Origin of the sequence: Streptomyces sp. MNU76, from assembly GCF_020982545.1 — a bacterium.
GTDB lineage: Bacteria > Actinomycetota > Actinomycetes > Streptomycetales > Streptomycetaceae > Streptomyces.
On record NZ_JAJKLK010000024.1, the window covers coordinates 1 to 114,108 of the forward strand.

Genomic DNA, 114,108 nt, shown 5'->3' on the forward strand with positions numbered 1-114,108 from the left:
AGCACCATCGACAGCGAGAAACGCTGGGCCGACGCCCGCCGCCTGCTCAGCGACGACACACTGCCGACCCCGGACCGCGTCGCGGGACTGCTGCTGATCCTCTACGCGCAGAAGGTCGCCACCATCAGCCAACTCACCGTCAGGGACGTGAACATCGACGGCGACACCGTCGCGATCGCGTTCGGCACATCGCCGGTCGTTCTCCCCGCACCGCTGGCCAGCCTGGTCCGCGATCTCGTCGCGACCCGCCGCGGCAAGGCCAAGATCGGCACGCCCGACGACGTCCCCTGGCTGTTTCCGGGTGGCCATCCGGGCGCCTCTCACCGACAGCCAGATCGGCAAGCGCCTTCACCGCATCGGAGTCCGGCCCAAACAGGACCGATCCACCGCGCTGTTCACCCTCGCCACCGAAGTCCCCGCAGCGATCCTCGCCCGCATGCTCGGCGTCCACATCAAAGTCGCCGTCCAGTGGCAGCAAGCATCAGGTGGGGACTGGGCCGCCTACGCTGCCGACGTCAGCCAACGCAGACGCACACGTTGATCAGACTCGGGCACACTGCGCTGATGAACGCTGATCCCGCCGCCTCCCCGCAGGAACAGGCCATCCGCCACGTCGCCTCGCTGTCGTCCGGGGCCCCGGTCGACCCCACGCTGCGGGTAACCCTGAACTTTCACCCCGACCGCACAGTGCGCGGTCGGCCGATCCTGCTCGCGTTGGCCGAGGACGGCACCTATCACTCGCAGTTCGTCACAGGCACCAGCAACGGCGGCCTGACGCCGCACCCCGGCGGTGACCGATGGCGTTGGGAGAGCCGGATCTTCGGAGGCGCCTATGACCACACACCCGCACACGAGCGACCTGTCTACGGCGCGTTGAACTTCCGGCGCAAGCCGCTCGGCGGGGCGCCTCGGTTCGGCTCCGCGCACCTTCGGCTGACTGCCGAGACCCTCACCCGAGCCACGTTCTGCTACCCGGACAGCTTCTTCGGACCAACGGCCTTCGGAGTTGCGGCCAGCTTTTCCCTCGTGGAGCTGGCTGAGAACGACGGCCAGGACGCACTCGACGACTACATCGAGGCACAGGTGCACGGCCCACTCATACTGGCCCGCGACGTCGAGGCACTCGTCCTAGACCCGAGCTATCGGGGAACGGATGTGGAAAGGGCCGCCTGCCGCCTGCCATGTCGGCTCGACTGGCACCCGGGACTACGACTCACCGTCGAAGAACTCGCACGCCACCCGGACTACCGCGGCCAGGAGTACGTCGACCTGGGCACGGAGATTGCCGTCGACGGCTACCTCAATCCCCGGATCATCGGTGACGCCGCACGCACCGGACGCCATGACCAACAGGCGCTCAAGAAAGTGTGGCACTGCCTGGCACGCTTCGGAACATCCGAGGAACGCAACGCGTGATCAGGCATGCATTCGGACAGTTCCAATACCCGACTGCACCATTAGACCGCCCCGGTGGGGCCCAGTCGGTGCTGATGGCCGAATTCGGCCAAGAGGAGCGAGAGCACAAGACGCGCGTCGCCCTCGACGCATTCCACGACTACCAGAACGGTATCCGGCCTGCGGGGCCCGGCGCCAGCGACCTCCTGGACTTCTTCGCGTTCGTCGACGGACAGCTGGATTCCTCCGGGGCGCCGAACATCAAGCGCAGCGACCAGGAGGTGACGAACCTGCTCGCCAAGCGGGCAAAGACTCTGCATCTGGGGCCGGCGAACTACTGCTGGTTCCTCGATCCGTCCAAGGCCCTGTGCCTCAAGCTCGCCGGGCCCCACGCCCGTGGGGCGACGGAACCCCTGATCGGGATGTGTGATTCGGCGCGCTGTCCCCAGGCCACCCACCATGCCGGGCACCGCCCGGTGTGGGCAGCCAGCGCGGAGAGCAAGAAGGTCTTCATCGCTACCATCGGGCGCGCGCAGCGGACGGAGAAGGCCCGGCTGACTACGGAACTCGCCCGCGATGAACGGGTGTTGTCCGAGATCGACGCCGCTGCCGGAATGGGGGCATGACGTGGCCCGCATCAGCGACGAAGCTCGACGGGACAACGAGGCGGCCATTCGGCACGTCATGGAGCGGCTCCTGGCCGGCGAGGTTCCCGCGGGTTGCAAGTGCGACATCAAGACCCTCGCGGCGCAGGCCGGGGTCGCCCGCACCGGCTTCTATCCCAAGAGGAACCGCGACGGCTCACCGCGGCCCGGCCCCTACCAACACCTGGCGGAGGAGTTCGAGCGCCGGCTGGCCGAGCTTCGGGAAACGGGGGTGATCCCGGACCCGCGGGCTGCGCAGGTCGAGCGCCTCAAGGATCAGGTCTCCGGACTGAAGGAGCGCCTCGCCGCGCGTGACGCGCAGATCGACGGTCTCACCGACTTCAGGGAGCGGGCTCTGTCGCAGATCGCCGCCCAGCGGATGGAGATCGAGCGACTTCGCGATACCTTGGCCGCGCCGTCGAATGTCCGGGCCCTGCCGAACAGTTCCAGACCGAGCGCGCCGTACGGATCGTGTAGCTGACTGCCTCCTCTGGCCTCGGGTCCTGCGTAGCTTGCGACGCTTGGGGTGGGGCGCGCGGCGAAGACTGCCGGGCACCCCGCCCCCGCGTTGCCGAGTGATCTCCTCGCCTTGGAATAAGGGCGCGCACCTTGTCCAAGGCGATCCCGAACTCTCCTGTCCCCCCAGCACGTAGGGCCGATAGCAGGATCAACGATGCGGACGGGTAGCGAGCGTGAGGAGAGCGGCGGCTGCCGACACAGCGGCGAGCAGCACGAAGAGGTGCGGATATCCGCCCAGTGGTCCGGCAAGGGCTGCGCCAGCGAACGGGGCGAGGGCGCTCGCGATGGTGGCGGGGGCCGCGAGGACGGCGGAGAGGCTGCCGTAGTGGGTGGTGCCCCAGCGGTCGGTGACGGCGGTGGCCTGGAGGAGAGTGAGGTTGCCTCGGACGACTCCGGCCAGGACGGCGAGCAGGATCAGAAGCGGGATCGGGCCGGAGGTGAGGCCGAGTGCCAGTGTGGTGATTCCTCCGGCGGCGATCAGGGCCATGGTGCGTGTCGTGACGCCCGTGCGGCGGGTGAGGGTCGCGTAGAGGGTGCGGCCGAGGGTTTGGCCGGCGCCCCCAAGTCCCAGTGCCCAGGCGGCCGTCGTCGCGTCCGCGCCGCGTGCGGTCAGCAGTGGAACGAGGCCGATGACGACGGCGTACAAGGCGAACCCGGACAGCGTGAAGGCGGAGGCCAGGAGGAGAAAGGGGCGGCTTCGGGCGATCCCGTCGCGGCCCTCGTGCAGGTGCGCGGGCTGGGGAGGAGGCGCGGGCCAGGGGCGCGCAGAGCGAGGGCGTGGGCGGGGATGGTGATGGCGGCGAGCATCGCCGCGAGCACGGCGTATGTCGCACGCCAGCTCATGTGATCGGCCAGGGCCGCGGTCAACGGGGCAAAGACCGTGGAGGCCAGACCCCCAGCCAAGGTGACCGTCGTCAGGGCGCGGATCCTGTCCGGGCCCCACCAGCGGGTCAGCGCCGCGAAGGCGGGCTGGTAGAAGGTGGCGGCCATGGCCAAGCCGGCGAGGAGCCAGGCGGCGAAGAAGCCCGTCAGGTTCGGGGCGGCGGCAACGGCGAGTACAGCCACCGTGGCGAGGATCGAACCGAAGGTCATCACCGCGTGCGGGCCGCGCCGGTCGAGGATCCGGCCCACCGGAATTCCGGTGGCTGCGGAGACCAGCAGAGCGGCGGAGAACGCGGCCGTGGTGGCGGTCGTCGACCAGCCGGTGTCGGCGGTGATGCGGGCGTTGAGGACCGGGAAGGCGTAGTAGACGATTCCCCAGCTGGTGATCTGGGTCGCGCAGAGGGCGGGCAGGGCGGCGCGAGGCCGCGACCGGTCCCCGGTTCCGGTCGCGGCCCGGCTGGTGTGAAGGTCGGTCATCCGCCGGCGGTCAGCAGCAGCCAGTCGCGGCGACCGGTTCGTTCGCGCCGGTGTCGGCCGGGGCCGGGCTGGCGCAGCAGGTGCTGTCCTGCTGCTTGGCCAGGGTGTCGGCGTCGGCCTTGACGACGTACACCTCCCAGGGTTCCTGGCCGGGTCCGTGGACCCAGACCTTGTCCTGGAGGGCGTAGCAGCAGGTGGTGTCGTTCTCCACGTCCGTGGCCATGCCTGCCTCGGCCAGCCGGGCCGTGGCCGCGTGCACGGCTTCGGTGGAGTCGACCTCGACGCCCAGGTGGTCCATGCGGGTGTCCTCGCCTGCGGTGCCTTCGATGAGGACGAGCTTGAGCGGGGGCTCGGCGATGGCGAAGTTGGCGTAGCCGTCGCGGAGTTTGGCGGGCTCGGTGCCGAAGAGCTTGGTGTAGAAGGCGATGGACGCGGCGAGGTCAGGGACGCGGAGGGCGAGCTGTACGCGGGACATGACGAACCTCCTTGGGTGGGTGTGGAGTTCAGCAGCCGCCGGAAGTCGTGACCGGGGCGCCGATGCCGATCTGGAGGGTGGCGGGGGCGGCGCAGCAGCCGCCACCGGACTGCTCCGCGTTCTCCGGCTCGTCGAACAGGCCCGCGCCGCCGCACACTCCCGTCTCGGGGAGAGTCAGCTCGACGCGTTCGGCGGCCTCCTGGTCCCCGGCGAGCGCGGCGGTGATGGAGCGGACCTGCTCGTAGCCGGTCATGGCGAGGAACGTGGGGGCGCGGCCGTAGGACTTCATGCCGACCAGGTAGACGCCCTGCTCCGGGTGGGAAAGTTCGTTCACGCCGTGCGGGTAGACCGTGCCGCAGGAGTGCACGTTCGGGTCGATCAGCGGTGCCAGCGCGGTCGGCGCCTGGAGGCGTTCGTCCAGGCCGAGGCGGATCTCGGAGAAAAAAGAAGGGTCGGGGCGGAAACCGGTGAGCGCGATGACCTCGTCGACCGGGTCGAGGCGGCGGCCGTCCTCGGCGATCAGGACCAGGCGGCCGTCGGTGCCACGCTCGACGGCCTCGGTGCGGAAACCGGTGGCTGCGGAGGCGTGCCCTTCCTCGACGGCGGCCTTGGCGCGCAGTCCGAGCGCGCCGCGGGCGGGGAGCTCATCGGCCTCACCGCCGCCGTACGTGCTCGCGCCGATGCTCCGGCGCAGGATCCACACCGCGTGCGTGCCCTTTTCCTCCGTGGCCAGGTCGGCCAGGTACGCGAGGGCGGTGAAGGCGGAGGCTCCGGAGCCGACGACCGCGGTGCGCTTGCCGGCGTAACGGGCGCGTACGGCCGGGTCCTTGAGGTCGGGGACGCGGTAGGAGATGTGCTCGGCGGCTGTCTTCTCGCCGAGGGCGGGCAGGCCGTCGGCGCCGATCGGGCTGGGCAGGGACCAGGTGCCGGAGGCGTCGATGACGGCGCGGGCGGTGATCCGCTCCTCGCGGCCGTCCGCCGCCTGGATGTGCACGGTGAAGGGCTGCTCATCGCGGCCGGAGTCGACGATGCGGTCCCGGCCCGCGCGGGCGACGCCTGTCACCGTCGTACCGAAGCGGACCGTGTTGCCGAGCACGTCGGCCAGCGGCTGCAGGTACTGCTCGGCCCAGTCGCCGCCGGTCGGGTAGGTGGAGGCGTCGGGGCGGACCCAGCCGGTCGGGGCGAGGAGCTTCTCGGCGGCGGGGTCGATGACCTCGGCCCAGGTGGAGAACAGCCGTACGTGCGACCAGTCACGGACGGCGCTGCCCGCGGCCGGACCGGCCTCCAGGACCAGGGGTTCGAGGCCGCGCTCGACGAGGCGGGCGGCGGCGGCCAGGCCGACCGGGCCGGCTCCGATGACCACGACGGGCAGCTGGTCGGTGGTGGACGCGTTCACGAGGTTCCCCTTTGCTTCGACATCTGTCGATCCCTTGCGCGGCCAGCATGCCACCTGATTCGATAAGCGTCAACATAGACATCTATCGAAACTGGAGATCGAATATGGAACACGCCGATGTGGCCGTCATCGGGGGCGGGCAGTCCGGACTGGCCGCCGCGCACGCTCTGCGCGAGCGGGGGCTGGAGCCGGTGGTCCTGGAGGCGTCGGAGCGGGCGGCCGGATCCTGGCCGCGCTACTACGACAGCCTCACCCTGTTCTCTCCGGCCCAGTGCAGCTCCCTGCCGGGGATGCCCTTCGGCGGAGCGCCGGACCGCTACCCGCACCGCGACGAGGTCGTCGCCTATCTGCTGCGGTACGCCGCCCGGTTGGACGCCGACATCCGCACCCGGACTCGGATCCATGAAGTCCGCTCCGACGGGGACGGCTTCACGCTCAGCGTGGAGGGCGGCGGACAGTTGTCCGTCCCTGCGGTGGTCGCGGCGTCCGGCACCTTCGGCCGCCCCTGCCGCCCACCGCTGCCGGGACTGGAGGACTTCACCGGCGTCGTGCTGCACGCCGCCGACTACCGCGCACCCGAGTCGTTCGCCGGACAGCGCGTAGTGGTGGTCGGTGCGGGGAACTCCGCGGTGCAGATCGCTGCCGAACTCGCCGTCCACGCGCGCGTGACGCTCGCGGCGCGCCACCCCGTGCGGTTCGCCCGGCAGCTCACACTGGGCCGGGACCTGCACTGGTGGCTGAAGCGCACCGGGATCGACACCCTGCCCGTCGGCCGGTTTCTGCGCACGCCGCCTGCCCAGCTGGTCATCGACGACGGCCGTTACCGCTCCGCCGTCGCGGCCGGCACCCCGGACCGGCGCCCGCTGTTCACTGGCATCGACGCCGCCAAGGTGACCTGGGCGGACGGCAGCACCGAGGAGGTCGACACCATCGTGCTGGCCACTGGCTACCGGCCCGACCTCGGCTATCTCGCCCCGCTCGGCGCGCTCGACCAAGGCGGGCACCCACTCCACCGGGAGGGCGCCTCGACGGTCCATCCCGGGCTGGCGTACGTCGGACTGGAGTGGCAGCGCAGCCTGTCCTCGAACTCCCTGCGCGGCGTCGGCCGGGACGCGAACCGGGTCGCCCGCCGCCTGGCCGCACACCTGCGCCGCCACTGAGACCTCGGCACCTGGCCCCACTGGTTCGACATGTGTCAACATAGACAGATGTCGAACGCCAAGCTACTGCCGCTGCTGGAGACCGACGCCCCTGAGCTCGTGGTGCCGTGCTGCCCGCCGCTGACCGAGCGGACCTTCACCGCCGAGGAGGCGGAGCGGACCGCGCGGATGTTCAAGGCGCTCGGCGATCCGGTCCGTCTGCGGCTGTTCTCGGCGGTGGCCTCGCACGAGGGCGGCGAGGCATGCGTGTGCGACATCTCCGACGTCGGCGTCTCCCAGCCGACCGTCTCCCACCACCTGAAGAAGCTCAAGGAGGCCGGGCTGCTCACCTCCGAGCGGCGCGGCACCTGGGTGTACTACCGGGTCGAGCCGTCCGTGGTGGCCGCCATGGCTCAGTTGCTCACGGCCCGCTAGTCCGACGGTCCACGACACCTCTGCGGCATCCGTACGAGGGGAACACGTCGGCAGACGTTCGCATGCGTGTCGCCACACCGAGCCCCACATAGGCAAGCATCTATGTCTTGATGGGTGGGGCCCGCATACGGTGCCGGGCAGGTCGTCGGCGTCGCGCGGCCACCCGTGCGCTTTCGAAGGGTGCCGAAAAGGGGGCCACGGGTGCATCGTCGACGCGAGGACCGCGCGAGAATGCTGGCGGTCGGCGCTGCCACGGCGGCGGCTGCGACCGCGGTCGGCGGCGCACTGTGGATGTGGGCCGGCGGTGACCTCGGCCGGGCCGGTGGCGGCAGCCCTGCGGCCGGGGCCACGTCGTTCGGCCCACGGATCGACTGCGCGCAGGAGGGGCAGCTGCCCGGTTCCGGGGCAACGGCGCAGTACAGCGCGATGCGGTGGTGGATCGAGGAGTACCAGTGGGCGTGCCCGGGGGCGCAGGTCGCCTACAAACCGCTCAGCTCCGGCGGCGGAGTCGCCCAGTTCATGCAGGGCGTGACAGCGTTCGGAAGCACGGACGGCGCGCTGACGCCCGACGAGGTCGAGCAGTCGAGGGACGTCTGCCCCGGCGGGCGCGGCATCGACCTGCCGATGGCGGGCGGCGCCATCGCGATCGGCTACAACCTCCCCGGCGTCGACGACCTGGTGCTCGACGCCCCGGTCCTGGCGAAGATCTTCGACTCCAGGATCGAGCGGTGGGACGCCCCCGCCATACGGAAGCTGAATCCGCGCGCCGATCTGCCCGATCTGCCCATCCACGCGGTCCATCGCTTGGATGCCTCTGGTACCACGGAGAACTTCAGCGCCTATCTCGCGGCATCGGCCCCGCGGCTGTGGCCCTACCCGGCTTCGAAGTCCTGGCAGGCCAGGGACGGTCACTCGGCACAGGGCCCGGAGGGCGTGGCGTCGCAGGTGGCGGCCACGAAGGGAGCGGTGGGCTACCTGGTGCTGCCCTCCGCCTCGGCTTCAGGGATCCCGACGGCCAGGATCGACACGGGGGCACGGGAGCCGGTCACTCCCAGCCCGAAGACCGCCTCGGCCGCCCTCGCCAGGGCTCAAGTGGTCGGCACGGGCAAGGACGTGACCCTGCGGTTCGACTACTCCACGCGCGACGCGGACACCTACCCGATCGTCCTGGTCACGTACGAGATCATGTGTGACAAGGGCAATCGGGCCGCGATCCTGCCGATCCTGAAGTCGTTTTTGGCCTACACCGCCGGTGAGGAAGGCCAGAAGGTTCTTCCCGCGCTCGATTACGCCCCGCTGCCGGAGCACATCGCCGCCCGGGTGCGAGCGACCATCCGCACCCTGTCCTGACGCCCTGCCCACCAGGCGTCAGCCGCCCACGAGTTGGGCGATCTCGCGCGCCGCGTCGCGGGCCGGCCGGCCGACGCCGACGAGGGTGGCGGAGGCGGGGCCGGTCCAGTCGCCGTAGCCGAGCAGGTGCAGGCGCGGTTCGTCGAGCGTCCGGGTGCCGTCGGTCGCGATGTGGCCTCGCCTGCCCCGCAGCCGCAGTGGCGCCAGGTGGGAGAGGGCGGGCCGGAACCCGGTGCACCAGATGATCGCGTCCGCCTGCGCGCGGGTGCCGTCGGCCCATTCGACGCCGCCGGGGACGATGCGGGCGAACATCGGCGCGGCCTTGAGCAGTCCACGCTCTCGCGCCTGCCGTACGGGCGGTACGGCGACGATGTCGCCGAGCGAAGCCACGCCGCCGGTGTCCGTGCGCCCCGCGTCGAGTGCGCGGCGGCGAGCGGTGGCCGCGTCGAAAAGGGCGCGGCCGTCGATGTCGTCGGCCAGGAAGCGCGGCGGGCGTTGGGTGACCCACGTCAGCTCGGTGTCGTGGGCGAGGTCGGCGGCGATCTGGGCGCCGGAGTTGCCGCCCCCGACAACGAGCACACGATCACCCGCGACCTGCCGGGGCGCGCGGTACTCGGCGGCGTGCAGCTGCTGGCCGCCGAAGCCGGCACGGCCGGGTACGGCGGGCAGGAAGGGGCGCCACCAGGTCCCGGTGGCACTGATCACCGCCTGTGCCCGCCACCCGCCCGAATCGGTCTCCACCCGCAGGAGTGGACCGTCCCGGTGGATGCCCGCCACCCGCACCGGACGCTGGATGGGCAGCTCGTACCGCTTCTCGTAGTCGCGCAGGTACGACACCACGTGCGCCGCGTCCGGATACTCCTCGCCCTGCTGCGGCGGCATGAGCCGTCCCGGCAGCGAGGAGTACGCGGCCGGGGAGAACAGGTGCAGCGAATCCCAGGTGTGCTGCCAGGCGCCGCCCGGCGTGGCCCCCTCGTCGAGGATGACGAAGTCCAGAGCCTGGCGGCGCAGGTAGTAGCCGGCGGCGAGCCCTGACTGGCCGCCGCCGACCACCACTACCTGCGTGTGCCGGACGCTCGTCACGAGGTCCGGATGGTGCTCGCGGACTGGGGGCAGCACGCCGTGTGGGCCCGGTACGCCGCGGCGCAGGTCCCGCACAGCAGCCGCCGCACCGGCGGCTCGGTGACGACCGTTCGGGACACCGGCTTCGTGCAGCTCAGGAACTGCTGCGAGACCTCGGAGTGGACGGCGCAGACGGCGGCTCCGCACTGGCCGCAGATGCCGACCGCGGCGACCTGCGCGCCAATACCGGCGCAGTCCAGGCAGCTCACCGGGTGGCCTCCAGCGGCTCGGTGGTGCGAGCGGTGAACTTCTTGCGCCAGGCCAGCGACACGTACACGAGAGCGACCAGGACCGGGACCTCGATGAGCGGGCCGACGACGCCGGAGAGGGCCTGGCCCGAGGTGACGCCGAAGGTGGCGATGGCGACGGCGATGGCGAGTTCGAAGTTGTTGCCCGCCGCGGTGAAGGCGAGGGTCGCGGTGCGGTCGTACGCCAGGCCGATGACCTTGCCGAGCGCGAAGGTGCCGAACCACATGAGGGCGAAGTACACGAGCAGCGGCAGCGCGATACGGACCACGTCGAGCGGCTGCGAGGTGATCGTCTTGCCCTGCAGGGCGAAGAGGATGACGATCGTGAAGAGCAGGCCGTACAGCGCCCAGGGGCCGATCTTCGGCAGGAAGTTCGACTCGTAGCGGTCCCGGCCGAGCTTCTTCTCACCGATCCGGCGCGTCAGGAATCCGGCCAGCAGCGGGACCCCCAGGAAGATGACGACGTTCAGGGCGATCTTCCACATCGAGATGTCGAGGTGCTCACCGTCACCCAGGCCCAGCCAGCCCGGCAGCAGGTCGAGGTAGAGCCAGCCCAGCAGGCCGAACGCGATGACCTGGAAGACCGAGTTGAGGGCGACGAGAACGGCCGCTGCCTCACGGTCGCCGCATGCCAGGTCGTTCCAGATGATGACCATGGCGATGCAGCGGGCGAGCCCGACGATGATCAGGCCGGTGCGGTACTCGGGCAGGTCCGGGAGGAAGATCCAGGCCAGCGCGAACATGATGGCGGGGCCGACGATCCAGTTGATGACCAGCGAGGAGACCATCAGCTTCTTGTCGCCGGTGACGGCGTCGAGCTTGTCGTAGCGGACCTTGGCCAGGACCGGGTACATCATGATCAGCAGGCCGACGGCGATCGGCAGGGAGATGCCGCCGATCTCGACCTTGGCGAGGGCGTCGTTCAGGCCGGGGATGGCGCGGCCGAGGCCGAGGCCGAGGGCCATGGCGATCAGGATCCACACGGCGAGGAAGCGGTCCAGTGTGGAGAGCTTCGCGACGACCGAGGACTCCTCCACGGTCGCGGGTGTTTCGGCGCGGGTCACGGGCAGGCCCTCTTGTTCTCGTTTGCGGTACGGGCGGACTCGGCCAGGTCGGCGAACTGTCCGGCGAGCTTGGCGATGACGTCCGGGAGCAGCTTGTAGTACGTGTACCGGCCGCACGGCTCGGTCTCGACGACCCCGGCCTCGCGCAGCACTCTCAGGTGGTTGGAGAGGTTGGTCTGCCGGGCACCGGTCTCCTCCACCAAGTGGCTGGTGCACAGCGTTTCGCGAGCGAGCAGGGTCACGATTTGGAGCCTGAGCGGGTCGGCCAGAACCCGGATCAGGTCAGTGTCGACTGACGTCATCATGGGCTGATACTCTCACATCAGTGGTGGCTGACACCACCGGGTGCTGAGTTCACTTGCACCTGATGCCGTCGTGAGACAAGAGAGACCTCCTGATGTCCGACAAGCCCTCCGTGCTCTTCGTCTGTGTTCACAACGCCGGCCGTTCCCAGATGGCCGCCGCGTGGCTGACCCACCTGGCCGGGGACCGCGTCGAGGTACGCTCCGCCGGCTCAAACCCGGGCGCGGGCGTCAACCCGGCCGCCGTCGAGGCCATGCGCGAGGTCGGCATCGACATCTCCGCCGAGGTCCCGAAGATGCTGACCGTCGATGCCGTCAAGGAGTCCGACGTCTGCATCACCATGGGCTGCGGCGACACCTGCCCGGTCTTCCCCGGCAAGCGGTACCTGGACTGGACGCTGGAGGACCCGGCTGGCCAGGGCGTCGAGGCCGTACGTCCGATCCGTGACGAGATCAAGGTGCTGGTCGAGGGCCTGATCAAGGAGATCGCCCCGGAGCCCACAGCATGAGCACGAGCACGGACATCCGCAACGTCATCATCATCGGCTCCGGCCCCGCCGGATACACCGCCGCCCTCTACACCGCCCGCGCCTCGCTGAAGCCGCTGGTCTTCGAGGGCGCGGTCACGGCGGGCGGCGCGCTGGTGCAGACGACCGAGGTGGAGAACTTCCCCGGCTTCCGCGACGGCATCATGGGCCCGGACCTAATGGACAACATGCGGGCCCAGGCCGAACGCTTCGGCGCCGAACTCGTCCCCGACGACGTCATCTCGGTCGACCTCACCGGCGCCGTCAAGACCGTGACTGACAGCGCGGGCACCGTCCATCGCGCCAGGGCCGTGATCGTGGCGACCGGCTCGCAGCACCGCAAGCTGGGCCTGCCCGGCGAGGACGCGCTGTCGGGCCGAGGTGTGTCGTACTGCGCGACCTGCGACGGCTTCTTCTTCCGCGAGCACGACATCGTGGTGGTCGGCGGCGGCGACACAGCGATGGAGGAAGCCACCTTCCTCTCCCGGTTCGCCAAGTCGGTGACGGTCGTCCACCGCCGGGACACCCTGCGGGCCTCCAAGACCATGCAGGACCGCGCCTTCGCGGACCCGAAGATCTCCTTCGCCTTCCACCGCGAGGTCGCCGAGATCCACGAGGACGGCGGCAAGCTCGCCGGGCTCACTTTGCGCGACACCGTCACCGGCGAGACCTCCCGCCTCCCGGCCACCGGACTGTTCGTCGCCATCGGCCACGACCCGCGCACCGAACTGGTCACCGGCCAGCTCGACCTGGACGACGAGGGCTACCTCAAGGTCGCCTCCCCCTCCACCCGCACGAACATCCCCGGTGTCTTCGGCGCGGGCGACGTCGTCGACCACACCTACCGCCAGGCGATCACCGCGGCCGGATCCGGCTGCGCGGCGGCGCTGGACGCCGAGCGGCACCTCGCCGCGCTCGCCGACGCACCCGAAGCGGCTGCGGTCGTCGCCGCCGTCTGACGGCACCCGCCCCACCCCTTTACGAGGAGACCCGCATGGCCCTCAAGAACGTCACCGACGCCTCCTTCGCGCAGGACGTCCTGGGCAGCGACAAGCCCGTGCTCGTCGACTTCTGGGCGGCCTTGTGCGGACCGTGCCGCCAGCTCACCCCTTCGCTGGAGGCGATCGCGGCCGAGCACGGCGATGCCATCGAGATCGTCAAGCTCAACATCGACGAGAACCCGGACACCGCCGTGAAGTACGGCGTGATGTCGATCCCCACGATGAACGTCTACGTCGGCGGCGAGGTCGCCCAGACCATCGTCGGCGCCAAGCCGAAGGCCGCACTCGAGCGCGACCTCAAGCACTTCCTCGGCTGACCGCAGCTTCAAAGAAGAGGGCCTCTGCGGCCCCCTTCACGCCCCCACACCGGCATGCAACAGACTTGTCTGTCGCATGCCGAAGCGGCTGATCCCCTCACCATCGGGGCCGGCCCAGTTCACGAAGGAGCCATGAATGTCCGCTGTCGAGGTGTACGACCCGGCGATGTGCTGTTCCACCGGTGTTTGTGGGCCGTCGGTCGACCCGGCGCTGACCCAGTTCGCCGCTGACATCGAGTGGCTCGGCACTGCCGGTGTCGAGGTGAACCGCTTCGGGCTCTCCACTGATCCCGGCAGGTTCGTCGCGCAGTCCCAGGTGAGCTCGCTCCTGAAGGAGAAGGGCGACGACGCGCTGCCCGCCGTCCTCGTCGACGGCGTGGTGCGCTGCTCCGGCAGGTACCCCACCCGCGTGGAACTCGCCGAGTGGACCGGTGCGCCCACCGAGCGCCCTGGCCTCATGATGATCCAGGACTCCGGCGCCGACAGCGGCTGTGGCTGCGGCCCGGAGGGCTGCTGACATGACCCTCGCCGCACCGTCCATTGTTCTCGGTGGCCTGCGCGCCGCCGCGACGCCGTATCTGTTCTTCACCGGCAAGGGCGGTGTCGGCAAGACGTCGACCTCCTCGGCGGCCGCCGTCGGGCTGGCCGACGCCGACCGCAAGGTCCTCCTGGTCAGCACCGACCCGGCCTCCAACCTCAACGAGGTCCTGGGAGCCGAGGCCGGACAGGAGCCCACCCCCGTGCCCGGGGCGCCAGGGCTGTACGCGATGAACATCGACCCGGCCGCCGCCGCAGCGCAGTACCGCGAGAAGGTCGTCGGACCGTATCGAGCGGCCCTGCCAGCCTCGGCCATCGCCCAGATCGAGGAGCAGCTCTCCGGCGCATGCACCGTCGAGATCGCCGCCTTCAACGAGTTCGTCGCGCTGCTGACCGACCCGCAGATCGCGGCCCGGTTCGATCACGTCGTCTTCGACACCGCGCCGACCGGGCACACCATCCGGCTGCTCAGCCTGCCGGCCGCATGGTCCGACTTCCTGATCACCAACCCCGGCGGCGCCTCCTGCATCGGGCCGCTGGCCGAGCTGGGCGCCCAGCAGCAGCGGTACGCCCAGGCGATGGAGGCGCTCGCCGACCCGGCGCGCACCACCGTCGTCCTGGTCACCCGCCCCGATACCGGCCCCCTGGAGGAGGCCGGGCGCACTGCCTCGGAGTTGCGTGCCCTGGGTATCGGCCACCAGCGGCTGGTCATCAACGGCGTCTTCACCGCCGCGCGCCAGGACGACCCGCTGGCCGTCGCCTGGCAGCGGCGCGGAGAGGAGGCGTTGGCCCAACTGCCCTCCGGCCTGGCTGACATCACCGAGGTGGACCGGGTGCCGCTGCTGGCCGTCCCGCCCGTCGGGCTCTTTGCGCTGCGGGCCATGCTCGCCCCGCAGATGGCGGCCGAGCCGCTCACGGTTACGCACGTCCAGGGAGATGAGACCACGGGGCTCGGGCCGCTCATGGACGAGATCACTGACGGTGGCAACGGCCTGGTGATGACGATGGGCAAGGGCGGAGTCGGAAAGACCACCGTGGCCGCCGCGGTCGCCGCCGACCTCGCTCGCCGCGGGCACCCGGTCACGCTGACCACCACCGATCCGGCAGCCCATGTCGAGATGATCGCGGGCGCCGGGAGCGAGAACCTGCGGATCACCCGCATCGACCCCGCCGCCGAAACAGCGGCCTACACCGCCGCCGTGCTGGCACAGGCCGGTGCGAGCCTGGACGAGGACGCCCTCAGGCTGATGGCCGAGGACCTGGACTCCCCGTGCACCGAGGAGATCGCGGTCTTCTACGCCTTCGCCCGCACGGTGGCCGAAGCCGCCGACCGGTTCGTGGTGGTCGACACCGCCCCCACCGGACACACGCTTCTGCTGCTCGATGCGTCCAGGGGCTACCAGCGGCAGCTGTCCCAGCAGACGGGGCAGACGCCGCCCTCGGAAGCCATGGAGCTCCTGAACCGGCTGACCGATCCCGACTACACCCGGATTCTGCTGGTGACTCTGCCGGAGGCGACCCCGGTACACGAGGCCGCAGCCCTGCAGACCGACCTCGACCGGGCGGGCATCAAGCCATTCGCCTGGGTGGTGAACCAGAGCCTCGCCGTCGCCTCACCGCTCGACCCGCTCCTCGCGGCCAAGGCCGCCGCCGAGTGCCGCTACCTCAGCGAGGTCACCACCGAGCACGCCGAGCGCACGGTAGTCCTTCCCTGGACAGCGGCTCCGCCCATCGGCACCGAACGGCTGCTCGACCTGGCCGCAGGCATCCAATGATCCGGATCTGCGGGCCGGTGAAGTCGGACACCGGCCCGCAAGCCGTACGTGGTTTCACTACGCCGGCTCGCCACGTCAACTGATGGCTCGCCGTCCATGTGTCCTGAGCAGCGTCTCGACGCGGCCCCGACTCCGCGCGCCGCGCTCGCCCTTGCCGCCTCGCCGCACTTCGCGGGCGTCACGCTGGGCACCGGCGTAGCCAAGACGGTCGGCCCCAAAAGCTGCGGCTACACCCGGTCGAGGACCTGACTCGCCAGTGCTCCGGCCGACGGCTGCAGGATCGCGCGCACCCTGTTCAGGCCGTCGTAGTTGACCGAGTACCAGGACCAGGTGCCGCGGCGTTCGCGGTTCAAAAGGCCCGCCTCGGTCATGATCTTGAGGTGGTGACTGACGGTCGGCTGCCTAAAGCCCAGGCAGTCGGCCAGGTCGCACACGCAGGCTTCGCCAGCCGGTGCGCGTTCGATGATGCGGAAGATCTGTAGCCGCGTGGGGTCGGCGATGGCCTTGAGCATGAGGGCCAGGCGCTCGGCCTCGTCGCGCTCGATGAGCAGGCACGCGAGGCCGGGGCTACAGCTCTCAGCCGTCGCCTCGTCCGCTTCCTCAGCGGCGCTCAATTCAGTGATAGCCATCTATGCACCATAAGCGGGGGCCACGCGCCAACCGTGTGTTCGAAGCCACAGGGAGACCCTTGTTCACCAAGCGTTCACTTAGGTTGGCGTCTATCCAAGATATAGATAAGCACCTATTATCCGTGGTGGAAGCGGTGTTGGGAGCCGCAGACCGAGGAGCCGCCCCATGGATGAGCAAAGCCCTCTCGGCCGAGGCCGCCGAGCAGCACCGCCTCTGACGGACATCGACCCCGTACTCGAACGCATCACGGCCCGCCTCGCCGTACGCCACGGCAGGGCGTTCTCCCGTCAGACCGTGGAGCGGTATGTCGAGGAGTGCTCCTGGGTGCTATCCGCGAAGGCGCGTGTGGCCACCCACCTGCCGGTCCTGGTCGAGCGGTTCGCCGACCAGCGGCTCGGGGCCCTGGCCCGCGGCATGGGGCTGGCCCTGAAGCCGGTGCCCGAAGTGCTGTTCGTGTGCACGGAGAACGCGGGGCGTTCGCAGTTGGCCGCCGCGCTGCTGCGGCACCGGGCCGGGACCGGGATCCGGGTGCTGACGGCCGGTTCCGAGCCCGGCTCGGAGATCGCCCCGGTCGTACTCGCTCTGCTCGCCGAGCAGGGCATGAACGCGGACGAGGAGTTCCCCAAGCCGCTGACCCGCGAAGTCGTCACGGCCGCCGACGTCGTCGTCACGCTGGGCTGCGGCGACGCCTGCCCCGTCAGGCCCGGGCGCCGCTATCTGGACTGGGACCTGCCGGAGCTGGGCGGCCTGGACATCGAAAGCGCGCGAGCGGTACGGGACGGCCTCGCTACCCGCGTCGATGTACTGGTGGGTGAACTCTTGCCGACAAGGGTTCCCCGGCAGTGAGTTGCCCAGGTGAGGGGCGGTTTGTAGCGTCGTAAGCGCGCAGACCGTCACTTCCAGGAGGCCCTCCCGTGACCCGTGTGATCGCAGTCGGCGGCAGCGATGCCGGCATCAGTGCCGCCCTTCGCGCCCGGGAGCTCGACCCGGCCAGTGAGGTCACCGTGGTCGTGGCCGACGCCTACCCCAACTTCTCCATCTGCGGCATCCCCTACTACGTCTCCGGCGAGGTCACACCCTGGAGCAACCTTGCCCACCGCACCGCCGAGGACCTGGCGGCCACCGGCATGGACGTACGCATCAACACCCGGGCCACGCACATCGATTCGGCCGGGAAGCGGCTGACGGTAGTGGACGCGGACGGGCGCAGCGAGGAGCTGACGTACGACGCGCTGGTCGTGGGGACCGGTGCGGTCAGCGTCCTGCCGCCCATCGAAGGGCTGGCCGGTCTGGGGCCCAATCAGGGTGTGCATCTGCTGCACAGCATGGGCGACACCTTCGAGCTGGAGCGGAGCCTCGACGAGCGGCAGCCCGCCAACGCCGTGATCATCGGGGCCGGTTACATTGGCCTGGAGATGGCCGAGGCCCTGACCACGCGCGGGATCTCGGTCACGCAGATCGAGGCGCTGCCCGAGGTGCTGCCGACCGTCGACGGTGAACTCGGTGCGCTGGTACGGGATGAGCTGGTCGCGCACGGCGTCGACGTGCTGACCCGCACCACTGTCAAGGGCATCTTCCGTGGGGCCGGCGACCGGCTGCGGGTGGAGGCCACCGGCGCGGACGGCAGCCCCGTGACCCGCGAGACCGATCTCGTGCTGGTCGTGGTCGGCGTGCGCCCCGATACCGCCCTGGCCGCCGAGGCCGGTGCCGAACTCGGCTTCCGGGGCGCGATCGCGGTCGACGAGCGGATGCGTACGTCGCTGCCGGGCGTGTATGCCGCCGGGGACTGCGTCGTCACCCACCACCGGATGCTCGGCACGACCTGGCTGCCGCTGGGCACCACGGCGCACAAGCAGGGCCGTGCCGCGGGGGAGAACGCGCTTGGCGGCGACCGGCTCTTTGCCGGGAGTCTGGGCACGCAGGTGGTGAAGGTCTTCGACCTGGTGGCCGCGCGGACTGGGCTACGTGAGCACGAGGCCCTTGCGGCGGGCCGGGATTGGGTGCCGGTGACGACGGCCAGCGCCCCGGACGACCACAAGGCGTACTACCCGGGCGCCACTCCGATCGCGGCCCGCGTCACCGGGGATCGCGGCAGTGGGCTGCTGCTGGGCGCCCAGCTCGTGGGACGCCGTACTGCGGAGATCTCCAAGCGTGTCGACACGTACGCGACCGCGCTGTTCCACGGCATGAGCGTGGACGGCATCAGCGACCTCGACCTCTCCTACACGCCCCCGCTCGGCTCACCCTGGGACGCGGTCCAGGTGGCCACCCAGGCGTGGGTACGCGAGCACGGGCACAAGTGAACCGGTCGGCACAGGCGCCGAGTTGATCCGGCCGACGGGCGGCACCGCCAAGCAGCGCCCGTCGGCCGGAGTCTGTGAACGCGGCCCCGCGGTCAGGGGTCCGCGTCGGTGAGGCACAGGGAGATCAGCGTCCGCGCCTCGGCCAGGCTGCCCGCGGTGATGATCTCCATCAGGGTCCTCGGGTCGGTGGTGAAGGTCAGCAACCGCGTCTGGCCTGCGGGCAGGAACCGTACGCGGACCTTCGCCGCGTACCACCGCTTGCGGTGGCAGAGCGTGCCGACGGTGGGGATGTGGTGCCGCCCGTGGACGGCGCCCCACCGGGGGTAGCCGGTGGCCCAGGCCGGCAGGTCGATGTACGAGTCCTCCTCCGACCCTCCGGTCACGCCCCCGACGTCCTATGGCGTGGGCGTCGGAGTGGTCGACGGCTCGGCCTGGGTCACCGAAGAACACGACGAACCGCACTCCAGCCGGTACCCCATGCCGCGGATGGCGTCGATGGTGCAGCAGCTCTCCCCGTCCTCCCGGAGCCTGCCCCGCACCCGGCGGATGTGCACGGAGAGGGTGTTGCTCTCGAGGCTGTCGGTGCCCCACAGGGCGCGGGTGAGCTCGGCGCGGCTGACGACCCGGCTGGCGTTCTCCATCAGATAGCGCAGCAGCATGAATTCACGCACGGGAAACTGCAGTGAGCGGCCTCGTACATAGACGTGAAAGCCCGCTGGATCAAGCTCAATGTCACCGACGACCAGCGGCTGCGCGTCGCTGTCGTCGTCCCGGCCACCGGACATCAGCAGGGGGACGATCTCCCCGGTCCGGTAGGGGCGGGCCACGAAGGCGATGGCGCCGGCCGCCACCGCGGCCGTCGCCTCCGCGGCCCCCTCAGGACCGGCTCCCACCAGGACAGGCACCGGGTGGAGCCGGGCGATCAGCTCGGTGACCCGCGAGGCGCCCACCACCGGCAGCGGGGCGCCGAGCAGCACCGCGCGCGGGTGGCAGGCGCCGACCTGCAGCAGGGCCTCGGCGCCGTCGTGACAGACGACGGTCCGGATGCCCGCGCCCTCGAAGCCGGCCAGGGCCTTGGCGGCCAGGTCCGCGTCGGGCTCGGCCAGCAGCAGGTCGGGGTTCTTGCCGTCTTCCGGACCGCTCAGGCTGCCTTTCACGGCAGGCTGCGGCGGCCGGTGTGCGTCGGGTGTCACCCGGGGAACTCCTTCACGTGATGCGCGCAAAGGGACGGACACTGAAGTGGGCCCGTCAGCCGAAGCGGCCGGAGATGTAGTCCTCGGTGCGCTGGTCGGAGGGGTTGGAGAAGATCCGTGCCGTCTCGTCGTACTCGACGAGCCGGCCGTGTCGTACGCCCTTGTCGTCCACGTCCGCGGTGAAGAAGGCCGTGCGGTGCGAAACGCGCGCCGCCTGCTGCATGTTGTGCGTGACGACGATGATCGTGAACTCCACGGCCAGGTGCTCCATGAGGTCCTCGATCTTGGCGGTGGCGATCGGGTCGAGGGCCGAGCAGGGCTCGTCCATCAGGATCACCTCCGGCTTGACCGCGATGGTGCGGGCGATGCACAGCCGCTGCTGCTGACCACCGGAGAGCGCCAGCGCGGAGGTCTTCAGCTTGTCCTTGACCTCGTCCCAGAGCGCCGCGTGCGTGAGGGTCTCCTCGACCAGGTCGTCGAGGTTGCCCTTGAAGCCGCCCACCCGGGGCCCGTAGGCGATGTTGTCGTAGATCGACTTGGGGAACGGGTTGGGCTTCTGGAAGACCATGCCGATACGGCGGCGGACCTCGATGGGGTCGACGTCCCGGCCGTACAGGTCCTCGTTGTGGTAGCGGATCTTGCCCGCCACGCGGGCGGTGGGCACGAGGTCGTTCATGCGGTTGAAGCAGCGGATCACGGTGGACTTGCCGCAGCCGGACGGGCCGATCATCGCGGTGATCTGACGCTCGCCGACATTCAGGTTCACATCGCGTACGGCCTCGTGGTCGCCGTAGAACACCGACAGGCCGCCGACCTCGAAGACCGGGCTGGCCAGGGACGGCGCCTCGCGATAGGAGACCCGCGGGGTCCTGGTGCCGCCGACGGAGTCGGAGGGAGAGGTCATGGAAGCCTCCTGGTCGGAGAGGACGGTGATGTCGGTGCGGTCGGATATTGAGGTCATGGCGGTCACCACTTGCGGCTGTAGCGGTTGCGGAGCCAGATCGCCAGGGAGTTCATCGCGAGCAGGATCACCAGCAGGATGACGATCGCGGCCGAGGCGAGCGCGGTGAACTCGGCCCGGGACTGGCTGATCCAGCCGAAGATCTGGATCGGCAGCGCGGTGAACGGGCTCTCCACACCGGTCGGGTTGAAGGTGATGAAGGTCAGTCCGCCGAGCAGCAGCAGCGGAGCCGCCTCACCGATCGCGCGGGACAGGGCGAGGATCGAGCCGGTCGCCATGCCGGGGACGGCCGCCGGGAGCACCTGACGCCAGATCGTCTGCCACTGGGTGGCGCCCAGCGCGAGGGATGCCTGGCGGATGGACTGCGGTACGGCGCGGATCGCTTCCCGGGAGGCGATGATCACGGTCGGCAGGACCAGGAGGGACAGGGTGAGCGAGGCGGTCAGCACGGTCTGGCCGAAGCCGAGCCCGCGGGAGATGATGCCGAGCCCGAGGATGCCGTAGACGATCGACGGAACGGCCGCCAGGTTCTGGATGTTGATCTCGATCACGCGGTTCCACCAGCGGTTGGAATCCGCGTACTCCTCCAGGTAGATGGCAGCGAGGATGCCGGTCGGCAGGCAGTACACGGCGGTGAAGGCGATGATCCAGAGCGTGCCCATGATCGCCGACTGGGCGCCGGCATTCCCGGGATCGATGATGTCCGGGAAGTTGGTCCAGATCCGCGAGTCGAGCCGGGGCCATGCCTCCACGACGACATAGACCAGCAGGGAGGCGAGGAAGACCACGCCGACCGCCAGCGACGCCCACAGGCTGAGCTGGAAGAACCGCTCCCGCACCGGGGTGCCCTTGCCCTTGAGACGGGGCACTCCGGGGTCGTCCGCCACACTGACGTCTTTGTCCATGACGTTGCTCATCACTCGTACACCTCCCGGTACTTGCGGACCAGGCGAATGCTGACCAGGTTCATCACCAGGGTCATCACGAACAGCAGGGTGCCCACTGCGAAGATCGTCTGGTAACCGGTGGAGCCGGTCGGCAGGTCACCGATACCGGCTGCGGCGATGAACGCGGTCATCGTCTGCATGCCTTCGAGCGGGTTGAAGGACAGGTTGGGACGCCCGCCTGCGGCGACCGCGACGATCATCGTTTCGCCCAGCGCCCGGGAGATGCCGAGCACGACGGCGGCGACGATGCCGGACAGCGCGGCGGGGAAGACGACACGGGTGGAGACCTGCATCCGTGAGGAGCCCAGCGCGAACGCGCCGTCCCGCAGAGCGCGCGGCACAGCGTTCATGGAGTCCTCAGAGAGTGAGGCGATCGTCGGGATGATCATGATGCCCATCACGAAACCGGCCGCCAGGGCGTTGAAGACCTGTGGACCGTCGCCGGCCGGCCAGATGTCCTGCAGCAGCGGGGTGATCGCCTTCAGCGCGAAGAAGCCGTAGACGACGGTGGGGATGCCCGCGAGCACCTCAAGAACGGGCTTGAAGATCGTACGGACCCTGGGGTGGGCGTACTCGCTCAGGTACACGGCCGCGCCGAGCCCTAGCGGCACGGACACCAGCAGGGCGACGAGGGTGACCATCAGCGTGCCGGTGACCAGCGGGATGACGCCGAAGTGCGGCGGCTTGAACAGCGGCGCCCAGTTGGTGCCGGTGATGAAGTCGCCGAAGTTCACCTTGCCGAAGAACTCGCCGGCGGGCGGGATGAGGGCGATGACGATGCCGATGGTGGTCAGCACCGAGACCAGGGAGGCGGCCACCAGGAGCACCTTGATGGCCTTCTCGCCGTAACGCGGCTGGGACCGCTTCAGGAAGCCGGGGCTTCCCGAAGCGGCCCGCCGCCCGGTGACGGAGGAACTCATGACTTGTGCGCGGCCTTGAGTGCCTCGAGGGCCTTCTTCAGCTCGGCCTCCTGCTCGGAGTTGAGCGGCACGAACTGCGCCTTCTCGGCGATGTCGGCGTTGTTCTCGACGTAGTACTCGACGAACGCCTCGACCTCCGCCTTGTCCAGCGAGGTGGCCTTCGGGTAGATGAACAGCGGCCTCGACAGGGGCTTGTAGCTGCCGTCCTGCACGGTATCGACGCTCGGGGCGACACAGCCGTCACCGCCGTCGACCTTCAGGGCCTTCAACTTGTCCTGGTTCTCCTCGTAGTAGGAGAGACCGAAGTAGCCAAGGCCGCCCTTGGAGCCGGAGACGCCCTGGACGGTGACGTTGTCGTCCTCGCTCGGCGAGTAGTCGGTGCGCGAGGCACCCTCCTCACCGTTGATGGCGTCGGTGAAGTAGTCGAAGGTGCCCGAGTCGGTACCGGCGCCGAACAGCTCCAGCTTCTGGCTCGGGAACTTGGAGTCGACCTGGTTCCAGTTGTTCACCTTGGAGCCGGGCTCCCAGATCTTCTTCAGCTGCTCGACGGTCAGGCAGTCGACGAAGTCGTTGTCCTTGCTCACCACGACGGACAGACCGTCGTTGGCGACGGTGAACTCCTCGTACTTGATGCCCTCCTTGTCACAGAGGGCCTTCTCCTCGTCCTTGATCGGACGCGAGGCGTTGGAGATGTCGGTCTCGCCCGCGCAGAACTTCTCGAAGCCACCGCCGGTGCCGGATGTGCCGACCGTGACCTTGACCCCGGAGTTCTGAGCCTGGAAGAGCTGGGCCGCCGCCGTGGAGAGCGGCGCCACCGTGCTGGAACCGTCGACCTTGATGTTCCCGGCCAGCTTGTCACCGCCACCGTCGCCCGAACCCGCGTCGGCGCCGCCGCACGCGCTCGCGGCCAGCATGACGGCAGCCGTCAGGGCCAGGGGAGCCTTGGCCCGGCGCAATGAAGGGGAAATGTTCACGACTCTCGATCCTCATGTCTGCCGGGATGCTCCGGCGGTGGACCGGTGCGCGGCGCGCTCCGTTCGGACACTCTGGATCGAAGTCTGCCTATATGAACGGAGGGTGTACGGACGTCCCCTCCCGTATGAACTATAGCCATTCATCTATATAGATGGATCTTGATTTATTTGACAGGAGGGGTTCCGGAACGGCGCCAGGACCCCACGCCACCGGAGGGGCAGAGTTCGGCCGGAGTTCACCGTTCGGCCGCCTCGGGGTGCGCACGCTCCCCCTAGCGTCATTGATCGACGTCCACCTATACACCGGTTGCCGTCCCCCTGACACCCGAACGCGTGGAGGAACCGTGCCCGATCAGCCCGGCGACCGTACTGGCCGATCCGCCGACCTGCCCCTGCTGACCAGCCACAACACCGTGCGGTCCGCGCTGACCTGCCGGTACCGCTGCGGCGACGCCTGCTCCCACGACGCACCCAACCGCTCGCTCAACACCTACTTCGGCGACGTCGTACAGCGAGCCCTGTCCCGCAGAGGCGCCCTCAAAGGCGGCGCGGTGCTGGCCCTCGCCGCCGGCGGAGCCACGCTCGCGGCTGCTCCAGCGGGGGCCGTCGCGCCCTCCGGCGGGCGCCCGCCGCGCGGCCTCGACTTCGAGGTGGTGGCCCCGAACACCGCCGACGCCGTGACGGTCCCGGACGGTTACGCGCAGCAGGTCGTCATCCGCTGGGGCGACCCGCTCCTGGCCGGCGCCCCGCGCTTCGACGCCCGCAAGCAGAGCGCCAATGCCCAGGCCCGGCAGTTCGGATACAACGCCGACTACATGGCCCTGCTCGACGCTCCCCGCCGCGGCCACCAGCTGCTCGTGGTCAACCACGAGTACACCAACGAACAGATCATGTTCTTCGGATACGACCCGGCCAACCCGACCCGCGAACAGGTCGAGATCGCCTGGGCCGCGCACGGCCTCACCGTCCTGGTCGTACGGGGCGACCGTCACTCCGGGAAGCTGTGGCCGGTCGTCGGGGACGCCCTCAACCGCCGGGTCACCGCCACCACTCCGTTCCGGTTCACCGGCCCGGCCGCCGGCAGCGCCCTGCTCCAGACGAGCGCCGACCCGACCGGCCGCACGGTCCTGGGCACACTGAACAACTGCGGTGGCGGCACCACCCCGTGGGGGACCGTCCTTTCGGGCGAGGAGAACTTCAACCAGTACTTCGCCAACGCCGCCGCGGTCACCGACCCGGTCGCCAAGGCGCGCCTGGCCCGCTACGGCCTGCCCACGGGAGCCAGCGAGCGCAAGTGGGAGCGGTTCGACCCCCGCTTCGACATCGGCAAGGAGCCCAACGAACCCAACCGGCACGGCTGGGTCGTCGAGATCGACCCGTACGACCCGACCTCCACCCCGCGCAAGCGCACCGCCCTCGGCCGCTTCAAGCACGAGGCCGCCGAGCCCCGCCTGACCCGCGACGGCCGGGTCGCCCTCTACATGGGCGACGACGAACGCTTCGACTACCTCTACAAGTACGTCTCCACCAAGGCGTTCAAGAAGGGCACCTCGCGCGCCGCGCGCGAGCACAACCTCACGCTGCTCGACGAAGGCACCCTGTACGTCGCCAAGTTCACCGGCGACAGCCCGGCCGCCGAGATTGACGGCACCGGAAAGCTGCCCGAGGACGGCGCCTTCGACGGCGGCGGCGAGTGGATCCCGCTGGCGACCGGCAACAAGTCCCACGTCGCGGGCATGACCGCCGAGGAGGTGTACGTCTTCACGCGCCTGGCCGCCGACAAGGCGGGCGCCACCAAGATGGACCGGCCCGAGGATGTCGAACCGCACCCGTACACCGGCCGCGTGTACGTCGCCCTGACAAACAACAAGGATCGCGGCGCGGCGGGCAAGGCGGGCCCGGACGAGGCCAACCCCCGTACCGGCAACAAGCACGGCCACATCCTGGAGCTTGACGAGCACCGCGGAGACGCGGCGTCGAAGTCGTTCCGCTGGCGCCTGATGCTGGTCTGCGGCGACCCCGACGACCCCGCGACGTACTTCGCGGGCTTCGACAAGGACAAGGTCAGCCCGATCTCCTGCCCCGACAACGTCGCCTTCGACGAGCACGGCAACCTGTGGATCGCCACCGACGGGGCCGCGCTGGGCTTCCATGACGGCCTCTTCGCCGTCCCGGTCAAGGGCTCCGAGCGCGGCCACGTCAAGCAGTTCCTGACCATGCCCAAGGGCGCCGAGTGCTGTGGCCCGATCATCACCGAGGACCGCGTCCTGATCGCCCCGCAGCACCCGGGCGAGACCGACGGTGCCACGGCCGAGAAGCCGGGATCCGTATGGCCCGACGGGCCGGGCAGCATCCCGCGGCCGTCGGTCGTGACGGTGTGGAAGGAGAAGCGCCGGTAGACCACCCTCACCCGCCTGTCCGGGCAGTCTCGACTGCCCGGACCGGACAAGGCCCAACTTCCTGGCCCCGGGACAATGACTCAGCGGGGCTCAGGAGAACTTGAGGGATGTCGCGCACTCGGGGCGGTTGCGCTCGACGTCAGTAGACAGACCGACCCTGCGGCTGGGCCAGAGACCAGTTGAGCAGGCAGCGGACTCCACCGCCGTGGAACACGCCCGTAGGCCGTGGGCGCCGGGGTAAATCGGACACAGCTTGTGGACATTGCGACAAGGGTGGTGGGCCGCCCCGGACCTCCAGGCTTACGCGGGAAAGCGGTTCGGTGGATCTTGCCGACACCGGGAGCAGAGCCAGTAGAGTATGGCCTTCGTCACAGCTTTGGATGGGGATAGCGACACGATGCGCTGCTGCGATGCGACACCGACCACGTCGCCGGCCGCCTCGTAAAGCGATACGACCTGCGGGGGACACGATCTCTGCAGAACAAATCTGCTCGGCGAGCTGCGCGGCCTCGGCCTGACCGTGGCCGAGATCCGCGAGCTGACCGCTGCCTGGGCGGACTGCGCCGGGCAGCCGGTCGGCTCACACCTGACCGAGGTGCTGCACCGCCCCCGCGAACGGTCGCGGCAGCGCATCGCCGCCCAGCAGCAGATCCTCGACCGGATCGAGAAGTTCGAGGCCGAGCACCAAGCGGACTTGGTGGGCGGCGGTGCTGTTTCCTACCTACCGGCCCCGCCCGGCGGGCAGGGACTGGCCCGCGCACGCCGTCTGGCCTGATGACGGCATTCCCCGCGCCGTCTTCGTGTAACGCGAGGCTCTCGAAGGTGGCCGGTGAGGTCGTGGCCTACGGAGATGGCGAGGGGGCCGAATGCGCTGGCGGCGATGGTGATGGTGTGGGCGGTGCCGAAGTAACGGGGCAGGGTGGCGGATTCGGCGGCGCTGTAGCCGATGGCTGTCCAACCGGGTTCGACGTGGTGGAAGGCCAGGCGAGCGAGCCGGCTGCTGACTTAGTCGGTCAGTTGTTGTCGTACGGCGGAGGAGGATTCGGGGCGGCGTCGTATGCGGTACGGCATCTCCAGGACAGGTACTCCTCGACCACCGTCAGCGCTTGGGCGAAGGTCTTCACCCGGCGCTCCTTTCGTACAGCCCGCTGATTGAGGGCGTACGTCAGGAAGGCGACGACGAGGCGGCCATCGGGATGACCAGTGCGGCTCTCGGTCCAGGTCCGGCCGCTGTTCGTCGTCTGTGCCGCCGCGACTTCGAGCGGGGCCCACCAGGCTGGTTGGTCCCCGCACCAGACCGGCCTGGCGTCAATTCCCCCACGCCCGGGTCCGGATCGGAGTGGCGAGCCCTCGTCCGGAGAGGGCCGTACCGCCCTCCGTGGCGTCCGCGTCCGGCATGAGTTCCCGGAGGATCTGGTGAAGGGCGTTCTGCGCGATGAGTGGCCGCCGAGCATCACCCGAGACGGGGTGGGGACATGCCGGGGCCGTTCCTCGTGGGAGTCAGCGCACCAGTGCGTCCGCCATGCGATCGCCAATCTCCAGCGGCACGGGGTCGACAACGCCGAGACGGCTGCCGGGGTCCTTGGTGAACTCCAGGAAACGCGAGAGGGGCCCGACGTGGGTCAGGTGGAGTTCGTGCATGGCCCTCGTGCAGGCGATGTAGAGCATGCCCTTGTCGATCTCGTTGGCGTAGTTCGTGTCGTCGACGTCCGGGACGATCACGGTGTCGAACTCCAGCCCTTTGGCGATGTGCGCCGAGGTGATGACGGTGCCGGCGCTGAACTCCGTGCTCTCGTAGTCGAGGAAGGTCAGCTCGACGCCCGCCGCCGACAGGGTCCGGTGCAGGCCCTCCGCCTGCGCGACGGTCTTGCAGACGATGCCGAGGGAGCGGTACTCGCTCTGCCGGTGCCGCTCGGCCAGCGCCAGAATGTCCGCCTCCTGCGTCTTCCGGTCCGCAGCGGTGATGACCTGCGGCGGCAGCCCGTGCCGCTCGATCGGGACGAGTTTGTCGTTGCGCGAGATGTGCTGGGCGAAATCCGTGATCTCGGACGTGGAGCGGTAGCTCTTGCACAGCTCCAGGCAGTCCGACTCCGGGAAGATGTCGCGGATCACGGGCAGCGAGGAGGAACTGAGCGGGTTCACCGACTGGTTGGCGTCCCCGAGGATGGTCATCTTGCAGGAGAACAGCTCGCGCAGCACCGCGTACTGGACGGGCGCGTAGTCCTGCATCTCGTCCACCAGGAGGTGCCGGATGCGGCCGTAGCCCTCCTGCCGGGACGTCCTGATCATGGTGTAGACCAGCGGGAAGACATCCGCGTACTCGATCTTCTTCCGGCCGAGCGGCTTGAACAGGCCCTTGCGCCCGGGGTCCTGGTAGAACGCCTTGTAGAGGGCGAACGCGTCCTTGTGGGGGAACATGGCGCGCACCTGCTTGCGGATGCCGTTGCTGTCCGCTGCCGACCACTTGCCGCCCTTGTCCAGCACCTCCTGCCGCAGCCGGCTCGTGGCGCTCTCGGCGAGGAGGTCCAGCCGGGCGAAGACGGGCAGGCCCCGCGAGGCCGTGAAGGCGTCGGCGACCCAGTCCTGCGACAGCCGCTTGTTCCTCTGCTCGATCTCCCGCGGCGTGAAGTCCTCGTCTCCGCGCGCGGCGAGCCACACTTCGAGCAGGGTGACGAACTCCGGCGCCGCCTTGAAGCGCATCCGCTGGGCCGCCGCGTCGTCCGCCCCGGCGAGCAGCTTGACCACCTGCTCGCTGAAGGTCTCGAACTCCGTCACCTTGGCGAGAAACCGGTCGGCGATCTTCTCAAAGTCGATCTCCGCGATCTGCTCCTCACCCAGCTCGGGAAGAACGTTGGCGATGTAGTCCCCGAAGACCTTGTTGGGGGAAAGGATCATGACGTTGTCGGACGACAGGGAGTCCTTGAAGCGGTAGAGCAGGAACGCCACCCGGTGCAGGGCGATCGACGTCTTCCCGGAACCCGCCACACCCTGCAGGATCAGTACCTGCGCCGTCTCGTTGCGGATCACCTCGTTCTGCTCGCGCTGGATCGTCGCGACGATGTTCTTCATCCTGTCGTCGGCGGACTGGCTCAGCTCCCGCTGCAGGATCTCGTCGCCGATGGTCAACGCGCTGTCGAACATGTACTCAAGGCGGTCGCCCGCGATCTTGTACTGGCGCTTGCCCGTGATTGTGCCGTGGACGGTGCCGCTCGGGGCCTCGAAGTGCGCGGCACCCGACTCGAAGTCGTAGTAGAGGCTGGAGACCGGGGCCCGCCAGTCGTGAACCAGGATCTCCTGGGTCTGCGGGTCCGAGAAGTCATGGACGCCGATGTAGTGGCCCTTCCCCTCCCCGTCGTCTGTGCGGCGGAAGTCGACACGGCCGAAGTAGGGCGATTCCAGCAGGCGTTCCATGTGCCGGCGTACCGTCACGACGCCGTCGCCCACACCGACGGAGGTGTTGACCTCGGTGCGCATGGCGGCCTTCTCGGCGGCGTCCATGTCGCGCCAGTTCTCCCACATGAACTCCTTCTGTTCCTGGATGGTCTTGGCAGTCCGGTCGATGGAGGCGCTGAGCCGCTCCAGCTCCCGTTTCAGCAGGCGCACCGTCTCGGCCAGGTACTGCCGCTCTTGTTCTTCGTCTCGCGTCTGCAGGTCCGTCAAGGCCGTCTCCGGTTCAGATTTCCACATCGAGTCTACCGTCACGTTAGAGTAGAGTAGACGTATCGCCTGAGCGGACATCAACCGTGAACCAGCACCACCGGCGCCAACAACTCTTCGCCGTGGTGCGTGTCGAGACTGGGCGCGCTATGGACCGGAGACGGTCGCGAACACGCTGATCGGAAGCCACAGCGACGTGAGCCGCGTACACCGGCGGGAAGCGTGCGGACGGGACGTCGCACCAACCGGGCGAGGCAGGCACACGGACAGGCCACAGCGATCAATACTCTCTCGCGACGACAGATATTTCCCTGGGGCGTCGAACACGTTCGCGCACATCGGGAAGTACTCCACCGCCGCCGTGAGATGCAGCTGAAGGAGGGCAGCCCCTTGACCGGGCGGGAGTTCGACGCGGACGGGGTCTCTGTCCGCAGGGGGTGGTGGCGCATGCGCACCCGGGCCGGCAGGCTCCGGATCCGCGGGGCCCGGCTGACGCTTCTGACCAGTTGTGGCGTGGAGATCGACAGCGAAGTGCTGCCGCGCGTTCGCGCGACGGCGCCCTGGTACGCCCCGGCCGGTTTCGTGCGGCTGGTGCTGGCCGGCCGGACGTACTGGGTCCGGCTCACGGCTCAGCGTGCCCGGAGGGCCGTGGAGGCCGTGACGGCATGGCGCCACGAGCAGTAGGACGATCCGGCCGCTGCAGCACCCTGCCGTCAGTCGGCGTCGGTATGCGTGACGGTTGCGTGGGGGCGCCGCAGCAGGCCGGTGAGGTCCCGCAGGAGAGAGAAGGCGTGTGCGCCGGCCTCCACCGGGTCGGAACACGCCGCGTCGGGAAATCTCTTGGCGATGACGCGGCGGGCGTTCGTGGCGGCCCCGTTCGCGGAGAGCACCACAAGCTGAACGACCGGGGCGGATGGGTCACTGTTCGGGCGCAGGCGTACGGGCGAGGAGTACGGCGAGCGCGGCGAGGGCGGGAAGTGCGGCGAGGACGACGAGCGCGGGGCCGTAGTCGCCGGTGATGTCGTGGCCGAGGGAGACGGCGAGAGGGCCGAAGGCACTGGCGGCGATGGTGACGGTGTGGGCGGTGCCGCGGATGGCGCCGAGGTGGGCGGTGCCGAAGTAGCGGGGCAGGGTGGCCGACTCGACGACGCGCAGCAGGCCGCCGGAGGTGCCGAGCAGGATGCCGTAGCCGATGGCCGTCCAGCCGGGTGAGACCAGGCGGGCGGAGAGTACGCCGCAGGCCAGGATCGTCATGGCGGCGGTGAGCACGATCTTGGGCGGGAGGCGGTCGATGAGGGTGCCGACGGCGAGGGTGGCGAGGAGGGCGGCGGCGGTCTGGGGCAGGAAGTTGGCGGCGGCCTCGGCCGGGGTGAGGCCGCGTTCGCCGAGCAGGGCGATCTGGTGGAAGTTCAGGCCGGTGGTGAGCATGCTGCTGGCGGCCAGGCAGGCGGCGACCGCCCAGAAGATGCTGGTGCGCAGGGCCCGGCGCAGCGGCCAGCCGGTCAGTGGGGCGTGGGGGTCGGTGTCCTTGTCCGGGGTGATGCCGTCGACGTGCTGGCCGATGTCGGCGGGGCGGTTGCGGATGCCGAACAGGGCGAGTGGGAGGACGACGGCCCACACCGCGATGCCTTCGATGGCCCATGCCTGGCGCCAGCCGTACGCGGCGATCAGGCGCTCGATCAGGAGGGGTGCGAGGGAGATCCCGGCGGTGCCGACGGCGCCGGTGATGCCGAGGGCGAGGCCGCGGCGCTTGTCGAACCAGTAGGCGACCGTGGTGGTGGCCACCAGGGACAGGGCGCCCTGTCCGGCCATGCGGATGCCGACGAACCCGGCCGTCAGCCCCACGAGCCCGGTGACGAGGGACAGGGCGATGAGGATCGCACCGAAGACGGCCGCCACGACGGTGATCACCCGGCGCGGGCCGTGGCGGTCGATCATCCGCCCGACCAGGGGCATGGCGCAGGCGCCGACGAGGGTGCCGGTGAGGTAGGCGGTGGAGACCTGGGTGCGGCTGATGCCGAGGTCGGTGATGAGCGGGTCGATGAAGACCGAGACGCCGGTGGTCTGGCCGGGAGCCGTCATCGCCATGGCGAGGGCGCTGTAGGCGACGATGCGCCAGCCATGGAAACGCCCGCCGGACGCGGGGCCGGCGGGCGCGACGGTGGGGTCGGCTCGGGTGTGGAAAGGTTTGGCGGTGCGGCTCAGGACTGCTCCTCCCGGCCGTCTCCTCTGTCCCCGAGGAGCGGCATCGCGGTGGCACGGACCGGCCTGGCAGTGCCAGGGCATCTTCCGGGGCCAGCCCGCACGGAAAGGCCGCCCTCCCCCGCTGCGTCCATGGGCGGGTGAGGGCGGCCGGTCCGGTCAGTGACCGCCGGTCAGCTGGCCGGCGAGGCGCTCGTGCATGGTCGCGCTCGGCTCGTTGAGGCCGATGATGGTGACCTTCTTGCCGCGCTGCTTGTACTTGGTCTCGATCGCGTCCAGTGCGGCGACGGAGGAGGCGTCCCAGATGTGGGCGTCGGTCAGGTCGATGACCACGTCGTCGGGGTCGTCCTTGTAGTCGAACTGGTAGACGAGGTCGTTGGAGGAGGCGAAGAACAGTTCGCCGGTGACCGCGTAGACGACCTGGTTGCCGTCGGGGTCGACGACGCCGGAGACCTCGGCGAGGTGGGCGACACGCTTGGCGAAGATGACCATCGCGGTGATCGAGCCCACGACGACACCGATGGCCAGGTTGTCGGTGGCGACCACGACGATCACGGTCACGGTCATGACGAGGGTCTCGCCCAGCGGCATCCGCTTCAGCGTCTTGGGCTGGATGGAGTGCCAGTCGAAGGTGGCGACGGACACCATGATCATGACGGCGACGAGGGCGGCCATGGGGATGTCGGAGACGACCGGGCCGAAGACGACGCACAGGACCATCAGGAAGGAGCCCGCCAGGAAGGTGGACAGGCGGGTACGGGCCCCGGACACCTTCACATTGATCATCGTCTGGCCGATCATCGCGCAGCCGCCCATGCCGCCGAAGAAGCCGGTGACGATGTTGGCGACGCCCTGGCCGATCGACTCACGGGTCTTGTTGGAGTGCGTGTCGGTGATGTCGTCGACCAGCTTCGCCGTCATCAGCGACTCCATCAGACCGACCAGCGCCATCGCGAAGGCGTAGGGGGCGATGGTGGTCAGCGTGTCCACCGTGAACGGCACGTCCGGCAGCCCCGGCACGGGCAGCGAGGACGGCAGCTCACCCTTGTCGCCGACGGTCGGCACCGCGATCGCTGCCGCCACGGTGATCACCGTCAGGATGACGATGGAGACCAGCGGGGCCGGGATCACCGTGGAGACCTTCGGGAAGAACACCATCAGCGCGAGGCCGCCCGCGACCAGCGGGTAGACCATCCACGGCACATCGTGCAGTTCGGGCACCTGCGCCATGAAGATCAGGATGGCGAGGGCGTTGACGAAGCCGACCATGACGCTGCGCGGCACGAACCGCATGAGCTTGGCCACACCGAGCGCGCCCAGGATCACCTGAAAAACGCCGGCGAGGATGACGGCGGCGATCAGGTAGCCGAGGCCGTACTCGTGGTTGAGCGGGGCGATGACCAGGGCGATCGCTCCGGTCGCGGCGGAGATCATCGCCTTGCGGCCACCGACGACCGAGATGACCACGGCCATGGTGAAGGAGGCGAACAGGCCGACCGCCGGGTCGACCCCGGCGATGATCGAGAAGGAGATCGCCTCGGGAATCAGGGCCAGGGCGACCACCAGGCCGGCCAGCACCTCGGTACGCAGGACCTTCGGAGAGTCGACCCAGTCCGGCTTGGACAGGCGGAACTTCGGGGCCGCGGGCAGCAGTGAGGACATGCAACCGTTTCTGTTCAGGTGCGCATCCATGCCGCTGAACGCACACGCGTCGTACCGATTCCGCAAAAGGACGGGATCCTCCGGCGGCCCGGCCGCTTCAGCGGGGGCCTTGCCGGACAGGGCGGCAACCTTACGGCTACCGTTCGGGCATCATTGCCCGGAAGTCTGCGGGGGCCGCCGGAGCCCGGTCGGGGTCCGCGCTACGGCCCGGTCGCCTCTACCGTGTACTGGACAACAGAGACGAGCACGCAAAGGACTCTACCCTGACGTGATGGCAGAGTGCGACTCGCGGCTTGTGAAACCCAGGTAAACAAGGCCCGGAGACCCGTGATTGATCTCACGTATCGTTGGTCACTTCACAGTTTCGGAAACATCCGGATATCAGAAGGAGCAGGCGCAGCGATGAGCGAGCGGCAGATGCAGATCGGCGAGGTGGCCGAGCGGACCGGTTTGTCTCTGCGCACCATCCGGCACTACGAGGAAGTGGGCCTGGTGATCCCCTCGGCCCGCAGCAAGGGCGGCTTCCGGCTGTACACGGAGTCCGACGTCGAGCGCCTGATGGTGATCCGCCGGATGAAGCCGCTGGACTTCTCCCTGGAGGAGATGCGGGACCTGCTGGACATCACCGACCGGCTCGCCGCCACCGACAACCGGCCCGCCGGTGAGGAACTCGAGCGTCTGCGGGAGCGGCTGGACTCCTACCGCAAGGTGACCGACGCCCGCTGCGAGACCCTGCGGGCCCGGCTGGAGATGGCCGAGGACTTCGCCACCACACTCCGCCGCCGGCTCCAGCAGGACGCCCACCCGGGCAACTGAACCACTCCGGCCTCGATCACGGCCGTGCGGGTGATGCGCGGACCCGCGAGACCGGCGTGCGATCAGTCTCGCGGGGTGCGGCCGGTGACGCCCCGGGACGACAGCCCCGGGGTTCCGCCTCTGTGGCCCGAGGCGGAACGAACGGCGGCATCCCGACCATCCATCTCTCACCTTACGCAAGAGTCTGCCCGCCGGAAAGTGCTCTACACGGCGGGCAGACTCGATCACGGCTTCACGTGCGGGTAGAGTTGGGTGGTGTCGAAGGCGTCAACTGGACAGGCCCTTCGGCGCGGCAGCCCCCGGCCGGTCTCCATACGTACATGGCCCGGGGCTGCCGTTGGCAGCGCCGCTCAGCACCGGCGGACGGCCGGATGCGGGATCAGTCGACCGCGGGCACCCGACGCCGCGCGCGGCGGCCTCGCCGTACAGACCGGTGACACGGATACCGGCAGCATGTTCAGTCGGCTGTGGAAACCGAGACGGACACCCAGCAACAACAGCATCGCGGTGGCATCGGCCTGACCGGGCGGCCTCGGCCGTGAAGGGGTGGCCCAGTTCCGCCGGTCGATCGGCATCCTGCACAGCGGGCTGCACGGGCAGTCGGCCGTCCAGCCCGCTGGGTCGCCTGTCCGGGCCCGGCCGTGGTCAGTGTGTCGCGGTGTCGTACAGCCAGTGGCCGCGGGTGCGGGGCATCTTCGCGTGTCCGGCCGTGGTGGTGCGTACGGCGAGGATCTGGTTGACGCCGATGCCATTGCGCTCGAAGGCCAGCGCGGAGGCGGCCATGTACAGGCGCCAGACCCGGGCGCGGCCGGCCGTGGTGAGGCGTACGGCCTCGGGCCAGTGGTGCTCCAGGTTGGCCACCCAGGCGCGCAAGGTGAGGGCGTAGTGCTCGCGCAGGGCTTCCACGTCGCGTACTTCGAATCCGGCGTCTTCGAGGAGTGCGGTGGTGGTGGCGAGGGGTGCGAGTTCGCCGTCGGGGAAGACGTAGCTGTCGATGAACTCGTCGATTTCGTAGGTGCTTTCGTCTTTCCGTGGGCGGCGGGAGATCTGGTGGTTGAGGAGTCGCCCGCCGGGCTTGAGGAGTTGGTGCAGCGTCTCGGCGTAGAGGCGGAACTGCGGGGATCCGACGTGCTCGGCCATGCCGATGGAGGAGATCGCGTCGTAGGGGCCGTCCTCGATCTCGCGGTAGTCCTGGACGCGGATCTCGGCCCGGTCGGTGTATCCCGCGTCGGCGAGGCGTTTGCGGGCGAGGCCGGCCTGTTCCTCGGAGATGGTGACGCCGACTGCTTCGACCCCGTAGTGCTCGACGGCGTGCAGCACCATCGAGCCCCAGCCGCAGCCCACGTCGAGGAGCCGCCGGCCGGGCCGCAGGCCGAGTTTGCGGCAGATCAGGTCGAGTTTGGCGCGCTGGGCGTCTTCCAGGGTTGCCTCCGGGCTCTCCCAGTAGGCGCATGAGTAGACCATGGAAGGGCCCAGGACCAGGGAGTAGAAGTCGTTGCCGACGTCGTAGTGGTGGCTGATGGCGTCGCGGTCGCGGCGCAGGCTGTGCAGGGGGCCGCGGCGGGAGCCGGCCTCCTCGCGCGGTGGCGCCGGGGGCAGGGCGGGTCCGGCCAGCGCGAGGGCCTCGGCTGCCAGCCGCACATTCCTCGGATCGCGCAGTGCGGCGAGCGCGCTGAGGACGGCGTGCCGCTTCGGCCGGATCTCTCCCCGGTCCCAGACGACGCCGGACATCCGCTCCAGCGCCTCGTAGAGGTCACCGTCGATGTCGACGTCGCCGGCCACCCAGGCGCGGGCCCAGCCGAGTTCGCCGGGCTTCCAGGCCAGGCGGTGCAGGGCGCGTCGGTCGCGGACGACGAGGACGGGGCCCCCGGCCGGACCGGCCTCGCTGCCGTCCCAGGCGCGCAGCCGCAGCGGCAGCGGTCTTCCCACCGCCTGCCGCACCAGTTCCGCCAGCCGCGTGGCTGCGTCAGTCATGATCCAAACCTCCTGGAGGGTCAGCGATGCCCAGTGCGGGGCGTCCGTGGAAGACGCCGGGGCAACCGAGTCGAGCGAAGGGGTTTGAGGTGTGCACCGCGTACTCAGGACCGGCCGAGCGGTGGTCCGGGCGAGAGCCGCGTGCGCCGCGGCGCTTCCGCGATCGCTGGGCGATCGGTGTCGCGGGGTGGGGCCGGGGCCGGAACATGCGGTCACCGGGTCAGGCGGTGGAGTGCGCACGGGCCGGGTCCGGAGTGGTCAGGGCATGGTCCCGGGTCCGGCCCGCGCACACAGGACCGCCCCCTCCCGCACTGCGTGGTCCGCGAGAGGGGGGCGGCCGGTCTCAGTGGCCGGCGGTCAGCTGACCGGCCAGCTTGTCGTGCATCTCGGCGCTGGACTTGTTCAGGCCCACGATGGTGACCTTCTTGCCGCGCTGCTTGTACTTGGTCTCGATCGCGTCCAGCGCCGCCACGGACGAGGCGTCCCAGATGTGGGCTTCGGACAGGTCGATGACCACGTCATCCGGGTCACCCCTGTAGTCGAACTGGTAGACGAGGTCGTTGGAGGAGGCGAAGAACAGTTCGCCGGTGACCGCGTAGACGACCTGGTTGCCGTCGGGGTCGACGACGCCGGAGACCTCGGCGAGGTGGGCGACACGCTTGGCGAAGATCACCATGGCCACGAGGCAGCCGAGCACGACGCCGATGGCGAGGTTGTGGGTGACGACCACGGCCGCGACCGTGACGGCCATGACGGTGGTCTCCCCGACCGGCATGCGCTTGAGGGTCTTCGGCTGGACCGAGTGCCAGTCGAAGGTCGCGAAGGCCACCAGGAGCATGACAGCGACCAGGGCAGCCATCGGAATGTCGGAGACGACCGGGCCGAACACCACCACGAGCAGCAGCAGGAAGACACCGGAGAGGAAGGTCGACAGGCGGGTGCGGGCCCCGGACGTCTTCACGTTGATCATCGTCTGGCCGATCATCGCGCAGCCGCCCATGCCGCCGAAGAGCCCGGTGATGACGTTGGCGACGCCCTGGCCGATCGACTCACGGGTCTTGTTGGAGTGGGTGTCGGTGATGTCGTCGACCAGTTTGGCCGTCATCAGCGACTCCATCAGCCCTACCAGCGCGAACGCGAAGGCGTAGGGGGCGATGGTGGTGAGCGTGTCCAGGGTGAGCGGAACGTCTGGCATGCCCGGCACCGGCAGGGAGGAGGGCAGGTCGCCCTTGTCACCGACGTTCGGCACCGCGATCCCGGCCGCGATCGTGATGACGGTCAGGATGACGATGGAGACCAGCGGCGCCGGGACGGTCTTGGTGATCCTGGGAGAGAGCACCATGAGCGCCAGTCCGCCGATGATGAGCGGGTAGACGGCCCAGGGGACATCGCGCATCTCCGGCACCTGTGCCATGAAGATCAGGATGGCGAGCGCGTTGACGAAGCCGACCATCACCGACCGGGGCACGAAGCGCATGAGCTTGGCCACGCCGAGGACGCCGAGGACGATCTGCATGAGGCCGCCGAGGACGACGGCGGCGATGAGATAACCGAGGCCGTACTCATGGTTGAGAGGTGCGATGACCAGGGCCATCGCACCCGTCGCGGCGGAGATCATCGCCTTGCGGCCACCGACGACCGAGATGACCACGGCCATCGTGAACGACGCGAAGAGACCCACGGCCGGGTCGACCCCGGCGATGATCGAGAAGGAGATGGCCTCGGGGATCAGCGCCAGGGCAACGACCAGGCCGGCCAGCACCTCGGTACGGAAGACCTTCGGGGAGGCGAGCCAGTCGGGCTTGACCGTGTTCCTCGGAAAACGGGCGCGGAACCTGGGAGCTTGGGACAGCGGTGAAGACATGCAACCGTTTCTGTTCAGGCGCACACGTCCACCGTCTGGACGCACGCGCGTCGTACTCGACTCCACACTGGGGAGGAATCCCCGGCGGCCCGGCCTCGATGGGGGCCCTGCCGGATGAGGTGGCAGCCACTACGGCTGCCGGTCGGGCATCGTCGCCCGGAAGTCTGGGAGTGCTGACGGGGCCAGGACGGACGGGCCCGCGCTGTGGAGGCACCGCCTCGACTGCGCCTTTACAGTCCGGCCGCCCTCGACCATGACTCTACCCTGACGTGAGGGGAGAGTGCGAGTTTCTGCTTGTGAAATGCAGGTGAACCACACGCGCGGCCCACAGGTGTCCGACGCGCAAACGGGAGCGGCTCAAGCGTTCGAAAGGCGGCGGGCGCAGCGTTATGCCGGCCTCGGAGTTGAGGTGGTCGACGACGGCATGGCTGCCGCCTGCACGCCGCCTGCGGGCAGGGGGCGTGCCCATACCGCAGATCGCCCAGGAGCTGGTTTCACCTCGGGCAAGAACAAGGGTCAGGGCCCTTTGGCCGCCACCGTCTTCCGCATCCTCGCCGAGGAGGACGCGGCCGACGGCACCGTGGGAGCCCAGACGTGATGGACCGGGCCCGGCGCGCTACGAAGAACACTGCCGGGGCAGCTCCGCTCAGGGCAGCTGCCCGTGAGTCCACAGGCCCGGGTGCTCCCGTTACGGCGTGGAGAATGGTCTGATGAGCAACCCTGTCATGGACACGTCCCCGGGCCGGGCCCGCAGCGACGACACCGGCTCACGTCGGCCACTGCTGTGGGTGTTGCTGGCGGTGGTGCTGTGGAGCGGCATGGCGGCGCTGATCGGGGCGGCGCTTCAGGAGGTGTCCGCGCTGCGGCTGCTGGTGTGGAGCTACCTCCCGGCTGCCGCCGTGGTAGCGCTGTACCACCGCGTCGTGCGGCACGAGCCGGTGCGGGAGTTGTTCGCCGTGCCACCGCGGTTGCTGGCCATGGGCCTGCCCGGAATTCTGCTGTGGCCGGTCGGCCTGGTCACCGGCCTGGCGCTGGCGCCGCTGGTGCAGGCCAACCTCATCAGTTACCTGTGGCCGCTGCTGCTGGTGCTGCTCGCGCCGCTGGCCGGCGAGCGGTTTCGCGCCGTATATCTCCTGGCCGCGCTCGTCGGCTTCGGCGGCGCGGCACTGCTGGTGCTCTCCCACTCCGCGGCCGCAGGGTCCACCCCGTATGCAGCATGGGGTTACCTGGCCGCGTTCGGCGCAGCCGCAGGCTGGGCGGCCTACGGCATCTTCCTGAGCCGTCACCGTCCGCTGCGCGGCCGTGTCCCGGCACTGATCATGTGGTCGGCGCTCGTCCTGCTCGTGGTGGCCGCCGTCACCGGCGATCTGGCGCCGCCGTCCGGCACCACAGTCTGGGCCTGCCTCGCGCTGGGGGCGGGCCCGCTGAGCATCGCCTTCCTGGCCTGGGACCGGGCCACCGCACAGACCAGCATCGCCCGCCTGGGCATCCTGTCCTACCTCGACCCGCTGCTGTCCACCCTGCTGCTCGCATGGGTGCTGTCCCGCCCGCTGACAGCCAGCGACTGGACGGGCCTCGCCCTGGTGATCGCCGCAGCCGCCATCGCCGAGGCCGGCCCCCGCGCCGCAGCGTCCAGGCCCACCACTGCGGCCACCGAGGAAGGCACAGGCTGACAGCAACCTGCCGCACCACCCCGGCCCCACTGGTCTCGGCAGGCCCACCCTCGGCCCTGCACCCAAAACAGCTCGTCGTCGCCCTGAGGCAGAGTGCTGCCGGTTGGCCTGCCAGGGAGACTCGAAACGCTCGGACGCGGCCCCAGGCTGGACCTCCCATGGAGCCACCCCGCCAATCCCTGCCGCCACCGCGGGCGGGAGAATCCCCCGCGTGGAAGCACTGCAGGTCATCGCCATCGTCGTCGCAGCCTTCGGTACTGCGGTCCTGTCCGCGGTCGCCGGGTTCGGCGGCGGGGTGCTGCTGCTGCCGGTGTTCGTCGCCGTCCTGGGCACCCGGGACGCGGTCGCCGTCCTGACCGTCGCCCAACTGGCCAGCAACAGCAGCCGGGTGTGGTTCAACCGCCACGACGTCGACCGGCGCCTGGTCGGCATCTTCGCCCTCGGCGCCGTCCCGGCCGCCGTCGCCGGCGCGCTGCTGTTCGCCACCGCACCGCTGCCCGCTCTCACCCGCCTCATCGGCGTGTTCCTGCTGGTCATGGTCGTCTGGCGGCGCTTCAAGCCGCACGCCGCCCGGCTGGACGACCGCACCTTCGCCGCCGTCGGCGCCGCCTCCGGTTTCGGCTCCGCCCTGGTCGGCTCGGTCGGACCGATGGTCGCCCCGTTCTTCCTCGCCCGCGGCCTCCTCAAGGGCGCCTACATCGGCACCGAGGCCGCGTCCGCCGTGGTGATGCACCTGACGAAACTGGTCGTCTTCGGCGCCGCAGCCGTGCTGACCGCCTCCAACGCCGTCATCGGACTGGCCCTCGCACCCGCCAGCACCGCGGGCGCCTGGACCGGCAAGAAGATCGTCGACCGGCTCCCCGCCCATGTCTTCGTCATCGTGGTCGAGATCGGCCTGATCACCTCCGGCCTCCTGCTGGCCGTCACCGGCGGCTGATCATCCGTCGGGCATCAGCACGGGCACGGGGCGGGGCCACGTGCCAACGTGTTGCCAGTTACTCGCTCTCGCCTACGAAACCGGCCGGTGGCGTGGCCGGTGAGGGTGGGCGAGTGGCTGCCGCCGGGCGGCCGGTACGAGTACGAGGGAGCAGTCAGCGTGGCGCAGCAGGGACCGCAGGACCTGGCCGAGCGATGGAACACCACCAGGTCGTGATCTACCTGGCGGCGACGGCTGCCGGCGGCCTGTTCGGATGGGCGGCCCCAGACCTCGGCCCGGGCCTGGAGCACGTGATCACCCGGTCGTCGGGGCGCTGGTGTTCGTCACCTTCCTCCAGGTCCCCGCCGCCGAACGGGTCCGCTCCGCTCCCTGCGCGACGTCCGGTTCCTGTCCGCCGCCGTCTGGCGGGGCGTCGCGCGGTTCGCGCTGGCTTCGCGGAGTCAGGCGTGCCGGGCGAGTTTGGCGGCGGAGACGAGAAGGATCACGGCCAGTGCGGGGATGAGCACCGCGTCCGGGAACACGCCGAGCAGGAGCCCGCCCAGCACCGCGCCGGTGACCGAGCCTGCCACCATGACCAGGGTGAAACGCAGGTTGGCGCCCAGGACCGCGAAGCTGCCGTCGCGGCTGTAGCGGGCGAAAGCGACCAGCATGGTCGGCAGTGACACCAGCAGGGACAGGCTTCCCGCCGTTTTGATGTCCAGGCCGAACAGCAGCACGATCGTCGGGATCAGCAGCTCACCGCCCGCCACGCCCATGATCGCCGCGACCACCCCGATGCCGAACCCAGCCACCACCCCGATCGGCACCTGCGCCGCCAGGGGCAGGGCCAGGGTGCCCAGCGTGGTGGTGTGAGTGACCACCAGGGCCGCGGCCATGAGGACCATCAGCCCCGCCAGCACCTTGTACAGGGTGGAGCTGCGCATCCGTACCGCCCACGATGCCCCGGCCCACGCGCCCAGCAGGCTCCCCGCCAGCAGATTTGCCGCGACGGGCCAGTGCACGGCCACCTCGGAGGCGGGCACAGCCGCCATGCGGGCGGGCAGCGCGACCAGGACCACCACCAGGCTCATCGCCTTGTTCAGGATCACCGCGGAGAGCGCGGCGAACCCGAACAGGCTGATCAGCAGCGGCAGGCGGAACTCGGCGCCGCCCAACCCGATCATCCCGCCCAGGACGCCAACGGCCGCCCCCGTGGCGAACACCAGGGGCAGCGAGCGCGCCGAACGCAGCGGAACGAGGTTCTGGTCGATTGCCATGGTGGACATCATCCCTGGTCACAAGCTGTGCCCGACAAGGGTGCGGGCCATCTTTGGAAGAAGGCACCGGGCACCCGTCAAGGCGTCCACAAGACCTCTGAACCCGTGGGGAGCCGGCCGCGGTGCTCAATCCGCTCCGCCGTCGTCATCGTCGTCGAGCGGCGTCCGGGGCGCGCAACAGCCGCAGGCCCCCGTCGGCCGGCGTGGAGGCGGTGAAGTTGTAGCGGTCCAGCACGTTGAGGTTGCGGTGCATGAGCGGGGAGAGCCGGGCGATGTCCTCGACGCGGATCTCGTGGTCCCCGGTGCGGAACTGGGCGACGGAGGCGTCGAGGTAGTGCGTGGTCCACCAGCACGACGGCGGTCAGGACCAGGCCGACCGAATAATCCGTCGAGCAGATCCGACCCGCCCTGATCATCCCCACCGGCAAGCGCAAGGGACAGAACCCGTCCGTCGCCAGCATCTACCGGGCGCAAGCCGAGCACGAGAGGACCCAGGCGTACCCGAAGGCAGTCGAGACGGCACACGCCGACTTCGCCGCCCTTCAGCAGCGCGACCGCAGGCCCCATGTAGTCACTCAGCGTTACTCGCCACTTGGCGGCCTAGGGTCTGTATGGAGTTGTGATCAAGGCTGTGATCCGAGGTGTCGGATCCAGAGGAGGCCGGCGCATAATTCGAGTCCGGCCTGGTAGCTTTCAGGCTTTTTGTCGTAGCGGACGGCGAGGCCACGCCAGTCCTTGATCTTGTTGATGGTGCGTTCGACGCTGTTGCGGAGCTTGTACAACTGCTTGTCCCAGGTGACGGGCCGTCCGCCGCGTGAGCCACGGTTCTTGCGGTGGGCGGCCTGATCCTTCTTCTCGGGGATGACCGCTTTGATCCCGCGTTTGCGCAGGTGGGAACGGTTCTGGCGGGACGAGTACGCCTTATCGCCCGCGACTGCGTCCGGCCGGGTGCGGGGCCGGCCGACCGGGCCGGGGACGTGGATCTTGTTCAGGACGGGGATGAACTGCGGACTGTCCCCGGCTTGCCCCGCAGTGATCTTCAGTGAGAGGGGCAGGCACTGCGGCACACAGGACAGGTGCGTCTTCGTGGTCAGTCCGCCGCGGGAACGCCCCAGGTCAGCAGCGGCGAGCCGGGCCCTGCGGCGACGCCTCACACGTCGTCGTTCTTCCCGCTCCGGGTCCAGCTGCCCGTCTTGTTCCTGGCCGGCGCCCCTTTTTCCGCGGCGGCCTTCTCCAGCACGTCCAGGATCTCGGGCTCCACGATCATCCCGGCAGCATCATGATGGGCCCGGACCGTGGTCGAGTCCACGCTGACCAGCGACAAGTCCACCAGGCCCCGCTTCGCCGCCTCGGCGATCGCACCCTGGAACACCGCGGTGAACACCCCGGCATCCCGCCACTGCCGAAACCGGCCGTAAACGGTGGACCAGCGCCCGAACCGTTCGGGCAACTCCCGCCATTTCGCCCCGTTCCTGAACCGCCACACGATGCCCTCGAAGTGCGCCCGCAGATTCTCCGGGTACGGCCCATACTCACCGACCGGCAGGAACGGGGAGACGAACTCCCACTCGGCATCCGAAAGTTGAGGTCGAGACACCCCACCGTTTTACCCCAGGGCCCCCGGCTTTCCCAGGCCGGGGGCTCACGAGATCACAACTCCATACAGGCCCTAGTACGAGAACTGGGCGCACCGATCAGGTGTGCGGTCAGGACTCCGGTGAGAAGGGCCCAGACGACGGCGGCCCACCCGGACTGGCTCCAGCCGATGGCCGTCACGCTCACCGCGACCACGCCTGCGGCTGCGATCGCCCGCCGGTCGGCCGTGAAGGCCCATTGGCGGCGGGCGCTGCCCGGGTGTCGGAACTCGGTGAACGCGGTGCGGATGACGAGAGCCGCGACGATGATCACGGGCGCGAGCGGCGATGCCTCGCTGCCGTCCCCCATCAGGTGTCCTGCCTGTCCGGTCCGGCGTCGGCCGAGTGGGCCTGCTGGTAGATGTCGGGGATGCCGTCCGCGTCGGCGTCGAGGTTCTCCGCCTCGTACAGGCGCCGGTAGATCGTGTTCCGGCGGCGCAGCAGGGCGGCGGCGAGCAGGGCGGCGAGCACGGAGGCGATCAGGACCGCCGCCTTGACGTGCTCTGCGGTCCGGCCGTCGGGGAAGGCGAGTTCGCCGATCAGCAGGGCGACGGTGAAGCCGATCCCTGCCAGGGCCGACAGGCCGAGCACGTCGGCCCAGGCAAGGTCTGGGTTGAGGCGGGCGCGGGTGAAGCGGGCGGCCAGGTACGTCCCGGCGAAGATGCCCACGGTCTTGCCGGCGACCAGACCGATGACGACGCCGAGGGGCTCGGGGCTGGTGAAGACCTCGCCCAGGGCCGCGCCGGTGATGCTCACCCCGGCGGCGAACAGCGCGAACAGCGGCACCGCGACTGCGGCCGAGATGGGGTGTACCAGGTGTGCGACCCGGGCGGCCGGGGACTTCGTCTCGCCTGCGTCAGGGGTGGTGCGCAGGATCAGCCCCATCGCGACCCCGGCGACCGTGGCGTGGACGCCGCCGTTGTACATCAGCGCCCAGATGGTGAGGCCGAGAGGGACGTACCACCACCAGCCGCGTACCCGCGCCCGCTGGAGCAGGTAGAAGACGACGAGTCCGGCGAACGCCCCGGCCAGCGCCCACAGGTTCAGGTCGGAGGTGAAGAAGAGCGCGATGATCAGGATGGCGCCGAGGTCGTCGACGACCGCGAGGGTCAGCAGGAACGCCCGCAGCGCGGCCGGCAGGTGGGTGGACAGGACCGCGAGCACGGCGAGGGCGAACGCGATGTCGGTGGCCATCGGCACCGCCCACCCGTCCAGGTTCCCGCCGCCCGCCGAGGCGGTCGCGGCGTACAGGGCGGCGGGCACGGCCATTCCGCACACTGCGGCGATCACCGGCAGCGCCGCGGTGGCCGGGGTGCGCAGTGAGCCGACGACCAGTTCACGCTTGAGTTCGATCCCGGCGACCAGGAAGAACACCGCGAGCAGCCCGTCTGCCGTCCAGTGCCCCACCGACAGGTCCAGGCCGAGGGCCGGTATCCCGAAGTGGAGATCCCGTATCTCCTCGTACGCCCCGCTCCACGGGCTGTTCGCACACACCAGCGCCACCACCGCGGCAGCGAGAAGGACCAGGCCGCCGACGGTCTCGGTCCGCAGCGCACGGGCGATGGCCTGACGCTCCGGAAGCGGAAGCAGGCCCAGGAAGTAGGAACGCGAGCGAACGTCAGACACGGCAGGAGTCCTCCGGGGTGTCGGCAGAAAAAGGGCACACGGCCCTACGGACGCCGACCAGACTTCCCGGCACACCCCGCGCCAGTTCTTGACGCGTTCTTTACACCGTATCGAGCCCCGGGCCCGCTGTCTCCCCCGCGGTCGCTCAAGATCGACATGATGCGGCGCTGCGACCTGGCCAACCGGCCCTGCCGGGTGGTTGTCCGTGCCGGGCTCGGCCAGCGTGGCTCCGGCGGCCGTAAGCCGCGGGTCGCGGGGTGGCCTTCGGCGGCGTCGTGTGCGCCGGTCGACGTCAGTCGTGGGCGGCGATGAGGTGGTCGAGCCGGGCGTCGGGGAACTCGCGCTCGAAGGAGTTCGCCTGCCAGCCGTCGGCGAAGAGGGCGAGCTGTGCCTTGTCCCGGATGCGGGTCAGGGCCTCGCCCTTGACGATCCGGGAGCGGTTGAGTGCCTCCGCGCCGGACGTGTCGGTGGCGCGGGCCAGGTGGTAGGGCAGCATCTCCAGTCTTACGGCGGCGGAGAACTCCCCGGCCATGCGGGCGCTGACGACGTCGAACTGCATCGGCCCGACCGCGGCCAGCACCGGTGCCTGGTCGCCGCGCAGGTCGGAGACGAGGACTTGGACCACGCCCTCCTCGTCCAGCTGTGAGATGCCGCGCCGGAACTGCTTGGAGCGGGAGAGGTCGACCGGGCGGACGACGGCGAAGTGCTCCGGCGCGAAGGTCGGCATCGGCGGGAAGACGGCCGCCTGGTCGGCGTAGAGGGTGTCGCCGACGCGCAGGGCGGTGGCGTTGACGAGGCCGACGACGTCGCCGGGGTAGGCGATGTCGACCATGGAGCGGTCCTGGCCGAAGACGCTGTGCGCGTACTTCGTGGCGAAGGGCTTGCCGGAGACGGCGCGGGTGACGGTCATGCCGCGTTCGAAGATCCCCGAGCAGACCCGCATGAACGCGATCCGGTCCCGGTGGGCGGGGTCCATGTTGGCCTGCACCTTGAACACCAGCCCGGAGAACGGCGCGTCCACCGCCCGGGTCCCACCGCCCTCCAGCTCGCGCGGACCGGGCGGCGGGGCGAGGTCGACGACGGCGTCCAGTACCAGCCGTACGCCGATGTTGGAGATCGCCGCGCCGAAGAACACCGGTGTGGTCCGGCCCGCCAGGAACGCCTCCTGGTCATGTACGGCGCCGTCGGCACCCAGCAGCTCCAGTTCCTCGGCGGCCTTCTCCCAGTCCGCGCCCTCCTCGGCGGCGGCCTGCCCGGCCGGGACGCTCTCCTCGATCGCCTCATGGGCGCCGCCGGGGGTGCGGGTGTAGCGCAGCATCCACTCCGGCCGCCGTACGTCGATCAGGCCGCGCATGTATCCGGCGTCACCGACCGGCCAGACGATGGGGGTGGGCCTCAGACGGAACTCGCGCTCGATCTCGTCCAGCAGCTCCAGCGCCTCGCGGCCGGGCCGGTCCCACTTGTTGACGAACGTGATCACCGGGATGCCCCGGTGGCGGCAGACGTCGAAGAGCTTGCGGGTCTGCTCCTCCAGGCCCTTGGCCGCGTCGATGAGCATCACCGCGCAGTCCACCGCCGACAGCACCCGGTAGGTGTCCTCGGAGAAGTCCGCGTGACCGGGCGTGTCCAGCAGGTTCAGCACACACCCGCGGTACGCGAACTGCAGCACCGCCGAGGTGACGGAGATGCCACGGGCCTTCTCCATCTCCATCCAGTCCGAGGCCACCCCGCGCCGCCCCGCCTTCCCGTGCACCGCGCCCGCCTCTGTTATGGCGTGCGCGTGCAGGGCGAGAGCTTCGGTCAGCGTGGACTTGCCCGCGTCCGGGTGACTGATCACGGCGAACGTCCGCCGCCGGGCCGCCTCGCCGGCCGCCCACCCATCGCTCGAACTCATCGCACGACCTCCACCCCGGCGCCGGCCGTCGCCGAGGCATCCACGACCCGGGCCAGATGCCGGTGCAGGGAATGGGCGAACTCCTCCGCCTGCCCCAGCTGCCGGCGCAGATCCTCGCACCGCGCGTCCGCTTCGACCCAGTACTTGCGCAACCGTTCCACCAGTTCCTCGTGTGCTTGCTCGTCGCTCTCCGGCAACGGCGCTCCGTCGGCGGGAAGCTGTTCCAGCAGGTCCAGCAGGGCCCGTACGTCCTCCAGGCAGAAGCCCAGCGGCCGCATGCGCCGCACCAGCGCCAGGCGGCGCACCTCGGCCTCGGTGAAGAGGCGGAAGCCGCCGTCACTGCGTTCGCTGGGAGTGACGACGCCGACGTCCTCGTAGTGGCGGATCGTCCGCAGGGACAGCCCTGTGCGCTCGGACACCTCGCCGATCTGCATCAGCCTTCCGGTCACGGCCCCACCGCCTCGCGTCGTGTGCCCGGCGTCCTCGCCGGACTACAAACCTACCCTGACGTTAGGGTAGATTGGCAATCGTTGCGACGGGGGAAGCCCTTGACAGGCCGCCGTCGTCGCCAGGCGGTGCCGCCCTCTTTCCCCCGAGGGGCGGTGCCGTCCCCCGACCATCATGGGCGAGGGCGGACCGCGCCGTCGGCCGCCCGACCTCGCCTCAGGAGTCCGTAACGCCATGCGCATGGGTGTCCTCACGTCCGGCGGCGACTGCCCCGGCCTCAACGCCGTCATCCGGTCCGTCGTCCACCGCGCCGTCGCCGGCCACGGTGACGAGGTGATCGGTTTCCGGGACGGCTGGAGGGGCCTGTTGGAGTGCGACTATCTCAAGCTCGACCTCGACGCGGTGAGCGGCATCCTGGCCCGCGGCGGCACGATCCTCGGCTCCTCCCGGGTCCGGCCCGAGCAGCTGCGGGACGGCGTGGAGCGGGCCAGGGGCCATGTCGCCGAGCTGGGACTCGACGCGGTCATCCCGATCGGCGGCGAGGGCACGCTGAAGGCGGCCCGCCTGCTGTCGGACAGCGGCCTGCCGATCGTGGGCGTACCGAAGACCATCGACAACGACATCGCCGTCACCGACGTCACCTTCGGCTTCGACACTGCTGTCGGGGTCGCCACGGAGGCCCTGGACCGGCTGAAAACCACCGCCGAGTCCCACCAGCGCGTCCTGATCGTGGAGGTCATGGGCCGCCACACCGGCTGGATCGCCCTGCACTCCGGCATGGCGGCCGGCGCGCACGCGATCGTCGTGCCGGAGCGGCCTTTCGACATCGGGGAACTCGCCGCGAAGGTCGGGGAGCGCTTCGCGGTCGGCAAACGGTTCGCGATCGTCGTGGCGTCGGAGGGTGCCAAGCCGAAGGCCGGGACCATGGATTTCGACGAGGGCGGCAGGGACGTCTACGGCCACGAGCGGTTCGCCGGGATCGCCCGCCAGCTGTCGGTCGAGCTGGAGGAGCGCCTCGGCAAGGAGGCCAGGCCGGTCATCCTCGGACACGTCCAGCGCGGCGGCACCCCGACCGCCTACGACCGGGTGCTCGCGACCCGCTTCGGCTGGCACGCCGTGGAGGCCGTGCACCGCGGGGAGTTCGGGATGATGACCGCGCTGCGCGGCACCGACATCGTCATGGTGCCCCTGGCCGAGGCGGTCGAGACGCTCAAGACCGTTCCGGCCGGCCGTTACGCCGAGGCCGAAGTGGTGATGTGAGATGACCTCGCGCCCACGCCTCCGCCGCATCCCCTGGGGCTCGGTCAAGCAGGTGCCCGCCCCGCCCCCGCCCCGCCGTCACCGTCGGGGTCCGGCCGCCGCCCGCCCTCAAGGGAGACCGAGTTGACCACCACCCCTTCCCCGACCTCACCCGCACCGGCACAGCCGTGGTCAGCACCAGCTACGTCGGGGACTGCGACCGGCAGCAACTGCTCACCGACGCCGAAGCCGGCGCACTGGCCTGCGCGCCTCCGCCACACGGCCTCGCCGCCGTGAGCTGGTTCGCCAGTACGGACGGCGAAACCGTGCTGACCCTCGCGCAGTGGGACAGCGCCCCGACACACGAGGCGTACCTGCGCGGTGGCGGCTACGCGGCCCCGCTGGCCGGCCCGCCCGGCTTCCGCCTCCACCGCAGCCTGGCCCAGGAGGACGAGTCCCGCGTTCCGGGCTGTCTGATCACCGCCGCCTTCGACGTCGACGGCCCCGAACGGCAACGCCACCTCGCCGACAGCCTCATCGCCGTCCAGCCCGCGGACGGCGGCCACCCCGGCGCGGTCTCCGCGCACTTCCTGCTCAGCCACGACGGCACCCGAGTGCTCCTGTACACGGAGTGGACCGGCATCGAGGCGCACCAGGAGGCCGCCGAGGCCGGTGATCACGACAAAGTCCACGCGCTCATGTCCGGCACGCCCGGCGTACGGCTCACCCACGGCGGGCGCTACCGCCTCCACCGCACGCTGTCCCTGTAGAGCTCTAAACCGTTCCGCCGCGCCGTCGGCGCCGAGTCACGGACACGCTCTTCCCGTGGCGGCGGATGGGTCAGGGGTGGATGCGCTGGAGCCAGCCGTGGGGGTGGCAGGTGAGGCCGTACAGCTCAAGGTCGCGGCGCACGTGGAAGTGGCGTCCCTGGTCCGTGGTGAGCCAGTCGAGGATGGCCGGCACGACCCCGCCGGGCAGTCCGGGGGGACACAGCTGCGGGATGTCGACGATGCCGTCTTCGACGACGAAGTAGCCGTCGGCCGCGACGAACGAGGAGAAGTGCCGCAGGGCGGCATAGGTGGTCGCGTAGGTGTGGGCGGTGTCCTCGACGACCAGGCACCGTGCGCCGGCGGGAACGTGCCGGGAAACGGCTTCGGTGATACCCGGGTCGGTGATGTCTCCCTCGACGAGGGTGATGTCCTTGGCGAAGTAGGGGTCAGCGTCCTGCAGGAGCGCCTGAGCCCGGTCCTGGGCCAGGTCGACGGTGACGACGCGGATGTCCTCGGGCACGCGGCCGTATGCGGCCAGGGTGCGCAGGCGGTCGCGGCACCACAGGGCGGAACCGCCCAGGTGGGTCCCCAGTTCGATGACCACCTGACTGCGGGAGAGCCACAACAGGTGTTCGAGCACGCGCAGGTCCTCGGGGAACTTCTTGATGCGCAACCCGGCGTAGACGTCGCGCAGGTGCTGGCGTTCGCGTTCCTTCCAGTACTGCAGGAGCCTTCCTTCGGGCAGGGCCCGCACGTGAGGGGGGAGTTGCGTGGCGGGTTTGCCGTCCATGCTGCTTCGTCGCTCGGTCACAGGGATCTTTCCGTCTCCGTGCAGGGGGGATGCCGATACGGCTCGGGACGGACGCAGCGTGATCAGGTCTCGGTCGGCAGACCGCACGGCATCCGTCCCACGCGGGTCCTCAAGTTCGGGGCAGCCCCCAAGAGGCCGGCACATTGGGTCGGCGGGTGCTGTTCAGTACGCCCACCAGCGGCCCGCGGACAGCTGAGGGACCCAGCGGGCCACGCCGTCCTCGCCGACGCGCCGCGCGTAGGCGGTCTTCATCTGGGCGCTGTGGACGGTGCAGCAGAGCGACCAGTTTCCGCGGGCGTCGACGTACTCGAAGGCCACGTCACCGGCCTCCGTGCGGGTGGCGCGCCCCGCGGTGAGGATCATCTCGCTGCCGTCGGCCATTTCCACCAGAAAGATCGCCATCAGGTTCCTCCCATCGGGCATACGAAGCGTCAGTAGCACCACCAGATGCCGGTCGTCGGCTGGGGCAGCCAGCCGTAGCCGCCGCCGTCGACCGGGGCCTGACGGAACACCGCGGTCACCGCCTCGACCGGGTACGTCTTCACCCGGACCGCCGGCCCGTACTGGCCGGTGCGTTCCAGCACGATCTCTCCCTCGGCCGTGCATCCGGCGGCGTCCGCCTCGATGACGGCGTCCTCGCCACTGGCGAGCTGGAGCATGAACAGGGCCATGGTTCGGCTCTCCTTGCCGTCTCAGGCGCCGACCGGAACCCGCGGCAGGTCCTCCCAGACCTGGCGCAGTTCGGTGTAGCGGCGGTCGGGCAGCGCCGAGAGGACCTCCCGGACTTCCGGACGGGCGCCGACGGCGGCGATGAGCATGTCGTGCTTGCTCACGGCGCCGTTCGTGAACAGTCCGGCCAGTTCGTCGGCGATCTCGATGCGGGTTACCTCTGCGGTCATGGCTCTCCCCAGGGTGTGGAATGCGTCAGCGCGGGCGCTCTTCGGCGGCGCTGCACTGGTCGGGGCAGCCCGGGCGGGCGGCTCTGGCGCCGCCCCCAAGCAGTGGCCGAGACAACGCGGAGTACACCGCCTGGGGACGGCATTTGGAAGCAGGCCGACTATGTCGGCGAGCAACACTACTCTAACGCAAGGGGAGAGTTGATTGGCAAGGGCCATATAACGATCAGCAGCTTCCCGAGGGCGGAGAAGGGGTGGACGTGCGCGCAGATTTCCCCATCATTGACGCGAGGTGAGAGTATGCTGCCGAGTGGGCGGCGCCGTGGAGACTGGTGACGCGTCGCCTCGCGGATCCGGAGCCGTATCCCCGTGCGGCCCGCAGGCCGCGGCCGTACGCCCCGGGGGCGAAGTTCCCGCCCGTTCTGTGCTCCCGGGGCGTCGGCGTCTCCTCAGTCACGGCTTCTCATTCACGGGTGGAGCAGGTGGAGGCGGCCCGGCAGCGCTTCGATACGCAGGGGGGCGTGGACGTCGTGGGCGGGTATGCCGTCGATGTCCAGCCGGTAGGCACCCCAGGCCCGTTCGAAGCGCAGGCGCCGCACCTGCCGGGAGCCGAAGGCGTCGCCGCTGACCCTGAGCAGGTCCTCGACGGTCAGGGTGACACATAGGGGCTGGTCCCCGGGTGCGGTGATCTTCTCGTTGTCCAGGATGAGGCGCACCCTGCCGGGTTGCGGCTGCAGGGAGGCGATCACCGCTTCGCGCGCCGCGATGGCGAAAGCGCCGCCGGACAGGTGGATGCCCAGGACCGCACGACGGTGTCCGCCGAGGCTGTTCAACTCCCCTCCCTCTTCTCCGTCTTGCCGCTCGATGAGCAGCGGCAGACGCCACAGCGCCGCGGCCTTCATGGCGTGCTCGGGCTGGGGTCCGCCGGCGTACAGCAGGACGTCCACGCGTGGGCGCGGGACTGTCGCGCGTCCCGGTTCGCGGTCGCCCGCCTCGGGCACCAGGCTCAGATCGGCGGCCTGGATGCCCCTCTCGGCGAGGCGGCTGCGCAGAATGCGGGCGCGGTCACGGTCGGCGCGGCTGAAGCCGCGCAGGATGCCGAGCACGGGCCGTGCGGCGGGCAGGGACCGGGTGATCCGGGCGGCGGCCGTCACCAGGCGCTCTGCTTCGGGTTCGATGGCGGCCTCCGTGCGGGAGGAGGGCTGGCGGGGCAGCATGCAGGCTCCTTGTTTGCTCGGGACTTACCGGTTCGACGCGTCGGCAGCGGCATCAGAAGCACACCCGCGAAGACTCCGGGGCCCGCGAGGCCACTCCGGTCGGGGAGCGGGGACGGGGCCTCGCGGGCTGCGGCGCAGGACCGCCTCGGAGTGGCCATACCGTCCCGCCCCTGTGTCTCGGAGCGGGACGCGGACAATCCGAGACCGTGCGTGCATATCTAACCTAACGCGAGAGTTAGCCGAAGGTGAAGCAGCTCATTTACCCGCGCGGTGTGCCCCGGACATGCTCACGCGGCGGTAGAGTTGAGCATGCTGGCCGCCGCATGGGACATCCCGGCCGGCACGGCGGCTCCGGTAGGTCCTCCAGTTATTTGACCGGGGCCGCCGCCCTCCTTCCGACCACGCCAGCCCGCGCCCTGGTAAGGGCCGCTGGTCAGCTCGGAGCGGGCCGTACAGCAGTTCACGACCGTGCTCGTGATGGATGCTGTGCCACCGGTGGCGAGCCAGCGGTGGAGTACCGGCCTGGGGGCCGCGGGCGATCCGGAGATTGCCGGAGACGTTCGCGTGCGGACTGCGGAACGAGGCAGATCACACCCTTCGGTTGCGCGCCGCCGTCAGCACACGGCGGATGCGGCGCAGCCGGCGGCGAACGGCGGCGCCCGCGTCGACGGTGCTGATGCGCAGAGCGAGCAGACCCTGGTGCGGCAGCGGTTTGGCGTACCCGGACGGTCCGTGTCGCCGCAGGCGCGCGTCGGGCAGGGCAGGGTTGTAGGGGACGGGAAGGGTCAGTGCCAGACCGGGCCGCCGCAGTTGGACGGCCAGTTCCCAGTCCCCGGGAGTCAGTCGGCGCCGGCGGACCGCCCTGGCCAGGTCGAGGCGGAGCGTGAAGGATCCTGGCGAGGACAGCTCCACGTCGAGGAACGCGCCGAGTTCGACGCTGTCGCCGCCGCGCGTCGCCCGTACGGTCAGATCATCGGGGGCAAGGCCGTGGATGCCGGTGGAACCGGTGAGCTCCAGGGTGCCGGGGACGCTGTCTGCCCACGCCGCCTTGTTCATCTTCAGGTGTGAGCTCAGGCGGTGCTTCTGTTCGCCGATGTCGAGCGTGAGGTTGCCGTACGGCTTGGTGAAGTACGGCGTGACGACGCGGGTCGCACCGTCGTCGAGGCGGGTGAGATGAAGCTGGGGCCGGGAATCGACGTCATCGGCACATCGGCTGCCGAAACGCGCCTCCTTGTCGATGCCCTGGCTGCGCACGCTCAGGAAGACGTCCCACAGCCCGGGCGGCAAGGGCCGGCCGTCAGCGGCCGTGGCCACGTCCACCCGTAGGGTGAATCCCGCACGGTCGTAGTCGTAGATACCCTCGCCCTCCGCGCTGGTGAGCGCGGGGGTGGCCAGGGCGTCGGCGGGGAAGCAGTACTCGCCTGCGCCGCTGCGCTCCCGCAGCAGCACTTCGGTGGCCGTTTCAGTGGTGTCGACTCGGTGGATGTAGGCGTGCCCGCTCAGGTGCAGTTCGGTACCGGTCAGGGCGACGGTGGCGAGGTGGTGACGGACGGGCAGCTGCTCGGTGATGTCGAAGCAGGCATCCGGCACACCTCGCTCTGGGTCACGGAAGAAGGGGTAGGCGCCGAAGGCGCGCCCCTTGTCGATGACGGCCTTGTGACGTCGGCCCGACCGGTCGAAGGAGATGACTTCGCGCAGTTCCTCCAGCATTCCGCGCCGGGCCAGATGGAAGCGCAGGCGGGTCATCGCGGGCAGCTGCTCGCCGAGCTCGTCGGTGCACCACGCGTCGAGCATCTGCCTGATCTCGGTGAGCGCCGAGTCGCGGATGTCGGGCTCGGTTTCGCGGACGAGGTGGACGAGTGCACCGTTGAGGTCGATCTCCAGGTGACGCCGTACCAGCAGGTCCCGCCGGGGGCCGGCCTCGACCTCGCGGGACAGCAGGTCGAACATCACACGCAGGAAGCGCAACCGTGGGTGCGTACCGCGGGTGGTGAGCGTGACGTTGTTGCCGTCGTCGCGCTCCACCCAGTAGTAGCAGTCGTAGTCGGCGACCACCGAAATCACGGCGGCGTGCAGATACGCCATGGCGACGAAGGGCTGGTCCTCCCCGACCCGGAAGTCGGTGCGGAAACGCAGCCCGAGGCGTTCGATCAGGTCGCGCCGGAAGAGCTTCAGCGGGCTCAGCGTCCAGTAGACGCGGGAAGTGAACAGGTCCGCCTTGGGCTGATTGCGGCGGAACATCGACTGCGGTGCGCCGCGCCCTCCGACACCGACCATCTTGCCCAGCACCACGTCGGAGCCCTGGGCGTCGGCCATGGCCACCATGCGCTCCAGGGCCTCGGGGCCGAGATAGTCGTCGGCGTCGAGGAAGAAGACGTACCGACCGCGCGCCAGGTCGAGGCCCGCATTGCGCGGTGCCGAGGGGCCACCGGAGTTCTCCTGGTGGACCACGTGGACGGCGTCGGGAAACTCCGCGGCCAGCCGGTCCAGTTCGGCTGCGGTGCCGTCGGTCGAACCGTCGTCGATCACGATCAGCTCGAGCCGCTCCCTGCCCAGGGTCTGCTCGACCACGGAGGTCACACACCGGGTCAGGTAGGGCATGGCGTTGTAGGCGCCGACGATGACAGAGACGTCTGGCAGAGCTCTGTCCAGCTCACCGCTCACGGCAGTCTTACCCTCTCGTAAGGTCAGATTGGCGCCCGGCGAGAGCCGGTGGCTCAGGCTCGCCATTGCGGGTCATCAGCGCTTTCGCGCGACCGGGGAACGCCGCACCGTTGCAGCTCCACGGCGGCCTGTAACAGCCGGGCAGATAGGGATACTACCAGGAGACTTTTCCATCCCTTTGCCATTTCCAGCCATTCAGCCCGGCAGTCTCCGGCACGTCGGACGGAAGCGGAGAGCAGGCACAGCACCTGTTCGGCTTGACGCGTTCACCGTCCGCTCAGGTCGCTTCCAGTCTACCCATACGGAAGAGTTGCGGGTCTTGCGCGGGATACCTAGTGCGACCTTCGCTGATGGCGGGCGGCATAGTGCGCCGACTCCTCGTGGGGACCGGGATGAGGCCGCCCGTCCTTGGATCTCAGTCGCGCGGAGCGCGGAGCGCGGCGGCGGGATCGGAGGCGAGCCAGCCGCGGGCGCCCCAGAAGTCGACGGCCCGGCAGATCGTCCCCAGCGCCCGCTGGGCGCGGTCGCCGCGGTCGCCCCAGTGCCCGAGGCACCATGCGGTGAGCCGATCAGCGGCGCCGTCGCCCTCCAGGACGGTCAGCCGGTTGTGGGAGCCGAGGTGAGTACCCAGCAGCAGCATCGCGGTGGCATCGGCCTGGCCTGAGGCTTCACCCATGAAGGCGGCGATCGCCTGCCGGACCGTAGGCACCATGGACGGGTAAGGCGCCGCCTTCGGCAGGTTCGCCCGCGGGCGGGGCGCGGTGCGCGGGGCCGGTGACCTCTTCCCGGCTGCCGCCTGCTGCGCCACGGCAGCGGGAGCCAGCTTCGGCGCGGGTGCGGACGGCGCCGACTTCGGCTTCAGCGGCGGCGTGTCACTCACGGCCGGGCCCTGGACGGCGCCGAGGCAGGCGGGGACGTAGTCGCTGGGGACCGGGACGTTCTGGGAGATGGAGGTTTCCAGCGCGTCTGCGTCACAGGTGCGGCACAGCGGCACGTCGTCCCAGCCGATGATGGACAGCTGGGTGCCGCGGGAGTGGCGCGTCATGGCCTGCGGGCGGTGCACGATGTCCTGGCCGCCGCAGCTCGCACAGCGCAGCCCACCGCGCATCCATTGCGTGTTGCAGCTCAGACAGGTGATCCGGATGTCTCCGTCCACGGGGTCGCCGCGCAGTTCCTCGGCCTCTCCGCACGACGGACACGCCGTCATACCCGCCATGTCCGATGTCCTCCTCACCAAACAGCACTACGTCACCAACTCTCCGTTACGCGAGAGTAGGGCCGAGGGCTGACCGAGACCCCGCCTCCCCCACCCCCCTCGTTCGCACGCCGGTGCCTGCCGGTTCAGCCCTTGGCCGGCCGCTCGGCCGCGGCGCGGCGGAAGGCCCAGGCGAGGTCCGGCTCGGTCACTGGGCGAAGGACGCGGCGCACCGGCGGGGTGCACAGCAGGGTGACGGCGACCGCGGCGACGACCGTGAGGACGACCTTTCCGGCGGGGTCGTGCAGCCAGGCGTTGCCGTCGACGAGACCCGAGTACTTGGCGCCCTTGGTCAGGAAGCCGTGGAGCAGGTAGCCGCAGATCGTGCCGGCGCCGAGCACCGTGAACCAGGTGCGACGGCGCGGAACCCAGGCCAGGAAAGCGGCCGTCAGCAGCACGGAGCAGCCGAAGAGGGCGAACGTCATGACGACACCGGTCCACCAGGGTTCGCCGATCTCCTGGGCGCTGGAGCGGCGGAAGAACCACTCGGTCCGCATGCGGGTCGACGCCCAGTAGGCGAAGGCGAGCGCGCCGGCGAAGACGGGTATCGCCAGCAGCCTGATCGCGCGGCGGTCCAGGAGCTTCAAGTGCTCGGGCTGCAGGCACAGGCCGAGCACGAAGAACGGGAGGAACTGCAGGACCCGCTGGAGGTTGAGGTCCTCGCCGATGCCGGGGGTGACGGAGGCGAGCACGGCAATGGTCAGGGCGACTGCGAGGGGGTGACGCAGTTGCTGCCACAGCGGTGTGGTGAGCCGCCAGATGAACAGGGCGGCGAGGAACCAGACGAGCAGGAAGGGGTCGAGCAGGCTGATGGCATGGTCGGGGGAGTCGTCGGCGTACCGCTTGAACAGCGAATAGGCGGTCTCGAAGACGATGTACGGGACCGCGATGCCGCCGACGAGGCGCCTGATCTGACGAGGCCGGGCGGCGAAACTCCGCGACAGGTAACCGGAGATGACGATGAACGCCGGCATGTGGAACGTGTAGACGAGGATGTACAGCGCCTTGGTGGCACGGCTGCTCTCGACGAGCTCCCAGGCGTGCGCCACCGCCACCAGGACGATCAGCAGGTACTTCGCGTTGTCGAAGGCCGCGTCACGCCCGCCACCCGCGGGAGACGACCCGCCCCCCGGTGTCGGCGCCGGCTCCGCGGACCGGGAACGGGGCGATATGGCGTTCAGAATGCGATTCGACAAGTTGTCCCTCTCGTAAGGGAAGAGATACTCAGGCGGCAGCAACCGAGCCGGCGGAAGCAGGCCGCCCAGCCACTGTGCAACTCAACTGACTGGGGACATCAGAGACACCCACCAAGCAGCGAGGCCGCCATCTGTCAGGCACCCTAGCAGCCTCTTTACCCTTGCTTTGCCGAGGGGTTCGACCAACCCTCGCGCCTTCCGCTCGCCTCAGCAGCACCCAAGGCCGAGGTGCGGCGGAAGTGACAGGTCGCCGCCTCGCGGTCGCCGGATGGTCCCACACTCTCCTGCCACGTGAGGTACCACACATGCCTCACGAGTCGCTGCCGACGGCGACGGGTGACCTCAGGAGGTCTCAGTGGCGGGGAGCGAGGGCATCGGCTGTCCTAGTCGTGGGCGGCGATGAGGTGGTCGAGCCGGGCGTCGGGGAACTCGCGCTCGAAGGAGTTCGCCTGCCAGCCGTCGGCGAAGAGAGCGAGCTGGACCTTGTCCCGGATGCGGGTCAGGGCCTCGCCCTTGACGATCCGGGAGCGGTTGAGTGCCTCCGCGCCGGACGTGTCGGTGGCGCGGGCCAGGTGGTAGGGCAGCATCTCCAGTCTCACGGCGGCGGAGAACTCCCCGGCCATGCGTGCGCTGACGACGTCGAACTGCATCGGCCCGACCGCGGCCAGCACCGGTGCCTGGTCGCCGCGCAGGTCGGAGACGAGGACCTGGACCACGCCCTCCTCGTCCAGCTGTGAGATGCCGCGCCGGAACTGCTTGGAGCGGGAGAGGTCGACCGGGCGGACGACGGCGAAGTGCTCCGGCGCGAAGGTCGGCATCGGCGGGAAGACGGCCGCCTGGTCGGCGTAGAGGGTGTCGCCGACGCGCAGGGCGGTGGCGTTGACGAGGCCGACGACGTCGCCGGGGTAGGCGATGTCGACCATGGAGCGGTCCTGGCCGAAGACGCTGTGCGCGTACTTGGTGGCGAAGGGCTTGCCGGAGACGGCGCGGGTGACGGTCATGCCGCGTTCGAAGATCCCCGAGCAGACCCGCATGAACGCGATCCGGTCCCGGTGGGCGGGGTCCATGTTGGCCTGCACCTTGAACACCAGCCCGGAGAACGGCGCGTCCACCGCCCGGGTCCCACCGCCCTCCAGCTCGCGCGGACCGGGCGGCGGGGCGAGGTCGACGACGGCGTCCAGTACCAGCCGTACGCCGATGTTGGAGATCGCCGCGCCGAAGAACACCGGTGTGGTCCGGCCCGCCAGGAACGCCTCCTGGTCATGTACGGCGCCGTCGGCACCCGGTAGGTGTCCTCGGAGAAGTCCGCGTGCCCGGGCGTGTCCAGCAGGTTCAGCACACACCCGCGGTACGCGAACTGCAGCACGGCCGAGGTGACGGAGATGCCACGGGCGAGGAGTTGACTCGGCGGGTCGGCGAGCGGTTCCAGGCCGGGAAGCGCTTCGCGATCGTCGTAGCGGCCGAGGGGGCCAAGCCGAAGCCCGGCACCATGGGGTTCGACGAGGGCGGCAGGGACCTCTACGGGCTCGAACGCTTCGCCGGCATCGCCCGCCAGCTCTCCGTGGAACTGGAGAACCGGCTCGGCAAGGAAGCCCGACCCGTCAGCCTCGGCCACGTCCAGCGCGGCGGCACCCCCACCGCCTACGACCGCGTACTCGCGACGCGGTTCGGCTGGCACGCCGTAGAGGCCGTACACCGAGGCGAGTTCGGCAAGATGACCGCCCTGCAAGGGGCCGACATCGTGATGGTGCCGCTCGCCGAGGCTGTCGAGACGCTGAAGACCGTTCCGCAGGAGCGGTACGACGAGGCCGAGTGCGTGGTGTGACATGAGTTCCCGCCCGCGCGCCCGACGCCTGCCCTGGGGCTCGGTAAAGCAGTCGCCCACCTCCGCTCCCGCCCCGGCATCATCGTCGGGATCCGACGTCCACTCGCCTTTCAGGGAGACCGCGTTGACCACCGACCGCTTCCCGGACCTCGCCCGCACCGGCACGGCCGTGATCGGCGCCCGGTACGTCGGAGACGCCGACCGGCAGCAGTTCGTCACCGACACCGAAGCCAACGCACTGGACTGCACGGCCCCGCCCCGTGGCCTTGCCGCCGTGAGCTGGTTCGCGAGCACGGACGGCGAGACCGTGCTGACGCTCGCACAGTGGGACAGTGCCCTGGCATACGACGCATACCTGCGCGGCGGCGGCCACGCGGCCCCGCTCGTAAGCCCGCCCGCTACCGCCCCCACCACAGCCTGGCCGAGGAACACGAGACCCGCGTCCCGGGCTGCCTGATCACCGCCGCCTTCGACGTCGACGGACCCGAGCGGCAGCGCCACCTCGTCGACAGCCTCATCGCCGTACAGCCCGAGGACGGCGGGCATCCCGGGGCGATCTCCGCGCACTTCCTCCTGAGCACCGACGGCACCAGGGTGCTCCTCTACACCGAGTGGACCAGCATCGAGACACACCAGGGAGCCGCCGAGGCCGGCGACCACGACAAGGGACACGAGATCATGTCCGGAACGCCCGGCGTACGCCTCACTCACGGCGGGCGATACCGCCTCCGCCGCTCGCTGCCCCTCCCCCTGCGGTGACCGGCGCACCCGGCGCCGCGTACGCCTCGCATCGCATCACCCGGCAGGCAGTGGATCGCCTCGGCAGACTCTCCGGTAACGTCAGGGTATGAGCCATCCGCACCCCGAACTCAAAGCCGCCCCGCCGCTGCCCGAAGGAGGGCTGAGGGTGACCGCCCTGGGCGGTCTGGGCGAAATCGGCCGCAACATGACCGTCTTCGAGCACGCCGGCAAGCTGCTCATCGTCGACTGCGGCGTGCTGTTCCCGGAGGAGAACCAGCCCGGCGTGGACGTGATCCTGCCCGACTTCACCTCGATCCGGGACCGCCTCGACGACATCGTGGCCATCGTGCTCACCCACGGCCACGAGGACCACATCGGGGGCGTGCCCTACCTGTTGCGGGAACGCTCCGACATCCCCGTCGTCGGCTCCAAGCTCACCCTCGCCTTCCTGGAGGCCAAGCTCAAGGAGCACGGCATCACCCCTCGCACGGTGCGCGTACGGGAGGGCGACCGGCGCGGCTTCGGTCCCTTCGACTGCGAGTTCGTGGCCGTCAACCACTCCATCCCCGACGGCCTCGCAGTCGCGATCCGTACCGGGGCCGGGATGGTGCTGCACACCGGCGACTTCAAGATGGACCAGTTCCCCCTGGACGACCGCATCACCGACCTGCGCGCCTTCGCGCGCCTCGGTGAGGAGGGCGTGGACCTGTTCCTCGTCGACTCCACCAACGCCGAGGTACCCGGCTTCACCACCTCTGAACGCGACCTGAACCCCGCGATTGAGCAGGTGATGCGCACGGCACCCCGCCGGGTCATCGTCTCCAGCTTCGCCAGCCACGTGCACCGCATCCAGCAGGTCCTGGACGCCGCGCACCAGCACGGCCGCAAGGTCGCCTTCGTGGGCCGTTCCATGGTCCGCAACATGGGCATCGCCCGCGAACTGGGCTACCTCAAGGTCCCGCCCGGCCTGGTGGTCAGCACGAAGGAACTGGAGAAGCTGCCGGACCACCGGATCACCCTGGTGTGCACCGGATCCCAGGGCGAGCCGATGGCCGCGCTGTCGCGGATGGCCAACCGCGACCACGCGATCCGCGTCGGCAAGGGCGACACCGTCCTGCTCGCCAGCTCCCTCATCCCCGGCAACGAGAACGCCATCTACCGGGTGATCAACGGCCTGACCCGGTGGGGCGCCCACGTCGTCCACAAGGGCAACGCCAAGGTCCACGTCTCCGGGCACGCCAGCGCCGGTGAACTCGTCTACTGCTACAACATCGTCAAGCCGCGCAACGTCATGCCCGTCCACGGCGAATGGCGCCATCTGCGGGCCAACGCCGACCTGGCCATCCGTACGGGCGTCGACCCCGACCGGGTCGTGATCGCCGAGGACGGCGTCGTCGTCGACCTCGTCGACGGCCGCGCCTCCATCACCGGCAAAGTGCCCGCGGGCAACGTCTACGTGGACGGCATGGAAGTCGGCGGCGCCACGGAGGCGTCCCTCAAGGACCGCGTCACCCTGGCCGAGGAAGGCGTCATCACGGTCGTGGCGATCGTCGACGCCGACACCGGGGCGCTGGCCGAGACCCCCGACTTCCTGGCCCGCGGCTTCGTCCACGACGACACCACCTTCGAGCCGGTCATCCCGGTCATCGAAAAAACGCTGGCCACCGCCGCCCAGGAAGGCGTCGGTGACGCCCACCAGCTCGAACAGCTCGTCGCCCGCGCCGTGGCGAACTGGGCCTACCGTACCCACCGCCGCAGGCCCCTGATTATCCCCGTCATCATCGACGCCTGACCGGGTCAAGCCTGTCCCTGTCCGGCCGGCGACAGGGACGGCTTCGTGCCCGGGCAGCGAAGAACGGCAGCCCGGGCGCCAACTTGCCGGCACCGGTGGTGCGTCAGAGAGGTGAACGGATGAGCGTGCGTTTCGAAGAGATCGACTGGCGCCCGACACCGATGGGCGACATCAGTCTGCGGCGCCGACGCGACCCGGCGTCGGGCAACGATGTGTACGAGGTCAAGCTCGGGGACGAGTTCCTGATGTCCAGCCTCTTCACAGCAGGAGAGATCGCCCTCGCCCAGCTCGGCCTGGCGAAGCTGCCGAGCGCCGAACTGGACGTCGCCGTGGGCGGGCTCGGGCTCGGTTACACCGCAAAGGCAGCCCTGGACGACCCGCGGGTTCGCTCGCTGACCGTGATCGACACACTCGGCGAAGTCATCGACTGGCACCGGCGCGGGCTGGTACCGCTGGGCGCCTGTCTGGCGTCGGACCCCCGCTGCCGCCTGATCCAGGGCGACTTCTTCGCGATGGCCGGCGATTCCTGCGGTCTGGACCCCCAGATACCGGGCCGCCGCTTCCACGCCATCCTGCTGGACGTCGACCACTCGCCGCGCCATGTGCTGCACCCACGCCATGCGGCGCTCTACCGGCCTGCCGGGATGCGCGCCCTGGCCGGCCGTCTCCACCCCGACGGTGTCTTCGCTCTGTGGTCGAACGACCCGCCGGACGACCACTTCGCCTCCGTCCTCGCGGAGGTCTTCGCAGAATCAGAAGCGCATGTGGTCGACTTCGACAACCCGTTGCAGGGGGAACCTCGGCCAACACCGTCTATGTGGCGCGGAAAGCAGCCGTCGCGAACTGACGCATGTCTGGCACCGATCGCCGCGGGAGCGTCGCCAGGCCGGGTTCGCTGCTCCGCGATCGCCAGAACGCCGCTGCGCCGTAGGGACCTGCCACCGCCGTCGGCCGCCCGGCCCGATGTGCCGATGGCGGGCGGATCATGACTGTTCGCGGGCCGGTTCGTGCTCCTGCGCTTCGGGTCCGGCCTCGTCGGGGTCCTGGGGGTCCTTGAGGCGGAACAGGGCGATCAGGATGCCCGTCGTACCGGCCGCCGCGACCAGGGCGGCGGTGGCGATCGAGGTCGCGTCCACCAACGGCCCGAACACCAGCGGCGAGGCGAACTGCCCGCCGAAGAGCGCGGTGGCCTGCAACGACGTGGCCGTGCCACGCTGTTCGGCAGGAGCGGCGCGGTCGACCAGGACGGTCAGGGTCGGCATCGTGATGCCGCTGCCGATACCGGTCAGGACCGGCACGAGCAACAGGACGGCCGAGTGGTCGGCGACGGCGAACACCAGCAGCGCCGCCGTCCACGATCCGGCCGCGATCCGCATCAGCGTCGCGTAGCCGAACCGGGAGGTGAGCTTGGCGTACGTCAGACCGATCAGGCTCGCGGCGCCGGAGGCCAGGACCGTGCCGTACAGGGCCACGATCAGGGTGTCGTGGATGCCGAGTTGGTCCAGACGGCGGGGCAGCGAGACGGCCAGCACCATCATCAGCCCGGTGGTCGCCACCCACAGCCCGCACAGACCCAACACGAGCGGATGCTCGCGCAGCAGCCGCACCGCACCACCCCGGGGCCTCTTCGTCTTCTGGCTGTTCTCGGCCGTTGGGGCGGTTCTCGGCAGGGCGAACACGGTGGCCGCGCCCAGCGGCAGGGCGATGAGATAGATGGCGAACGGCGCGTGCCAGGACTGGTTGCCCAGTGCGCCCGCCGCGAGCGGGTAGAGGAAGCCGCCGACCGTGGTGGCGGCGGTCCGCCAGCCCATCACCCTGTCCCGCAGCTCATCCTGGTACAGACCGAGAAGAGCGGCGGTGGAACAGGTGAACACCGCTGCCGCCCCCACGCCGAGGACCAGCCGGGAGGCGAACAGCGCCGGATAGGTGTCGGTGACAAGGCCGGCACCGCCGCCCAGCCCGTACACCACAAGCCCCACAGCGAGAGGCAGCCGCGGGCCGAACCGGTCGGTGGCCCGGCCCACCAGCGGGCTGACCACGGCGATGGCCAGGCTGTGCGCGGTCAGGACGAGCCCGGCGGCGGTACCGCCCACATCGAGAGCCTGACGGATCACCTCGATGACCGGGGCGATGGTCGCACCGCCCATCACCCCCAGCGTGGAGGCCAGCAGCAGCACCGTCAGCGTGGCCCGGGTGGGGCGCGGTACCTCGCAAGCAGCGGGCATCAGGCCGCGACCAGGGCATTGTGCAGCTCCCAGCGGCGGTAGCCGCACGGTCGCACACCCGGGATCTCGCCGGTGACCGCGTCGATGTGGGACTGTTCGTCGCGCCACTCCGCGTAGTTGAACACCCGGGTGCCGTCCACGCTGGTGTGGACGTGTGCGGCGATCGAGCCGGGCATCGTGGCCACGTCCTCGGTCATCGCGAAGACCTCGCTGATGAAGTGCCGCCGCCGCTCCGGCCCGTCCGTGTCGAACACCGGGGTGACCACGCACCCCACCGGGGCCTTCTGGGCTGTGCTCACATAGGAGCGGTGGACGCGGTAGCGCACCGGCGCGGACGGCTCGGCGCCCAGGATCCCCTGCACATGCGGCACCGCGGCGGTCAGGGTCACATCCAGGAACCCGTCGTCAGCCCACTGTTCGTACGCCATCAATGCCCGGCCGTCGGTGCTGCTGAACAGCGACCAGCTCAACAACCCGCCCGGCCACGGCCCTTGCTCCCTGCCAGCGGCTGCCGCCTCGGCTGCGGCGTTCCGGCGCGCGGAGTCACCCACATGCCGGACAGTGATCACCACAGTCTGCGCATCGCCACGGGTGATCTCGGGCGGGATCTCGGTACGGCGGATCACGACAACTCTCCCCACAAGTCGGCCACAGCGGGCAGGCGGGCAGCGCGAAGCCCGACCCACCACACCACCAAAGAAAGTGAGACTCGATCCAATCCTGGCACGAGTACCGAAATGACTCCAGTGCCATTCAGGCCCTGGTCCACCTTCGGTAATCTGATCCCGTGGCCACCGACACCCCCGCCCCCGACGACGCCCTGCCGCTGCGCGAACGCAAGAAGCAGCGCACCCGCCGCGCACTCGCCGACGCCGCGCTGACCCTGTTCAGCGAACGCGGCTTCGACCGCGTCACCCTCGAAGAACTCACCGCCCACGCGGAAATCGGCCGCAGCACCTTCTTCCGCTACTACGGCACGAAGGAAGACGTCGCCATGGCCGCCGAGGGCGAACTCTGGGACGCCTACACCGCCCACTTCGAAGCACACACCAGCCCCGGCCCGGCGCTCGACGCACTGCGCACGTCGCTGGCCGCGGCCATCCTGTCCATGCCCGGCGACTGGGACCACCGCTTCCTGCGCACCCGCCGCCTCGCCGCCGGCACCCCCGTCCTGCGCGACCACAGCATCCTGTCCTCCATGAAGGCCCAGCAGCGCCTCGTCGAGATCCTCGAACAACGCCTCGACACCGACAGCCGCGAGGACGTACGGCTGCGCCTGCTCGGCGAGTTCGCCCTCAGCGCCTGGCGCTGCGGCGCCCGCAACTGGGTCGCCGGCCGCGGCCCCGACGGCTACGACACACAACGCGGCCACGGCGGCACCAAGACCCTCGCCCGCCGCGTCGAGGAAGCCTTCGAGGCCATCCCAACGGCTCTAACCCTTGACCTGGACTGAGCGTTCGGGACCTGCGCTCCTCTCGAGAACGCTCAACGCCTCAGAGGCGGCGCCGCATGGAAAAGCATTCAGACACTTCACATAGTTGGCTCCACCGTCAAGCAGGGAAGCCTCCGCCGCCGCGTACGGCCAAACCACGCGCCACTGTGGATCGACGCGGTGCACCTCGTCGACGCACGGAGTGCCGTACGGTCCTGCACGACCATTTCCTCTGGTGCCTGCCCGACGACCGGGTGCACGTGACCGTCGAGATGGACGCCTCGGCCTCAGCAGGCACATCAGTACCGCCGACGCACCACCGGCCGCTCGTACATCGTCTACGGGCCGCTCGCCCTCGGCGCGACCAGCGTGCTGAACGAGGGCGTGCCCAGCCACCCGGACCGCCGCTGCTGGCGCATCGCCGAGCGGCTGGGCGTCACCATCTTCCACACCGCGCCGACCACCATCCGGATGCTGCGCAAACTGGGCCCGGACGAACGGGCCAATACGACTTCCACTTCAAGCACATGACGACGGTGGGCGAGCCGATCGAGCCGGAAGTCTGGCGCTGGTGCCAGGACGAGGTTGGCAAGGGCGGGGCCGTGGTCGTCGACACCTGGTGGATGACCGAGACCGGCGGCTTCGGGCACCACGATGCCGGCGCTGCAATCAATGAAGCCGAGCAGCTGTAGCCCGGGCGCGCTGGGCATCTGTCCGGCGATCTACGACGAGCCGCTCGCCGCCGGCAGCGGCAGAGCGGGCAACATCTGTATCCGCAACCCCTGGCCTGGCGTCCTGCAAACCGTGTGGGGCCAGCCCGAACGCTTCGTCGACATCTACTGCCGCCGCTAATGCCGCCATAAGCAAGTATGGTGTGGGATTCGACACAGCTTGGCATAGGGATAGGGACACGATGCGCTGCCGCAATGCGACACCAACCACGTCGCCAGCCGCCTCGTAAAGAGACACGACCTGCGGGGGACACGGTCTCTGCGGAAACAAACCTCCTGCGCGAATTGCACTGGAGCCCGACCGCCCTCGGGATCGTCATGGGCGCCGGCGGAATCGGCGGCATCCTCGGAGCCCTCGTCTGGCAGCCCCTGGAACGACGCTGGGGCCCAGGCAAGGTGATGCTCGGCGCGCTCACCCTCAACCCACTCGCCCAGATCCCCCTAGTCCTCGCCGACCCCGGACTCAGCGGACAGATCGCCATCGGCACCGGCATGGTCATCCAAACCGGCGCCGCCGTGTGTCACGGCGGACTCCAGCGCGCCGTCCGCCAGGAACTCGCCCCCGACCATCTCCAAGGACGGGCCCAGGCCACCGGCTCCTGGCTCGCCTTCAGCCTGCGCCCGTTCGCCGCCCTCGCCGCCGGCGCACTGGGCACCCTGCTCGGCCTGCGCCCCACCCTCACGCTCATCACCGCGGCCCTGATCGTCCCGTTCCTCGTGCTGTGGAACTCGCCCGTCCGCGCGCTCGGCCCCGCCGCCCCCATCTCCCTGACCCCGACCGAGGAGCCCGCCAACCCATGACGATCACCAACCCGGCCGATTACTGGGACCCGCTGTGGGCATCGGGACGCCGCTACCGCGGCCTCGACCCCGAGGAACAGCAGCTGACCCGCCACTTCCTCGGCGCCGGCCGCAGCCGGCCCGCGCTCGACATCGGATGCGGCGACGGGGCCCTGGCCTGGTACCTTCACGCCGACCTCGGATACCGCACCACGGCGATCGACTGCTCCTCCGCCGCTCTGAAGATCGCGCAGGCCGAGCAAAGTGCGAACGACGGCCCGGTCTTCCAGCAGCTGGACATCGAGACCGACGACACCAACGTGCTTCCCGACGCCGGCTACGCCCTCGTCACCTGCCGCCTGGTATTCGCCTTCATCAAGGACAAGCCCGCCCTCCTCGACCGCATCCGATCCCTCCTCCCGCCCGGCGGAACCTTCTGGCTGGTGACCCCTCTCGCTGAACGCCTCCCGGAGGAACGGAAATCCATCGGAATCACCGCGCAACAGGAGGAGTTACTGACCGCGCCCTGGTCATCGGTCCAAAGTGAAGACCTGGACTCGATGCGCTGCTACGCCCTGCGCCCCTGACCTGCCACGATCCAAAGCCCTGACCTCGACGAGGGCCCCACGATGGCGGGAATGGCCGATTCAGGCCATTGCTGCCCGCAGGTGGGCCAACAGGCCCTGCGTATCCGTCAGATCCGGAACGACGAAGTCGGCGCCGGCGGCACGGAGTTCTACCACCGCGTGGATGCCCGAGGCGACAGCAACACAGTGTGCCCCGGCGTCATGCGCGGCTTGCACGTCACGAGGCGTGTCACCGATCAGCACGGTCGGCGTCGTCATCGCCACGCCATAGACGGCATGTACCCGGGCCCGGGCAGCGTCGACGAGCTGGGCCCGGTCCTCGCTGTCTTCGCCGTACCCACCCACGGACATGTCGAGCAGGACGTCGAGAGCGAAAGCCCCCAGCTTGACGCGCGCATTCGCTGCGATGTTGCCCGTGAGGACCGAGGAACAGACCTCGGAGTCAGCCGCGAGCGCCTTCAACGCCTCCTGGACACCGGGCAGAACCCGGCCTCGTCGTCGCAGGTCCTCCTCGCGGCCCCGCCCGGCTTCTTCCAGCGCCTGCTGCGCCGACTCCCATCCGGGAACCGGCAGAGCGTGCTGGACGAACATCTCGCGCATGATCGCCCGGTCGGTGCGTCCTTCCGTCGGCGCGGGCAGGTCGGCATCCCGCCCCGCGAGGGCCTTGAAAGCGTTGGCGTAGATCTCTTTGCTGACGCCGGCGTTGTCTACGAGGGTGTGGTCTACGTCCCAGAGCACGATGAGCTGCACGTGCCCAGGGTAGGCAGCGTGAACTGCCTGTTAATAGTGCCCCCTTGGGACGTCCTGGCGTCCCGCAAGATCTTGCCGCGTCCCGGGACGTCCTGCGAGGATGCGGATGTGAACGAGCGGCTGCGTACGGTGATGATCCAGCGGAAGGTGACGCCGGAGGACCTTGCGGCCTCTTGCGAAGTCGACGTCAAGACGGTGGAGCGCTGGATCAGCCTGGGCCGGCAGCCACTTCGCAGGCACCGCTGGGCGGTTGCGAGGCATCTCGGCGTGGACGAATCGTATCTGTGGCCGCCAGAGGAGGACGACGCGCCGGCCCAGCCGACGGAGCAGGCGGAACTGGTCGCTGCCTTTCCCAACCGCGCGAGTGTCCCGCAGAAGACCTGGGTCCGCCTCCTCAAGTCCGCGCAGGAGCACATCGATGTCCTGGTGTTCAGCGGGACGTTCTTCGCCCAGACGAACCCGCGCGTGGCGGCGATGCTCGCCGAGCGCGCCGACGCCGGCGTCCGGGTCCGCCTGTGCTTCGGCGACCCGTCCGGCAAGGCGGTCGCCGTCCGCGACGAGGAAGAAGGGATCGGCGGCACACTCTCCGCCAAGATCAGGGCATCGCTCACCTACTACCGCAAGCTGATCGGCACCCCCGGCTGTGAGGTGCGCCTCCACGACACGACCCTGTACAACAGCCTGTTCCGCTTCGACGACGTACTCCTCGTCAACCCGCACGTGTGGGGGCAGCCCGCCAGCGCCAACCCCCTGTTCGAACTGCGCCGCCTGGGGGACGACGGCTGGTTCGACCACTACGCCGGTAGCTTCGACGCCGTCTGGGAGACTGCAAAACCCTGGTCACCCGAATCCATGTGAGGAGCGCGGCCCGCGATGGGACGTACGGAGTACTGGTACGACGAGAACGCACCCAAGCCGAACACCCTGATCCCCGCGTGCAACATGCTCGCCGCCCGGGAGACCGACGGTGCCATCCTCCTGCAGCGCCGCCGCGACACCGGTCAGTACGCACTCCCCGGCGGAGCCATGGACATCGGCGAATCCCCGGCCCAGTGCGCGGTGCGGGAATGCAAGGAGGAGACCGGAGTCGATGTCATGCCCATCGGCCTCCTTGGCGTCTACTCTCTCCCCGAACATGTGGTCGCCTACACGGACGGCGAGATCCGGCAGGCATACGAAGTGACCGTGATCGGACGCCCCGTCGGCGGCGAACCGACTGTCAACGACGAAGCAGACGACGTCCGCTGGGTCCTGCCCGGTGATCTGGACTCGTACGACATCCACCCCTCCATGAGGAAGCAGATCGCCCACTACCTGGACGGGACGCATCCCCACGTCGACTGAGCGCGGTGCGCTGCCTTACCGCTCGGCCAGGATCAGCCGGGCTTCGACTCTGTACACAGCAGTGCGAAGATCCTCGTCGGCCCGGCGGATGAACCGGCCGACGATGCTGTCGCGGTCGTACCGGGTGAGGATCTCCGACAGCCGGACATCCACGGTGGTGGGAGTGCCGTCCGGGGTGGTGGTCATGTCGCAGTACACGAGAGCATCCACCAGCTCGGCGTGGTCGAGGATCGGGAACTCGGCCTCCAGCTCCTCCCGCAGTCCGCGCTCCTCTGCCTCCAACAGTGCGCACGAGTGATTGGCGACCAGCCGTACCAGGCGCTCGTCCGCCGCCGAATGGTCGCGCAGGTAGCGGGCGCCGTCCAGCGGATGGAACCCCGTTGTGGCCAGTGACGGCGTGTAGCCGATGTCGTGCAGCATCGCCGCGGCCCACAAGAGTTCCGCATCGTCGCCCAGGATTCCCCCCAGGGACTGCGCCTTTGCGGCGACGCCCTGAGAGTGCGCCCAGCGCCGCGGCAGGGGCTCGGCAAGGAGGGACCCGGCCAGGTCACGGGCCCAAAGGGTGAGATCCATGCTCCGCAGCCTATGGGGGAGGCGCGTTGACCGTTTGGTGATCAGTAGGACGTCCCAGGACGTCTCGGGTAGTCCCCGCGCTTCGCATCCAGCCAGCTTTCAGCAACGGCATTTAGGGGCGGTTACCTCATGGGGCCTTTCCTGGTCAAGGGCGCGACGTAGCAGTCGCGCGGTGGGAGGTCCTCGTCGCCGGGGCGCGGGCGGCAGCCGCCGACCCTGCCCAGTACCTGACCGTATGCAGGGCAGTATGTGCCTGTTCACCGGCGCCGCCGCCTACCCCTGGCACTTACGCCCCGGCATCCTCGAAGACGTCGTCACGGCCTTCGACTTTCTCTGGAGTCCCCGCGTGAGTGAGCAGCCCGACCGGCAGATCCAGAAGCCGTTCCTGTACGTCGTCGTATGCGCGGCCGGTGTCGCAGGCGACGTCGGCACGCTGATCACTGCTGCTCAGGGAGCAGAATGGGACGTGGGTGTCGTCGCCACCCCGCAGGGCCTCGGCTTCCTCGACGCCGAGACGGTCGAGGCACAGACCGGCTACCCGATCCGCTCGGCCTGGCGTTCGCCCGGAGACCCTCGTCCGCTGCCGCCTGCTGACGCCATCGCGGTCGCGCCGGCCACCTTCAACACGATCAACAAGTGGGCCGCCGGCATCTCCGACACCCTGGCGCTGGCCATCCTTTGTGAGGCGTACGGGCTCGGCATCCGCACCGCGGTCCTCCCGTATCTGAACTCCGCCCAGGCCGCCCATCCCGCGTACCGCCAGAGCGTGGAGCGGTTACGCGAGATGGGCGTCCTGATCGGCTCGTACGAGCCTCACCAGCCGAAGGCCGGCGGTGGGGCGGACCGGTTCCGCTGGGAGGAGGCGTTGGAGCTGTTCACACCCAGGCTGGCCGCGCCACCAGTTACGGGGTGAGCCGGTTCGGCCCGCGGAAGAGGAAGCTGGCCTCGCGGATGGAGTCCAGGCCGAGCAGCACCATCAGCACGCGCCCGAGGCCCATCCCGAGCCCACCGTGGGGCGGGCACCCGTACCGGAACGCGTTCAAGTAGTCCCGCATCGGTTCGGGGCTCATGCCCTTCGCGGCGGCCTGCTCCAGCAGTACGTCATACCGGTGCTCGCGCTGCGCACCGGTGGTGACCTCCAGCCCCTTCCACAGCAGGTCGAAGCTGAGCGTCCCGCTCGGGTCGTTGGCCGGCCGCATGTGGTAGAAGGGCCGGATGTTGGCCGGGTAGTGAGTGATGAACACGAATTCGTGGCCGGTGGCCTGTTGGATGTGAGCGCTGATGCTCCGCTCACCCTCAGGGTCCAGGTCCTCCTTGCCCCCTGCCCGGTCCCAGCCGCTCTCGCGCAGGATCTTCTGCGCTTCGGCCATGGTGACGCGGGGGAATGGCGTCGTGGGCACGGTGACCTCGACACCGAAGCGCTCGGCGATCGCCCCGCCGTGTGCGTCCGCGACCTTGGCGATCGCGTGGGCGAGCATCTGCTCCTCGAAGGCCATCACGTCCTCGACCCCGTCGATCCAGGCCAACTCCACGTCGACGCCCGTGAACTCGGTGGCGTGCCGGGAGGTGAACGACGGCTCGGCGCGGAAGACCGGCCCGATCTCGAAGACCTTGTCGACGCCCGCCGAGATCGCCATTTGCTTGAAGAATTGCGGTGACTGCGCCAGGTAGGCGCTGCCGCCGAAGTAGCCGAGCTTGAAGACCTCAGCCCCCGACTCTGAGGCGGTGCCCATGAGCTTGGGGGTGTGCATCTCGGTGGCGCCCTGCGCGAAGGCGTACTCGCGCATGCCCTGTTCCAGGGAGGTCTGCACGGCGAACATCAGCTGAGTGGCGGGACGGCGGCGCACGTCCAGGAAGCGCCAGTCCATCCGCTGTTCCAGGCCGGTGTGCTCGTCGATCGGCAGCGGTGTGGCGGCCGGGTTCAGGACCTCAACCGCCTCAGGGACGATTTCCAGGCCGCCAAGCTTGACCTGGGCGGCGTCGACGACGCGGCCGGTGATCTTGACTGCGGATTCGGGGGTGAGAGCTTCGAGTTGGGCCTCCACCGGCCCGTCCTTGCGCTTGTGGGTCACCTGCACCATGCCGGTGCTGTCGCGCACGATGACGAACTGCATAGTGCTCTGCAGGCGAAGGGTGTTCACCCATCCGCAGACAGAAACGGTACGGCCGACGTGTTCTCGCAGGTCGGAGACGTGTACGCGGCTGTGGATCATTCGGGTCCTCCGAAGGACGTCGTCATGATCCCTTGGGAGTGCGGGCGAGAAGGGCAACTCGCGGTACCACCGCACTTTCGCCGCCACGCGGTGGCGGCCTCATTCGGCCCGGTGACGGGGGCCGGCCGGCGGGGCATTGGACCACCGAGCGGGGTCGTTCCTCCCCGCGCTCGGGAGGGTCTTCACCACAGAGCACGAGACCGCCTTCCCAGCTTCCGGCGGCTCTCTCGGCTCGTGTGATCTGTGGCTACTCGTCTCCGTCGACGCGTTGCTGTGCAGGGTACGGAGCGTGTAGCGGCGATGGCAATCAAGAACCTGCCGTGAGCGGGTCCCATACGGCTGGCTGCGGCTGTCGATGCCAACGGTGGTTTCCGTACGGCAGACGCTCGGCGAAGTCGTGATTGAGGGAACTTGAAGGTGCCGAGCTGTACCTCAAGTTGGGCCGCAAGGTCGCCCCCGTCGACGTCTGAGATCAGACGCGGCGTTGACTCACCTGCGTGAGTCGCCGCCGTTTCCGTTTGGCTTTGAGGCGTGGCAGGCGCGTTGTCAGGGCGCCGATCGATGGTCATGCGGGGGGACGGCAGTACCGATCGGTGTCGACCCGAGCAAGACCGTCGATGCCATGCCCGGAATGCTCGCACGGATCACGAAGCCCAACCGTGCCCCAGGGAGAGTCGGCCGACTTGATGTGCGTCGCGTTGCTCCGTGATCCATCGCTCGACCTGGCCCACGGAGTTCGGCAATGGTTGGTCCGTGGTGTCGAGCAGTTGAGTGCGCCATCGGGGATCACTGGCATGCCAGCTGGTCCAGCGGTGCCAGACCATCTTGTGCCAGCTGTTGTCGATGATGACGTCGGGCCGGTGGCGGGGGTTGAGAGCGTGCTGCCGGTGCCATGTGGCCCAACCGAGGAAGGCGTCGACGGCCGGCGTGTCCCACCGGCCGGGGTCACGTGCGGCAAGACGAGCGCGCCGGACCTCGTCGGCGACATCGACCAGGCATACGGCGATGCCATCGAGAAGCGGCGCGGAGGGCACGGCGAGGACTTCACCCAGGGGAGACTGGCCGGTGAGTAACAGGTCGATGCCGCGCTCCTGGTACTCCAGCGCGCGCTGCACCCACATCTCGGTCATCCGGTGGCGCCAGTGCAGGTCGGCGCCCGCTGGCACACCAAGTTCATCAAAGTCGTGCACGACGATGTGCGGGAGCCTGCTGGCGGTGGCGTAGGCGAGCGTCGTCTTGCCCGAGCAGCTCGACCCGGTGAGCTTGAACAACATCGCCCCACAGTGCCAGCGCCTTAGCGCCGCTCTCGACCCATTTCTGCTCACCCACTGCCTCGGCTGGGTACCAAGCGCGGTAGCGGGCGCCAGGCCGGGCCAGGTCCGGGTTAAGCCGGTGATCATCCACGTCATGAGGGCGGCGGTGACGGCGATCTGGACAGCGACGGCACGTGCACGGGCAGGAGCCTTCGGGCGGGAGGGGAAGGGTGGGGCGGCCCCTTAACCGGGGCGCCGGGTGTCAACGCTCGGGCTTGGGGGGCCGCTGCATGAGCGCGGCGGCGGCCTCGTCGAGGGTGACTTTCTCATGCAGCAGGGCGGAGATCACTTCCGTGATCGGCATCTCCACGCCCTGGGCATGGGCCAGGGCGAGAATCGCCTCGGCGGATTTGACGCCCTCGGTGGTCTGCCGGGTGGCGGCCGTCGCTTGTTCGACGCTCAGGCCCTGGCCGAGGTGGGTGCCGAAGGTGCGGTTGCGGGAGAGCGGGGACGAGCAGGTGGCCACCAGGTCGCCGAGGCCGGCAAGCCCTGCGAGGGTGGCCGGGTGGGCGCCCATGGCCACAGCCAGCCGGGTGGTCTCCGCCAGCCCGCGTGTGATGAGCATGGCCGAGGCGTTGTCGCCCAGGCCCATCCCGGAGGCGATGCCGACCGCCAGAGCGATGACGTTCTTCACCGCTCCACCCAGCTCGCAGCCGGTCACATCGCTGCTGGTGTAGGGCCGGAAGTACGAGGTGTGGCACGCCTGCTGGAAGCGTCGGGCGGCGTCCTCGTCGGCGCAGGCGACGGTGGCGGCGGCGGGCTGGCCCTTCATGATCTCGCGGGCGAGGTTCGGGCCCGACAGCACCGCGACCCGGTCCGCACTCACGCCGGTCACCTCGGTGATGACCTGGCTCGCTCGTTCCCTGCTGCCCAGTTCGATGCCCTTCATCAGCGACACGATCACGGTGTCGGGCCCGATGTGCGGTGTCCACGCGGCGAGGTTGGTCCGCAGGGACTGGGCGGGGATGGACAGCACGAAGTAGTCGGCGCCGTGAAGCGCGGCGGCCGGGTCGGTCGTGGCCGTCAGAGTGGGCGGCAGCTCGACATCCGGGAAATAGCCGGGGTTGCGGTGAACCGTGTTGATCGCGTCGGCGATCTCGTCCCGGCGGGCGTGCACGATGACGTGGGTGCCGGCGTCGGCCAGGATCTTGGCGACTGCGGTACCCCAGGAGCCGGCCGAGAACACCGCCGCACGGGCAGAACGGTGCTGGGTCACTGGGGGGCCTCTCGCCGGACGTGGGCCCGTCACCGGGGCGGCACCCGGGCCCCGACATCTTATCGGCGGTGCCAGGCCCAGCTGGAACACACGCGGGGCGCCGCAGGACCAGCAAGAGGGCGCGGCGGCCGGGCAGTGTGGGCAACACCTGGTGAGCTTCGCGCAGCATGATCTGCGCCTGTTTCTCGCCCAGCCCGCGCTGGAGTTCGTCGGCGTGGGCGATCCACAGCCGGTAGGGCCGGTCCCACATCGCGGGCTTCGCGGGCTTCGCGGGCCGCTCGTTCATGTGCTCCACCGCGAGCCTGGCCGCGTGTGCCTGCTTCTCCCAGACGGGTTCCGCGCCGCGCCGCAGCGCCCGGGTCAGAACCAGTCGGCGGCCGGGGCCAGGACGCGGCCCAGCTCGCCCACCGCCACTGCCCGGTCGGCGGTGCGAGGGCGTCCACGTACACGATGCCGTGGGCACTGGAGCTGGGCGGGCCGGTGTCCTCCAGCTCAGCAACGCGGAAGGCAGCCCGGTCGGCGGACATGCCGAAGCGGGGGCGACGGCCGGTGGCCTGGACGATGGCGACCGGGGAGAGGTGGAAGCCGTTGACCGGCCGGAGCGCGGGGGCGGAGGGCTTCTCGTGGAGTCGCATGGGGAAGCATCCGACCGTGGCCTACCCCGCAGATAAACCGCTTGCAGCCGATGGCCGTGGCAACTCCTTGATCTCGTTCGCGCGGGGCGGTGAGACAGCGCCGCCTCAGGACGCCCCGCTGCCGGCGGCGCTGGTGGCCTTGTGGCGAGCCGGCCGGGTCCTCATGGTCTTCGATCGCTACCGTCAGTCCTGGGAGCTTCCAGGGGGGAGCATCGAAGAGCGCGAATCCCCTCGCCAGGCGGCCACGCGCGAACTGCTGGAAGAGAGCGGGCAACAGCCTGATGAACGGTTGCGGTTCATCGGCTACGCGCGATTCGTGCTGGCGCCTGACCGGCGAGCCGAATATCTGGCCCTGTACGCAGGAACCTGCGCCGAGACCCGCGCCTTCGAGCCCACCGAGGAGATCTCGGCTATCCGCTGGTGGGACCTCCTCGAACGCCTCCCGGGGTATGTGCAGCCCCTGGACGCCTACCTCGCCGCGCTCACCCGGTAGCCCAGCAGCCGCCGCCACCGCGCCATCGAGCAGTGGTCAATGTTCAGCGGCCAACGGTCAAGGTTCGCTGTCACCGGACATCATGTCCTTCGACAGGGAACACAGTCGCTCCCAGTCCTTGCCATCCAACCGAGTCGCCGCAGGTCAACGGGGTCAACCCGCCGTACGTCGGAACTGTGGGCCGTTGACAGTCAATCCAGTCGTCGCAGGTCAGGGCCTTTCGACTGGACTGGGTTGGCTGTCAACGGACACATCAGCTCACGGCAGACGAGAAAGAGACCCAAAGGACTGGAACCTCCTCCGGGATCATGTCAACGTACAACGTCCCGTAAAAAAACCAGGCCAGGGCAGGGATGGGGCCTCCGATGCGACCGGCAGCAGGCTGGCCGCTCCGGCGGCTGTACCCGCGCTCTGCTTCGGCCGAAACCGCCTCAAGGAGGCGCACCTGTCGGATCCCGCTCAGCGATCCCCAACTTCACTGCTCCTACCCGCTTGGCATTTGGCGCCTTCGAACGCGGGGACTGCATAGGAGTGAGAGGACTATGGCACCGTCTGCGCTGCGCGTCTGTGCGGCCGGCTGTTCGGCGACGACTTGGCTGCAACGCGGCCACCGCTGTAACCGAGTGGTCCTCATACACATCGCGATGCACCCGGAGCCGCAGCGCGATGCGTCGCTCTCGGCACTCGTGATGGACGGCACCCCACGGTCTCTGGCCCTACCGGCTGCCGTTCCGGGCGTCGTCCGCCGATGAGAACGTCCGTGGACCTCCCGTGCGGGGCGAAACATAGACGACGATCGCCGGTTAGCCAAACCGGCGATCGTGACGACCATTGAGGGTGTTCGCAGCGGCTGTGCTTGGCGGTGGAGCCGTTGTGGAACGCAGCCGGTAGTGCCGCAAGACGCAAGGAGGTAATGAGCGGCCCCCGCCTGCGGCTTCCCTGATTGCAGCGCCGGTTCGCTCAAAGCAGCGATGCCCACGCCGAGTTGGCGTGAGGGCTCTCTGGTGTTGCTGATGCCGTTCTGTCGCTCCGTGCGCTCCCTCTCAAGGAATTCACTCATGTGCCGATCCGCGATACCCCCTGCCCTTTTTCACCCCAGCCTGGCGGTCCCATCCGCCTTGCTCGCTGACTCCGCGTCTATCCGCAATCGCGGGGCGGCGTCATGACGGTAGCGGTTCGGCCTGCGCAAAAGCTGACGGTCGACGAGGTCTGCGCTGAGCTGCAGGTCTCTCGATCGACCTTCTACGACTGGCGCCAGAAGGGACGCGGGCCACGCTGCATCCGACTGCCCAACGGCTCGCTCCGCATACGGCGCGGTGACTTCGAAAACTGGCTTATGGATTGTGAGGACTCTTCTTGATGGACACCAGCTCGTTGGATGTTCGCTTCTACCCCATCGAGACGAACAAGCGGGCTAATGGCAACACCTACACCGTCCGCTGGAAGGTCGCCCACAAGAAACATAGCAAGACGTACAAGAAGAGCGCGGTAGCCGACGATGAGCGTGCGAAGCTGATGTCCGCGCACAGGAAACGCGAGCCGTTCGACATCGAAACCGGGAGGCCGATCTCCTGGACGTCCAAGGCCGCCGAGGTGAACTGGTACGACTTCGCGGTCGAGTACGTCGACTGGAAATCGCCCAGCGCCGCTATCAACACCCGTAAGAACATGGCGAAGGCGCTCACACCCGTGACCATCGCCCTGCTGCGCACGCCGCCGCCTCAGCACTTCGAACCGGTGAAGGTCCGCAGGGCGCTGCGGGAGTACGCCTTCAATATCCGACAACGTGCAAATCAGGAGAGGCCCATACCGGCCGAGGTACAGACGATCCTCAACTGGGTCCAGCGCAACTCTCTCCCGATGAGCGCGTGGGAGAAGACCGAGCACGTTGACAAGGTCGTAACAGCCCTCACCACGCGCCTTGACGGTACTGCCGCAGCCGCCAGCTCCGTCAGGCGCAACGACCGCATCATGAACTTGGTCATGGCCTACGCGATCGAGCACAGCTACCTGAAGGCCAACCCTCTCCCGAAGGGTAAGGGCGCGCGTACTGCTCCGAAGGTGGCCCAGGCCATCGACAAGCGTTGCCTGCTGAACGGCGACCAGGTCGCGAAGATGCTGGACTGGATAGGCCAGCGTCCGCGTCGTGGGCGCATCTACCGGGCATTCTTCGCCACCCTCTACTACGCCGGCCTTCGGCCAGAGGAGGCGGTTGCACTCCGGGTGGGGGACGCCACGCTGCCGGAGACAGGATGGGGCGAATTCCTGGTCCACGAGGCTCAGCCCGAAGTCGGAAGGCAGTGGACCGACACCGGCGAGGTCCATGAGAAGCGGCATCTCAAAGGACGGGCAGAGGGCGACACGCGTCTGGTCCCCATCCACCCGGTCCTCGTCGTGATCCTTCGCGAGACGATCAAGAAGTATGACCTTGGGTCGGCCGACCTCCTCTTCCCGGGGGAGAAGGGCGACATGCTCGCGGGGTCGGTGTTCAGGCGCGTCTGGGCCAAGGCGCGCGAGGAGGTCCTGTCCGATCACGAGTTTCAGTCACCGACTGGCAAGCGCGTGTATGACCTGCGTCATACCTGCCTGACAGCCTGGATGAACGAGGGCATCCCGCACTCAGAGGTCGCCGAGATGGCCGGCAACAGTGTGCCGGTCCTACAGGCCATCTACGCGCGCTGCGTCGTCGGCCAGCGGGAGCTCTACCTGAAACGCGCCGAAGCCGCGCTGAGGCTCCCAGAAGTGGCGTCGTGAGAAGCGGAGCGGCCTCGGACCCCCGAAGAGGGGGGCCCGAGGCCGCTCCGCTTTGTGTGCTGAAAGGGGGTGTCGGGCCCGTCCCGCGCCCCCTGATTTTGTGGGACGTATGTGGGACGGACACCCGTAGAAGCCCGGTTTTGGCCGGTGTCAGCCGGACTCGGCCCCTGGCGGAGGCGAACGATCCGATTAACGTGGAAGGTCGTGAAAATGCATTCTGACCTGCGAAAACATCGCCAGCTCGACCGGTGGTCAGTGGCGCCCCCGGCAGGACTCGAACCTGCGGCCAAGCGCTTAGAAGTCGCCTGCTCCATTCGTTCCTTGGGTATACGCGTTGGCGGCTATGCCTGGTGCTTGTAACACGGGATCGCCGGTTGGCCAAACCGGCGTTTCTCCTGATCATTGCCTGTGTTCGTGGACGGATGCCGCGTCCTTGGTCCGCAGGGGCACCTTCAGCGCCTCGCTGGTGAGGCCACGTTCGCGTCATGTAGGTGCCTTTGGCCTGCGTGCGCAGAGGTGCGGGAGAGGGCGCGGCGTCGGTCTGGGGACCAGGGCTGGGGACCAGTGCATAGTGCACGCAGTGGTCTCGCAGTGTCGGTGTTGATGAAGAGCATGCAAGTGATGAAACGGCGTCCTTCAATGGGTTGACGGAGCGCCGTTCGGGTGTCTGGAAGGGGTAGCGGCGTTGCGTGGCTCTAGTTTTCGAGGAGTCGAGACGGGGGGACTTGTGGGTATCAAGCTGTCGTTGGCTGACGTTCCGCTTGGACCGTTCGCGGGCTCGTTGATCACGGTGTATTCGGCCAGGAGTAAGGCGGCCAATCTGCACGTGTCGAGGCAGTGCGGACGGTTGCGCACGTCCGATGTGAGGACTGCCGACGTGCCGCTGGAGACGACGATGTTGAAACGGTTGTGCTCGCGATGCGCCGCATGGGGTGTCTGGGGTCGGCCGGGTACCGGACTGGGTATGTTCCTCGGGGCTCTCGGCGGAACGGGGCTGTTGTACCAGTTGCAGTCCTACACGGAGCCGGACGAGGACGATTGCTGGACCGACCGCGAGGCACGGGAAGCTGCTGCACTTCTTCGCTCTGAACAGGATTTCGGCTGTGACGACGAAGAGGAGATGGAAGACGGCACATCGCGGCGGGAGGCACGTGAGGATGCAGAGGAGCTGCGGGGACTGATCTTCGCCCATTGGCGCGGTGCGGGACGGAGCCTGCATCGGGCACAGGCAGTCCTTGCTCACTTTCCGTGGATGGAGGAGTGGGCGAAGCCTTCGCTGACGGCCAAGATGCAGTACCTGGAGACGCTTCGGGCTCAGGCGGCGCGGTTCATAGACCCGGAGGAGTTCGTCGTAGCTGCTGCCGCAACGGCTCTCCCCATGCCCGAGCTTCCGCGCGCGGATCCGGCTTTCGCGGTGCTCGGCGACGACGGCCGGGTGGCCGGGACACTCGTGGACCTGTGGCGCCGGTGGCAGAGTGCGGCCGGGCGGCCCTGGGAAGGGTGGGGGACGCGTGCATACCTCTCGTACGAGATCGTGCGAGGCGTCCGCAGTAATCGGAAGGGTTACGACGCGGCCAGAGCTGAGGCGGCGCGCCTGATTGAGTCTTGGGAGGGACAGGCCCGGGCGGCAGCGACTGCGGCGGACCGGGCTCCGAGGTGTCGGCTGACGGCGCACGTGCCGGAAGCATCCGAAGCCGACTCACGTCATGGTGTCCGGGATTTCCTGGACGGGCTGGATACGTGGACGCTCGGTGTGCTGCTCACGTGGACTGTTGACGCCGACTGGGGGAGAGGCGTCCTCACGCTGGAAGTGCCCGACCTCGTCGCCGAACGGCTGCTGAGCCCGGCGAGCGGCCTTCCGTGCAGCCCAGCCGACGCGGCGCCGGACCTGCCCGAACGCGACCACGGTCCGGGAGGGCGGCCGGGCGTCGTTCGGCCGGGCATCTTCGATGACACCCCGGTCTTCGACCGGCGTCCTGTCACCCTCGATCACATCCGTGCGCTGCGCACGCTGACACCCGGTGTTGACGAGCTTTACCTTGTCTTCTCGGCGAGCGGGGGAGCGGAAGTGCTGCCTCTGGGCACCATCGAGAGGCGGCTGGCCAAGGGGTGGCGGGGCGTCCTCATCGCAGGCGCCCGTGATCTGCCCGGAAGCGTGATCGGCCCGGAGGAGCCGGAACACAGTCCCGAGCCCGAGGCGCGTGATGCTCAGCTGCCCGGTCGCGGCCAGGGCGTCCGCGATCCGTATTTCGGTGAAGGTCTGGGGCTTGTCGAGGGCGGACGCCAGACCCTCCGTCAGACCTACGGCACCGAAGACCGGGACGTGAATCTTCGCCTGCTGGCCCTGGCGCGCGGCGTGCACGACCTGCGAAGCCTGGACGCCGGACGGCCTGGTGGGCTGCCGGTGGCGGTATGGCACGGCCTGCTTACGGAGGACCGCCTCGACCTCGCGCCTTTCCGGCAGCCCGGCGGTGACCGTTGGCGAAGCGGCAGCGGCCTCCCCTTGGGGCCCTTGGCTGCAGTCCAGCTCTACACCACCAACGCCAACCCTATGATCGAGGGCAAGGGCCACTCGCCGCTGTGCCGGCACGCCCACGAACGCGCGGTCGTGACCGACGACGACCTCCTCACGATCGTCGAACTCATGGCTCGCACCGACTTCGACTGGTGCAGTAAGTGTGGTGGCTACGCCATACGCAGACTCAGCGACTCCCAGCTGTCCTACTACCGTGCGGCTCACCAACTGCACGACATCAAACGGCGACTCGACGGCGAGAGCGGTAATCCCGGCACCGAGACCTCCACGGTGATCGCTCGCCTGGATGACCTGGCGGCCTGCCAGCCGGGCGATGAAACAGAGTGGTGCAGCAGTGATTCCTGGCAGTGGCAGGACACCATCCGCGAGCTCAGGCGGAGGGTTGCGAGATCTCACGCCGTGGTCGGCCCTGGCGAACCGGTTTCCTGACGCGGCGGCAGCCATTGGGCGTGCATCACGGATGTCCCGTCGGCGATGACGTAAGCGTTCCCTACTCCAACTGGGCGGAGGGCTCGGCGATGTCGGCTTGGGGACCAGCTCCGGGGACCAGTGTTGGGTGCTCGGATCTGCCTCGCAGCGTCGGCTGTCGTGAAGATCAAGGAAAGGAAGCAATGGGTCCCAGGGCTGTCAACGGCCAGTTCTACTGGCCGCCGTCACAGGGCCGAATGCACAGAGGGCGGTCAGTACAAGGTGGTGCGTGAGGCAGAACCCGGACTTCGCGCTGCTCGACGGACCCCTCGCTGAGTACCTCCGGGTCAGCGTCTCGGAGTGAACGTCCAGGTCGTTACAGACCGGTGGCGCTGTGAGGACCGCCTGGATCTCCTCGGGTGGAGGCGCGCAACGTTTCCTCCTACTCGGTGGACTTCTTCTCGGGCGGTGGCATGCGGTGGACGGCTCCTTCCACAAGTCATTGTCCATGGCCGAGGTTTGAAGTGCCTCGCGAGCGTTGTACCGTACCGGCGACCTACTGTTTTTCTCAGTGTCCTGAACCGGGGGCGGGGCGAAGGTGTCGACTATCGGTCTGGCCGCAGCCATCGTACGCGGCGACGAGATGACGGTGTGGATCAAGTCGGAGGGCATGGTGCCGGGCCGGCCCTCCGCACAGCACCTGCACGGCTCGACCGAGGGACACGACTTCGTCTGCCGGACGGCAGCGCGGACACCAACAAGGACGGAATCCTCGACAACACCGAGGCGACCGTCCACTACGGCGACATCAACATCGCCCTCACCGTCTCCGGCGACACCGACACGGCGACCAGCGGCCTGGCGGTGGACCGGATGCAAGATATCGTCGCCGACGCCCCCCGAGCGAGGCCATCGTCTCCTCGCCCGTCTTCGCCTCGTAGGTGATGTCCCGAGCGGTCACGGCCGCCATCCGGCTGGCCCTGCTCGTCGGCTTGGTGATGACCCTGGCGGCCTTTCTCGGACTGGTCGCGTTTTTCTGGCCGTTCGTCGTCGCGCCGGGCATCTGCGGCTCGAACTACGCGCCCCCACTGATCCTCGGCGTCCTCCTGCTGCTTGACCTAAGCGTGGTGCTGTCAGTGCCCTCTCCGCTGTGAACGCGGCCCTGCGTCCCCTCGGGGCGGGAACCGCACATCGGCGTGCCCATCGCTCGCAAAGGCGTGGTGACCGTGGCGTGCTGACTCGGGACTCTTCGCCGACGGTCACGTTTCGTTACTTCGCCCACTCCATTCCGGAGGCCGGAAGGAAGCGGGCGAGATTCGGACGGCATCATTGGGATGGCCACCGCATCGCGGCGGTGAGAAGGGGCTTCGCTCCAGCCGCTCGTCGACGGAAGTGCGCTTGCTGGCGATCCGCGACTTGCTCTTCGGACTTACCAGGAGGTACTGCGGATACCTCACATAGCAGTAGCTGGCTGAGTCACACCTATTTATGGTCACGTTTGACCGAAACTGATCGCTGTATGGGAAATGTGCATCGGGTGGCGTTCAGGTGGCAGGATGCACACCCAGGGCCTAAGGGGGCATGGGTGACCTCGTCCGCTCGGCTGGGCGGGAGTGAGGGTCGCGTGTGAACCCGCGTAGGTATGGGTGTGCGGCAGGGAGTTGGGATGTCTCAAACCGGAACGAGCGCTGCCATTCCGGGCCAGCGGGGCGGCTTAAGTGAGTTGTGTATCCGCAAAACTCCGACGCCACCCCGCCTTACCAAGGCTATAGTCAAGAATTTCAGGTTGCTGCGTGAGACCGAGCTGTCTTTCGCTGACGATGTGACACTGTGTGTCGGTCGAAACAACACGGGAAAGACCTCGCTGGCAAAACTGTTCAAGCTTTTCCTTGCGAAGAAAGACACGGCGCTTCGCCTTGAGGACTTCTCTGCGGAGTGCTACGCCGAGTTCCTGGATGCGCATCGCTTCTACGCTGCAGGTGAGAAGAATCAGGCGCGCGGCCGGGTCCCGTATGTCGCCCTGACTCTCCATATCGCTTACGACGCCGACTGCGGACAGTACGGCCCTCTGGCCCCCTTTATTGTGGACCTCGATCCCGACTGCACCGAAGTCGTGTTCAGGTTCGCCTATGCGCTCAAGGGCAACGCCTTGGACGCCTTCCTCGGCGACCTGGTCGGCAGTGCGGACACTCTGCCTCTGGAGCGGCTTGCCAGGCGCCTTCCGGCTCACTTCGGGCTGTCTGTGACGGCGGTTGACCCCACTGACGAATCAAACGTTCGCGCGGTCGACCTGGCGGACGTCAAGAAGCTGATAAGGATGGACTTCCTCGATGCGCAGCGGGGACTGGACGACGAAGACCGGGAGGCCGCCCAGCCCATCGGAGCGATCTTCGAGCAGCTCTTCACCTCGGCGAAGGGCAGCAAGCGTGTGGAGTGGCTCGATGAACTCGCCACGCGCATCGACGGGATGCTCGCGAACACCTCCAGCGGTCTCGACGTCAGCCTGCAGGAGATCCGTACCCAGGTGGCGCCTGCATTGGCGGCGTTCGGATATCCCGGACTGGGGAACCAGGAATTCGAAACCGCTGCCCGCCTGGATTCCCGGAGACTTCTCAGGAACTTCGCACGTATCCACTACCCGGGAGCAGCCGGCGTGCGGTTTCCGGAGTCCTACAGCGGCCTCGGGACGCGCAATCTGGTGATGATGCTCCTCAAGCTCTTCACCTACTATCGCGAGCACACCGCCAAGTCCCACGAAATGGGCATTCATCTGGTCTTCCTGGAGGAGCCGGAGGCTCACCTGCATCCGCAGATGCAGGAGGTGTTCATCCGGCAACTCCTTCAATTCCCCTCGCTTTTCCCGCGGCTCGACGCTCAGATGCGCGCGAACAGACCTCAATCGGTCGGCATGCAGGAGGTGGCCGGTTCCGGAGGTGAGAATGTCCTTCCATGGAATGCCCAGTTCGTCGTCACCACTCACTCGGCGCATGTAGCCAACCGGACGCCCTTCTCGAATATCCGGTACTTCCGCAAGGAGGAGGAGGCTGCCGAGCCCGGATCCGAGCCGAGGCCGGCCCGTACGGCCATCAAAGATCTTTCCGTGGTTTCGAGTGACGAGAGGTTCCTGCTGAAGTACCTGACCCTGACCCGGGCCGACCTCTACTTCGCGGACAAGGCGGTTCTTGTCGAGGGCGCCAGCGAACGTGTCTTCGTCCCAGCCGCAGAAGAGAAACTCGCAGCGCGAAACCCTGACACGGCTGTCTCTCCTCAGTATGTGACGTTGATGGAGGTAGGCGGCGCGTACGCCCACAAGTTCTATCCCCTGCTGAGAATCCTGGGCATCCCGTCCCTGATCATCACCGATCTCGATCCCGTCGACACAAGCGCTGACAAGACCCGCAAGTGCACCGTGTCGGAAGGAGGACACACGTCCAACCAGTCCATCCGGGCGTGGTTCGTCGAGACGGGCGAGACCAAAGTGGCCGAACTGCTGAGACTCGCCGAGGCGGACCCGCCGACGACCGCGAACCTCTGTCTCGCCTACCAGGTGCCCGAGCGGCCCGGAGATCCCTGCGGCCGTACCTTCGAGGACGCCTTCGTATTGGCCAACCCGACGCTCTATGGTCTCTCCCGGCGCAGCGCCACGAACGCGAGACTGGAGAAGAGAGCCCGCGACAAGGTGGACGGCAAGGGCAGCAAGGTCGACTTCGCCCTCAAGCATGTCCTTGGCGAAGACGACTGGGAGGTGCCGAAGTACATCAGGCGCGGTCTGGAATGGCTCATGGCACAGGACGGGGCAGCGACAAAGACGGACGACAAGTGATGACGACCCATCCGGATGTGTCGGCACAGGGCGAGCACGTCGTCACCCTGGCCGAGTCGGAAGCGCGGGCCGCGCGGGAGGCGATCCTGACCTCGTTGAGGGAGGGTAGCCACTTCAAGCTGGAGGCCGGTGCCGGTGCGGGCAAGACCAGCTCGCTGATCGAGGCGCTGCAGAGCATCCTCGCTGACCGCGACCGCTACCTCCCGCGACAGGGCCAGCGCGTCGCCTGCGTCACCTACACCAATGTGGCCCGCGACGAGATCCTCAGTCGCACCGAGAACAACCCGTCCGTCTTCGCCGACACCATCCACGGCTTCGTGTGGCAACTACTCTCGCCCTTCCCCAAGTACCTGCTGCGCTACGTCGTCGAGCTTGAGGCCATGGAGTCCAGGTTGGATGGGCGAACATCACTGGACGGCTACACGGTCGACTACAACACCGGCTACCGGAAGGTGGACCACGACACACGCCATGTGCAACTGGGACATGACGACCTTCCAGCCCTGGCGTGCAAGTTCTTCGCCCTCCCCAAGTTTCGTGCCCTTGCCGCCGACCGGTTCCCCATCGTGTTCGTCGACGAGTACCAGGACACCCCCGCCGGACTGGTGGAGGCGATGCTGGGCGCACCGGATGAGGTGGCACCTCTCCGTGGTCCGCTCTGTGGGTTCTTCGGTGACCACTGGCAGCAGATCTACGACAAGGTGTGCGGGACCATCGACGATCCGCGCGTGAAACCGATCGTCAGGCGGCGTAACCGCCGGTCGCAGCGCGCTGTGGTGGATCTCCTGAACGTGATGCGTCCGGAACTGGAGCAGACCACGAACCCAGGAGTGGGTGAGGGAAGCATCACCATTTACCACACCAACAACTGGGCCGGCACGAGGCTCACCCATCATCGGAAGGGGCAGATTGGCTGGGATGCCGCGCATTCGGCCCGTAGCTGGGCCCTGGAAGACGCCCGACGGCGCCTGTGGAACACCGAGGCGCCCGATGGTTCGGACGGAGCGAAGGCGGCGGCGCGCAGTACGAAGATCCTCATGCTCACGCACGAGACGATCGCCGGCGAACTTGGCTATCAGCGACTCCACCAAGCCTTCCGGCGCAATGAGTCCTATGTGAAGAAGGAGGACCACGTCATGGCCTTCTTCCTGGACGTCCTGGAGCCCGCACTGCTTCATCACCGGAACAAGCGCTACGGCGCGATGTTCGACGTGCTCGGCCACCGCTCGCTTCTCACCTCACCCGCAGACAAACACGCCTGGGCAGCCCTCCTGAAAGAGCTGGAGAAGACCCGCGAGGATGGCACGGTCGGCGACGTCCTCGACCTCTGCCTGAGGCAACAACTGTTTGATGGACTAGGGAAGGTCCGCGAACGTCACCGCAAGTCCGTTTCACCGGCTGACAGTGGGGCGCAGACCGAAAGCGATGCCAAGGCCAAGGCGCGAGCAGAAGAGTACGACGCCCTGCGGGCTGTTCCGTACGCCCAACTGCTCGCTCTGCATGACCACTTGGGCGGTGGCACACACTTCGCGACGCAGCACGGAGTCAAAGGGCAGGAGTTCGACAGAGTGCTCGCCGTCATCAGCAAGGGCCACACTCACTTCCAGATCCCCGAGATGCTGGCGAACTTCTCCCGGCGTCAGGAACTGCAGGGGAAGGAGCGGGAAGCCTTCGTGAGGGCACGAAACCTCTTCTACGTGGCATGTTCGCGGGCCAAAGAGCACCTGGCCCTTCTCTTCACCACGAAGCTCGAACCTGCCGCGCTCGACACCCTTCAGGGGTGGGTGGGTGCCTCGCGGATCATCTCCCTGCGGTTTGATGGGGACTCTGTGACAAGCGGCGAGCGGGAAGCGAACGGCACTGTCTCGCTAAGTCGTGTTGCAGAACGCCGCTGGTAGGCAGCCTGAGCTGGCCTGTTGGGGTATATGGTCACGTGGCGAGGGCGAGATTGTGCATGCGGGCGACGGCCTGGACTGCGTGGTGGAGCCCGTCGCCGTGCTGCCGGCAGTCGCGGAGGATCTTGTAGTTCTTCATCCTGCCGATCACATGCTCCACGCGCGCACGCACCTTCCGGTGGGCGGCGTTGTCATCCTCCTCGCCCGGCAGCAGGGGCCGGTGAGGGCGTTTGCGGTGCGGCACGACCATCCCGCAATTGAGGTAGGCACCGTCGCCCAGGACGGTCACGCCCTGGCAGTGTTCACTCAGCCCGGAGGCCCGCCAGGCGTGCGCGTCCGCGGTGGTGCCCGGCACCGGGTGGGCGGCGGCGATCACAAGCCGGGTGTCGGCATCGACGATGACCTGCACGTTCGCCGAGAACCGGTAGTTGCGTGACGTCGAGCCGACGTTCCGGTCGCGGACGGGGACCAGCGTGCCGTCCACGATCCACAACTGGTCCGCCGCATCGGCCGTATGGGAAACGGGCTCAACCGCCAGCAGCGGACCGAGCCGCTGGATGACCCGGCACACCGTGGAAGAAGAGACGCCGAACAACGGGCCCAGTTGCCGCATCGTCAGGTTCGTCCGGCAGTACACCGCGACCATGAGCACCCGTTCGGCCAACGGCAGCGACCACGGCCGACCCCGCAGCGTGCCGTTGCCACCCCGCTCTCGCACCACCTTCAACAAACCCGAGAACTGCGTCACCCGCTCTCGGCGACGCCTGAATTCAGCCGCCGCCGACACCCGCAGCCCCGTGAACGTCTCCACCCACACCCGCTCAGCCCTCAATATCCCGGCCATACAAGGGAGATGACCAGTTCACAGCCTTGTACAACACCCTTTAGGTAAAGGTCGGGCTGGGGACCAGATCTGGGGACCAGTGGTAGTTGCATGCAAGTGGGCCAGCCGAACGGGAGACTCGGCGATGCTGTTTGAGCGGTCACGAGCAGCGCTGTGGCCAGTGCTGGGTGCAGATCATGGTGGTGAAGAACTGTGGATCTGCTGCGGAAAGGCTGTGTCGGTGCGTCTGATCGGCGGATTGGAACGGTCGCAAGGCCAAGGCGTTGCCCATCGAAGCAATTGACAGGCGCAATTCGTACGGCCGGGCCGACGTCATTGCCGCGGTCACAGCGCATCTCGCTGCGGCGGCCCTGAGTGCGAAATCGCGGACCGAAAGTCCTCCCTGGCCCACGTCCCTCGGTGAGGGGTGAAGGGAGCGGATCAGACCAGCCTCAGCCCGGGTGCGGTCTTGGGGACCAGTTGGGGACCACACGGTGTGCGCAGTCCCGAACGGCAGGGCCCTACACGCACAACACGCGCCTCAATAAAGTCTGTTATATCCAGAAAATACCCTCGACTCTCACTCCTGGGGGTCAAGGGGTCGCAGGTTCAAATCCTGTCGTCCCGACTGGAGACAGTCGCAGGTCAGGGCCGGTTTCGGAGAGATCCGAAACCGGCCCTCGATCGTCAAGCGGCGAGGTCACCGGAGTGGCCCGGAATTCGGCAACTCGACTCCATGGAACCCGGATCAACGCCGTCGGCGAGGCCGAGACCGGTGCGGAGAATCTCCTGCCACGCCGCTCCCAGCCTGGCCGCGCCGCAGCCGGACGAGAACGCCCGGGCCGCGCCGCGCGCCTGCGGCATGTCGTCGATCGGTACTTCGTCTTCTGTCACGCTCGCCGTTCCCCTCGTCCGTGTGCGCGGAAGGCGGCGCCGCGGGCGGCCCCGTGCGGACGGGGTGGGCTCACCCTGCCGCGGCACCGGACCAGGTCTCGACCTCGTCGCTCGGGGGCACGGCGGGGGCGGAGTGGCCGTTGCCGTTCGCGGACGCGCGCCGTTTGTGGGCGGAGGAGGGGGCGGAGGACGGCGCGTCCCGCACGTCCAGGTCCTCGGCCATGTCCATCCCGCCGACCATGCCGTCGCCGGTGTCGTGGACCGTCTCCTGGCGGCGCTCCCCGGCCTCCCGCAGCAGCCGGGCGCGGGTCTTGATGAACTTGGCGTTCATCTCGTCCACCGGGATGAACTTGTTGACGCCGCCGCCGCTGATCCGGGGCTCCTGCTTCGCCATGATCTTGAAGTCCTGCGGGTCCTGGACGAACTTCTCCAGGTACACCTGGAGCGTGGACATCAGGCGCCGCAGCGACGGCAGTCGCAGGATCGGCTTCAGCTGCGGGAACTCGTAGACGCGGAAGATGTGCTGGGTGTGTTCCTCGTCCACCGGCATGAACCAGGACGTCGTCTCGAACGCCTCGGTCTGCACGTGCACCATGCAGGGGAACGAGAACGTGATGACGTAGTGGATGCTCTTGCTCGGGTCGTCCTCCTGGCCGTGGTCGAACGAGTAGCGGAACGTCATTCCGTCGTCGTCCGTCTCCACATGATGGTTGTGGATCATGGTCGCCTTGAGGAAGTTCTGCTTTCCGTCCAGGCCGAACTTGCGCAGCGTCCCGTACAGGAAGTTGAAGTCCAGGTAGTTCAGCCAGTGATCCCGGTGCACATAGGTCACGTGGTAGAACTCCTGGACGCTCTCGATGTACCGCGTGTAGTGGACCGGCTTCTCCCACGAGATCGTGGAGTAGAGGCCCTCGTGCTCCTTGATCTCGCGGGGCGCGATGATGTCCGGACGCTCGTCCGCCGGGCGGTCGTCGCCCCACCACATCCAGATCAGGCCATGACGCTCCTGTACCGGGTACGAACGGATCTTGAGCGACCCGGGTATACGGGCGTTCCTGCCCATCGCCGGGGTCAGCGTGCACGTGCCCTCGGCGTTGAACAGGAAGCCGTGGTACGGGCACTCGACCGCGTTGCCCTTCAGACGGCCGTCACCCAGGTTGGCCCCCTTGTGCGGGCACCGTGCGTCCTGGACGACGACGTTGCCGTCCATGTCCCGCCACAGCACCAGCTGCATGCCGAGGCGGCGCAGGCTCGTGGGCTTCTTCGTGTTGACATCCGTGGATATGGCGATCGGGTACCACAGGTCGGGGATCATCCGTCTCTCCTGTCTCGGGTGCGTTGTCTCCTGGTGCGGAACCGCCCTCAGGGGCCCGCGGGTTCGACGACCTCCACCGTTCCGGCGTCGCCGTCGACGGCGATGAGGTCGCCGGTGTGGATGATCTGAGTCGCGTGCTTGGTGTTGACCACCGACGGAACGTTGAACTCCCGCGCGACGATCGAGCTGTGCGAGAGCATCGAGCCGATGTCGGTGACGACACCGCCGGCGATGGCGAACAGCGGGGTCCAGGTCGCGTCCGTGAAGCCGGTCACGAGGATCTCCCCGGCCTCGAACTCGTCCGCCTGCCAGACCAGGTCCTCCACGATGCGGGCCCGGCCCACCACGCGTCCGGGGCTGGAGCCGAGGCCCTCCAGACGCGCACCGTCCGGCGCGCGCCGCACGGCCGTTGCGGGGTCGTGGTGGCCGATGAAGGTGAGCGGCGGTTCCGGGAGCCGCTTGTGGTACTCGTGCACGCGGCGTGCCTCCTCGATCCGGGTACGGGGGAAGGCCGCCGTCTCCGTGGCGTCACCGGCGAGGTAGCCGCGTACGTCCTCGAAGTCGAGGTACATGACCTCGTCCAGCGAGGTCAGCACGCCGGCCTCCACCAGTCGGCGCCCGACCTCGTAGACCACGCTCCGGACCAGCCAGATCGACGTGATCATGGACATCCGGGTCGCTTCGCGCAGTTCGCTCGTCCCCTCGTACAGGGAGATGACGCCCTCCAGCACCCTCCTCTTCAGGAACGGCAGGCGGTCCAGCACGTCGCGGGAGTCGTCGTGGTAGCCGCTGCTGCGCTGCATGAGGTCGTCGGCCGAGAAGCCGTCGGCGGCGTAGCGGCGGATCATCTGGAACAGGTACGAGGGGTCGTCCACCCAGCGCGGATGGGACAACTCCATCTCCTGGGGGCCACGGGTGCCGTTGGCGCGCAGGAAGGGCTCCATGTGCAGGTCCCAGTAGGCCCGGCCCTCCTCGTCCGCGCGCAGCGTGGCTTCCAGGGTGCCCAGCGGCTCCTGCTCGATGATCTTCAGGACCCGAGGCGACTCCTTGGCGGCCTGTGCGAGGGACCAGATCTCCTTGGCGCATCCGACGGTTCGCAGGTTCGACATGTCCGTCTTCACGCGGTTCTGGAGGTTGGCGCCCTCCGTGCCCAGCCAGAGCGAGCACAGCTCGGTCAGCACGCCGTAGAACCCGAACGCGTTGATGTAGTACGGCATGTAGCCCACGTGCATGTCATGGAAGTAGCCGAGCCGCCGGCTGAGTTCCATGTGCAGTTCGCGGCGTGTCATCCGGGTCAGGTCCAGGCCGCGGGCCCGGTCGAACTCGTACAGGCGGGAGGCGACCATCTCCTTGGACCGGGGCTGTGCCCGGGCCATCTCGGTGGCGGTGGTGCGCACCCAGAAGGCGAGCGACAGGAGGTCCTGCGTGCCGGACGGGAAACTGCCGAAGGGGTTCTCGTAGCCCGTGGTGTCGAGTTCCTCGCTCACGAAGCGGTTGGTGAAACGGCTCTGGTCGCGGGTGGGCAGCGCCTGCTGCATCACGTAGGCGCTGTAGGAGATGTTGAGGTAGACGTGCCCCTGGACGTAGCCCATGGGAAGATCCGGGTCACCGGTGGTGCGCACGCCGAGCGCGGCCGTGCAGTCCAGGTGGACGTGCTGCTGGTAGTACTTGGCGAAACTCACTCCCAGCGGTGTCATCAGGCCGACGAAGATCTCGCCGATGTCCATGCGCGACCACAGGGTGCCCTGCTCGATGTGGTCCGGCTGAGGCGTCACGTACGTGCCGGGCACGGCCCGATCCGCCTTCTTGCGGGTGGTGACGGGGCGGGCCTGGAACAGGTGGAAGGCGCCGTCGCGCATGCCCCACTCGATGTCCTGCTCGTGGCCGTAGTGCTCGCGCACCCGCAGGGCCAGGCGCGTCAGTTCGGCCAGCTGGTCATGGGTCAGGCAGGGTGCGTGGCGCGCGGTGCCCTCGACCTTGGTCACGCCGATACGGCCCGGGGCGATCGGGGCGCACTTGGTGACCTTGTGACGCACCCGCTCCTCGACGACCTCCAGGGTGCGGTCGTCCACGACGAAGTAGTCGCTGGAGACCCGGCCCGCGACGAGTCCTTCCCCGAGGCCGACACAGGCTTCGATCACGATCCGGTGCTCTCGCGCGCTGACCGGGTCGACCGTGAACAGGACGCCACTGACGTCGGTGTGCACCATCTCCTGCACCACCACCGCGATGGAGCCCGGCAGTTCTCCCTCCTCCCGGTAGGCGGCGGCCCGGTCGGACCACAGGGACGCCCAGCACTGCCGGACCGCGTCCAGGAGGTTCTCGTCGCCCGCCACGTCGAGGACCGTGTCGTGCTGGCCGGCGAAGGACTGGGCGGTGGAGTCCTCCTTCTGCGCGGAGGAGCGCACCGCCACCCGGGGCCGCCCCAGGGCGGCGTACGCGGCGAGCACGGCTTCGGCGATCGGGGCGGGCACCGGTGTGGCGAGGACCAGTTCGCGGGCGGTGCGGCTGTCCACGCCGGACAGCGCGCGGGACAGGCCCGTCTCCTCGACGAAGGCGTCGAACAGTTTCGTGGTGAGGCAGAAGGCCGGCGGCACCGGAAGGCCGGCGGCCGTCAGTTCGGCGAGCCGGGCCGCCTTGCCGCCGAGGACGTCGGGGGCGGCGGCGGGCTCGGAGCCGAGCAGCACGATGCGCTCGGACCAGAGCGCGGAATCCGTGTCGGGCGCGGATACGGTCATGGTGGGATCTCCTCGACGACGGTCAGGGCTGCACGGGACGGACGCTGGTGCCCACGAAGGCCCGGAACTGCTCGCCCGGGATGAGCCGGGCGGCCTCCACGTCGACGAAGCCGGCCTGCTCCATCTGCTCGACGAGTTCGTTCTCGACGGGAAGCGGGCCGCCGAAGTCGGCGTTGGCGAACCAGAGGTTCAGCACCTCCAGGCCGATGTTGCCGCCCTGGCAGCTCGTCGTGAGCAGCAGCTTGCCGTTCGGGGCGAGCAGCGAACGGACCCGGCGCAGTACCGCGGTCCGCTCGGCGACCGGGAAGTAGTAGATGTTGTTGTGCAGGGTCACGAGGTCGAACTGGGGCTCCAGTTCGAGGGTGCGCAGATCGGCCTGCCGGGTCTCCACACGGTCGGCGAGACCCCACTCGGCCATGTTCGCGGCAGCCTGGTCGGCGACGTCCTGCTGCAGGTCGACGGCGAGGGCGGACAGGCGCGGGTTGAGTCGCGCGGCGTGACGTACGTAGACGCCGCTGCCGCAGCCGACCTCCAGCAGCCGCACGGGCAGGGCACGGTCGAGGTTCCTGGAGACGGCCTCCTCCACGAAGGGCTGCACGACCCGGGTGGAGCGGGCGATGACGGCGCCGTCCTGGTCCCCGAGGCTGAAGCGCCGCCCGTCGCGCGGCATGACGGGGCCGTCGAGCAGCGCGGGCACGTGGAAGCGGGTGACCTCCTCCAGCATGGCGGCTGTCGCGTCGTTCCCGGGCCTGGCCAGGGCCCGGGCAAGGACGCTGCCGAGCCGGTAGCAGCCGTCGACCGTGGTGCTCAGGTCGCCGAGCCGGACTCCCAGGTCGAGCCAGGCCCGCAGGCGGTCCCTCTCCTGCGGCGGCACCCCCAGCCAGTCGGCGAGCGACACCACGTCGCAGGGGCGGTGGGCGAGTCGGGCGAGGACGCCGGAGCCGGCGGCGGAAGCGAGGAAGGAGACCCGGTAGACGGGCTCGACGACGCCCTTGGACAGGGCGAGCAGCAGCGGCAGCCGCGGATTGCCGAGCAGCCTGGCGACCGTGAGGATGTCGGTGAGCGGGTCCCCCACTCGTTTGTAGGCGTTCTTGGCGAGGCTCACTATGCCCATGCTGAGTTCCTTGACGGGGTGACGGGCCGCGCGGCGCAGCCGGGGCCGGAGGGGGTTCTGCCGAGCTCGGCCCGCACCTCGCGCAGCAGCACGGAGCGCGCGGGACCATTGAGGAAGAAGTGACCGCCCGGCAGGTGGCGGCGCAGGAACGATCCGGAGGTGTACGGGCGCCAGGCCTCCACGTCGGACTCCGGGGCCAGCCGGTCCTCGGCTCCGGAGAAGGCCGTCACCGGGCACGGCAGGGGAGGGCGCGGCTGCCAGCGGTAGCCGTCGCAGGCGCGCAGATCCGCGCGGAGCGTCGGCAGCCGCTGGTGGAAGTAGGCGCCGCCGACCGACGGTTCGGGTCCGAGGCCGCCGAGGTCCGCGACGAACCGGAACAGCTCGTCGTCGCTCAGGCCGTGGTCCGCGCGGTCCCCGTACAGGTGCGGCGCGCGGCTGCCGGAGACGAACAGGTGCCGGGGCCCGGCCGCGCCCCCGCGGCGCAACCCACAGGCCACCTCGTAGGCGAGCAGCGCTCCCATGCTGTGTCCGAACAGGGAGTAGTCGCAGGGCAGAAAGCGGTCCGCCACGGCTCCGGCGACGGCCTCGCTCAGCTGCCGCATCGAGGTGTACGGCTTTTCGCGCAGGCGCAGCCCGCGGCCCGGCAGCTGCACCGGCACCACCCGGCCCCGCCAGCCGAGGGCGGTGAGCTCCCGCTGCCAGCCGCGGTAGACCGACGCGGTGCCGCCCGCGTAGGACAGGCAGATCAGGTACGGCCCGTTGTCCGGACCCCGGTCGTGGGAAGCGGGCCCGGACGCTTCGGCGGTGTGGCCGGACCGGGAGCCGAAGGCGGGAAACCAGCCGGTCCCGCCCGCGTGCGCCTCAGCGGGCGACATGGCGGCGCCCTTCGTCCGAGTCGAGCCACCTGAGGGTGCGGCGCATGCCCTCCGCGAAGTCCACTTCGCTCTTGAAGCCGAAGTCCTCCTGAGCACGGCCGATTCCGTACGACTGGTCGCGGTCGAAGAGGTGGACGGCGTGCCGGGTCAGCACCGGCCTGGACGTGACGCCCAGCATGCCGTACAGCCGCTCCGAGACGACCGCGACCGCGGTGGCCAGCGGCGTCGGCAGACTCAGCTTCGGCTTGTCGGTGCCCAGCCCCTCGGCGAGCGCCTCGACGAACTCGCGCCAGGTGGTCCGCTCCGGATCGCGCAGGTTGTAGGCGCGGCCCACGGTCCGCTGAGACAGTGCCGCCGCGATCATCGCGTCGACCGCGTTGTCCACGTAGAGCAGACCGGCCGGGACCTCGCCCTTCCTGATGTAGATCATCTGGTTCTTCAGGAGCAGACCGGCGATCTCGATCACGAAGTCCTTGCTGGCGGGCCCGTAGATGGACACCGGCCGGACGATCGTCACCGGCACGCCGGTGGCTTCGGACGTCTCCAGGACAGCGCGTTCACCGAGGATCTTGCTGCGGTTGTACGGCAGTCCGATGTCGTGCGGGGGCTCGCTCTCGTCGCAGGGCTTTCTCGGGTAGCCGTACACGTCGGTGGTGCTGACGTGCAGCACGCGGGCCACGGATCCGGCGTGATGCGCGGCCTCCACGACATTTCGCGGGCCCTCGACATTGGCGCGGCGGAACTCCTCCCAGGGGCCCCAGTCCGCCGACATCCCGGCGCAGTTGTAGACGTGGGTGACGCCGGCGGTGGCCCGGCGCAGACTGTCGGCGTCCTCCAGGGAGCCGGTGACGACGTCGTCGACCGTCTCGGCGAAGGGCGAGCGGTCGCTGCCGGAGCGGGCGAGGACCCGGACCCGGTGCCCACGCTCGGCCAGCCTGCGGGCGAGATGACGGCCGAGGAAGCCGCCGGCTCCGGTGACCAGCACGTCGGGCGTGTGGCCGGAAGCGGGTGCCTCGGGGGCGGTGGCGGACTCGTTGCTGTTCGAGGTCATGGATCACACCAGAAGGTCGAGGGAGAGTTCGAGGTCGGCTTCGCTGTGCTCGGCGTTCACGAAGAAACGCAGCCGGGACCGGTCGCGGGGCACGGCCGGGTAGCCGATGGGCATCACGTTCACGCCTTTGCCCAGGAGGGTGTTGGACAGCGCGATGGTCCGCTCCCAGTCCCCGGTGATCACGGGGATGACCGCGGAGGCCCGCGAGACCCCGATGTCCAGGCCGCGGGCGCGGGCCTCGGTGCGGAAGAACTCGGCGAGCTCCCGGACCCGCGCCACCCGCTCCGGCTCCTCGCGCAGCACCCGGATCGCCTCCAGCGCGGCCGCCGTGTTGGCCGGTGAGATACCGGTGCTGAAGATGTGCAGCGGCGCGGTGTACCTGAGGTAGTCGACGAGCGGGGCGCGGCCCGCGATGTACCCGCCGAGGCTGCCGATGGCCTTGCTGAGCGTGCCCATCCACAGCTCGACATCGGCGGGGTCGGTGTCCCAGTGCTCGCCGATGCCACGGCCGGTGCGGCCGAGCACACCGAGCGAGTGCGCCTCGTCGATCATCAGCAGCGCCCGGTGACGCCGCTTCACCTCGATGAAGCGCGGCAGGTCGGGGATGTCACCGTCCTGGCTGTAGGCGCCCTCGATGACGACGAGCGCCCGGCGGTACTCGCTGCGCGCCGTGGACAGGATCCGGTCGAGCGCCTCCCAGTCGTTGTGCGGGAAGGGGCGGCGCCGCGCGCCGGACAGCATCGCACCGCGCACCGTGCTGTCGTGGATCCACTCGTCGTGCACGATCAGGTCCTCGGGGCCGAACAGATGGCCGACGGTGGCCACGTTCGTGGCATGGCCGCCGGCGAAGACGACCGCGTCCTCGGTGCCGAGGAACGAGGCGATCTCGGCCTGGAGCTCGTGGTGCAGCGGGGTCTCGCCGAACAGCAGCGGGGTCGCCGAACTGGAGGTGCCGTACCGGTCGATGGCCGCCCGCGCCGCCTCCCGCACCCGCGGGTGGTGGGAGAGACCCAGGTAGTTGAACGAGGCGAAGTTGACGACCTGCTCCCCGCCGACCTGCGCGACGGCGCCGTTGAAGCCCTCGTGGACGCGCCCGTAGGGATTCGCGGGCCCGCTGCCGACCTGCCGCAGGCGCCCCAGGTGCGCGGCGTACTCGGGCCACTCCTCGAACGCGCACTCCTGCCGCACCGGAACCGCCCGAGAGGGCTGCTCGCCCGTGGCCGGCGGCGCGGACCGCGGCTCCGGGGCGGAGGTGGCTCGCCCGGCGAGCAGGTCGGCCACGTCCTGCACCGTCGGGTCCTCGGGCAGCCCGTGCCGCAACCGCTCCGCCTCGTGGGGGAACCGGGCGGCGATCCGTCGCTGGAGGTCGGTCCGCATCAGCGAGTCCAGACCCAGATCCGCGCCGAGCCGCGCGTACGGCGCCACCCGGTGCGTGGGGAACCCGCAGACCAGCGCGGTGCATTCGCGTACGTAGGGCAGGAAGTCCGCACCCGGTGCGGCGCCGGCGTCGGGGGACGACGACGGCGCGCCGTGGACGCCCGGTACGGGATACGCACCGGGCACCGCGCCCGGTGGACCGGCGGCCGGGTGGGGAGGGGCGGCAGCGGCGGCCCGCCGGCGTACGGGACGAGCACGTACGGTGCGGGGGCGTACGGCATACCGGCCGTCGCGTACGGCATACCGGCCGTCGCGTACGGGACGCCGCCCCACAGGGGTAGGGCATGCCGGGCCCGGACCAGGGCACGACGGGTATCGGGTGGGGCGTGCCTACCATCGGGTGGGCGTGCCGGGAAGCGGGTGCGCGACATCGGGGAACCGGACGCGGCTGCCGTGGTCGGTGCGGCGCCGGGACGGGCCGTCGTGTGCGCGCCGGGCGGTAGGGCCGCGGGTCCGCGGCGGACAGGGTGGGTCGGCCGTCCTCCGGCGCGGCCTCCGGACGGAACCAGTACCGCTCGCGCTCCAGGGGGAGGTGCGGAAGCGGGACCCGCGCGGTCGGCGCGTCCCGGTCGAGGCCGGACCAGTCGGCCTCGCCGCCCGCGCAGTGCAGGCGGCCGAGCGACCGCAGGAACGTCTGCCAGCCGCCGCCCTGCCGGTTCAGCGAGGGCAGCAACAGCGGTCTGCCGGTCTCCTGGTCGGCGCCGCCCTGGGAGGCGACGATGCTCCGGCACAGGTTGATCAGCGTCGGGTGCGGGCCGATCTCGACGAAGGAGTCGCAGCCCATCCGCCGGAGCTCGGTGAAGCCCTCCAGGAACAGCACCGGGGAGAGCATGTGCTGTGCCCAGTGGCCTGCGTCGATGCGCTGCGCCTGTCGGCCCGTGAGGTCGGAGATCCAGGGGATGCTCGGCGCGGCGAGGTCCAGCCTGCCCGCGGCCTCGGTCAGTGGTGCGGCGGCGCCGGTCATCAGCGGGGAGTGGAAGGCGTGGGACACGACCAGCGGCCGTACCGTGACACCGCGCTCCGCCAGCAGTCGGCGCACCTGGCCGATCTCCTCGGCGGCTCCTGAAAGGACGAGGTGGTCGGGGGTGTTGACGGCGGCCACCGCGACGGAGGCGAACTGCTCGGCCACCGCCCGGACGGCCTCCGGGTCACCGACACACGAGATCATCGCGCCGTCGCCCGGCTGTCCGGCCATGAGCCGGCCCCGCTCGGCGGCGAGGACCAGCGCGTCCTCGAAGGACAGCACCCCCGCCACGCAGGCCGCGCCCAGCGCGCCGACGCTGTGGCCGAGCACCGCGGCCGGGCGCACACCCACCTCGCTCCACAGCCCGGCCAGGGCGACCTCGAGGGCGACCAGAGCGGGCTGGCAGTTGCGCGTGCCGCGCAGGGCTTCCTCGTGCGCCGGGTCGAAGAGCAGGTCGAGCAGGGGGACTTCGAGATGGGGGCGGAGTGTCTCGGCGGCCCGGTCGAGGGTGGCGGCGAAGCCCTGGTGACCCTCGTACAGCTCCTTGCCCATGCCGGTGTGCTGGGTGCCCTGCCCGCTGAAGAGAAAGGCGGTGCGGGGCGCGGGCGCGGTGGCCGTGTGGCCGCGCAGCACCGCTGGGGTTGGTTCGTCCCGGATCAGTGCGTCGAGGGCCGTGTCGAGCTCGGTGGCCGAGGCGGTCGAGGAGGTCGCGGCGACCGTCAGGACCGCGCGGTGCGGCAGATGGGCGCGGCCGGTGTTCGCGGCGTGGCAGAGGTCCGCCACGGCGACGTCGGGGTGCGCGGCGAGGTGGGTGCGCCAGGAGCGGGCGAGCGCGGTCAGCGCGGTCGGAGTGTGGGCCGACAGGCACAGTGCGTGCACCGGCCGGGGATGCGTCACGGCGGGGCCTCCCGTGGGGGCGCGGGTGGGGTTTCGAGGATCACGTGGGCGTTGGCGCCGCCGAATCCGAAGGAGCTGACCGCGGCGCGGGCGGTGCCGCCGTCGGGCAGCGCGCGGCGCCGGGTGGGCACGGACAGTCCGGAACCCGCCCAGTCGAGGTGGCGGTTGGGCCGGTCGAGGTTCAGCAGGGCCGGGACCTGGCGGTCCCGCACGACCAGGGCCGCCTTGATCAGTCCGGCGACGCCCGCGGCCGCCTCCAGATGCCCGATGTTGGTCTTGACCGAGCCGATCAGACAGGGGGCGTCGGCGGGCCGCCCGCGACCGTACACACCCGCCAGGGCCTCCCACTCGACGGGATCGCCGAGCGAGGTGCCGGTGCCGTGCGCCTCGACGTAGTCGACCTGGTCGGCGCGGAGCCCGGCGCGGGCGAGCGCCTCGGTCATGACCCGTTCCTGCGCGGAACTCCTGGGCGCGGTCAGGCCGTTGCCGCGGCCGCCATGGCCGAGCGCGGAGCCCCGGATGACGGCATGGACGCGGTCGCCGTCGGCCAGCGCGGCGGTCAGCGGCTTGAGCAGGACGAGGCCGGTGCCCTCCCCGCGTACGTACCCGTCGGCGCCGTCGTCGAAGGTGCGGCAGCGGCCGCCGGGACTGAGCATGCCGCCGGAGGCGAACGCCACCGACAGAGCGGGGGTCAGCATCAGAGAGACACCGCCGGCCAGCGCGACGCCGCACTCGCCTTCCCGCAGAGCCCGGCAGGCCATGTGCACCGCCACCAGCGACGAGGAACAGGCCGTGTCCACGGCGAGGCTCGGGCCGTGCAGGTCGAAGACGTACGAGAGCCGGTTGGCGGCGATCGATTGGGCGTTGCCGGTCGCCGTGTACACATCGACGCTGTCGAGCCGCGGCAGCTGCAATTGCGCGTAGTCCTGGCTGCTGATCCCGACGAAGACCCCCGTGCGGCTGCCGGCCAGCCGCGTCGGCGGGATCGCCGCGTCCTCGAAGGTCTGCCAGGCGGTCTCCAGGAGCAGGCGCTGCTGCGGGTCCATCCGGTGGGCCTCGCGGGCGGAGATCCCGAACAGGGCGGCGTCGAACTCGTCGGCCCGGTCGAGGAACCCGCCGTGGCGCGGTGCGGCCACCTCGGCGCTGTCCCAGCGGCTGGGCGGCACCTCGCCCACGGCGTCCCGGCCGTCGAGCAGCAGCCGCCAGTAGCTGTCGACATCGGGTGCGCCCGGGAACCGGCAGCCCATGCCGACGACGGCGATGGGTTCGGCGGGGTCCGCGGCGGCGGTCGTGACCGTGGGGTCCGCGGCGGCGGTCGTGGCCGTGGCGAACACGGCGGGGGCGGGTTCCGACGGCGCGGGCCCGGTGCCGAAGCGGGCCGCCACCGCGCTGATGGTGGGGTGGTCGAAGACGGCGGCGGCGGGCAGCTCCCGGCCGAGCAGGCCACCGAGTTCGGCGCCGAGGGCCACCGCCTGCCGGGAGCCGAGGCCGAGCGAGACGAACGGGCGCGTGACGTCCACCGCGGTGACCGGAAGGCCCAGCCGGTCCGCGACCCGGGCGCGCAGCCAGCCCTCCAGCGCGGCCGCGGAATGGGCCGGGTCCGGTGCCTCGCCGAGAAGGACGTGCCGCTCGCGCGCGGAGGGCGCCGGCTCGATGCCGGGGCGGTCCGCCGCGCTGACGGAGGAGTGCCGCTCCGGTGCGCCGGCCCGAGCGTCGGCCTCCTCACCGAGACAGAGCTCGACCAGCCGGTCGGCGTACGGGCGTACGAGCAGTTCCCCGACGGGGATCCGGACGCCGAGCCGCGCCTCAAGGGTGCCTACGGTGTCGAGGAGCCGGGGGTAGTCGAGACCGAGGTCGGCCAGCGGCCGGACACTGTCCGCGTCGGCGGCGGTCAGTTGCCGTCCCGTGCTCTCGGTGAGGGCCAGGGCCACCGCTTCGGCCACCCGGGTACGGCGCCCGACGGGTGACAGACCGCTGAGGCCGAGCGGGTCCCTGGCCGCGGCCCCGGGGTCCAGGTCGGTCGTGGGCACCACACTCGCCGCCACGACCGGCAGCTCCAGCGAGAGCAGCGCGGCCCTGGCGCCCTGGCGTCGGATCTTGCCGCTGGTGGTCTTCGGTACGGCGGAGTGCCGGACCAGGGCGATGGTGTGCGGCGCGACCTCGTGCTCCTCGGCGAGGGCGGTGCGCAGCGCGGCCAGTACGGCACCGGGATCCTCGGCGCCGGGGCCGCCCAACTCCTGGACCAGGGCGAGCTGTTCGCCGTCCGGGGCCGGGACGCCGAAGGCCGCCCCGCTGCCGGGCCGCACGGCCTCGCCGGCACGTTCAGCGGTGAGTTCGACGTCGTGAGCGGCGAAGTTGCGCCCCTGCACCACCACGACGTCCTTGAGGCGGCCGGTCAGGTGCAGCCGGTTCGCCCGCAGGAAGCCGAGGTCACCGGTGCGCAGCCAGGGGGTGTCCCGCTCGCCCCTGATCCGCGCCTCGAACGTCTCTCGGCCGGCCTTTCGCTTCCCCCAGTAGCCCTGCGCCACGCTGGGGCCCGCGAGCCAGACCTCGCCGATCGTGTGCTCGTCGAGCCGCCGCTCGGTCCTGGGGTCGACGATGGCCACCTCGACACCGGGGACCGGGGAGCCGCAGTCCACGACCCGGCGGGCCCGCGCCGTGTCCGCCCCGGCCGACGCGACCGGTTCGGCCACGCCCGCCTCCAGGCCCGCCGCGCTGAACAGCCCCGCTTCGGGAGCCTCGTGCGGTCCGACCCCGGTGGCCATGAGAGTGCCCTCGGCGAGCCCGAAGCAGGGCATGAGCGCCGTGCGCGCGAAGCCGGCCGGGGCGAAGTAGGCGGCGAACCGGTCCAGGGTGTCCGCGCGCACCGGTTCGGCCCCGTTGAGCGCCAGGCGCCAGTTGCGCAGGTCCAGAGTGTCCCGCTGCTCGGGAGTGATCCTGCGCAGGCACTGCTCGTAGCCGAAGTTGGGGGCGGCGCTGAGGGTCGCGCCGGTGCGGGAAAGGGTGTCGAGCCACAGCAGGGGACGCTGCACGAAGGTCTTCGGGGCCATGAGGTGGGCGGGGAAACCGCCGTACATCGGATGCAGGATGGCACCGATGAGTCCCATGTCGTGGTACGGCGGCAGCCACGAGACCATCTGCGCGTCCGCACCGTGCTCCAGCCAGGTGTGCATCGCCCGCAGGTTGTGCATCAGGTTGGCGTGGGTGACCACGACGCCCTTGGGTGTCGAGGTCGAGCCGGAGGTGTACTGCAGGAAGGCCGCCGCCTCGGTCGTGGCGTCGGGTTCCCGCCAGCCGTCGGCGATGTCGGGCGCCAGCTCCTCACTCGCCGTCCACTCCAGCCCGGCGAGCCCCGCGACGCTCGGTTCGGCCTGGCCGGCACGGACCGTGTCGAGGACCGCGCGTGTGGTCAGGGCGTGACGGGCGCCCGAGTCGCGGACGACGGCGGCCAGCCGGGAGGCGGTGCGGCCGGCTCGGGTGCGGTCCGGCGGGTAGGCGGGCACGGCGAGGGCACCGGCGTACAGGCAGCCGAAGAACGCCGCGATGTAGTCGAGGCCCGGCGGGTGGAGCAGCAGCACGGGTCGGCCGGCGACCCCCTGGTCCTGCAGGTGTGCCCCGACGGTGCGTGCGCGTGCGTCGAGTTCACGGTAGGTCAGTGACGTGTCGGTGCCGGCGCTGTCGGTGAGGAAACGGTAGGCGAGCGCGTCGGGACGCGTCTCGGACCACTGCCTCAGCAGCGCGGCAACCGTCTGCGCGGCAATCGTCTGTGGGGCGCCGCCGCCCTGACGCGGGGTGCCGGTCGGAGCTGCTTTCACGATGTTCCCCTCTTCCGCCGGTCACCGGCCGGTGCCGGCGCTCCCCGCGGTGGACCGGTTCGCGGCCCCGCCGAGTCTGCGGTGGTCGACCTTGCCGTTGGCGTTGTGCGGCATGGCGTCGAGACGCCGTGCGATGTGCGGGACCATGTAGGTGGGCAGCAGGGCGGCACAGTGCCGCTTGAGCTGGATCAGGCCCGGTGCCTCGGCGCCTTCGCGGAGGGTGTAGTAGAGCGTGAGACGGCCGCCGCCGTGACCGTCGGTGACGAGGACGGCCGCCTCGGCCACCGACGGGTGCTGCTGCACAGCCGCCTCGATCTCGCCGAGTTCGACCCGGTAGCCGGAGAGTTTGACCATGCGGTCCTTGCGCCCCCGGTAGACGAGCAGCCCGTCCTCCTCGTAGCTGACCAGGTCACCGGTGGGGTGCAGCCCCTGGCGGTGCTGATCGGCCACCGGATCCGCCGTGCGCCGCCAGTACCCCGGTGTCACGCAGTCGCCGCCCACCACGAGTTCACCGATCGCGCCGGGCTCCGTCAGGGCGCGGCCCTGCTCGTCCACGACGTGCAGCAGGGCGCCGGGGACGGGACCGCCGATGGGGACGGGTGCCGTGCGGTGCAGGTCCTCGGGGCGGACGCGGTGCCAGGCGCACACATTGGTCTCGGTGGGGCCGTAGAGGTTGTACAGCGCCGCATCCTCGGGAAGCAGCCGGGCCAGGGCGCGCAGTCGTGGCATCGGGAACACCTCGCCGGCGAAGAGCACGTGCCGCAGGCTCTTCGCCCCGTCACGGGTGAGCGCGCCGGAGGAGGCGAGCAGGCCGAGTGCCGAGGGCACCGAGTACCAGACGCTCACCCCGTGCTCCCGGATGCCCCGCGCCAGCGCCGTCACGTCCTTCGCCTCGTCGTCCGGGACGATCCAGAGGGCGGCACCCGAGGTGAGTGCGACGAACAGGTCGAAGGTGCTCAGATCGAAGCTGAACGAGGCGTGGTTGGACAGGACGTCCCCGGGGCCGACGCCGAACTCCGCACGGCACCAGCTCACGAAGGAGACGAGGTTGCCGTGCGAGATCCGCACACCCTTGGGTGTGCCGGTGGAACCGGAGGTGTACAGCAGCGCGGCCAGGTCGTGCGGGCCCGGTGCGGGCAGGGTGCCGACGAGGCGTACGGCCGCTTCGGCGAAGCCGGCCCAGGAACGCACCGGGACACCGCCGACCGCGTCGGGCAGGTCCTCGCCCGCTGCCACGACCGTCCGGACCGAAGCCGGGAGCGGCCCCTGACCGAGCAGCTCCAGGTGGCGCCGGTCGGTGAACAGCACCACCGGCTCGGCATCGGCGAGGATGGTCCGCACCCGGGCGACGGGCTGCCCGCCGTCGAGCGGAACGTAGGCGCAACCGGCCTGGAGGGTGGCCAGGATCGCCTCCGCACAGCGCGGATGCTTGTCCGTCCAGAGGGCGACCCGGTCGCCGGGACGGACCTCCAGCTGGTCCACGAGACGGGCCGACACCGCGTCGACCCGGGCCCGGACCTCTCCGTACGTCGCGGCTCCCGGCCCCACGAAGGCGGGACGCGTCTCCGATCCGGCACTCTTCGGCGGCAGGCGGAGGGCCACCCGGGACGCATCCGCTCCTGCGCGTGGCTCGCGGGTGCTCATCGTGCCTCCGGCAGGACACCGGTCTCGCGGGCGGCGTCGGTGAAGATCTCGGTGGCCAGGTCCAGGTCCTGCCGGGTGTGCTCGCAGGTGACACTGACGCGCAGGCGCGCGTCGCCGAGGGACACTCCGGGAAAGACGACGGTCTGGCAGAACAGACCGCGGGCACGGACCGCGCGGCCCATCTCCATCGTCTTGCGTTCGTCGCCGATGACGATCGGCAGGATCGCGCTCTGCGAGTGCTCCAGGTCGAAGCCGACGTCCAGCAGGTTGCCGCGCAGCACCTCGATGTTGGTCCAGAGCTGCTTCAGCCGTTCCGGCTCGGTCTCGATGACGTCGAGAGAGGCGATGAGACCGGCCGCGACGCCTGCCGGGATGTTCGCCGCGAAGACGTAGGAGTTCGCGTAGTAGCGCAGGTACTCGATCACGTCCTCGTCACCCACGACGAACCCGCCCATGCCGGCCAGCGCCTTGCTCATGGTGCCGAGTTCGAGATCGACCTCGCCCTTGAGGCCGAAGTGCTCGGCGGTGCCGGAGCCACGGGCCCCGAGGACGCCGGTGGAGTGCGCGTCGTCGATCAGCACACGGGAGCCGTACGTCTTGGCGAGCCGGACGATCTCGGGCAGGTCGCAGATGTCGCCGTGCATGCTGAACACGCCGTCGGCCACGACGAGGGTGCCCCCGTCGGACTGATCGGCGGTGCGTGCGAGGATCCGCTCCAGGTCCGCCATGTCGTTGTGCTGGTAGATCTTGCGGATGCCGCCCGACAGCCGGCCGCCGTCGACGATGCTCATGTGGTTGAGCCGGTCGACCACGAGGGTGTCGTAGTTCTTGACCAGGGCGGAGACGGTGCCGAGGTTCGCGGCGTAGCCGCCGGGGAAGACGATGCAGGCGGAACGTTGCTTGAAGGCCGCGAGCCGTCGTTCCAGCTCCTTGTGCAGCATGTTGGTGCCGCCGATGAAGCGCGAACCGGTGTGGGTGGCCCCGTAGGCGCGGGTGGCGTCGCACACCGCCTCCACGACCCGCGGGTGGTTGGCGAGGCCCAGGTAGTTGTTGGAGGCGAACATGAGGAACTCGCGTTCCCGGCCGGTCAGTTCGTCGAAGATCACGGCTCGGTTGCTGCTCCGGGACCGCAACGGCATGCCGTACCAGTACAGGTGCTGCTGTTCCCGCCCTCGCAGGTAGGAGCGGAAGCTGCGGGTCTTGGCGAACAGGTCCCGGTCGCGCTGCTCGACGAAGTCCTTGGTCGAACGGGAGTCCCATGCGCCGTCATGGGCACCGGGTTCGGGTTCGGAGGCGGTCGTGCGGCGGGCCGAGGCCAGCACGGTGACGAGTTCGCGCAGCGTCGTGGCCTGCACCGGGCCGAGCAGCGATGCGTCCAGGCCGAGAGCGTCGGCGGTCTCGGCCACCACGGAGGCGAGGATCACGGAGTCGATGCCCAGCTCGCTCTCCAGCGCGGTGTCCAGGCCCAACTGGTCCCTGCGGTAACCGGTGTGGTGCAGGGCGGCGGTGAGCACGGCTGCCAGCACCGGGTCCTCGGGGGGTGCGTCGGTCTGTCCGGTGACCGCCGTGTCCGCCGGTGCGCGTCGGTCGGTCTCCGGCAGGCGCAGGACGCGGCCGAGCGCGTCGACGAGGTCTCCGACGGTGGCCGACTCGGCGAGCGGTCCGTCGGCGGTACCGAAGCGCTCGCGAACCGTCTCCAGGATGGACTGGAGCGTGATGGAGTCGATGCCGAGCTCCGCCTCGAAGTGACTCTCCGGCAGCAGGTAGGACCTGTCGTAACCGGTGTGGTCCGCGATGATCTCCACGACCCGCTCGTACAGCCGGGCGGTGTCGAGCGGGTCGTCCGTGCCATGCGTCATGCCGCGTTTCCTCCTTCACCTTTCCGGAGACGGTCGACCAGTTCGGCGATCGCATTGACGGACCGGAAGTTCTTCGGCGATATCTCCTGGACGGGAATGCTGATCCGCAATTCGCTCTGCAGGTAATGGACAAGATCGAAGATTCCTGCGGAATCGATGATGTTCAGTTCCGTGATCGGTGTGTCCGGCTCGAGGCTTTCGGCGTCGCCGTCCATCCAGACGTCGACGATGTAGTCGGTGATCAGTTCCCGAGAGGTCATTGCCGTCCTTGGTTCGGTCCTGCGGTGGCAGGGCTGTCGAGCCGGATCCCGCCGCCCTCAGCCCCTGTCGACGGCGGGCCAGGTGAGCGTGACCGCCCCCCAGGTGAGCCCGCCGCCGAAGGCGGCCAGCAGCACACGGTCGCCGGGACGCAGGGCGCCCTCGGCATGCGCGTGGTCCAGGGCCAGCGGCAGGGAGGCCGCGGCGGTGTTGCCCACCTCGGCGATGTGGCTGTAGCTGCGCTCACGTGGCAGCCCGATCTCGTCGGCCAGCCGCAGCAGGATGCGGTGGTTGGCCTGGTGGCCGACGAGCCGGTCGATGTCGTCGATGCGCAGCCCGGCCCGGTCGAGGGCGGCCCGGATGCTCTGTCCCATCCGCTCCACGGCGAGCCGGAAGACCGTCTTGCCCTGCATCGTGAAGTAGTAGCCGTCGGTGGCCGTCTCCGCCGTCTCCGCCGGTGCCGGTGGGCCGCCGCGCGGCACGGTGATCAGGTCCTGGCCACTGCCGTCACTGCCGAGTGCGAACGGCCCGAGGGCGCCCGGCTCTTCCGGATGCCCCGCACGCAGCACGACGGCGCCGGCTCCGTCGCCGAAGATGACGGAGGTGGCGCGGTCGGCCGGGTCGAGGATCCGGGAGAACGTCTCCGCCCCGATCACCAGTACGTGCCGGGCCGTACCGGACGCGATGAGGCCGGACGCGGTGGCGAGCGCGTAGAGGAATCCCGTGCACACCGCCGAGACGTCGAAGGCGGCCACCTGCCCGAGGCCCAGCTTCTCGGCCACGGTCGGGGCGGTGGCGGGGCAGGGGCGGTCCGGTGTGGTGGTGGCCACCAGGACGGCGTCGACCTGCGCGAGGCCGGCCGACTTCAGGGCGAGCGCTCCGGCTCCGGTGGCCAGATCGGAGGTCAGCAGCCCCTCGGGGGCGACGTAGCGCTGCCGGATACCGGTCCGGGTGCGTATCCATTCGTCGGAGCTGTCGAGCCGGGCCGCCAGTTCGTCGTTGGTCACCAGCCGGGGCGGTAACTGGCTGCCCAGCCCGGCGAGAACGGCTGCCGGGGTCATCGGTCGTCTCCGGTACGGGCGGCGGCTCGGCGGGGCGTGCGAGCACGGCGGCAGGTGGCCAAAAGTGTGACTCCTCGCAGAGCGGTGCGGCCGAAAAGGCCCTGACCGGTTGGAGTCTTCCGGCCAACGCTGACCGTCCGCTGACCGATGCCTGACCGGACCACTGGTCAGGCATCGGTCAGCGGACGGTCAGCGGGTGTGGGGATAGTTTCCGCCAGTTGTCGCATCCCACCCACCCAGCGGAAAGGCAGAACACCTTCATGGGCGCTGTGTACGAAAAGCTGGTCGACCTGCTCGTCAATCACTTCGCGGTGGCGCGGGCGCAGATCAGGCCGGATGTCACGTTCGAGGAACTCGACATGGATTCGCTGTTCGTCGTCGAACTGCTGCTCGTGATCCAGTCCGAGTTCGACGTGGAGATCCAGGACGACGCGGTGGGCCGGGCCGACAGCATCGGGCACCTGGCCGGCATCGTCGAATCCGGGATCGGGGTCGCGCCGTGACGTCCGGTGACAGCATCGCCGTCACCGGACTCGGTCTGGTCACCGCGGCCGGTATCGGCACGGACGTGACGTGGAAGGGCGTGTGCGACGGCCGGTCGAAGGCCACCAGGAACCCGGTGCTCGCCGATCTGCCGATCGACATCTCCTGCACCGTGCCGGACCTCGACCCGGCCCGGCACGTCGGACCACGTAGCCGGCTGACCCACGACCGCTTCATCCAGCTGGCGATCGTCGCCGCCCGTGAGGCCGTCGCGGACAGCGGCCTCGACCCGCTCACCTGGGACGGCGCCCGGGTCGGCGTGGTGATCGGCTGCGGCCTCGGCGGCATCACGACCTTCGAGAAACAGCACCGTCGCCTCCTGGAGAAGGGGCCCCAGGCGGTCTCCGCCCTGCTGCTTCCGATGCTGGTGCCGAACATGGTCGCGGGCCATCTGGCGATGGACCTGGGCACCACCGGCCCCAACTTCGTGACCGCCAGCGCCTGCGCCTCCGGGGCCACGGCCATCGGCACCGCCGCCGGGCTGCTGCGGGAAGGCGTCTGCGACGTGGTGCTCACCGGTGGCACCGAGGCGAACGTCAGCCCCCTCATGGTGACGGGGTTCGCACAGATGGGTGTGCTCTCCCGCCGGGTGGACGATCCCACCGCCGCCTCCCGTCCGTTCGACGCGGCCCGCGACGGCTTCGTCATCGGCGAGGGCAGCGGCGTACTCGTGCTGGAGCGCGAAGCGGATGCCCGGGCGCGTCGTGCTCCGGTGCGGGCCCGGCTGGCCGGGTACGGTGCCTCCGCCGACGCCCACCACATCACCACTCCCGAGCCCGAGGGGCGCAGTGTCCGGCGCGCCCTGCGGGACGCGCTGGCGCAGGCCGGGGTGAGGGCCGACGAGGTACGGCACGTCAACGCGCATGGCACCGCGACCAGGATCAACGACGCGATCGAGGCACGAACCCTGCGCGCGGTGTTCGGCGACGGTGTGGCCGTGACCTCCACCAAGGGGGTCCTGGGCCACACCCTCGGCGCCGCCGGCGCCATCGAGGCCGCCCTGACCGTGCTCGCCGTCCAGCACTCCACCGTTCCCCCCACGGCGAACCTGGAACAGCTGGATCCCGACCTCGACCTGGACGTGGTCTCCGGCACGGCCCGCCAGACGAAGGTCGACGTGGCCGTCAGCAATTCGTTCGGATTCGGGGGCCAGAATGCCGTGCTCGTCTTCACCGCCGCGTAGGCGCTGCTTCGGCCACCGCCGCGTCAGGGCGGGGGAGGTGACGGCGTCCCATGTCCTTCGTTCTTCCCGAGCGGGACATCGCCGCGCTTGAGAGGCGCGTACAACGCGCCCTCGACACCGCCGATCCCTCGGCGCTGGCCGTTCTCGGATTCGGTGAGGTCACCCTCGTTCTGCGCCTGGACACCCCGTACGGCTCGTTCGCGTGCAAGCGGCTGCCGGTCTTCCCCTCCCACGAGAGCTTCAGGCGCCACGAGACGCTGGTCGCTGAGTACGTCGAGCAGCTGCAGAAGGCCGGCGTGCGCGTCGCCGACACCCGGCTGTGGCACACCCGGACGCCCTCGGGCAAGGTCGTCGGGTACTGCGTGCAGGAGGCTCTGCCCGGCGACCGGCTGTGCTCCCGGCTGCTGCACACCGAGGGCCACGCATGGGCCGGCGACTTCTACGCGCGCTTCCTCGCCCTGGTCGAGAAAGCGGTGACCCCCGGCGTCGGGCTGGACGCTCAGGCGTCCAACTGGATGGATCTCGACGGGGAACTGGTCTACCTCGATGTCACCACCCCCCTGCTGCGAGACGCACGGCGGCGCGAACGGCTCGATGTGCGGCTGTTCTTCACCTCGCTCCCCTGGATTCTGCGCGACGCCGTGCGGGTGTCCCAGACCCGGGCGATCTTCGACAAGTACTACGAGCCGCGCGGCGCCGTCCTCGACTTCCTCGGCAATCTGCACAAGGAACGGCTGTCGCGGCTGGTTCCGGGTTTCCTGGCGCAGAGCGAGGGCCGTTTCGACGCCCCCGTCACCGCCGACGAGGTGGCCGGCTACTACCGCGAGGACGCCCGCATGTGGGAACTGATCCAACGCCTGCGCCGGGCGGACCGCTTCTGGCACCGCAGGATCCGGCGGCGCACGTACCCGTTCCTGCTGCCGCCCGATGTCGACCGCTGAGGCCGCGGCGGCACCCGGCGAGCTCCGGCCCCGGACGGACACCGGCCCACTCGTTCTCGATCCGGACGTGCCGCTGCGGGTGCTCCGGCCCGCGCCGGGGCTGGCCCTGAGTGTGGTGTCGCTCGCCTGGCTGCGCGCCGCCGGGGACGACGTCCGCGCCCGGCTGACGTCGTGGCACCTGGGACCGGAAGAGGCGTCCTACGTGGGCACGCTCGCTCTGCGGCGTCGGCGCGAGGAGTGGCTGGCGGGCCGGATGGCGCTCAAGTACGCCGTGCGCGCCCACCAGGAGCACTCGGGGAGCACGCCGGTCGCCTGCCGTGACATCCGCATCGGACGCGTGACGCAGGGCTTGCGCGCCGGGAAGCCCGTGACCGACCTGCCGGTGGAGGTGGGCCTGACGCACTCCGGGGACTACGCCGTCGCGGTGTGCGGGCCGGGCGCGGTCGGAGTGGACCTGGAGCGTCCGCGCACCGTCTCGCCCCCGCTGGCCCGCATCCTCTCGGCTGACGGCGAGAGCGCGGGTGCGGACCTCGCCGGGCAGCGCCTGCGCGTCATGCCACTGCTCCTGCGCTGGGTGTGCAAGGAGGCCGTCCTCAAGTACTACGGGTTCGGTCTGCGCGTCGACACGCGCGAGGTGCGCCTCACCGGGTGGCACGAGGACGGGCGCTTCGCCTGGCGGCCGGGCCCCGAGCTGCTGCGACACGCACCCGTCGGCGGCGGCGAGTTGCGGACCCGGGCCTGCGAGCTGGACGGCTACCACCTGGCCCTGGTCTGGAGTGACCCCGCGAGCACGTAGTTCGACAGTCGACAGAAGGTGAGGACCGCTGCCGTGACCCGTCCGTCCGTCGCTCCTGCCCGGCGGTTCGAAGAGGCGCTGGCCGACGCCACCGCGCTGGCCTCGCTCAGTCCTTCCTCCCACAACTGCCAACCCTGGAGGCTCGCCCGGGCGGACTCGCCGGAGGCCCGGCAGGCCGCGGCCCGTTTCCTCGGCATGGGCGACGAGGCGTGCACCGAGTACGTGATTCTCGCCCTGGACCGCGGCCGTGAACTGCGCGCTCTGACCGCGCACGCCATGGAGATGCATGTCAGTTGCGGAGCGTACTGGCGGCTGCTGCGGCGGGCGCTGGCCGCCGAGGGGTGGGCGGCGCTGCAGGTGCGCGCGGTCGAGGCGCTGCCCGAACCGGTCCGGTTCGCCGCGCGGTGGCCGTCGGACTGGACTCCGCTGTGCGTGGCGGCGCTGCGGCGCGACCGGTCCTCGGGGGACGGGATCGACGAACTGTGGGCGCTGGCCCGCGGTCGGCGCACCCACCGTGGGCCGTACCGGAACACCGCTCTCGACGACGGGACACTCGGGGAGCTGGCCCGCACGGTCGCCGTCCCGGTCCGGGCCGACGACCCGCGGGGGGCGGAGAAGGGCGGTGTGACGGTCCGGCACCTGACGTCGAGTCCGGAAAGGTCCCTCTTCGCGGACTTCCTGGCGTCTCACGCCGGGCGCGACTTCAGCCACCCGGCGGCCTGGCGGGAGACCCATGCGTACGTGCGGTGGAACGCCACCGAGGCGCGGCGGCACGGAGACGGCTTCACGGCAGCTCAGCTGTTCGGACCGCTCACGCCGCTCCAGCGCCTGGGCAAGCGCCTCACGTTGGCCCCACCGGTGATGCGGCTCCTGTGTCTGGCCGGCTTCCAGCACCGGCTCGCCGCGCAGCTGGCCGGGCACATGCGGCTTCGGACGCCCGCCGTGGTGGTGCTCGGATTCACCAGGGAATCGCCGGGTGTGGCCGGGCAACTGCGGGGCGGCGAACTGCTGCTGGACTACTGGCTGGCCGCCACGGAGGCAGGGCTGGCACTCCATCCCCTCAGCATCGTCGTGCAGCACGACGACCTGCGCCGCGATCTGAAGGCTCTGCTGGGCCTGGCCGGACGCCCCTTCTTCGTCAGCCGTCTCGGCGTCCCGTCCACCCCGGCGCCCGCGTCCTTGCGGCGCCCGGGTTTCGCTGGATTCCGTTCAATTTGAACTGTCCGGTGTTTGTGTGCGCCCCACGGTGGGAACTTGGGCGCATTCGATGCTATCTCGGCGATATGCAGGCGCCTTCTCATCGGCGTGCGGCCGTGATACCGTGCCATTGAAAGTGCAATATTAAAGGTTGTGATACTTAAGGGGAACAAGTGTCGACGGCCGTTCCGTTGAATAGCATTCTTCAGTTCTTGCACCGTCATTCTGCTCATGGTCTCCTTTGTGTTGCATGATGAGTATCAGATTGCTTGTGTGCTGCGAAAATGCCATCGTCGGAGCGGGAATTCAGGCACTGCTGGGGCGTTATCACCTCGATGTCACCGTGGAGACATCGGTGCGCCGTGCCCTCGCCGTGGCCGCCGAGTCGTCCCCCGAAGCTGTCATCGTCATCTCGCCCCTGCTCACCATCGACGACCGTCACGAACTCGCCGAACTGGCCGAACTCAGCAAGGTGATCCTGCTCTGCCCCCCGCAGAACACCCATCGCGCGCTGGAAGCCCTCCGGGTCAGTGTGCGTGCCGTGCTCTCCGTGGAGTCCTCGGTGGAGGACCTGGTCCACGTGATCAGGACGGTCACCACGGTCAACGTCCTTGTCCTGCCGGACGAGGTCGGCAGGTCGCTGGCGCTCGCCGACGTGCACCTCACCCTGGTGCCGGCCGGGCCGGGTCCCATGCTCACCCGGCGCGAGCGTGAAGTGATGCTGCTGCTGTCCCGGGGCAAGTCCAACGCCGAGATCGCCGAGCGGCTGACCGTCTCGAACGCGACCGTGCGCTCGCATGTGCATCACGTCCTGCAGAAGCTGCACGCGCGGACGCGCACCCAGGCGGTCGCCATCGCCTACGAGTCGGGCCTCATCAGCAGGATCGCGCAACAGGTCAGCATGTCCTGATGAAATCGACGGTCCGGGAAGAAAGGGCGCCGGGGACGTTTGATCCCGGCACCCGTTCAGGATGTGCGTGCCTCAGTCCGCGGAGTACCCCGGTTCGATCCGCTC

At 69.5% G+C, this 114,108-nt stretch carries 102 protein-coding genes and 9 pseudogenes (1 of these 111 only partly in view); 52 read left to right on the top strand and 59 right to left on the bottom strand.

Annotated features, from left to right (window positions below):
• On the bottom strand, window positions 1–309 hold a 309-nt coding region (locus E4N62_RS38445; RefSeq protein ID WP_230222104.1), incomplete at its 3' end, for a hypothetical protein.
• On the opposite strand from E4N62_RS38445, the gene E4N62_RS38450 reads away from it, so the two are divergent.
• The 4 genes from E4N62_RS38450 (at window position 302) to E4N62_RS38465 (ending at window position 2,520) form a co-directional block, all read left to right on the top strand.
• The gene (locus tag E4N62_RS38450; protein ID WP_230222107.1) at window positions 302–541 is read left to right on the top strand and encodes a hypothetical protein; all 240 of its coding nucleotides are present in this window, start codon (window positions 302–304) and stop codon (window positions 539–541) included. The two genes, E4N62_RS38445 and E4N62_RS38450, sit on opposite strands and share 8 nt — an antisense overlap.
• Before the next feature lie 23 nt (window positions 542–564).
• On the top strand, window positions 565–1,416 hold the full coding sequence (locus E4N62_RS38455; protein WP_230213983.1) for a DUF3626 domain-containing protein: 852 nt from the start codon (window positions 565–567) through the stop codon (window positions 1,414–1,416).
• Window positions 1,417–1,484: 68 nt separating this feature from the next.
• A complete protein-coding gene (locus E4N62_RS38460) occupies window positions 1,485–2,021 on the top strand; it encodes a hypothetical protein (protein ID WP_230222109.1) in 537 nt (178 codons plus the stop codon).
• A 1-nt stretch (window position 2,022) separates the two neighbouring features.
• Entirely contained in the window at window positions 2,023–2,520 is a 498-nt protein-coding gene (locus tag E4N62_RS38465) for a hypothetical protein (protein ID WP_230222112.1), read from the top strand.
• Between the two features lie 186 nt (window positions 2,521–2,706).
• On the opposite strand, the pseudogene E4N62_RS38470 reads toward E4N62_RS38465, so the two are convergent.
• From E4N62_RS38470 to E4N62_RS38480, 3 genes and pseudogenes are all read right to left on the bottom strand, one after another.
• Window positions 2,707–3,917, bottom strand: a pseudogene (locus tag E4N62_RS38470) (MFS transporter).
• 10 nt (window positions 3,918–3,927) lie between these two features.
• On the bottom strand, window positions 3,928–4,392 hold the full coding sequence (locus E4N62_RS38475; protein WP_230222114.1) for an ArsI/CadI family heavy metal resistance metalloenzyme: 465 nt from the start codon (window positions 4,390–4,392) through the stop codon (window positions 3,928–3,930).
• A 28-nt stretch (window positions 4,393–4,420) separates the two neighbouring features.
• A complete protein-coding gene (locus tag E4N62_RS38480) occupies window positions 4,421–5,788 on the bottom strand; it encodes an NAD(P)-binding domain-containing protein (RefSeq protein WP_230222116.1) in 1,368 nt (455 codons plus the stop codon).
• A 104-nt stretch (window positions 5,789–5,892) separates the two neighbouring features.
• Here E4N62_RS38480 and E4N62_RS38485 point away from each other — a divergent pair, with 104 nt between their 5' ends.
• The 3 genes from E4N62_RS38485 to pstS all read left to right on the top strand — a co-directional run bounded on the left by E4N62_RS38485 (window position 5,893) and on the right by pstS (window position 8,712).
• Window positions 5,893–6,948 carry an NAD(P)/FAD-dependent oxidoreductase gene (locus tag E4N62_RS38485; protein ID WP_230222118.1) on the top strand — a complete coding sequence of 352 codons (1,056 nt, stop codon included), beginning with the start codon at window positions 5,893–5,895 and terminating at the stop codon, window positions 6,946–6,948.
• A gap of 48 nt (window positions 6,949–6,996) precedes the next feature.
• Window positions 6,997–7,362, top strand: a complete 366-nt coding sequence (locus E4N62_RS38490; RefSeq protein WP_230222121.1) for a helix-turn-helix transcriptional regulator — start codon at window positions 6,997–6,999, stop codon at window positions 7,360–7,362.
• Window positions 7,363–7,563: 201 nt separating this feature from the next.
• Entirely contained in the window at window positions 7,564–8,712 is a 1,149-nt protein-coding gene (pstS, locus tag E4N62_RS38495) for a phosphate ABC transporter substrate-binding protein PstS (RefSeq protein ID WP_230222123.1), read from the top strand.
• Between the two features lie 18 nt (window positions 8,713–8,730).
• Here pstS and E4N62_RS38500 read toward each other — a convergent pair whose 3' ends face one another.
• The 4 genes from E4N62_RS38500 to E4N62_RS38515 are packed head-to-tail and all read right to left on the bottom strand — an operon-like array spanning window position 8,731 to window position 11,451.
• A complete protein-coding gene (locus E4N62_RS38500; RefSeq protein WP_230222125.1) occupies window positions 8,731–9,795 on the bottom strand; it encodes an ArsO family NAD(P)H-dependent flavin-containing monooxygenase in 1,065 nt (354 codons plus the stop codon).
• Entirely contained in the window at window positions 9,792–10,043 is a 252-nt protein-coding gene (locus tag E4N62_RS38505; RefSeq protein WP_230222127.1) for a DUF2180 family protein, read from the bottom strand. Before E4N62_RS38505 ends, E4N62_RS38500 begins: the two co-directional genes overlap by 4 nt.
• The gene (arsB, locus tag E4N62_RS38510; RefSeq protein ID WP_308186120.1) at window positions 10,040–11,146 is read right to left on the bottom strand and encodes an ACR3 family arsenite efflux transporter; all 1,107 of its coding nucleotides are present in this window, start codon (window positions 11,144–11,146) and stop codon (window positions 10,040–10,042) included. The genes E4N62_RS38505 and arsB overlap by 4 nt, the downstream gene beginning before the upstream one ends.
• Window positions 11,143–11,451, bottom strand: a complete 309-nt coding sequence (locus E4N62_RS38515; RefSeq protein WP_230215039.1) for a helix-turn-helix transcriptional regulator — start codon at window positions 11,449–11,451, stop codon at window positions 11,143–11,145. The genes arsB and E4N62_RS38515 overlap by 4 nt, the downstream gene beginning before the upstream one ends.
• A gap of 92 nt (window positions 11,452–11,543) precedes the next feature.
• Here E4N62_RS38515 and E4N62_RS38520 point away from each other — a divergent pair, with 92 nt between their 5' ends.
• The 5 genes from E4N62_RS38520 to arsA all read left to right on the top strand — a co-directional run bounded on the left by E4N62_RS38520 (window position 11,544) and on the right by arsA (window position 15,605).
• Window positions 11,544–11,957, top strand: coding sequence for an arsenate reductase ArsC (locus E4N62_RS38520; protein ID WP_230222130.1), 414 nt, complete (start codon window positions 11,544–11,546; stop codon window positions 11,955–11,957).
• Window positions 11,954–12,934 carry a thioredoxin-disulfide reductase gene (trxB, locus tag E4N62_RS38525; protein ID WP_230222132.1) on the top strand — a complete coding sequence of 327 codons (981 nt, stop codon included), beginning with the start codon at window positions 11,954–11,956 and terminating at the stop codon, window positions 12,932–12,934. Before E4N62_RS38520 ends, trxB begins: the two co-directional genes overlap by 4 nt.
• A gap of 35 nt (window positions 12,935–12,969) precedes the next feature.
• Window positions 12,970–13,293, top strand: coding sequence for a thioredoxin (trxA, locus tag E4N62_RS38530; RefSeq protein WP_230222134.1), 324 nt, complete (start codon window positions 12,970–12,972; stop codon window positions 13,291–13,293).
• Window positions 13,294–13,429: 136 nt separating this feature from the next.
• Complete coding sequence (arsD, locus tag E4N62_RS38535; protein WP_230222136.1) at window positions 13,430–13,810, top strand: arsenite efflux transporter metallochaperone ArsD; 381 nt, start codon at window positions 13,430–13,432, stop codon at window positions 13,808–13,810.
• A 1-nt stretch (window position 13,811) separates the two neighbouring features.
• On the top strand, window positions 13,812–15,605 hold the full coding sequence (gene arsA, locus E4N62_RS38540; RefSeq protein ID WP_230222138.1) for an arsenical pump-driving ATPase: 1,794 nt from the start codon (window positions 13,812–13,814) through the stop codon (window positions 15,603–15,605).
• Window positions 15,606–15,832: 227 nt separating this feature from the next.
• On the opposite strand, the gene E4N62_RS38545 is transcribed toward arsA, so the two are convergent.
• Window positions 15,833–16,234, bottom strand: coding sequence for a helix-turn-helix transcriptional regulator (locus E4N62_RS38545; RefSeq protein ID WP_230222140.1), 402 nt, complete (start codon window positions 16,232–16,234; stop codon window positions 15,833–15,835).
• Window positions 16,235–16,400: 166 nt separating this feature from the next.
• Here E4N62_RS38545 and E4N62_RS38550 point away from each other — a divergent pair, with 166 nt between their 5' ends.
• Both E4N62_RS38550 and E4N62_RS48940 read left to right on the top strand, forming a co-directional pair.
• A complete protein-coding gene (locus tag E4N62_RS38550) occupies window positions 16,401–17,081 on the top strand; it encodes a three-helix bundle dimerization domain-containing protein (RefSeq protein ID WP_230222142.1) in 681 nt (226 codons plus the stop codon).
• Window positions 17,082–17,149: 68 nt separating this feature from the next.
• The gene (locus E4N62_RS48940; protein ID WP_230222144.1) at window positions 17,150–18,538 is read left to right on the top strand and encodes an FAD-dependent oxidoreductase; all 1,389 of its coding nucleotides are present in this window, start codon (window positions 17,150–17,152) and stop codon (window positions 18,536–18,538) included.
• A gap of 92 nt (window positions 18,539–18,630) precedes the next feature.
• On the opposite strand, the gene E4N62_RS38560 is transcribed toward E4N62_RS48940, so the two are convergent.
• The 6 genes from E4N62_RS38560 to E4N62_RS38585 form a co-directional block, all read right to left on the bottom strand.
• On the bottom strand, window positions 18,631–18,921 hold the full coding sequence (locus E4N62_RS38560; RefSeq protein ID WP_230222147.1) for a hypothetical protein: 291 nt from the start codon (window positions 18,919–18,921) through the stop codon (window positions 18,631–18,633).
• Window positions 18,922–18,933: 12 nt separating this feature from the next.
• Complete coding sequence (locus E4N62_RS38565; protein WP_230222149.1) at window positions 18,934–19,731, bottom strand: response regulator transcription factor; 798 nt, start codon at window positions 19,729–19,731, stop codon at window positions 18,934–18,936.
• A 55-nt stretch (window positions 19,732–19,786) separates the two neighbouring features.
• A complete protein-coding gene (gene pstB / locus E4N62_RS38570; RefSeq protein ID WP_230222853.1) occupies window positions 19,787–20,635 on the bottom strand; it encodes a phosphate ABC transporter ATP-binding protein PstB in 849 nt (282 codons plus the stop codon).
• Window positions 20,636–20,697: 62 nt separating this feature from the next.
• Window positions 20,698–21,609 carry a phosphate ABC transporter permease PstA gene (gene pstA / locus E4N62_RS38575; RefSeq protein ID WP_230222151.1) on the bottom strand — a complete coding sequence of 304 codons (912 nt, stop codon included), beginning with the start codon at window positions 21,607–21,609 and terminating at the stop codon, window positions 20,698–20,700.
• The gene (gene pstC / locus E4N62_RS38580; RefSeq protein WP_230222153.1) at window positions 21,609–22,559 is read right to left on the bottom strand and encodes a phosphate ABC transporter permease subunit PstC; all 951 of its coding nucleotides are present in this window, start codon (window positions 22,557–22,559) and stop codon (window positions 21,609–21,611) included. Before pstC ends, pstA begins: the two co-directional genes overlap by 1 nt.
• A complete protein-coding gene (locus tag E4N62_RS38585; protein ID WP_230222155.1) occupies window positions 22,556–23,533 on the bottom strand; it encodes a PstS family phosphate ABC transporter substrate-binding protein in 978 nt (325 codons plus the stop codon). The genes pstC and E4N62_RS38585 overlap by 4 nt, the downstream gene beginning before the upstream one ends.
• A gap of 344 nt (window positions 23,534–23,877) precedes the next feature.
• Here E4N62_RS38585 and E4N62_RS38590 point away from each other — a divergent pair, with 344 nt between their 5' ends.
• Both E4N62_RS38590 and E4N62_RS38595 read left to right on the top strand, forming a co-directional pair.
• Window positions 23,878–25,932, top strand: a complete 2,055-nt coding sequence (locus tag E4N62_RS38590) for a PhoX family phosphatase (protein ID WP_230222158.1) — start codon at window positions 23,878–23,880, stop codon at window positions 25,930–25,932.
• A 520-nt stretch (window positions 25,933–26,452) separates the two neighbouring features.
• Window positions 26,453–26,707 (top strand): hypothetical protein, encoded by a 255-nt coding sequence (locus E4N62_RS38595; RefSeq protein ID WP_230222160.1) that lies wholly within the window; start codon window positions 26,453–26,455, stop codon window positions 26,705–26,707.
• A gap of 725 nt (window positions 26,708–27,432) precedes the next feature.
• Here the strand turns inward: E4N62_RS38595 and E4N62_RS38600 are convergent.
• On the bottom strand, window positions 27,433–29,592 hold the full coding sequence (locus E4N62_RS38600) for a UvrD-helicase domain-containing protein (protein WP_230222162.1): 2,160 nt from the start codon (window positions 29,590–29,592) through the stop codon (window positions 27,433–27,435).
• Window positions 29,593–29,979: 387 nt separating this feature from the next.
• Between E4N62_RS38600 and E4N62_RS38605 the strand changes: the two genes are divergently transcribed.
• Window positions 29,980–30,273 carry a hypothetical protein gene (locus E4N62_RS38605; protein WP_230222164.1) on the top strand — a complete coding sequence of 98 codons (294 nt, stop codon included), beginning with the start codon at window positions 29,980–29,982 and terminating at the stop codon, window positions 30,271–30,273.
• A 29-nt stretch (window positions 30,274–30,302) separates the two neighbouring features.
• Here E4N62_RS38605 and E4N62_RS38610 read toward each other — a convergent pair whose 3' ends face one another.
• The 3 genes from E4N62_RS38610 to E4N62_RS38620 form a co-directional block, all read right to left on the bottom strand.
• Complete coding sequence (locus E4N62_RS38610; protein ID WP_230222166.1) at window positions 30,303–30,482, bottom strand: hypothetical protein; 180 nt, start codon at window positions 30,480–30,482, stop codon at window positions 30,303–30,305.
• A 25-nt stretch (window positions 30,483–30,507) separates the two neighbouring features.
• Window positions 30,508–31,677: an MFS transporter gene (locus tag E4N62_RS38615; protein ID WP_230222168.1), complete on the bottom strand. Its 1,170-nt coding sequence runs from the start codon at window positions 31,675–31,677 to the stop codon at window positions 30,508–30,510.
• Between the two features lie 273 nt (window positions 31,678–31,950).
• Complete coding sequence (locus tag E4N62_RS38620) at window positions 31,951–33,453, bottom strand: SulP family inorganic anion transporter (protein WP_230222170.1); 1,503 nt, start codon at window positions 33,451–33,453, stop codon at window positions 31,951–31,953.
• A gap of 402 nt (window positions 33,454–33,855) precedes the next feature.
• On the opposite strand from E4N62_RS38620, the gene E4N62_RS38625 reads away from it, so the two are divergent.
• Window positions 33,856–34,269 carry a MerR family transcriptional regulator gene (locus tag E4N62_RS38625; protein WP_230222172.1) on the top strand — a complete coding sequence of 138 codons (414 nt, stop codon included), beginning with the start codon at window positions 33,856–33,858 and terminating at the stop codon, window positions 34,267–34,269.
• 645 nt (window positions 34,270–34,914) lie between these two features.
• On the opposite strand, the gene E4N62_RS38630 is transcribed toward E4N62_RS38625, so the two are convergent.
• Together E4N62_RS38630 and E4N62_RS38635 are read right to left on the bottom strand one after the other, a co-directional pair.
• Window positions 34,915–36,243 (bottom strand): class I SAM-dependent methyltransferase, encoded by a 1,329-nt coding sequence (locus E4N62_RS38630; RefSeq protein WP_230222174.1) that lies wholly within the window; start codon window positions 36,241–36,243, stop codon window positions 34,915–34,917.
• A gap of 343 nt (window positions 36,244–36,586) precedes the next feature.
• Window positions 36,587–38,107: a SulP family inorganic anion transporter gene (locus tag E4N62_RS38635; RefSeq protein WP_230222176.1), complete on the bottom strand. Its 1,521-nt coding sequence runs from the start codon at window positions 38,105–38,107 to the stop codon at window positions 36,587–36,589.
• A 301-nt stretch (window positions 38,108–38,408) separates the two neighbouring features.
• On the opposite strand from E4N62_RS38635, the gene E4N62_RS38640 reads away from it, so the two are divergent.
• The 5 genes and pseudogenes from E4N62_RS38640 to E4N62_RS38655 all read left to right on the top strand — a co-directional run.
• Window positions 38,409–38,705, top strand: a complete 297-nt coding sequence (locus E4N62_RS38640) for a hypothetical protein (protein WP_230222178.1) — start codon at window positions 38,409–38,411, stop codon at window positions 38,703–38,705.
• Window positions 38,706–38,817: 112 nt separating this feature from the next.
• A complete protein-coding gene (locus tag E4N62_RS38645; RefSeq protein ID WP_230222180.1) occupies window positions 38,818–39,780 on the top strand; it encodes an EamA family transporter in 963 nt (320 codons plus the stop codon).
• Between the two features lie 211 nt (window positions 39,781–39,991).
• Window positions 39,992–40,717: a sulfite exporter TauE/SafE family protein gene (locus E4N62_RS38650; protein WP_230222183.1), complete on the top strand. Its 726-nt coding sequence runs from the start codon at window positions 39,992–39,994 to the stop codon at window positions 40,715–40,717.
• An 87-nt stretch (window positions 40,718–40,804) separates the two neighbouring features.
• Window positions 40,805–40,933: a hypothetical protein gene (locus E4N62_RS48300; protein WP_268270308.1), complete on the top strand. Its 129-nt coding sequence runs from the start codon at window positions 40,805–40,807 to the stop codon at window positions 40,931–40,933.
• Window positions 40,912–41,119, top strand: a pseudogene (locus E4N62_RS38655) (arsenic resistance protein); the annotation flags it as partial. The gene E4N62_RS48300 and the pseudogene E4N62_RS38655, both read left to right, overlap by 22 nt.
• A 38-nt stretch (window positions 41,120–41,157) precedes the next feature.
• Here the strand turns inward: E4N62_RS38655 and E4N62_RS38660 are convergent.
• From E4N62_RS38660 to E4N62_RS38690, 7 genes and pseudogenes are all read right to left on the bottom strand, one after another.
• A complete protein-coding gene (locus E4N62_RS38660; RefSeq protein ID WP_230222185.1) occupies window positions 41,158–41,973 on the bottom strand; it encodes a sulfite exporter TauE/SafE family protein in 816 nt (271 codons plus the stop codon).
• A 145-nt stretch (window positions 41,974–42,118) separates the two neighbouring features.
• Window positions 42,119–42,353, bottom strand: a pseudogene (locus tag E4N62_RS49840) (Tn3 family transposase); the annotation flags it as partial.
• A 243-nt stretch (window positions 42,354–42,596) separates the two neighbouring features.
• Window positions 42,597–43,570 (bottom strand): annotated as a pseudogene (locus E4N62_RS38670) (IS5 family transposase).
• 53 nt (window positions 43,571–43,623) lie between these two features.
• Entirely contained in the window at window positions 43,624–43,917 is a 294-nt protein-coding gene (locus E4N62_RS38675) for a hypothetical protein (protein WP_230222187.1), read from the bottom strand.
• Complete coding sequence (gene nhaA / locus E4N62_RS38680; protein WP_230222189.1) at window positions 43,917–45,233, bottom strand: Na+/H+ antiporter NhaA; 1,317 nt, start codon at window positions 45,231–45,233, stop codon at window positions 43,917–43,919. Before nhaA ends, E4N62_RS38675 begins: the two co-directional genes overlap by 1 nt.
• A 292-nt stretch (window positions 45,234–45,525) precedes the next feature.
• A complete protein-coding gene (locus E4N62_RS38685; protein WP_230222191.1) occupies window positions 45,526–47,127 on the bottom strand; it encodes a peptide chain release factor 3 in 1,602 nt (533 codons plus the stop codon).
• Window positions 47,124–47,576 (bottom strand): MerR family transcriptional regulator, encoded by a 453-nt coding sequence (locus E4N62_RS38690; RefSeq protein ID WP_230222193.1) that lies wholly within the window; start codon window positions 47,574–47,576, stop codon window positions 47,124–47,126. Before E4N62_RS38690 ends, E4N62_RS38685 begins: the two co-directional genes overlap by 4 nt.
• A 232-nt stretch (window positions 47,577–47,808) precedes the next feature.
• Between E4N62_RS38690 and E4N62_RS38695 the strand changes: the two genes are divergently transcribed.
• Window positions 47,809–48,834 carry a 6-phosphofructokinase gene (locus tag E4N62_RS38695; RefSeq protein ID WP_230222195.1) on the top strand — a complete coding sequence of 342 codons (1,026 nt, stop codon included), beginning with the start codon at window positions 47,809–47,811 and terminating at the stop codon, window positions 48,832–48,834.
• Window positions 48,835–49,001: 167 nt separating this feature from the next.
• Window positions 49,002–49,583, top strand: a complete 582-nt coding sequence (locus E4N62_RS48945) for an antibiotic biosynthesis monooxygenase (RefSeq protein ID WP_230222196.1) — start codon at window positions 49,002–49,004, stop codon at window positions 49,581–49,583.
• 70 nt (window positions 49,584–49,653) lie between these two features.
• Here E4N62_RS48945 and E4N62_RS38705 read toward each other — a convergent pair whose 3' ends face one another.
• The 9 genes from E4N62_RS38705 to E4N62_RS48950 all read right to left on the bottom strand — a co-directional run bounded on the left by E4N62_RS38705 (window position 49,654) and on the right by E4N62_RS48950 (window position 58,848).
• Window positions 49,654–50,394, bottom strand: a complete 741-nt coding sequence (locus tag E4N62_RS38705) for a CmcI family methyltransferase (RefSeq protein WP_230222197.1) — start codon at window positions 50,392–50,394, stop codon at window positions 49,654–49,656.
• Between the two features lie 162 nt (window positions 50,395–50,556).
• Window positions 50,557–50,796 (bottom strand): hypothetical protein, encoded by a 240-nt coding sequence (locus E4N62_RS38710; protein ID WP_230222198.1) that lies wholly within the window; start codon window positions 50,794–50,796, stop codon window positions 50,557–50,559.
• A gap of 29 nt (window positions 50,797–50,825) precedes the next feature.
• Window positions 50,826–51,065, bottom strand: a complete 240-nt coding sequence (locus E4N62_RS38715) for a hypothetical protein (RefSeq protein ID WP_230222199.1) — start codon at window positions 51,063–51,065, stop codon at window positions 50,826–50,828.
• Window positions 51,066–51,086: 21 nt separating this feature from the next.
• Window positions 51,087–51,293 carry a hypothetical protein gene (locus tag E4N62_RS38720; RefSeq protein ID WP_230222200.1) on the bottom strand — a complete coding sequence of 69 codons (207 nt, stop codon included), beginning with the start codon at window positions 51,291–51,293 and terminating at the stop codon, window positions 51,087–51,089.
• Window positions 51,294–51,757: 464 nt separating this feature from the next.
• Window positions 51,758–52,507, bottom strand: coding sequence for a hypothetical protein (locus E4N62_RS38725; protein ID WP_230222201.1), 750 nt, complete (start codon window positions 52,505–52,507; stop codon window positions 51,758–51,760).
• Window positions 52,508–53,095: 588 nt separating this feature from the next.
• Window positions 53,096–55,171, bottom strand: coding sequence for a glycosyltransferase (locus E4N62_RS38730; RefSeq protein WP_230222202.1), 2,076 nt, complete (start codon window positions 55,169–55,171; stop codon window positions 53,096–53,098).
• A 415-nt stretch (window positions 55,172–55,586) separates the two neighbouring features.
• The gene (locus E4N62_RS38735; RefSeq protein WP_230222204.1) at window positions 55,587–56,387 is read right to left on the bottom strand and encodes a hypothetical protein; all 801 of its coding nucleotides are present in this window, start codon (window positions 56,385–56,387) and stop codon (window positions 55,587–55,589) included.
• Between the two features lie 125 nt (window positions 56,388–56,512).
• The gene (locus E4N62_RS38740) at window positions 56,513–57,622 is read right to left on the bottom strand and encodes an acyltransferase family protein (RefSeq protein ID WP_230222206.1); all 1,110 of its coding nucleotides are present in this window, start codon (window positions 57,620–57,622) and stop codon (window positions 56,513–56,515) included.
• A 383-nt stretch (window positions 57,623–58,005) separates the two neighbouring features.
• Window positions 58,006–58,848, bottom strand: a complete 843-nt coding sequence (locus E4N62_RS48950) for a hypothetical protein (RefSeq protein ID WP_230222208.1) — start codon at window positions 58,846–58,848, stop codon at window positions 58,006–58,008.
• A gap of 167 nt (window positions 58,849–59,015) precedes the next feature.
• Here E4N62_RS48950 and E4N62_RS38755 point away from each other — a divergent pair.
• The 4 genes and pseudogenes from E4N62_RS38755 to E4N62_RS38770 all read left to right on the top strand — a co-directional run.
• Window positions 59,016–59,447: pseudogene (locus E4N62_RS38755) on the top strand (6-phosphofructokinase); the annotation flags it as partial.
• Between the two features lie 324 nt (window positions 59,448–59,771).
• Window positions 59,772–60,206, top strand: a complete 435-nt coding sequence (locus E4N62_RS38760) for an antibiotic biosynthesis monooxygenase (protein ID WP_230222210.1) — start codon at window positions 59,772–59,774, stop codon at window positions 60,204–60,206.
• Window positions 60,207–60,294: 88 nt separating this feature from the next.
• On the top strand, window positions 60,295–61,980 hold the full coding sequence (locus tag E4N62_RS38765; RefSeq protein WP_230222212.1) for a ribonuclease J: 1,686 nt from the start codon (window positions 60,295–60,297) through the stop codon (window positions 61,978–61,980).
• A gap of 119 nt (window positions 61,981–62,099) precedes the next feature.
• A pseudogene (locus E4N62_RS38770) lies at window positions 62,100–62,827 on the top strand (spermidine synthase).
• Window positions 62,828–62,963: 136 nt separating this feature from the next.
• Here E4N62_RS38770 and E4N62_RS38775 read toward each other — a convergent pair.
• Window positions 62,964–64,205, bottom strand: coding sequence for an MFS transporter (locus E4N62_RS38775; RefSeq protein ID WP_230222215.1), 1,242 nt, complete (start codon window positions 64,203–64,205; stop codon window positions 62,964–62,966).
• The gene (locus E4N62_RS38780) at window positions 64,205–64,831 is read right to left on the bottom strand and encodes an antibiotic biosynthesis monooxygenase (protein ID WP_230222217.1); all 627 of its coding nucleotides are present in this window, start codon (window positions 64,829–64,831) and stop codon (window positions 64,205–64,207) included. The genes E4N62_RS38775 and E4N62_RS38780 overlap by 1 nt, the downstream gene beginning before the upstream one ends.
• Window positions 64,832–64,992: 161 nt before the next feature.
• On the opposite strand from E4N62_RS38780, the gene E4N62_RS38785 reads away from it, so the two are divergent.
• The 6 genes and pseudogenes from E4N62_RS38785 to E4N62_RS38810 all read left to right on the top strand — a co-directional run bounded on the left by E4N62_RS38785 (window position 64,993) and on the right by E4N62_RS38810 (window position 67,735).
• The gene (locus tag E4N62_RS38785; protein WP_230222219.1) at window positions 64,993–65,658 is read left to right on the top strand and encodes a TetR/AcrR family transcriptional regulator; all 666 of its coding nucleotides are present in this window, start codon (window positions 64,993–64,995) and stop codon (window positions 65,656–65,658) included.
• A 309-nt stretch (window positions 65,659–65,967) separates the two neighbouring features.
• Window positions 65,968–66,168: pseudogene (locus tag E4N62_RS38790) on the top strand (AMP-binding protein); the annotation flags it as partial.
• Window positions 66,165–66,329, top strand: coding sequence for a hypothetical protein (locus tag E4N62_RS38795; RefSeq protein WP_230222223.1), 165 nt, complete (start codon window positions 66,165–66,167; stop codon window positions 66,327–66,329). The pseudogene E4N62_RS38790 and the gene E4N62_RS38795, both read left to right, overlap by 4 nt.
• The gene (locus E4N62_RS38800) at window positions 66,310–66,489 is read left to right on the top strand and encodes a hypothetical protein (RefSeq protein WP_230222225.1); all 180 of its coding nucleotides are present in this window, start codon (window positions 66,310–66,312) and stop codon (window positions 66,487–66,489) included. Before E4N62_RS38795 ends, E4N62_RS38800 begins: the two co-directional genes overlap by 20 nt.
• Window positions 66,490–66,653: 164 nt before the next feature.
• Window positions 66,654–67,169: a hypothetical protein gene (locus E4N62_RS38805; protein WP_230222227.1), complete on the top strand. Its 516-nt coding sequence runs from the start codon at window positions 66,654–66,656 to the stop codon at window positions 67,167–67,169.
• Window positions 67,166–67,735, top strand: a complete 570-nt coding sequence (locus E4N62_RS38810) for a bifunctional 2-polyprenyl-6-hydroxyphenol methylase/3-demethylubiquinol 3-O-methyltransferase UbiG (protein WP_230222230.1) — start codon at window positions 67,166–67,168, stop codon at window positions 67,733–67,735. The genes E4N62_RS38805 and E4N62_RS38810 overlap by 4 nt, the downstream gene beginning before the upstream one ends.
• Window positions 67,736–67,795: 60 nt before the next feature.
• Here the strand turns inward: E4N62_RS38810 and E4N62_RS38815 are convergent, their stop codons facing one another.
• On the bottom strand, window positions 67,796–68,485 hold the full coding sequence (locus tag E4N62_RS38815) for an HAD family hydrolase (RefSeq protein ID WP_230222232.1): 690 nt from the start codon (window positions 68,483–68,485) through the stop codon (window positions 67,796–67,798).
• Window positions 68,486–68,593: 108 nt separating this feature from the next.
• Here E4N62_RS38815 and E4N62_RS38820 point away from each other — a divergent pair, with 108 nt between their 5' ends.
• Window positions 68,594–69,343 carry an XRE family transcriptional regulator gene (locus E4N62_RS38820; protein WP_230222234.1) on the top strand — a complete coding sequence of 250 codons (750 nt, stop codon included), beginning with the start codon at window positions 68,594–68,596 and terminating at the stop codon, window positions 69,341–69,343.
• Window positions 69,344–69,358: 15 nt separating this feature from the next.
• Window positions 69,359–69,829 carry an NUDIX hydrolase gene (locus tag E4N62_RS38825; protein WP_119580337.1) on the top strand — a complete coding sequence of 157 codons (471 nt, stop codon included), beginning with the start codon at window positions 69,359–69,361 and terminating at the stop codon, window positions 69,827–69,829.
• Between the two features lie 15 nt (window positions 69,830–69,844).
• Here E4N62_RS38825 and E4N62_RS38830 read toward each other — a convergent pair whose 3' ends face one another.
• Window positions 69,845–70,402, bottom strand: a complete 558-nt coding sequence (locus E4N62_RS38830; protein WP_119580336.1) for an HD domain-containing protein — start codon at window positions 70,400–70,402, stop codon at window positions 69,845–69,847.
• Between the two features lie 247 nt (window positions 70,403–70,649).
• On the opposite strand from E4N62_RS38830, the gene E4N62_RS38835 reads away from it, so the two are divergent.
• Window positions 70,650–71,315 (top strand): flavoprotein, encoded by a 666-nt coding sequence (locus E4N62_RS38835; protein ID WP_268270310.1) that lies wholly within the window; start codon window positions 70,650–70,652, stop codon window positions 71,313–71,315.
• On the opposite strand, the gene aspS is transcribed toward E4N62_RS38835, so the two are convergent.
• From aspS to E4N62_RS38850, 3 genes are all read right to left on the bottom strand, one after another.
• Window positions 71,305–72,615, bottom strand: a complete 1,311-nt coding sequence (aspS, locus tag E4N62_RS38840; RefSeq protein ID WP_230222236.1) for an aspartate--tRNA(Asn) ligase — start codon at window positions 72,613–72,615, stop codon at window positions 71,305–71,307. The two genes, E4N62_RS38835 and aspS, sit on opposite strands and share 11 nt — an antisense overlap.
• A gap of 644 nt (window positions 72,616–73,259) precedes the next feature.
• Window positions 73,260–74,024: an AAA family ATPase gene (locus tag E4N62_RS38845; RefSeq protein WP_230222239.1), complete on the bottom strand. Its 765-nt coding sequence runs from the start codon at window positions 74,022–74,024 to the stop codon at window positions 73,260–73,262.
• Window positions 74,025–74,130: 106 nt separating this feature from the next.
• Window positions 74,131–75,144 carry an NAD(P)H-dependent glycerol-3-phosphate dehydrogenase gene (locus E4N62_RS38850; protein WP_119580332.1) on the bottom strand — a complete coding sequence of 338 codons (1,014 nt, stop codon included), beginning with the start codon at window positions 75,142–75,144 and terminating at the stop codon, window positions 74,131–74,133.
• A 633-nt stretch (window positions 75,145–75,777) separates the two neighbouring features.
• Here E4N62_RS38850 and E4N62_RS38855 point away from each other — a divergent pair.
• The 8 genes and pseudogenes from E4N62_RS38855 (at window position 75,778) to E4N62_RS38890 (ending at window position 87,691) form a co-directional block, all read left to right on the top strand.
• Window positions 75,778–76,272, top strand: a complete 495-nt coding sequence (locus E4N62_RS38855) for an NUDIX hydrolase (protein ID WP_230222241.1) — start codon at window positions 75,778–75,780, stop codon at window positions 76,270–76,272.
• 1,162 nt (window positions 76,273–77,434) lie between these two features.
• Window positions 77,435–77,632 (top strand): AlpA family transcriptional regulator, encoded by a 198-nt coding sequence (locus E4N62_RS38860; RefSeq protein WP_119580331.1) that lies wholly within the window; start codon window positions 77,435–77,437, stop codon window positions 77,630–77,632.
• Window positions 77,632–79,026, top strand: a complete 1,395-nt coding sequence (locus tag E4N62_RS38865) for a tyrosine-type recombinase/integrase (RefSeq protein WP_230222243.1) — start codon at window positions 77,632–77,634, stop codon at window positions 79,024–79,026. The genes E4N62_RS38860 and E4N62_RS38865 overlap by 1 nt, the downstream gene beginning before the upstream one ends.
• Before the next feature lie 727 nt (window positions 79,027–79,753).
• Window positions 79,754–81,991: a hypothetical protein gene (locus E4N62_RS38870; RefSeq protein ID WP_230222246.1), complete on the top strand. Its 2,238-nt coding sequence runs from the start codon at window positions 79,754–79,756 to the stop codon at window positions 81,989–81,991.
• Window positions 81,992–82,621: 630 nt separating this feature from the next.
• Window positions 82,622–82,915 (top strand): hypothetical protein, encoded by a 294-nt coding sequence (locus E4N62_RS38875; protein ID WP_308186121.1) that lies wholly within the window; start codon window positions 82,622–82,624, stop codon window positions 82,913–82,915.
• Window positions 82,915–83,159 (top strand): annotated as a pseudogene (locus tag E4N62_RS38880) (ECF transporter S component); the annotation flags it as partial. The gene E4N62_RS38875 and the pseudogene E4N62_RS38880, both read left to right, overlap by 1 nt.
• A gap of 477 nt (window positions 83,160–83,636) precedes the next feature.
• The gene (locus E4N62_RS38885; RefSeq protein WP_268270311.1) at window positions 83,637–85,793 is read left to right on the top strand and encodes an ATP-dependent endonuclease; all 2,157 of its coding nucleotides are present in this window, start codon (window positions 83,637–83,639) and stop codon (window positions 85,791–85,793) included.
• Entirely contained in the window at window positions 85,793–87,691 is a 1,899-nt protein-coding gene (locus E4N62_RS38890) for a UvrD-helicase domain-containing protein (RefSeq protein ID WP_230222251.1), read from the top strand. Before E4N62_RS38885 ends, E4N62_RS38890 begins: the two co-directional genes overlap by 1 nt.
• Window positions 87,692–87,722: 31 nt before the next feature.
• Here the strand turns inward: E4N62_RS38890 and E4N62_RS38895 are convergent, their stop codons facing one another.
• The 14 genes and pseudogenes from E4N62_RS38895 to E4N62_RS38960 all read right to left on the bottom strand — a co-directional run bounded on the left by E4N62_RS38895 (window position 87,723) and on the right by E4N62_RS38960 (window position 108,433).
• Window positions 87,723–88,532 (bottom strand): transposase family protein, encoded by an 810-nt coding sequence (locus tag E4N62_RS38895; protein WP_230222253.1) that lies wholly within the window; start codon window positions 88,530–88,532, stop codon window positions 87,723–87,725.
• Window positions 88,533–89,198: 666 nt separating this feature from the next.
• The gene (locus E4N62_RS38900; RefSeq protein ID WP_230222255.1) at window positions 89,199–89,405 is read right to left on the bottom strand and encodes a hypothetical protein; all 207 of its coding nucleotides are present in this window, start codon (window positions 89,403–89,405) and stop codon (window positions 89,199–89,201) included.
• Window positions 89,406–89,475: 70 nt separating this feature from the next.
• A complete protein-coding gene (locus tag E4N62_RS38905; RefSeq protein WP_230222257.1) occupies window positions 89,476–90,720 on the bottom strand; it encodes an aromatic ring-hydroxylating dioxygenase subunit alpha in 1,245 nt (414 codons plus the stop codon).
• A gap of 47 nt (window positions 90,721–90,767) precedes the next feature.
• A complete protein-coding gene (locus E4N62_RS38910; protein ID WP_230222259.1) occupies window positions 90,768–93,458 on the bottom strand; it encodes a PEP/pyruvate-binding domain-containing protein in 2,691 nt (896 codons plus the stop codon).
• A 22-nt stretch (window positions 93,459–93,480) separates the two neighbouring features.
• Window positions 93,481–94,572: a cyclopropane-fatty-acyl-phospholipid synthase family protein gene (locus E4N62_RS38915; RefSeq protein ID WP_230222261.1), complete on the bottom strand. Its 1,092-nt coding sequence runs from the start codon at window positions 94,570–94,572 to the stop codon at window positions 93,481–93,483.
• Complete coding sequence (locus E4N62_RS38920) at window positions 94,563–95,447, bottom strand: thioesterase II family protein (RefSeq protein ID WP_230222263.1); 885 nt, start codon at window positions 95,445–95,447, stop codon at window positions 94,563–94,565. Before E4N62_RS38920 ends, E4N62_RS38915 begins: the two co-directional genes overlap by 10 nt.
• Complete coding sequence (locus tag E4N62_RS38925) at window positions 95,434–96,498, bottom strand: NAD(P)-dependent oxidoreductase (protein ID WP_230222265.1); 1,065 nt, start codon at window positions 96,496–96,498, stop codon at window positions 95,434–95,436. The genes E4N62_RS38920 and E4N62_RS38925 overlap by 14 nt, the downstream gene beginning before the upstream one ends.
• A gap of 3 nt (window positions 96,499–96,501) precedes the next feature.
• Window positions 96,502–98,061: an aminotransferase class I/II-fold pyridoxal phosphate-dependent enzyme gene (locus tag E4N62_RS38930; RefSeq protein ID WP_230222267.1), complete on the bottom strand. Its 1,560-nt coding sequence runs from the start codon at window positions 98,059–98,061 to the stop codon at window positions 96,502–96,504.
• A gap of 526 nt (window positions 98,062–98,587) precedes the next feature.
• Window positions 98,588–99,796, bottom strand: a pseudogene (locus tag E4N62_RS38935) (acyltransferase domain-containing protein); the annotation flags it as partial.
• Window positions 99,793–103,611: a beta-ketoacyl synthase N-terminal-like domain-containing protein gene (locus E4N62_RS38940; RefSeq protein ID WP_230222269.1), complete on the bottom strand. Its 3,819-nt coding sequence runs from the start codon at window positions 103,609–103,611 to the stop codon at window positions 99,793–99,795. The pseudogene E4N62_RS38935 and the gene E4N62_RS38940, both read right to left, overlap by 4 nt.
• A 21-nt stretch (window positions 103,612–103,632) precedes the next feature.
• On the bottom strand, window positions 103,633–105,255 hold the full coding sequence (locus E4N62_RS38945) for a D-alanine--poly(phosphoribitol) ligase (protein WP_230222271.1): 1,623 nt from the start codon (window positions 105,253–105,255) through the stop codon (window positions 103,633–103,635).
• A complete protein-coding gene (locus E4N62_RS38950) occupies window positions 105,252–107,114 on the bottom strand; it encodes an aminotransferase class I/II-fold pyridoxal phosphate-dependent enzyme (protein WP_230222273.1) in 1,863 nt (620 codons plus the stop codon). The genes E4N62_RS38945 and E4N62_RS38950 overlap by 4 nt, the downstream gene beginning before the upstream one ends.
• Window positions 107,111–107,374 (bottom strand): acyl carrier protein, encoded by a 264-nt coding sequence (locus E4N62_RS38955; RefSeq protein WP_230222275.1) that lies wholly within the window; start codon window positions 107,372–107,374, stop codon window positions 107,111–107,113. The genes E4N62_RS38950 and E4N62_RS38955 overlap by 4 nt, the downstream gene beginning before the upstream one ends.
• Before the next feature lie 57 nt (window positions 107,375–107,431).
• A complete protein-coding gene (locus E4N62_RS38960) occupies window positions 107,432–108,433 on the bottom strand; it encodes a beta-ketoacyl-ACP synthase III (protein ID WP_230222277.1) in 1,002 nt (333 codons plus the stop codon).
• A 260-nt stretch (window positions 108,434–108,693) separates the two neighbouring features.
• Here E4N62_RS38960 and E4N62_RS38965 point away from each other — a divergent pair, with 260 nt between their 5' ends.
• From E4N62_RS38965 to E4N62_RS38990, 6 genes are all read left to right on the top strand, one after another.
• Window positions 108,694–108,936 carry an acyl carrier protein gene (locus E4N62_RS38965; RefSeq protein ID WP_230222279.1) on the top strand — a complete coding sequence of 81 codons (243 nt, stop codon included), beginning with the start codon at window positions 108,694–108,696 and terminating at the stop codon, window positions 108,934–108,936.
• Entirely contained in the window at window positions 108,933–110,159 is a 1,227-nt protein-coding gene (locus tag E4N62_RS38970) for a beta-ketoacyl synthase (RefSeq protein WP_230222281.1), read from the top strand. Before E4N62_RS38965 ends, E4N62_RS38970 begins: the two co-directional genes overlap by 4 nt.
• A gap of 50 nt (window positions 110,160–110,209) precedes the next feature.
• A complete protein-coding gene (locus E4N62_RS38975; protein WP_230222283.1) occupies window positions 110,210–111,100 on the top strand; it encodes a DUF6206 family protein in 891 nt (296 codons plus the stop codon).
• Complete coding sequence (locus E4N62_RS38980) at window positions 111,087–111,896, top strand: 4'-phosphopantetheinyl transferase superfamily protein (RefSeq protein WP_230222285.1); 810 nt, start codon at window positions 111,087–111,089, stop codon at window positions 111,894–111,896. Before E4N62_RS38975 ends, E4N62_RS38980 begins: the two co-directional genes overlap by 14 nt.
• A gap of 33 nt (window positions 111,897–111,929) precedes the next feature.
• On the top strand, window positions 111,930–113,114 hold the full coding sequence (locus E4N62_RS38985) for a RedV protein (RefSeq protein WP_230222288.1): 1,185 nt from the start codon (window positions 111,930–111,932) through the stop codon (window positions 113,112–113,114).
• Window positions 113,115–113,343: 229 nt separating this feature from the next.
• Window positions 113,344–114,003 carry a response regulator transcription factor gene (locus E4N62_RS38990; RefSeq protein WP_230222290.1) on the top strand — a complete coding sequence of 220 codons (660 nt, stop codon included), beginning with the start codon at window positions 113,344–113,346 and terminating at the stop codon, window positions 114,001–114,003.
• Window positions 114,004–114,075: 72 nt separating this feature from the next.
• On the opposite strand, the gene E4N62_RS38995 is transcribed toward E4N62_RS38990, so the two are convergent.
• Window positions 114,076–114,108 carry the 3' portion of a RedY protein gene (locus E4N62_RS38995; protein ID WP_230222292.1) on the bottom strand. The gene runs 297 nt beyond the window's last position, so only the last 33 of its 330 coding nucleotides appear in the window; the start codon falls outside the window, past its right edge; the stop codon is at window positions 114,076–114,078.

What these genes read in the sequence shown, in the direction of transcription:
- E4N62_RS38865 (WP_230222243.1), top strand. Translation starts at nt 77,632, where the DNA reads ATGGACACCAGCTCGTTGGATGTTCGCTTCTACCCCATCGAGACGAAC.
- E4N62_RS38625 (WP_230222172.1), top strand. Translation starts at nt 33,856, where the DNA reads ATGAGCGAGCGGCAGATGCAGATCGGCGAGGTGGCCGAGCGGACCGGT.
- E4N62_RS38950 (WP_230222273.1), bottom strand. Translation starts at nt 107,114, where the DNA reads ATGACGCATGGCACGGACGACCCGCTCGACACCGCCCGGCTGTACGAG.
- aspS (WP_230222236.1), bottom strand. Translation starts at nt 72,615, where the DNA reads ATGATCCACAGCCGCGTACACGTCTCCGACCTGCGAGAACACGTCGGC.
- E4N62_RS38890 (WP_230222251.1), top strand. Translation starts at nt 85,793, where the DNA reads ATGACGACCCATCCGGATGTGTCGGCACAGGGCGAGCACGTCGTCACC.
- E4N62_RS38775 (WP_230222215.1), bottom strand. Translation starts at nt 64,205, where the DNA reads ATGCCCGCTGCTTGCGAGGTACCGCGCCCCACCCGGGCCACGCTGACG.
- E4N62_RS38695 (WP_230222195.1), top strand. Translation starts at nt 47,809, where the DNA reads ATGCGCATGGGTGTCCTCACGTCCGGCGGCGACTGCCCCGGCCTCAAC.
- E4N62_RS38630 (WP_230222174.1), bottom strand. Translation starts at nt 36,243, where the DNA reads ATGACTGACGCAGCCACGCGGCTGGCGGAACTGGTGCGGCAGGCGGTG.
- pstC (WP_230222153.1), bottom strand. Translation starts at nt 22,559, where the DNA reads ATGAGTTCCTCCGTCACCGGGCGGCGGGCCGCTTCGGGAAGCCCCGGC.
- E4N62_RS38545 (WP_230222140.1), bottom strand. Translation starts at nt 16,234, where the DNA reads ATGGCTATCACTGAATTGAGCGCCGCTGAGGAAGCGGACGAGGCGACG.
- E4N62_RS38660 (WP_230222185.1), bottom strand. Translation starts at nt 41,973, where the DNA reads ATGGCAATCGACCAGAACCTCGTTCCGCTGCGTTCGGCGCGCTCGCTG.
- E4N62_RS38905 (WP_230222257.1), bottom strand. Translation starts at nt 90,720, where the DNA reads ATGATCCCCGACCTGTGGTACCCGATCGCCATATCCACGGATGTCAAC.
- E4N62_RS38550 (WP_230222142.1), top strand. Translation starts at nt 16,401, where the DNA reads ATGGATGAGCAAAGCCCTCTCGGCCGAGGCCGCCGAGCAGCACCGCCT.
- E4N62_RS38800 (WP_230222225.1), top strand. Translation starts at nt 66,310, where the DNA reads ATGAAGCCGAGCAGCTGTAGCCCGGGCGCGCTGGGCATCTGTCCGGCG.
- E4N62_RS38455 (WP_230213983.1), top strand. Translation starts at nt 565, where the DNA reads ATGAACGCTGATCCCGCCGCCTCCCCGCAGGAACAGGCCATCCGCCAC.
- E4N62_RS38915 (WP_230222261.1), bottom strand. Translation starts at nt 94,572, where the DNA reads ATGGGCATAGTGAGCCTCGCCAAGAACGCCTACAAACGAGTGGGGGAC.
- E4N62_RS38515 (WP_230215039.1), bottom strand. Translation starts at nt 11,451, where the DNA reads ATGATGACGTCAGTCGACACTGACCTGATCCGGGTTCTGGCCGACCCG.
- E4N62_RS38975 (WP_230222283.1), top strand. Translation starts at nt 110,210, where the DNA reads ATGTCCTTCGTTCTTCCCGAGCGGGACATCGCCGCGCTTGAGAGGCGC.
- E4N62_RS38885 (WP_268270311.1), top strand. Translation starts at nt 83,637, where the DNA reads ATGTCTCAAACCGGAACGAGCGCTGCCATTCCGGGCCAGCGGGGCGGC.
- E4N62_RS38945 (WP_230222271.1), bottom strand. Translation starts at nt 105,255, where the DNA reads ATGAGCACCCGCGAGCCACGCGCAGGAGCGGATGCGTCCCGGGTGGCC.
- E4N62_RS38475 (WP_230222114.1), bottom strand. Translation starts at nt 4,392, where the DNA reads ATGTCCCGCGTACAGCTCGCCCTCCGCGTCCCTGACCTCGCCGCGTCC.
- E4N62_RS38910 (WP_230222259.1), bottom strand. Translation starts at nt 93,458, where the DNA reads ATGACCGTATCCGCGCCCGACACGGATTCCGCGCTCTGGTCCGAGCGC.
- E4N62_RS38855 (WP_230222241.1), top strand. Translation starts at nt 75,778, where the DNA reads ATGGGGAAGCATCCGACCGTGGCCTACCCCGCAGATAAACCGCTTGCA.
- E4N62_RS38845 (WP_230222239.1), bottom strand. Translation starts at nt 74,024, where the DNA reads ATGACGTGGATGATCACCGGCTTAACCCGGACCTGGCCCGGCCTGGCG.
- E4N62_RS38675 (WP_230222187.1), bottom strand. Translation starts at nt 43,917, where the DNA reads ATGGGGGACGGCAGCGAGGCATCGCCGCTCGCGCCCGTGATCATCGTC.
- E4N62_RS38960 (WP_230222277.1), bottom strand. Translation starts at nt 108,433, where the DNA reads ATGACCCCGGCAGCCGTTCTCGCCGGGCTGGGCAGCCAGTTACCGCCC.
- E4N62_RS38635 (WP_230222176.1), bottom strand. Translation starts at nt 38,107, where the DNA reads ATGTCTTCACCGCTGTCCCAAGCTCCCAGGTTCCGCGCCCGTTTTCCG.
- E4N62_RS38895 (WP_230222253.1), bottom strand. Translation starts at nt 88,532, where the DNA reads ATGGCCGGGATATTGAGGGCTGAGCGGGTGTGGGTGGAGACGTTCACG.
- E4N62_RS38735 (WP_230222204.1), bottom strand. Translation starts at nt 56,387, where the DNA reads ATGGCGGGTATGACGGCGTGTCCGTCGTGCGGAGAGGCCGAGGAACTG.
- E4N62_RS38715 (WP_230222199.1), bottom strand. Translation starts at nt 51,065, where the DNA reads ATGGCCCTGTTCATGCTCCAGCTCGCCAGTGGCGAGGACGCCGTCATC.
- E4N62_RS38920 (WP_230222263.1), bottom strand. Translation starts at nt 95,447, where the DNA reads ATGTCGCCCGCTGAGGCGCACGCGGGCGGGACCGGCTGGTTTCCCGCC.
- E4N62_RS38810 (WP_230222230.1), top strand. Translation starts at nt 67,166, where the DNA reads ATGACGATCACCAACCCGGCCGATTACTGGGACCCGCTGTGGGCATCG.
- E4N62_RS38720 (WP_230222200.1), bottom strand. Translation starts at nt 51,293, where the DNA reads ATGACCGCAGAGGTAACCCGCATCGAGATCGCCGACGAACTGGCCGGA.
- E4N62_RS38795 (WP_230222223.1), top strand. Translation starts at nt 66,165, where the DNA reads ATGACGACGGTGGGCGAGCCGATCGAGCCGGAAGTCTGGCGCTGGTGC.
- E4N62_RS38825 (WP_119580337.1), top strand. Translation starts at nt 69,359, where the DNA reads ATGGGACGTACGGAGTACTGGTACGACGAGAACGCACCCAAGCCGAAC.
- E4N62_RS38685 (WP_230222191.1), bottom strand. Translation starts at nt 47,127, where the DNA reads ATGAGTTCGAGCGATGGGTGGGCGGCCGGCGAGGCGGCCCGGCGGCGG.
- E4N62_RS38620 (WP_230222170.1), bottom strand. Translation starts at nt 33,453, where the DNA reads ATGTCCTCACTGCTGCCCGCGGCCCCGAAGTTCCGCCTGTCCAAGCCG.
- E4N62_RS38830 (WP_119580336.1), bottom strand. Translation starts at nt 70,402, where the DNA reads ATGGATCTCACCCTTTGGGCCCGTGACCTGGCCGGGTCCCTCCTTGCC.
- E4N62_RS38490 (WP_230222121.1), top strand. Translation starts at nt 6,997, where the DNA reads ATGTCGAACGCCAAGCTACTGCCGCTGCTGGAGACCGACGCCCCTGAG.
- E4N62_RS38615 (WP_230222168.1), bottom strand. Translation starts at nt 31,677, where the DNA reads ATGGCGATGACGGCTCCCGGCCAGACCACCGGCGTCTCGGTCTTCATC.
- E4N62_RS38860 (WP_119580331.1), top strand. Translation starts at nt 77,435, where the DNA reads ATGACGGTAGCGGTTCGGCCTGCGCAAAAGCTGACGGTCGACGAGGTC.
- arsA (WP_230222138.1), top strand. Translation starts at nt 13,812, where the DNA reads ATGACCCTCGCCGCACCGTCCATTGTTCTCGGTGGCCTGCGCGCCGCC.
- arsD (WP_230222136.1), top strand. Translation starts at nt 13,430, where the DNA reads ATGTCCGCTGTCGAGGTGTACGACCCGGCGATGTGCTGTTCCACCGGT.
- E4N62_RS38980 (WP_230222285.1), top strand. Translation starts at nt 111,087, where the DNA reads ATGTCGACCGCTGAGGCCGCGGCGGCACCCGGCGAGCTCCGGCCCCGG.
- E4N62_RS38955 (WP_230222275.1), bottom strand. Translation starts at nt 107,374, where the DNA reads ATGACCTCTCGGGAACTGATCACCGACTACATCGTCGACGTCTGGATG.
- E4N62_RS38765 (WP_230222212.1), top strand. Translation starts at nt 60,295, where the DNA reads ATGAGCCATCCGCACCCCGAACTCAAAGCCGCCCCGCCGCTGCCCGAA.
- E4N62_RS38835 (WP_268270310.1), top strand. Translation starts at nt 70,650, where the DNA reads ATGTGCCTGTTCACCGGCGCCGCCGCCTACCCCTGGCACTTACGCCCC.
- E4N62_RS38520 (WP_230222130.1), top strand. Translation starts at nt 11,544, where the DNA reads ATGTCCGACAAGCCCTCCGTGCTCTTCGTCTGTGTTCACAACGCCGGC.
- pstA (WP_230222151.1), bottom strand. Translation starts at nt 21,609, where the DNA reads ATGAGCAACGTCATGGACAAAGACGTCAGTGTGGCGGACGACCCCGGA.
- E4N62_RS38640 (WP_230222178.1), top strand. Translation starts at nt 38,409, where the DNA reads ATGCAGGTGAACCACACGCGCGGCCCACAGGTGTCCGACGCGCAAACG.
- E4N62_RS38710 (WP_230222198.1), bottom strand. Translation starts at nt 50,796, where the DNA reads ATGGCGATCTTTCTGGTGGAAATGGCCGACGGCAGCGAGATGATCCTC.
- E4N62_RS38990 (WP_230222290.1), top strand. Translation starts at nt 113,344, where the DNA reads ATGATGAGTATCAGATTGCTTGTGTGCTGCGAAAATGCCATCGTCGGA.
- E4N62_RS38725 (WP_230222201.1), bottom strand. Translation starts at nt 52,507, where the DNA reads ATGCTGCCCCGCCAGCCCTCCTCCCGCACGGAGGCCGCCATCGAACCC.
- E4N62_RS38485 (WP_230222118.1), top strand. Translation starts at nt 5,893, where the DNA reads ATGGAACACGCCGATGTGGCCGTCATCGGGGGCGGGCAGTCCGGACTG.
- pstB (WP_230222853.1), bottom strand. Translation starts at nt 20,635, where the DNA reads ATGACCTCTCCCTCCGACTCCGTCGGCGGCACCAGGACCCCGCGGGTC.
- trxB (WP_230222132.1), top strand. Translation starts at nt 11,954, where the DNA reads ATGAGCACGAGCACGGACATCCGCAACGTCATCATCATCGGCTCCGGC.
- E4N62_RS38645 (WP_230222180.1), top strand. Translation starts at nt 38,818, where the DNA reads ATGAGCAACCCTGTCATGGACACGTCCCCGGGCCGGGCCCGCAGCGAC.
- trxA (WP_230222134.1), top strand. Translation starts at nt 12,970, where the DNA reads ATGGCCCTCAAGAACGTCACCGACGCCTCCTTCGCGCAGGACGTCCTG.
- E4N62_RS38965 (WP_230222279.1), top strand. Translation starts at nt 108,694, where the DNA reads ATGGGCGCTGTGTACGAAAAGCTGGTCGACCTGCTCGTCAATCACTTC.
- E4N62_RS38925 (WP_230222265.1), bottom strand. Translation starts at nt 96,498, where the DNA reads ATGACCTCGAACAGCAACGAGTCCGCCACCGCCCCCGAGGCACCCGCT.